Here is a 115,343-nt window from a genome sequence, read left to right on the forward strand (position 1 = left end):
AAAACTCTCCTCCCGGCAGATTCGCTCCATCGCCCGCGCATACGGCCCGTAAGAGCAGCGGCAGAGCGCAATCTGGTTAATGATGGCCGCGCCATCCACCAGCCAGCCAATCGTGCCGATATCCGCCCAGGAGAGAACCGGGTAGTTGAAAATGTTCGAATATTTCGCCCGGCCGCTATGCAGCGCGTCGATCATCTCAGAGCGCGGTGTCCCGAGAGTTTCGGCCGCGCTGTAAAGATAAAGCCCGTGACCGGCCTCATCCTGGATCTTTGCCAGCAACTGCACCTTACGGCGCAGGGACGGCGCACGGGTAACCCAGCAGCCTTCCGGCAACATCCCGACAATTTCGGAATGAGCATGCTGGGATATCTGACGAACCAGAGTTTTCCGATAACCTTCGGGCATCCAGTCACGCGGCTCGATCTTGATTTCCTGATCGACCCGCGCCTGAAAACGTGCCGCCTCTTCGATTTCAGAGGCTTGACCCGGACTTTGGCTTTCCACCATTGCGTTTCCTCGCTTAACTCGGACGTTGCCGAATAGCACCAACAATGTGATACATAATTTTTCGGTCGTCTAGAAAAAACTGTATCATAAACTATAATGTGGACAGGACAGCATGAACAATAGCCAGACCAACGTCGGCGCACAGGAAAACGCGGAAGAGACGGCCCGGCGTGTTGCCGACTGGATGTATGAAAACGACCCGGCAACGAAGGCCCTCGGCATGCAGGTCGAGGAAATTGCGCCCGGATATGCCCGGCTTCGGATGACTGTCCGCGCGGACATGCTGAACGGTCATGGAACCTGTCACGGTGGCATGATATTCACCCTCGCCGACAGCGCTTTTGCTTTCGCCTGCAATTCGGGAAATGCCCTAACAGTGGCCCAGAGCTGTGACATCAATTTCGTTAATCCCGCACGCGAAGGCGACGACCTGATCGCTACCTGCGAAGAACAGTTTCACCGGGGCCGCTCCGGGATCTACGACACCGTTGTGACAACATCCGATGGCACGCCCGTCGCCTTTTTTCGCGGGAAATCCCGCACGATCGGTGGTGCCCTCGTCGGTGACGCGCCGCAGTAATGACCGTCGTCCAAAGCCCCGGTACGCTTTCCGCACTCGCCCGCGATACGCTCGTCGAGCTGAAACCACGGGCCAAGTCATTGATCGTGACGGTCTACGGGGACGCTATCTTGCCGCATGGCGGCACTGCCTGGCTCAGCGATCTGATCAGGCTGATGGAGGTATTCGATATCGGCGAGCGGGTTGTCCGCACGGCCGTTTTCAGATTGGCCCAGGACGACATCCTGACCGCACGGCATATCGGACGCCGCAGCGTCTATTCTCTGACGGAGAGTGGCAGACAGGATTTCGATGCCGCTCAGAGGCGAATCTATGCGCCGACCCGCAGCCGCAAGGCCGCCGATGCACCCTGGCAGATTGCTCTGCTGACAAGCGCTGTGAACAGCACGGAGCGTGACGGTCTCAGAAAGGCCTTGGGGTGGACGGGATACGGCTCTCTCGGACCGCAGGTCCTGCTCGGTATCGGAGGCGATCTCGATGGAGTGAAGCAGGAGCTTGCAAATCTCGGACTTGAAGACCGGGTCGCATTATTCGAAGCCGCCCCTGGCTCCGCAATAGAGACCTTGCGCACCTTATGCCGTGAAACCTGGGATCTGGAAGAGACCGACAATGCATATCGGGCCTTTATCAATAGCTTCGATCCGGTCCTGAACGCCCTTGAAGAAAACCACGGGCTCCTGACGCCGGAGACGGCGTTCGAGCTGCGGATATTGATGATTCATGTCTACCGGCGCGCATTGCTCCGCGATCCGGGCCTTCCTGCGGACATCATGCCGGAGACATGGAGCGGGCGCCGAGCGACCGACCTTGCCGCGCGGATGTACGATATCCTCAAAGAACCGGCACAGTCGTATCTGGAAAAAACTGTCAGCGGCGTGGACGGCTCGCTGGCGCCTCCGTCTGATGCCTATTCCTCGCGTTTCAAGTAAATGATCGCCTGATCCCGACGCAGCCTGCCCAGCGACTGCATCCCGTCCGATCCCATTTACCCTCTGCCTCAATCCGGTATTCCCTTTCTGCCTGAAAATCGGAACCAGACACTCGCCATGCCCCCCGACGGGGTGATTAAATAAGCCAGTGTCAAAAAGTGGACGCGCAACCGGCTTATATCTGCAACTCATCCAACCGGCTTTGGGATCGAGGTCATGATCGAGATCTACATAGAGTGCTGGGCCAGTCCGGACGGAATCCGGTATCCGTGGTCAATCTGGCAGGACGGCCGTCAGGTCGAATCCTCACATGCATCCGCACTCTACGAGGATCAGGAGCAGGCGGAAGTCGAAGCGCGGCGATATTGCATCGAAGTGCTGAAAACGGAGCCGGGCAATGTTGTCCGCTTATGACGCGTGTCATTCATTGACGCCCAGCGGCCATACGGCTTTACTAACCCCAGATCCTCTCCGACGCCCCTCTTATAAAAACCGATTGTATCAAAATGGCTGAGACCTCTGAGCAAGGCCGCCTCGCGGTCGATGTCGGCGGCACCTTCACGGATGTCGCTCTCGAATTTGGCCCCAAGCGCTTCACGGCGAAGGTGCTGACGACCCCGTCAATGCCGGAGCGCGGCGTGATGGAGGGGATCGAGAAGGCGCTCGAGGTGGCAAATGCCTCTCCCGCCGATATCGGGCTGATTATCCACGGCACCACCTTGGCAACGAATGCCCTGATTGAACGTAAAGGCGCGAAGACGGCGCTGATTACGACGGAGGGCCTTCGGGACTCCGTGGAAATGGCCTTCGAGAACAGGTTCGAGCAATACGATATCAATATCGACCGGCCGGATCCGCTGGTACCGCGCAATCTGCGCTGGTCCGTACGCGAGCGCCTGAATTTCAAAGGAGAGGTGCTGATCCCGCTGGACGAGACGAGCGTCGATGCGCTGGTCCCGCTGATCGACAGTCACGAAATCGGTTCTGTCGCCATCGGCCTTATTCACTCCTACGCCAACGGCGCACATGAAGAGCGTGTCAGCGAAATCCTGACAAAAGCGCGCCCGGATCTCAGCATCACTCTGTCGAGCGCGGTTTGCCCGGAAATCCGGGAATACGAACGGCAGTCGACAGCATCGGCAAACGCCTATGTGCAGCCTATCATGTCCCGCTATCTCGGCATCCTGCGCGAAGACCTGAAGAAACGCGGGTTCGCCTGCCCGGTCCTGCTGATGACCTCCGGCGGCGGTCTGACAACGCTTGACACGGCAATGAAATTCCCGATTCGGCTGGTCGAGTCCGGTCCTGCCGGCGGCGCCATCCTGGCGAGCGAGATTGCCCGCGAATGCGACCTTGCCAGCGTTGTCTCCTACGATATGGGCGGCACCACCGCGAAGATCTGCCTGCTGGACGACTTCATGCCTCAGACGACACGCACCTTCGAGGTCGCGCGCGTCTACCGCAACATGAAGGGCAGCGGCTGGCCTGTTCGCATTCCCGCCATCGAGATGGTCGAGATCGGCGCCGGCGGCGGCTCCATCGCGGCCGTCGACAAACTCGGCCGGATTGCCGTCGGCCCACACAGCGCCGGCGCCGATCCGGGACCGGCCAGCTACGATCAGGGCGGCACAAAGCCGACCGTGACCGACGCGGACGTTGTGCTTGGCAAGATAGACCCGGCGAGCTTCGCCGGAGGCTCGGTCACCCTCAATCCCGAAAAGTCCAAAGCAGCCCTCAAGGCCGAAGTCGGCGACAAGATGGACCTTTCCGAAGCGCTTTCCGCCTTCGGTGTGTGTGAGATCGTCGACGAAAACATGGCTAACGCCGCCCGTGTCCATGCCATCGAATGGGGCAAGGATATCGCGGCCCGAGCCATGATCGCTTTCGGCGGCGCTGCCCCTCTGCATGCCGCCAGACTGGCCGAGAAACTCGATATTCCGACCGTCGTGGTGCCGACCGGTGCCGGTGTCGGCTCGGCGATCGGCTTCCTGCGCGCGCCGATCTCCTACGAAGTCGTCCGCTCAAGATATGTGAAGCTTTCGGATTTCGATGCGGGCGAAATCAATACCCTGCTCTCCGGTATGGCGGACGAGGCCCGTGTCATTGTTTCCAGCGGTGCTGGCGGTGCGGCGCTTCAGGAAACCCGGACAGCCTTCATGCGCTATGTCGGACAAGGCCATGAAATTGCCGTCCCCCTGCCCGACGGGGCCCTGACAGCAGATCATGCGGAAACGATCCGGGCCGCGTTCGAAAGCGAGTACAAGCGGCTCTACGGCCGGATCATTCCGGGACCGGAGCCGGAAATCCTGAGCTGGACATTGACCATGACGGCACCGCGTCCGCAGGTTCCGGCTGAACTGACAGCGCCCAGCGGCGGTGCCGCGGAAGCAACCGGCAATCGCGCGCTGTTCGATCCAGCCACCGGAACTTATGTCGAGGCCAAGACCTACTGGCGTGACGACCTGCCGGTCGGCGCATCCATTCCGGGACCCGCGATCATCTCGGAATCCCAGACCACGACCATTGTGACCTCCGCGTTCGACGCGAGCGTCAACGAACTCGGGTACCTCGTCCTAACCCGCAAGCAAGCGGCCTGAGGGAGCACAATCATGAGCCAGAAATCAGCCCTCAACCAGATCCGCATGCAGATCCAGTGGAACCGCCTGCTCTCCGTCGTGGAAGAACAGGCCCAGACCCTGATCCGGACCGCCTTCAGCACCTCCGCCCGTGAAGCAGGCGACATTTCCGCAGGTGTCTATGACTGCAATGGCCGCATGCTGGCCCAGGCGGTCACCGGCACTCCGGGACACGTCAATGCCATGGCCGCCTCGGTCGGTTTTTTCATGGAAAAATTCCCGCTTTTGACCATGAAGCCCGGCGATGTCTTCGTCACCAACGACCCCTGGCGCGGAACCGGTCACCTGAACGACTTTACCGTGGTCACCCCGACTTTCCTCGGTAACGAGATCGTCGCCCTCTTTGCCTGCACCACCCACGTGGTCGATGTCGGCGGCAAGGGCTTCGGCCCGGACGGACGGCAGATCTATGAAGAAGGCATCAATATTCCGATCATGAAGCTCGCCGAGAATGGCGAATTCGTGGAGCCGGTGCTGGCCATCATCCGCAACAATGTCCGCAATCCGATCGAAGTCGAAGGCGATCTCTACTCCCTCGCCGCCTGCAACGATGTCGGCGGCACGCGCCTGATCGACATGATGCGCGAGTTCGGCATGGAGACGCTCGACACGCTCGCCGATTATGTGATCGAGAGCGCCCGGGCGGGCATGGCGGCGGAAATCCGGGAGCTGCCGAACGGCACCTACCACAATTCCATGCGGATCGACGGCTATGAAAGCCCGATCGATCTGGTCGCCGCCCTGACCATCCGTGACGAAGTGATCGAGGTCGATTTCACCGGCACCTCCAGCATATCGAGCTTCGGTATCAACGTGCCGCTGACCTACACACAGGCCTATGCCAGCTTTGGCATCCGCTGCGTCGTTGGCGGAGCGGTTCCGAACAATGCGGGCTCCCTCGCCCCGGTCATCATCACCGCGCCGGAAGGCAGTATCCTGAACGCGCCCCATCCCTGTGCTGTGACAGCCCGCCACGTGATCGGCCAGATGTTGCCGGACGTCGTGCTCGGCTGCCTCAACCAGGTGATCCCGGACAAGGTGCCGGCGGAAGGGACGTCCTGCCTGTGGAACCCGGTATTGCTCGGCGGACACGGGCTGACAGATTCGGACTATGGCGACGCAACACCGTTCGCCATCAACACCTTCCACGCCGGCGGTACGGGCGCCCGCCCGGACAAGGACGGCCTCAACGCAACGGCCTTCCCGTCCGGTGTGCGCAACACCCCGATCGAGGTGAACGAAACCATCGCTCCCCTGATCATCTGGCGTAAGGAATATCGGCCCGACAGCGGTGGCGCCGGGAAATATCGCGGCGGCGTCGGTCAGGTGATGGAGATTTCCCATTCCCAGCACGCCCCCTTCGCCATCAACTGCATGTTCGACCGGGTGACCTACCCGCCGCGCGGCCGCAATGGCGGTGCCGACGGCATGGCCGGCATCATCGAGCGGGCGAATGACGGCAGCCGGCTGAACTCGAAAGGAAGGCAAAGCGTCGACGGAGACGACAAGCTGGTGATTTCGATGCCGGGAGGCGGCGGTCTCGGAAATCCGCACGACCGCGAACCGTCAGAGGTTGCGCGCGACGTCCTTCTCGGCTTTGTTTCGCCCGAGACGGCAGAGACGGTATATGGTGTCGCCGTCGATGGAAAAGGCACGGTGGACGAAGCTCGAACGAAGGATCTTCGCGCTGCCGGCTAAAGCGGAGCCAAGGAAGAAAAACATGGGATCAGGAAACGCCCCGGACATCGTTCTCGATGGGCTCGCAAAGAGCTTCGCCGACAATGAGGTACTGCGGTCTGTCTCCCTGAACATTCCCGCCGGACAGTCGACGGTCCTGATCGGGCCGTCGGCGAGCGGAAAGTCCGTCTTGCTGAAATGTCTTGTCGGCCTGATGCATATCGATAGCGGCAGCATGCGCTATGGTGATCTCGAACTCAGTGGCATGAGCACCGATGAATGGAGCGATTTCCAGGGCCGGATCGGCATGCTGTTTCAACAGAACGCTCTCTTCGACAGCCTCAGGATCTGGGAAAATATCGCCTTTCGCCTGACTGATCATGAAGGTGTCTCACGAAGCGAAGCTCGCGACCGTGCGCTTAAACGCATGGCTTCCGTCGGACTTGGCGAGGAAATGGCGGATCTCTATCCGGTTGAATTGTCGGGCGGCATGCAAAAGCGGGTCGGCGTGGCGCGGGCCATGGTCGGCAACCCGGAACTGCTGATCCTCGACGATCCGACGGCCGGGCTCGATCCGATCCTGACCAATACGATCCTCTCGCTGATCGAGCGGGAAACGTCCGGCAAGGGCACCACCGTGCTTGTTGTGACCGGCGACATGAAGGCAGCGCGCAGCCGCTTCGATAACGTCGCCATGCTGTTCGACGGAGAGATCAAATGGTCCGGAAAACGCGATGATGTTCCAACGGCGGACAACCCCTATCTCGACCAGATGATCAATAGCCGGGCCAGTGGCCCGATCAAAATGCGCCTCGCCGCTCGGGGCTGACCCCCACATTCAATTGATCTGGATCAATGCCCGCCGGGAAGCCGGTATGCATGCTTCATCTGTTTTCATGCCACCGGCATATGAAACAGGAAAGCGAACCGGCGATGAATGTGGTTGCCTCAACACCGACGGAACATACGGGAGCCGGACCCTGCTGCGGGTGTGAGGAAATGGCCTGCCCCATTCGTCAGGCGGTCGGCAAGGCTGGGCTCTCCACGTGCCCCAACGCGGTTACACGCATTTCGGCGCGTGCGGGAGAGAAACTAGATGTCGCGGGCTTTGCGCCGGATACCGTATTCCGTATCGTTAACGGGATGCTCATGCAGGAGCATGTATCGGATGATGGGCGCCGTCATATCGCGGCCTTCAAAACCAAAGGCGATCTGTCCTGGCCACTGCCACAGCAGGAATCTGGCGATATCCGCGAATTCTACGAAGCCGTACAGCCGACCGAACTCTGCATCATCTCTGTCGACCCGATCACGCAAAGCGCTCCCGGCGCGGCGGGGCTGGTGAAAGCCCTTTACAATGCTGCCCGCGATGAGGTCAGCCGCACCCAGTCCCGGATGTTCCTGCTCGCCCGTTCATCCGCAGCCGAACGCCTCGCCGGCTTTCTGCTGGACCTCGCCGAACGCACCGGCCGGGTCACCAAGCGCGGGGTGGAGCTGAAACTCAACATGCGGCGAGAACGTATCGCCGACCATCTGGGCATGCAGCCGGAAACCATCAGCCGCATCATGTCCAGCTTCAAGAAAGCCGAAGTCATTCGGCTTCCACGCCCGTCTCTGGTCATCATTCCCGATCTCAAGGCGCTCTCGAATATCGATTTCGGAGCGAACTGAATGGCCTCAGGTCGCTTGCGCCATTTTCGAAAGGACGCTGGCGTCCGCCATCTCGTTCAGCGACAAAATACGGTCCGCAAGCTCATCAGTCTGGCCATTGCCAATGATCGGCTCACTCATCGTTCGGAACTTGGCCAGCAGGCGGCGGCGCTGCTCCGGCTGATCTGATGCCGGCACCCCAACATTCTGCGTTTCTTCCACTGACGAGCCGTTTTTCAGATCGAGCTTAACCCGGCCGAAGCTCCAGATATCGCTCTCAACACCAACGACCATGGAACGCTTGCCAAGATCGCGCAGCACCGCGTCCTGGGCATTCGCATCCGTATAGGTATCGAGATCCCCCGTATCCATACCGCTCAACGCCATGCCGACCGTATGTTTCAGGCTGAACTTGATCTCCAGACCGGTTTCCGGACGATCAATGTTACAGACGGTCAACGCCCCCTTGTTCACCTCGATGGTCGCGCGCTCCACCGCGTCGGGCGCAATAGAATGAAGCTCCCGGAGACGGCGGGCTGCCTCGATCGGTGAGTGGGTCAGATAACAGGCCGCATGATACTTGAAGAGATTCTCTTCCACCGCGAAAGCGCGATTGCCGCCGGACGTCATTTCAACCGGAAAGAACCCGTCTGACTGGGTGTCCGCAAGGCCCTGTGCGCATTCAATGGCATCTGTACGTGAGGTCATCCCCTTTTTCGCCAGTCGGGCCGCCAGCAATCCATTCATCGCCGCCTTGCCAACCTGGAAAGGCTTGGACATGGTGCCGAACATCGACTTGAGACCGGCAGCCTGCGCGATGGCGAGGCCAAGCGCGTGAGCCGTCTGCCCGGCATCGAGCCCGAGTAGACGAGCTGAAGCCGCCGCCGCACCAACCGTGCCAACCGTGGCCGTCATGTGCCAGCCAAGGTTATAATGCCCCTCGCCAATCATTTCCGCCGTCAGGACTTCCGCTTCATAGCCAACAATGAAGGCCTCAAGGAAGGCACGCCCGGATACCGGCTGCATGTCGGAAATCGCCAGCAATGCCGGAACCAGCGGAACCGTAGGATGCCCCAGCATCCGGGAATTCACATCGTCATAATCAAGCGCATGGGAGGCAGCACCGTTCACCAGCGCGGCATTGAGTGGACTCAGTGCATTCTCTCGGCCGATCAGACGCGCCGGCCCGGTGCCCTCTTCCGCCATTGTCTCCGCAAGGATGTGGCTCAACGGCTCACGGCTTCCCGCGACAGTTACCCCGAACCAGTCAAGCACCGCATCGGTCGCCCAGGCGCGCGGCACTGCACCGATATCATCGGCGCCGATTGAGACAACCCAGTCCGCCAGCTCACGTGTTGCCGCTGACGGCCCAGTCTGCTCGGCGTTGTTGACTTCCGCTCTGCCCATAGTTTCCTCCTTCGCTAGACCGGTCCATTGAGTCACGGCCCGGATTGAGTCATGTCCCTAATTGAGTCATGTCATGGTCGCGCGCGCGGCACTGCGCCAGAATGGGCGCTCAACCGGAATGCGGGACCGGATCATCATGAGCCATCGAACCACGGAAGAAACCGAGGACCAAAGTGCGGCTTTGGAATTTCTGGCTCGCGCGGAGAACTATGATCCCCGCCCGGCGGAAGAGCCTGTCCATATCGTCACGCACGGCTCGCATGTCTTCCTGGCCGGAGATCGCGCCTACAAGCTCAAGCGGGCAGTCTGCTTCCCCTATATGGATTTCGGCACACTGGAGCGCCGGGAGAAGTTCACAGAAGCCGAGCTCGAGCTTAATTGCCGAGCCGCGCCCGAACTCTATCTCGGCATTCGCCATCTGACCCGGGCGCAAGACGGAACGCTTGCTTTCGATGGTCCAGGCGAGACCATTGAATATGTTCTGGAAATGAGGCGCTTCGATCAGGATGCGCTGCTCGACAGAATGGCGGAGGATGGCAAGCTCACCCCGGAATTGATTGAGCAAACAGCCGAGCGCATTCGCGCCTTTCATGACGCGGCCAAGCCACTTTCTGCCAAGGATGCGCCGGGAGCCGGTGCCGGAGGAATCCGCTGGGTGATCGAGGAAAACCTCGAGGAATTTGCATCCCAGCCCGAGCATTTCCCTCCGGACCAAGTGGCAACCTACACAGCCCGCGCCCGCGACGCGCTTTCAAAGCTAGCCCCGCTGCTTGACGCCCGGGTCGACGCCGGACATGCCAAGCATTGCCATGGCGATCTGCATCTTCGGAATATCTGTGTAATCGATGGTGAGCCGACGCTGTTTGACGGTCTCGAGTTCAATCCGCGCTTTGCCTGCATCGACACTCTGTATGACCTGGCCTACTTTCTCAGCGATCTGGACGTCAGGGGTTTTCCCGACCTCGCCAGCCTTGCCTTCAACCGATACTTCATCGACGGCGGCTATGAAGGGCTCCCATGCCTGCCCCTGTTCCTTTCCACCCGTTCCGCCGTACGGGCGAAGATCATGGTGAGCGGCGCGGAAGCGCAAGAGGACCCCTCGATCAGAAAGGCAATGCTGGAGCAGTCGCGCCAATCCTTTCAGGCAGCACAGCGTCAGATCGAACCGGCAAAGCCAGTGCTGATAGGGGTTGGCGGATTTTCGGGTTCCGGCAAATCCACCCTGGCACAGGCTCTCGCCCAATGCCTCTCACCGGTCCCGGGAGCCGTCCATCTGCGCAGCGACATCATCCGGAAGCGAATGTTTGGCTGCGCCCCTACGGAACGCCTCCCGGCCTCCGCCTACAACTCCGACGTCAGCGCAAAGGTCTACGGCATCATGCTGACCAGGGCTGGTGAAGCATTGCAGGCCGGTTTTTCCGTAATCATGGATGCGGTGAATGACCGCCCGGCAGATAGGAATGCCATCGCGGCCCTCGCACAGTCTCTATACGTGCCATTCAAAGGCTTCTGGCTCGACGTCACGGAAGAGGTCATGGCACGGAGGATTGCAGGCAGGTCCAATGACGCATCGGACGCCACCGAAACAGTGATGCTGGCACAGGCCCAACATGGGCACGGGACGCTCGGCGATTGGGAAAAAATCAATGCCGGGGGGACCCCCGCAGCAACGCTCGCCATTGTAAAATCTCGTCTCGACCTGCCTTGACATAGGTCAACGCCGACCAGTTTCACATTCCATAGGCTATTGGCACCAAAGACCTAAGCAAGGGAGGTCGCCGTGCCTAAGATACTGAAAATCCTACAAGAAGATCATCGGCATCACGACATTCTCTTGTCGATCCTTGAGAATCAGGTGAAAGACGCGCACCTCACGGGTGAGCCCGACTATGACATTGTGTCGGCGATCGTCGATTATTTCCTCACCTACCCGGCCGAGTTCCATCACGCCCGCGAAGACAAGATCTACGAAAAGATTGTCGCACGCGACGCCTCTGCCGCAGAAGAAATCGGCCATCTCGACGAGGAGCACGAAGCTTGCGAGGCTTTCATAAAAGCGTTTGCGGCCGCCCTGTCTAATGTCCTCGGCGCCGGCATCATTACCCGCAGCCAGTTCGCGAACGCGGCGCTTGAATTCATCGAATCCCAGCGTCGGCACATCCGGATGGAGGAAAGCATTTTCTTTCCAACGGCTTTGCGCGTTCTGACAACCGAAGACTGGTCCTCTTTGGACGCCGAGCTTTCCGACACTGCGGACCCAATTTTCGGCAGTCAGAAAGAAGGTCAGTTCGAAGCCTTACGGCAGGAAATCATGGACTGGCAGAGCACACGGGAGCCGGCCAACGACCATGTTCCCGGCGATCACAAGCTGCGCCTCTAGAAACAAACCGGACCATCAGGCAATTCAGGTGAACCAAGAAATGAACATGATGCGCACGGCAGGCGCGACCGAGAATACTCTCCTGCAAAAGTATGGAACGCGCAATGTGCCGCGCTATACGAGCTACCCGACGGCTCCGCACTTCCACGAAGGCATCGATGCAACGACTTACCGGCAATGGCTGGGCGCATTGAGTCCGGACGACTCCTTGTCACTCTACCTGCATGTGCCGTTCTGTAAGGCGCTCTGCTGGTATTGCGGCTGCGCCATGCAGGTAGCCCGAAAATACGGGCCTGTTTCTGAATATGCCCGTGTTTTGGAACGGGAAATCGAGACCGTCGCCGGGCACATTCGTCAGCCCGGCACGGTTCGGCATGTGCACTGGGGCGGCGGATCGCCGAACCGGCTCAACGCTCACGATTTCAGCAGCTTGATGGCAGTGCTGCGCCGCCGGTTTCCGTTCGCCGCGGATGCTGAAATAGCCATCGAGATAGATCCACGCAGCCTTGATGACAGTCTCGTCGAAGCCTACGCTCTCGCCGGGATCACCCGGGCGAGCCTCGGCTTGCAGGATTTCACCCCCGCCGTACAGACGGCAATCCATCGCGAGCAGTCATTCGAGCTGGTCGAGGATCGCGTCGGCGCACTTCGCGCGGCCGGTATCGATGCGCTTAATTTCGATCTGATGTACGGGCTGCCATATCAGGGCGTATCCGATGCAGTCCGTAGCCTCGAAATGGCTCTGAGCCTGGACCCCAGTCGGGTAGCCGTCTTTGGTTACGCGCACGTTCCATGGATGCGCAAACACCAGAACCTGATACCGACCGAGGCACTTCCAGGCCCGGAGATCAGGCGGGATCAGGCCGAGGCAATGGCCGACACTTTGGCTGCGGCAGGCTATGTGCAAGTCGGTCTCGACCATTTCGCCCGACCGGATGACAGCATGGCCGAAGCAATCGAGGCTGGCGCCCTGAAGCGCAATTTCCAGGGTTACACCACCGACGATGCATCCACACTGATCGGATTTGGTGCGTCATCTATCGGCGCCCTGCCCAATGGCTATATCCAGAACATCGCCGACACGCGGCTTTATGAGGAAAGCGTCAGGGAATCAGGACTGGCGGTCGCCCGGGGCATTGCAGTCAGTGCAGACGACAGGCTGCGCCGGCAAGTGATTGAAAGTCTGATGTGCGATGGCAAGGCGGACATAGCCGCGCTTTGTGCCGATGCTGGTATTGAAGCGAGCGTACTCCTCGACGATCAGGCATATCTTAATGAAATGCAAACGGACGGACTGCTAAACTGGGATGGGAAGGTACTCGAAATAAACGCGCCCGGCCGTCCGTATGCCCGTGTCGTGGCAGCATGTTTCGATGCGTATCTCCAGGCAGGAAAGGCCCGGCATTCCGGGGCTATATAACCTCTGGAGGGTACCCAGGCTTAAAATGCGGCGCTTTGCCGCTGCGCGTTCCGGCCACATGGCCGAATTGCGCCTTTTGAGAGAGTTTCGGCCTCAGGGCCAAAGGTGACGCTGGAATTTGACCTGGATCAATGTTTCCACGGTCGAATGCCTTTAGCGTGCCATTAGCGACCGTTCCCGAATACGGGATGGTCAATCGGGTGTGTTCAGTATCGCGAGGGAAGTCATGAACAGCACACTAACCGCAAACCGCGACAGCGGCGGCGCATGGATCATGGGCGTGTTATTCGCGCTTGGCTCCATCGTCAGTCTGCTTTGGATGGCGAAGGCAGCAAGCCCGGAATTGGCTTTCCACGCCTTCCTGTTCTTTGCATTCTTCACACTTGGCTGCTTCGTGCTGGTGAAACGGCATTACGATATGGCCGAAAGCCCTGCAGTTCCTGTTACTGGTGACGATGTCGGCTATATGGACGGCGTCATCCGTGCCGGGGCCATCGCCTCCACCTTCTGGGGCGTTGTCGGCTTCATCGTTGGCTTGGTAATTGCCCTGCAACTCGCCTTTCCGGTTCTGAATTTCGACCTTCCATGGACGAATTTCGGACGCCTTCGGCCGCTGCACACTTCCGCCGTTATCTTTGCCTTTGGCGGCAACGTGCTGATCATGACCTCCTTCCACGTCGTGCAGCGCACCTGCAAGGCACGCCTCGCGGGCGGCCTCGCACCATGGTTCGTGTTCTGGGGTTATCAGCTATTCATCGTGCTGGCAGCGACCGGCTACGTGCTCGGCATCACACAGAGCAAGGAATACGCGGAGCCGGAATGGTATGTTGACCTCTGGCTGACCATCGTCTGGGTGGCCTATCTACTGGTCTTCCTCGGCACTCTCTGGAAGCGCCGCGAGCCGCACATCTATGTCGCGAACTGGTTCTACCTCGCATTCATCATCACCATCGCGATGCTGCATATCGTGAACAACCTCTCCCTGCCGGTTTCCATTACCGGCGCGAAGAGCTATTCGGCTTTCTCCGGGGTGCAGGACGCGCTGACGCAGTGGTGGTACGGCCATAACGCAGTCGGCTTCTTCCTGACCGCCGGCTTCCTCGCCATCATGTACTATTACATCCCGAAGCGGGCGGAGCGTCCGGTCTATTCCTACCGGCTCTCCATCATCCATTTCTGGTCCCTGATCTTCCTTTATATCTGGGCCGGCCCGCACCACCTGCACTACACGGCGCTGCCGGACTGGGCGCAGACTCTCGGCATGACCTTCTCGATCATGCTTTGGATGCCCTCCTGGGGGGGCATGATCAACGGCCTGATGACGCTTTCGGGCGCCTGGGACAAGCTCCGCACCGATCCGGTTCTGCGCATGCTGGTGACCTCCGTCGCCTTCTACGGCATGAGCACCTTCGAAGGCCCGGTGATGTCCATCAAGGCGGTGAATGGCCTCAGCCACTACACTGACTGGACCATCGGCCACGTGCATTCCGGTGCGCTCGGCTGGGTCGGCATGGTCAGTTTCGGCGCGCTCTATTGCGTGGTTCCGATCATGTGGAACCGGGAGCGGCTCTATTCGCTGCGCCTCGTCGGCTGGCACTTCTGGATCTCGACCATTGGCATCGTGCTCTACATCACGTCGATGTGGGTGTCCGGTATCCTGCAGGGTCTGATGTGGCGGGCATATGACAGCCTCGGCTTCCTGGAATATTCCTTCGTCGAGACCGTTGAAGCCATGCATCCCTTCTATGTGATCCGGGCTCTTGGTGGCGCAGTGTTCGTCGCTGGCTCCCTGGTCATGGCCTACAATCTTTATCGCACCATGCGGGGGGATCTTCGTGATGAAGCTCCGTTCGTGGGAGCGCCAGTGCGCGCGCCCCAGGCTGCGGTCGCGGCGGGAGAATGATCAATGTCGCTTCTCAATAAACACTCTGTCTTCGAGAAGAATTCGATCCTGCTTACTGTCGGTATTCTGATCACAGTCGCCATCGGCGGCCTGGTTGAAATCGCACCGCTCTTCTATCTGGAGAGCACCATCGAGAAGGTGAAGGGCATGCGGCCCTACACCCCGCTCGAGCTGGCGGGACGGAACATCTATATCCGCGAGGGCTGCTACAACTGCCACAGCCAGATGGTGCGGCCGTTCCGGGACGAGGCCGAGCGCTATGGCCATTACAGCCTCGCCGCGGAAAGCATGTACGACCACCCGTTCCAGTGGGGCTCGAAGCGGACCGGACCGGACCTCGCCCGGGTGGGTGCCCGTTATTCGGACGACTGGCACGTTGCGCACATGAACAATCCGCGCTCCGTGGTGCCTGAATCGATCATGCCCGGCTATCCGTTCCTCGCCGAGCACCCGCTCAAGATCGAGGATCTCGCCGGTCACCTCATCGCCAACCGCGGTGTAGGCGTCCCCTATTCCGATGAAATGATCGAGAAGGCCGTCGAGGATGCCCGTACCCAGGTCAACCCGGACGCGGACGATTTCGATGCCTTCATGGAGCGCTATCCAAAGGCTCAGGTCCGGGACTTCGACGGCAATCCGGAAAAGCTGTCCGAGCTTGATGCTCTGATCGCCTATCTCCAGATGCTCGGCACCCTGGTCGATTTCGACCTCTACGCCAAAGACCCGGCACTCAGGTAGGAGGAGGAACCCATGACATATCAGACTGTTTCCGCCTTCGCGCAATCCTGGGGCCTGGTGTTCCTGGTCGTGATGTTCAGCACCGCCGTCGTCTACGCGCTGTGGCCCGGCAACAAGAACAAGTTCAAGAAAGCCGCGCATTTGCCGCTTGAGGAGGATTGACCGTGGCTCACAATGTTGAAAAAGACGATGTGACCGGCATCGAGACAACCGGTCATGAGTGGGACGGGATCAAGGAACTCAACAACCCGCTCCCGCGCTGGTGGCTCTGGACCTTCTATGCCTGCATCGTCTGGGCAATAGGGTACTGGGTTGTGTATCCGACCTGGCCGCTGATCAGCAGCCATACAAAGGGCATGATCGGCTATTCCTCCCGTCAGGACGTGGTGGACAAGATTGCCGAAGCAAAAGCAGCCCAGGCACAGTATCTCGATCGGATCGAGGTCGCATCGCTGGCAGACATCCGTGCGGATACCGAGTTGCTGAACTTCTCCCTCGCGGGCGGCAAGTCGGCCTTCGCGGTTAATTGCTCCCAGTGCCACGGTCAGGGTGCCCAGGGCTTCGTTGGCTACCCGAACCTGAACGACGACGACTGGATCTGGGGCGGCACGCCGGAAGAGATTTCGGCAACGATCCATTACGGTATCCGCTCCGCCCATGAAGACACCCGCTTTAGCGTGATGCCTGCCTTCGGCAAGGACGGGCTGCTCGAGCGGCAGCAGATCAATCAGGTGGTTGAATATGTCCTGAAGATCTCGGGGCAGGAGCATGACGAGGCGGCGGCATCTGAAGGCCAAACCGTCTTCGCCGAGCAGTGTTCATCCTGCCATGGTGACACAGGCCAGGGTCTGCACGACTTGGGTGCTCCCCGGCTCTCCGATGCGATCTGGCTCTATGGCGGTGATCGCCAGGCCCTGCGCGAGACGGTTACCAATGCCCGCTTCGGCGTGATGCCGGACTGGACCAACCGCCTCGACGAGGCGACCATCAAGCAGCTCGCCATCTATGTCCACTCGCTCGGCGGCGGCGAATAAACCTCGGTTCTCCCGCCGGTTCGCCGGCGGGAGAACATCTCGTACGTGATCCGGGTCCGGCCTTTCCGGTCCCCGTCAGTCAACCGACATACAGGTCACCCCAATGGACCAGGCCAGCCAAGCAGCCAGCCAAGCCAGCGTGTCATCGGCAAAAGTCGAGACGATCGATGTCGATGCCGTCAACAAGAAGGAGGAACGCTCCCTCTACAAGGCGCGCGTCAAGATCTACCCGAAGCGCGCCAAGGGTGTGTTCCGAAAGCTGAAATGGTTGGTCATGGCCGCGACACTGGCGGTCTATTACCTCGCCCCGTGGATCCGCTGGGATCGCGGCCCGAACGCACCCGACCAAGCCATCCTGATCGATTTCCCGGCCCGGCGATTCTATTTCTTCTTCATCGAGATCTGGCCTGAAGAGGTCTATTATCTGACCGGCTTGCTGATCATAGCCGCTCTCGGACTGTTTCTTGTCACCAGCCTCGCTGGCAGAGTCTGGTGTGGTTATACCTGCCCGCAGACGGTCTGGACCGACCTCTTTATCTGGGTTGAGCGTCTGGTCGAGGGCGACCGCAGTGCCCGCATCCGGCTCGACAAAGCCCCCCTATCCGTTAACAAGATCGCGCGTAAAACCACGAAGCACGTGCTGTGGATCCTGATTGGCATGGCGACCGGTGGCGCCTGGATCTTCTATTTCGCCGACGCGCCGACGCTGCTTGTCGATCTCTTCACCTTTCAGGCCCCGATCGTCGCCTACAGCACCGTCGCGATCCTCGCCGGCTGCACTTATGTTTTCGGCGGCATGATGCGCGAGCAGGTTTGCACATACATGTGTCCGTGGCCCCGCATTCAGGGCGCGCTGGTCGACGAGGAATCGCTGATCGTCTCCTACAAGGACGACCGAGGCGAACCGCGCGCGCCATTCCGGAAGAACATGGATTGGGATACACGGGGCGACTGCATCGACTGCAACCAGTGCGTCGCGGTCTGTCCGATGGGCATCGATATCCGTGACGGCCAGCAACTGGAATGCATCCATTGTGCGCTCTGCATCGATGCCTGCGATGAGGTGATGACCCGGATCAACCGGCCACTGAACCTGATTTCCTACGATACCTACGTCAATCACGAGCGGCGCGCGGCGGGGCGGCCGGAGCAGAAACCACGCATCTTCCGCGCCCGGACCGTCATCTATGCAGCCCTGATCGCGATCGTCGGGTTGATCATGCTGGCGGCCCTGATCACCCGGTCTACACTCGACATCAATATCCTGCATGACCGGAACCCGCTGTTTGTGAAACTGTCCGATGGCGGCATCCGGAATGGCTATACGATCAAGATCCTGAACAAGCAGCACGAGATACGACGCTTCGAGATCGCGATTGAGGGACTGGAGAATGCTCTGATCAGCGTTGTCGGTCAGGAAGGTACCAGCGGCCTCACGGTTCCGGCCGATCGTCTCGCCCAGTTCCGGGTTTTCGTTTCCGTCCCGGCGGCCAATGCACCGGACGGCCGGGAAGACTTCAACTTCGTCGTCACCGACCTCGCAGACGGCAACCGCGCCATCAACGACACGGTATTCAGAGGCCCAGAACAATGAGTGACACCCATATGAGCACGCCCATGAAGATCAAAGGCAAACATGTCCTGCTGATGCTGCTCGGCTTCTTCGGCATCGTGATCGCGGTGAACGTCACCTTCGTCATCGTCGCCCTCGATACATGGACTGGGCTGACCAGCCACAAATCCTACCAGGAGGGCCTGACCTACAACGCGGCGATCCGCGACGCGGAAGCACAGCGGGCGCGTGGCTGGCAGGTCGAGATCGCCTTCGAGCGGGACCAGACGCCCCCCGGGATCATCACCATGTCCGTGTCGGCACGCCTTGCGGACAGCGCGGGCAAGGTGTTGATGCCCACCAGTATCACGCTCGCCTTCCGCCACCCGATCAATGAGAGTTATGACCAGCTCGTCACGCTCTCCGAGATGGCCGACGGACTTTATGTCGGACAGGCCACCCTTCCCGTTGTGGGCAACTGGGACACACGACTGACCGCCCACATGGCTGACGGAACACCGTTCCGCCAGGACGGAACGCTCTGGATCGAATAGGCACGAGCATGAACGCCACCTCCGACAGCCCAAACGGCACGCAAAGCATCAAGACAGCCCCGCTTGCGAGTTGCTGCGAGATCGCGGCGGCAATGGATCTGGCGGATGACGTCATCCGGCCAGCGGATGTCGGCTCTTATGTCGTTGCCGGTGAAGACGGTATCTCGGACCTGCATCTGATTGTTCGGAACATGCATTGCCCGTCCTGCGTCCGTCAGATCGAGGGCGGCCTCAACGGAAAGCCCGGCGTCCTGGCAGCCAGGCTCAACGCAACGACACGCCGCCTGCATCTGCGTTGGAACGAAGCACAGACGGATGCAGCCTTCCTCGTCGGGGTGCTGGCCGACCTTGGCTATGAAGTCAGCCCCTATGATCCGGTAAAACTCGCCGCCTCGGCCAACACGGACGACAAGGACCTCTTGAAGGCCATGGCGGTCTCCGGCTTCGCCGCCGCCAATGTGATGCTGATCTCCGTCGCCGTGTGGGCCGGTCTCGCGCAGGACATGGGCGAAGCGACCCGGGCGCTGATGCACTGGCTGTCCGCCCTGATTGCCCTGCCCGCAGTCGCCTACGCCGGACGCCCGTTCTTCCGCTCGGCCCTGTCAGCTGTCTCGCACGGCCGCACCAACATGGATGTGCCGATCTCGCTCGCCGTTCTGCTCGCGTGCGGCATGAGCCTATTCGAGACCACGCGCGGCGGCGAGCATGTCTATTTCGACGCCGCAGTCAGCCTGCTTTTCTTCCTGCTGATTGGCCGGTTTCTTGATCGTTCACTGCGGCGCAAAGTCGAGTCCGCCGCCCAGAACCTTCTGGCCCTGAGAGCAGTCTCCGCGACCGTCATCAACGCTGACGGAAGCTATATCTCGATGCCGATAGACAGCATCCGCCCCGGAATGAGCGTCGCGGTTGCCGCCGGTGAGCGCCTCCCCGTCGATGGCGTGCTGGCAAGCGGCCAGACAGAAATCGACACCTCCATGGTGACGGGCGAAAGCCTGCCGCGACCGACACGGATCGGCGACAAGGTCTTCGCCGGGACAGTCAATGTCGGAGCGCCGGTCACCGTGACCGTGACCGCCACTGACGAAGGCACGCTGCTTTCCGAGATCGTCGGCCTGATGGAAGCCGCCGAGCAGGGCCGGGCCCGCTATGTGCGTCTGGCCGACCGGATGGCGCGCTGGTATGCCCCGGTCGTGCACGCTGTCTCTCTGGCCACCTTCCTTGGCTGGTTCCTGATCGGCGGAATGAGCTGGCAGGGCTCGCTGATGATCGCCATCACAGTTCTCATCGTTACCTGCCCCTGTGCTCTGGGACTTGCTGTTCCGGCGGTCCAGGCCGGGGCAGTCGGGCGCCTGCTGAAGGCCGGAATTCTGGCGAAGTCCGGGGACGGTCTCGAACGGCTCGCAACCGTCGACACCATAGTGTTCGACAAGACCGGCACCCTCACCCTCGGTCAGCCCGAACTGGTTGACCGGCACGACATCGCGCTCGCCGACCTGAAACGTGCCGCCGCACTGGCCGCCGCCAGCCGTCACCCGCTCTCCCTCGCCTTGCGCCGGGTAGCCGGTCCAGTCGCCGCGCTCCAGTCAGTCGAGGAAATCCCGGGTCAGGGCCTCAAGGCCATGGACGGTCAAAGCGAGATCCGTCTTGGCAGGCGGGAGTTCGCCGGCATCTCAGCCAATGAAGGCCTCGCCCATGATGGCCCAGAGCTTTGGCTTTCCGAGAATGGACGCCACGTCCAGTTCCGGTTCAATGACACGGTCCGTTCCGATGCGGCAGCCGTGATATCCGCCTTGCAATATGACGGCTACGCAGTGGAACTGCTGTCCGGCGACCGCCAGGATGCGGTGGCCCGGATTGCGAAGGAGCTCGGGATTACGACCTGGCGCCATGGCTGCACACCCCAGGAAAAAATCGCCCGGTTGGACACTCTTACCGCACAGGGGCGTCGGGTCTGCATGGTCGGTGACGGACTGAACGATGCTCCCGCGCTCGCCGCCGCCTTTGCCTCGATCTCGCCCGGCACCGCTGCCGACGCAAGCCAGACAGCGGCGGATTTCATCTTTCAGGGCCATCACCTCGCACCGGTTCTGGAAAGCCTGAAGACCGCCCGGATCTCCAGAGCGCTGGTGATGCAGAATTTCACCCTGGCCCTCGCCTACAATCTGATCGCGGTTCCGGTTGCCGCCGCCGGCTTCGCCACGCCGCTGGTCGCCGCCATCGCCATGTCCTCCTCGTCACTGGTGGTGACGCTGAATGCCCTGCGCATTAAACTCGGCCAGGTCCTGCCGGAGCCTCACAATGACCGCTCTTAGCTTCCTCATCCCTGCCGCTCTGTTTCTCGGACTTATCGGTCTGATTGCCTTTCTCTGGGCCCTCAAGAGCGGCCAGTTCGAGGATCTCGACGGCGCCGCGCACCGCATGCTGGACGACGACTGACCTATCGTCACAACGTCGTTATTGAGGGATTTCCCGAGTTACAATCGCCTGGACCCGGGTCACTCTTCCATCCATGAGATGGTCTCAAACCTTTGCTGCATTAATTGCCGCGCTGCTTGTCTTCGTTGGCGTCCCCGCCACAATGGCCAACGGTGCTGAGCATCCGTGCGGACCCACAGATGCCTGCATTCTTGACGGCGGCAGTTACCACGCGAGGGCGCCTGCCGGCTGGGACGGAGAAAGTCCCCTCCCCGTCCTGATCTATTTCCACGGATACAGACAGACCGGCCGCGTCGTCATGGGGATGAAAGCGCTGGCAAAGGCAGCGGATGACGCCGGAGCACTGGTCGTTGCACCGAACGGTATCGACGGGGGCTGGTCCGTAAGAGGTGCCCCTTCCAACAATCGGGATGAAATCGCGTTCGCGGCAGCCATGATCGATGATGTAGGCAGACGCTGGCCCATCGACCGGTCACGTCTCTGGGTTTCCGGCTTCTCTCTCGGCGCATCCATGGCATGGGATATCGCCTGCCTGGCCGGGGATCGCTATGCCGGTTTCTTTCCAGTTTCCGGGGCGTTCTGGCGGCCGCATCCCGTAACCTGCCCGGCAGGGCCGGTCACGATGATCCATGTCCACGGACGCGGGGACAAGATCATGCCGCTGGAGGGCCGGACCATTCGCGGACAATGGCGTCAGGGCGACGTGTTTCAGAGCTTCGAGGTCTTGCGGGCGCATAACCGCTGCAAGCTGCCGGACGTCGAACGCACCGGACCTAAGGGCCTGCTTTGCAAGGAATGGAACCACTGCGGCGGAGGCTCGCGCCTCGCACTTTGCCTCTATGATGGTGGACACGCCGCTCCGAAGGACTGGTATCCACGCGCATTTGAATGGCTCAACGGCGCGGCAAAGGCAAAGTCAGCCGGTTAGTCCGGCCTGATCCCGTCAAAAGCACGCCTGTAAGCATGCCATGTCGCATGTCCGATCAGCGGGAAGGTAATCGCCAGTCCGACGAAACAGGTCACAATCCCGACCGCTGTCAGCATCACGATGAGCCAGGCCCATACCAGCATCGGCCAGAGATTCTCCCGTATCATCTTCACGCTTTCCAGAATGGCCGTCACAGCATCAACGTCGCGCACCATTAAAATCGGCACCGAGAACGCCGTAAGCGCAAAGACAGCAGCCGCCAGCACGCCGCCGAATGCGGTGCCTACAACAAGCAGACCAAGGCCGTCGAACGTGAAGAACAGCATGCTGATGGACTCTTCCAACCCCGGAAAAGGCTGGGTGCCGAAGAATAGCGCGTAAAGCAGCGTGGCAATGCGAATCCAGATCAAATGCGCCGCCATAAGGATGACGCCCAGCGAGGCGAGCTGAGTTGGGTTACGCACCGGCACGAAAAGCGCCGTCCTGAGTGAAACAGGTTCTCCAGTCTGACGCCGCCGGCTGGTCTCGTAGAGTCCGACCGCCAGCATCGGGCCCATCAACATGAAACCGGCCGAAAGCGGCAGTAGAAGGTGCGGGATATCGAAATAGAAAAGCGCGCCGGCGAGCCCCAGGCTGATGATGGAGAATGCGATCCCGTAGGTCAGGCTGATCGCCGGGCCGGCCAGGATGTCACGCCATCCTGCCGCCAGCCATTCCCAAGGTTCGTCAGGCTCCATCCGGCTGCCATGCGCCTGGATGGTATCCATCGGCACCATCATATTCCTCCGGTTTTTCGTGCCCGCTCTCTTTGCATCCCGGCAAAACCGGGTCGTCGTCGCGGCTATAGATTCAGCTTCAGTGTCGCTCTCAACAATATCCGTAAACAAGACAAAAACATTGATTTGGATCAATGTTTTCTCGTCGCGAACCACGCAAATACATAACCGGCGCCTGTTCCCGGGCCAATGGATTGGAGTCGTTCATGCGCAAACCGATAACAGATGCAGCCGAGGTCTCCATCGAGTTTCCCGACAAGGCCTATCTCGGCTATTTCCATCGAGACAGTACATATGAAGTCGAACGTGAACGCGATGCCATTGCCGTGAAGCTTGTGCATCCGGGGGACGACAAGCGTGTCGCCTCCTTCCATCTTCACGACTACCTCCTGGCGGATGTCCTGTCCGCGACCGCCGACTGCCTCGAGAATGCCGAGATCGCGGCACCGCAGCGGGCCGCACTCGCCGAAGCAGCGGCAAAACTTTCAGCCATTTTGCGAGACCATAGCTAGCCTGACTGGCAGTCCGCCAAAGCATCCCGCATTTCCATTCCCGCTATTGCAGTGCAACAGGGGCCGTGTAAGGCTTGCCCCCTTTCGGGCGGAACCGTTCTGTGGAGCCGCTTTGGGCAGGGAGACAAGAAATGAAAACCACGCTGATCGCAGCAGCGCTGTTGGCCACTGGCCTCGGTATGTCCGGGCAGGCCGCCGCCAAGGATAGTCTGACACTCGGCATTGGACTTGAGCCGCCGCATCTGGACCCGACCGCTGGCGCCGCCGCCGCGATTGACGAGGTCGTCTATCAGAACGTGTTCGAGGGCCTGACCCGGATTGGCCCGGACGGTGCCGTACTGCCCGGACTGGCGAAAGTGTGGACAGTCTCCGACGACGGCCTGACCTACAGCTTCGCGCTCCGCGACGGTGTGAATTTCCACGATGGCACGGCATTCGATTCCGCCGACGTTCTGTTCTCGATCAACCGCGCCATGGCGGAAGACAGCACCAACGCCCAGAAAGGCCTGTTTGAACCGATCGCCAAGGTCGAGGCTCCGAACGCCCAGACCGTGACCATCACCCTGAAGCGTCCGACGGGACATTTCCTGTTCAACCTCGGTTGGGGTGACGTGGTCATGGTTGCGTCCGAAAGCGCGGATGGGAACAAGACCAAGCCGGTCGGGACCGGTCCGTTCACTTTTGATCGCTGGTCCAAGGGCTCCGAGATCCGCCTGAAGCGGAACGATGCCTATTGGGGCGATGCCGCGAAACTGGCCAAGGTCAGCTTCAAGGTCATGCCGGATGCCGCGTCATCGGCCGCCGCGCTGATGTCCGGCGATATCGACGTCTTCCCGAATTTCGGCGCGCCCGAGCTGCTGGAGCAGTTCCGCGCCGATCCGCGCTTCGAGGTCGTCGTCGGCACCACGGAGGGGGAAACCATTCTCTCCATGAACAATACGAACAAGGCCCTGAGCGACATTCGTGTCCGCCGCGCCATCGCCCATGCCATTGACCGGCAGGCGATCATCGACGGCGCCATGTTCGGCTCCGGCACGCCTATCGGCAGCCATTTCGCCCCGCACCATCCGGCATATGTCGATCTGACCGCTATGTATCCGCACGATCAGGCGAAAGCGAAGGCTCTACTGGCAGAAGCCGGTTACGCCTCCGGTCTGAAACTGCGCCTGACCCTGCCGCCGCCAAGCTATGCCCGCCGTGGCGGTGAAGTGATCGCCGCCCAGCTCGCTGCCGTCGGTATCGAAACGGACATCATCCCGGTTGAGTGGGCGCAATGGCTGAAGCAGGTGTTCAAGACGACGGATTATGATCTCACCATCGTCTCCCACACCGAGCCGTTCGATATCGGCATCTATGCGCGTGACAGCTACTACTTCAATTACAAGAGCGACCGCTTCAACAAGGTCTATGCAGACCTGACGGAAGCTGTCGATCCGGCCAAGCGGAAAGCGCTGATAGGCGAGGCCCAGAAAGTTCTGGCTGAAGACAGCGTCAACGGCTTCCTGTTCGAGCTGGCCCAGAATGGCGTCTGGAAAAAAGGCATCAAGGGTCTCTGGGCGAACCGTCCAATCCAGGCCAACGACGTGACCGCCGCTTACTGGGAATAACCTGAACCCGCCGGACTTCGTTCCATGCTCGAATTTACCGTGCGGCGCCTGACGGCACTGGCGGCGACCCTCGTGGTCGCCGCCCTGATTGTATTCCTCGTCATGGAAGTGCTTCCGGGCGATCCGGCGGAGGTCATGCTTGGCCTGAATGCGCAGCCGGATACGCTCGCAGCCTTGCGGGCACAGATGGGGCTCGACCGCCCGGCTCCCGAACGGTTCATCTCCTGGATCCTCGCCTTCCTCTCTGGCGACCTCGGGATCAGCTATACTTATGATGTGCCCGTTTCCGAGCTCATTGGCGAGCGCATGGTTGTCACCTTGCCGTTGGCCCTGATGGCCATCCTGTTCTCGACGCTCATCGCGCTTCCAAGCGGTGTGCTGTCCGCCATGTTCCGGGGCCGCCCGGCCGACACCATCATCATGGGGATCGCCCAGCTTGGCGTCGCGGTGCCGAATTTCTGGTTTGCCATCCTGCTGATCCTGCTTTTCGCCGTTACCCTCGGCTGGACCAGCGCGGGTGGCTTTCCCGGCTTCGAGGATGGCATATTGCCCGCCCTCGGCTCCCTCCTCCTGCCGGCCATAGCGCTCGCGCTGCCGCAGGCGGCCATTCTGGCCCGGGTCACACGCTCGTCCGTCATTGACGTACTCGGCGAGGACTACATCCGGACGGCCCGGGCAAAGGGATTGCCCGGAGGGACTGTTATCTGGCGGCACGCCGTCCGCAACGCGCTCGCCGCCCCGCTGACCATCATGGGCCTGCAATTCAGCTTCCTGCTCGCCGGGACCGTGATCATCGAGAATGTGTTCTATCTGCCAGGTTTGGGCCGCTTGATGTTCCAGGCCATCGCCCAGCGTGACCTGATCGTGGTGAAGGATATCGTCGTTCTGCTTGTCGCCATCGTCATCACAGTGAATTTCATCGTCGACATCCTCTACGCTTGGGCCGATCCGCGTCTCAGACAGGGTGGCGGCAATGTCTGATATCGCCACTCTCAGCTCTATACGCCAACGGACCGGTTTCTGGCGCCGGGCGATGCGTCACCCCGGTTTCCTGATCGGCGGTGCGATCTCCGTGTCAGTCCTGCTGATAGCGGCCCTGGCGCTAGTGTGGACGCCGTACCCTGTCACCGTGCTGAATATTGCTGAAAAGCTCAGCGCTGCATCGATCGGGCACCCGCTCGGCACGGATCATTTTGGCCGGGATATACTCTCCATGCTAATGGTCGGCGCAGGCAATTCCGTGGCAGTCGGTCTGGTCGCGGTCGGCCTTGGCATCGGTCTCGGCGGCCCACTCGGCCTCCTCTCGGCAATGCGGCCCGGATTGATCAGCGAAGCCGTGATGCGGGCAAGCGACCTCGCCTTCGCCTTTCCCGCCCTGCTGACAGCCGTGATGATCACGGCGATCTACGGGCCCGGAACCGTGAACTCGATCATTGCCATCGGTATCTTCAATGTCCCGGTCTTCGCCCGCCTTACCCGCGGCGTCTCGCTCTCGGTCTGGAAGATGGAATATGTCACAGCCGCGCGCGCTGTTGGCGTGCCTCCCCTGCAAATCGCCCTGCGCCACATGCTGCCCAACATCGCCAGCCCGCTGATCGTGCAAGCGACGATCCAGTTCGCCCTCGCCATCCTGGCCGAGGCCGGCCTCAGCTATCTCGGCCTCGGTACCCAGCCGCCGCAGCCAAGCTGGGGCAAAATGCTACACGAAGCGCAGACCATGCTCTATTTCGCGCCCATGCTGGCGATTCTCCCCGGACTCTGCATCGCAGTTACCGTGCTGGGCCTGAACCTGCTTGGCGACGGGCTTCGCGATCTACTCGATCCGAAACTTCGGCGTGCAGCAAAACTGCCAAAGACCTAGAATATTGGGAGGTGTACGGGGGATCAGTCACCGGACGCTGATTTTTCTGCTTTTGGTGCAAGATCGTTGCGCCTATCTATGAATGCTCAAGGTCGATATTCTGGCCTGATTTCAGGGAGTGCTTCATGGGTCTTCGAACAGCCAGAGAGGAAATCTTCTTCCTCTCAAGATGGCTTCGTGCCCCACTCAAGACAGGGTCTGTCCGTCCCAGTGGACGGGACCTGACTCGATTGATCGCCGGCACGGTCGCCGATCTGGCACCTGACGAATGGATCGTCGAGCTCGGCGGCGGAACAGGAGCGGTAACCCGTGCACTGATTGAGAACGGTATCGCTCCAGACCGCATGGTCGTTCTGGAACGGGATCGGGCTTTGTCCGACTGGCTGCGGAGCGCTTTCCCGGAAGTAACGGTCGTGACCGGGGATGCAGAGCATCTTCGGCGTCATCTTGCATCGAACAATGCGGGCCCGGTTCGGCGGATCGTTTCCAGCCTGCCCCTGCTGTCGCTCCCTCGCAGCCAACGCAATGTCATCCTCGCCGAAGCGTTCGCGGTATTGGGGGAAAACGGCTCCCTCATCCAATACAGCTATGGCCCGAGCTGCCCGGTGTCGCGGACATTGCGGGATGGCCTCGGGATCAATGCAAAGCATGTCGGCACGGCGTGGCGCAATCTACCGCCTGCCCGGGTGTGGGAATTCAAAAAGCAGGACTCGGAACAAGCAGCCCGCCCGGGACAACGTCAAAGCGCCGCCTGAACGCCCGCGGGTAAATCCCGGCGACTTGTCTCATTCGGTACCCAAACGATACTTGCGGAAAACACTGCCCGCGTAATCCACCTCGCCCACACGCTCAGCGCCCAACCGGTCAGTCCAGCGAAAATGCTTTCGCGAAAGCGGCAACAAGAACGTGACGAAGGGAATGCGCGTGTCGGATCTGGCAACAGCGAGCGCCTTCCCGGCAACTCGGATCCCCAACCCAAAATGGTCCGGTTTGAGCACCAAGCCAAAATCCCATTCACCGGCTTCTTTCTGAAACCCACCCCACCCGGCATAGACGTCATCTCTAAGAATTGCCCAATGGCCAAGACCATCGCGGCGCCAGAATTCTTCTTTGTAAGCGACGAACTGCTTACAGCGCGACTGATCCCAGTCACCTATCGCGAGCGGCATATGCTCGACGACGCGTGGATCCGACATATGTTCGGCAATTTCGCCTAGAGCAATTTCCGGCAGCCGGACGAAGCGGATTTCCGAAGAGTCTTTCGTTATAGGCAATGCTTGATCCGGGAGTTTCAAAAGGAACAGACAAGCCGAAAACATAGACGTCGTGTTCCGCCAACCGCACAAGGATCGGCGGGATCGTCATCAACAAGGTGTGAGATAGAGTCAGGCTTCGTGGTGACGGACGATATAGCGGCCGTCATCGAACCCCGTGAACTGCTCTGAAATAGAAGGATGGTTCACCGGGCCATTGTCGCTGTCGTCGACCAGGTTTTGCTCCGAGACATACGCGACGTAGTAGGTTTCCGGATTTTCGGCAAACAGATGATAGAACGGCTGATCGCGCCTCGGGCGGCGATCTTCCGGAATGGCGAGATACCAATCTTCGGTGTTGGCAAATTCGGGGTCGACATCAAACACAACGCCCCGGAAATCGAACATCTTGTGCCGAACAACCGCGCCGATTCCAAACCTGGCTTCGACTATTTTTACCACGGGCTACCCATTCCATTGTTTTTATTCGCTCTTACGGAACTTGTCCGGAATGTTGAGCAGCGTCAACCGTTGCCGGACAGCAATTGCCCGTCCGGCAGGATAGAGCAATTCCATCTGGAGACGAATATCTGTCTTGTTCTGTGATGTTTTTACCGACAATCTTTGGGTAATCGAGCAGATCAGTTCGAAAAAAAGAATCATCAGGGAGATAGAGATGTCCGTCGCGGCGCTTCGCGATCAGCTATTCGGCTACCTGAACGATCGCATTTTTTACGGATGGGTCATTCTCTCCGTCGCCGGGCTCGGCATTTTTGTCAGCGGTCCAGGTCAGTCCCACACCTTCAGCGTGTTCATTGACCCGATCAGTAAAGATCTCGGCATCTCAAGTACCGAGATCGCTTCGGCCTACGGGACAGCCACTCTGCTCGCCGCATTCTGCCTGCCATTTACCGGGCGCCTCGTCGACCGGTTCGGTCCCCGCATAATGGCCAGCGTGATCGTGATCCTGCTCGGCTTTGCCTGCCTGTTCTTCGGGGCAGCAGCCAATATGCTGTGGCTCGGGATCGGCTTCGCTTTGTTGCGTTTTTTCGGCCAGGGCTCGCTCATGCTGAGCTGTGCCAACATGACCTCCCAATGGTTCAGCAAGAAACGCGGCTATGCCATGGGCCTCATGGCACTTGGCTTCGCCGCCTCGATGGCGATCCACCCGCGACTAGGGCAATACCTGATCGACACAGTTGGCTGGCGTCAGGCCTGGACAGTGCTCGGGCTCACGACCTGGATACTGATGCTTCCGGTCATCTGGCTGCTCGTGCACGACAAGCCGGAGCAGAAGGGCCTTTATCCTGACGGCATAGCTCCGGAAAAAAAGGCTGGCGATACGACTGCGCAGACCGAAGCCATACCAGGCCTGTCCCTCAGCGAAGCGCTCCGGACACCGACATTTCACCTGCTATGGGTCGGAATGGTATCCATCGCCATGCTGGTCACCAGCCTGCATTTCTATCAGGTGAAGATCTTCAGCGCGCAAGGGTTGGAAGAACAGGTCGCCGCCTGGATGTTCCCGATCTCTGCCTGCACAATGGTGGCGATGATGCCCTTGGTGGGACGGACACTCGACAGGATAAAGTCTCGATACGCGTTTTCCATTGCCCTGCTGATCCAGGCCGCAGCCCTGCTCATGGTGACGCAGGTGACCAATGTTCCGACTGCCGTTGCCTATGCCGCCCTGTTCGGCCTTCTGAATGCCTGCAGCATGACGCTCTTCGGCTACGTCTGGCCGCGCTTCTTCGGCCGGGCACATCTCGGGAGCATTCAGGGTGTCGGACAGATGATCGGGGTCGTCGGTGCGTCTATCGGACCGCTACCGATAGGCTATGCGTTCGATCATTTCGGCTCGCCCACCCTGATGATCCAAGGCCTCGCCCTGTACCCCGCGGTCTGCGCCGTGCTCGCACTCTTTATCCGCACGCCGGCCGGCGTTCCGGTCGAACCGCATCTGGAGTAGCGGAACAGGAACGGACCGTATCAGGCGAGCGGCTCGATCCGGCTAGCTGGCAGGGTTACGGTAACAGTCGTCCCGACGCCCAGCTGGCTGACGATCTTCAAGTCGCCACAATGGGATTGGGCAATCGCCTGGGTGAGGTAGAGACCTAGCCCCGCTCCCTCGATCGAACGGCTGTAGGTTTCGTCCGTCGCCTGCTCGAACGGGTTCAGAACACGATCAAGATCGCTCTCGCGAATGCCCATTCCGTTGTCTTTCACCTCAAGCACCGCGCCTGCTTCCGGATCAACAGTGAGCCGCAGGGTGATCGTGCCGTCCGTATCCGTGAACTTAACGGCGTTGGTCAGCAAATTCATCAGAACCTGACGGATCTGCCGCTCGTCACCGGTAAATCCGACCGGCCTCTCCGGAAGCTCCGCCGTGAAATTTTGCGACTTCTCAGCAAGTTTCGGGCGGATCATGGCGATTGTGGCGGAGACCGAACGGCCAAGGTCAAATAGATCTTCCTTCAGCCCCATCTCTCCCAGCTCTATCCGGGAAACATCGAGAATGTCGTTGATCAACTCGAGGAGATGGGCTCCAGCTGAATGAATATGCTGGACGAACTCGGTATAGCGCTCACTGCCGATCGGCCCGAACATCTCCTTTTGCAGAAGATCTGAAAATCCGATGATGCTGTTTAGCGGAGTCCGCAATTCGTGACTCATATTGGCAAGAAACTGTGTCTTTGCCAGGCTGGCCAGATCGGCGCGATGCAGAGCCTCTTCAAGCTGCTTTGTTTTATCCGCGACCTTGGTCTGCAGATCACGCGCCTGCCGCCGCCGGACAGAAATATCGCGAAACCAGATAATCCGCGCCGCGCACCCTTCGAACTCCAGGGGCCTTCCGGACAACAATACCCAATGCGTCTCGCCATCGGCCGCCGTGTATTGAACCTCATGATCCGCCAACCGGGCGCTGAATTCCGGGTCTGTCAGCACAGCTTCAAGATTTTCCGTATTCTCACCAACCGGTTGCGGGCCGGTCTGGGTAAGAGTCTTGATGAAGTCTTCGCCGAGCCACGTCACAAGGGCCGCGTTAGCGATCAGACGCCGGTTGTCGTCACAACTCAGGACCAATGCCCCGATAGGACAATCCTCGATCGTCTTACGCAACACCGCGGCCTTTTCTTCAGCCGTGTCCCGGTTAAGCTTTTCTGAGACGTCTGCAACAACTGTTGCCAGCCCTCCCTGCCTGAGCGGTCGGGTGTCGATACGAACAACCCGGCCGGACCGGAGAACCGCCTGCCAATGATCGCTTCCGGAACCAACGGACATGGAACCGGTCAGTTGTTCGGGACTAAAACCATTGAGAAATCGCACATCGCCATGAGACGCCTGCAGGGTGTGAACGTCCTGCTCTCCCATGCCAAGCGACAAAGCATCGTCCGGCAAATCAAGCAAAGTGACGATCTTGCGGTTGAAAGCACTTAAACGGCCGTCGGAGTTCCATACGACAATACCGTCCCGCGAGGGGTCCGGTGCGACATCGAAGGTGCCATCGATAACCTCTTCAACGGCAACGGTAAGGCTACTGGTCCAAGTTTGCGTCATTGTCACTCGTTATCGAGAGAAGCCTAATTACAGGCGATAGTTTAAAATTTTCGCACCTTCATTAGAACAAGATTGGCAAATATTCCAGCAAAGATGAATCTACGATTCATTAAGTTTTCTTAATTTTTTTTATTCAATTTTTACAATCCGATCGTCCTCTAAGAGGACGTTAGATTAATCCAAGTTTTTGCAAAGCTTCAGCCAGATCGTCCCCAAACTCTTTACCTTTACGGACGATAGGAACCGATTCCGGGAGTGCTTGCAGCAATGGGTTGTCTCTGGTGAACGATGTCAGCAGAGCGCAGGGAATATCTTTCGTCGCCTTCATTGCTTTCAGGGCGCAGATAAGATCCACACCATCCATACCAGGCATGTTGGCCGAAACAAAAACGCAGTCCGGGCGAGTCTGATAAACGTACCCGATACCCTGGATCGACGATTGCACGCCCGTAACGCGATACCCGCAGGCCTCAAGCTCTTTCGTTACAAGCCGTGCTTGCGCGCCGGGCTCCATGATCAGACCGACTTCGACTTCCGTGGCGGTGACATCCGAGACATTGAACCTGGACCGCATCGGAAGGGAACGGACAACAGTATCGATCGGGCCATCGTTGGAAATCCGCCCATCGATCACATCGCCGAGCCGATCAATGAAAATCCGAACATCGTCAATATTGAGCGGCGCCCCGGAATCCGATGCAGAAATATAATCTTCACAGCGGTGCGCAAGGATTGTCAGGTTCGTGAACCCGAAGGTACCGCCAGATCCTTTCAGCGAATGCACGATACGGGCGAGGTCGACCATTTCGGACGGTTCCAGCTCGCCACGTTGGGCTGCACCATCAAGCATCTTGTCGAGCTGGCCTATGCTGTCATTTGCATAGTCCAAAAACTCCTGATGCAACCGCGCCAGATGTTTCTCAAAATCTTCCATCAGCTATCGAGCCTTCCTTTTGCCGTCAAACTGCAGCCTTCCGGGCCGCTCAAATTCATATGGCATGCTTTACCACTCGGTGGCGAGACGCCAATGCGCTACAGATCGTTCTATAATTTCCTGTAGAATCAATGGCGCCATTGACGCCAGGAACTTCACCGCACACAGTCCTTCTGCTCTCCCACCGGCTATGGGAAACTGGAAAGAAGCGCGCATGATAAAAATTCTGCATGTGGACGATGAAGCCGACATCCGGTCGATCGCAAAATTGACTCTGGAATCCATCGGAGGATTTGACGTTTTCTCCTGCGCCTCGGGCAAGGACGCCATAGCTGCCGTCGCGGATACCGCGCCGGACTTGATTGTCATGGATGTCATGATGCCTGAGATGGATGGTCCGACGACATTTCTCGCGATCCAGAAAATCCCGGCCGCAAGCCATATACCGGTCATTTTCATGACTGCGAAGACCCAGAAAGACGAGATTGACGGCCTGATGGACATTGGAGCTATCGGCGTTATCGCCAAACCATTCGACCCCATGCAACTGAGCAAAGAGGTCGAGCGTATCTGGAATAGCCGCCCCACCGGATGATTGATTGACGCTCATCATCATCAGAACGGAACAGTACCGATTTCCGGGTCTGCGAACATTCGAGTGCTTTCCTCGAAGACGAGAGTCACTGCCGCCGCAAGCTCTTCTTGTCGTGCCGCATCCATATCGTTCACACCTTCGTCCATCAACTGAGCGCAAAGAACTTCGAGCTCTCTCGCTGATTTCGAGACATCGGCATATCCATACGTACCCGAAGAACCTGCGATCGTATGAGCTTCACGCTTGATGAACTCCAGTGCCTCGGAGATGTTTTTATCTTCTGACCCGGAGTTGATTTCCGACCAGTTCCGCTCGATCACACCGACACGGCCGCGGCAGATTTCGAGAAATTCTTCACGCAGAGACAAGAACGCCTGTCGAAGGTCGCTATCCGTCATTTCCGGTGCGCCATTTTCGTCATTGCAGCCTCTCCATCCGGCGATCCGTCGGGTTAGCGTCGTTACCCTTGCCCAACAAACCGCTCGCTGCCCTTTTTGTCTTCTTGGGCAACATATTTGACAGCGGTTTAAATCAGGTTAAGGCCGCGCAAAAAACACGAAACCATATCGATATCCCGCAGAGTCCCCAACCAAAACGACAACAACGAAGTATTAACTCTCCTATGTCACGGTTCTTCGCTGGCCATTTCCCGGACCATCAGATTTCAAGCGGGATTGGGTACCAGGACCAGCGATGAAAGCGACGCTATGTCGCTCGTGCCTGATTATCCGGGCATTGATGAGGGCCAGATGGCAGAGTCAGAAACCACCAACGACGCTCCCTGGAAAGACAGCGCCAACATCCTGAAAACGCTCCAGAAAATCGCGAAAGCGCTTTATTGGGAGTGGGATTCAGAGCGGAAAAAACTCCGACTTCATGGTGCTGGAGCGCTATCCATTTGGAAGCCCGAAATACTGCCTGGCGGTGAAATTGATGTCTCGCTGGTAGCCTCGTCTGATCGGGCACTGGTGCGCCGGACTTTCGAGACGATCTTTAACGACGCCGTTCCGGATCCGATTACCTTTGAGGCGCGGGCCGACCAAGACGCTTTAAGCGTGACCTACATGCTGCGGGCCGAACCGGTGCATGACGAAAAAAGAGCGGTTATCTGCGGCATCATCAAGGATGTTTCAGACAACATGCTTCTGATAGAGCGCGCGCGGTCAGCAGAAGAAAAGTTGCTCGACGCGGTCGAGGCTCTGAGAGACGGATTAGTTATCTACGACGCCGACGACCGCCTTGTCCTCTGCAACCAGAGATACCGAGATCTTTATCCAAAATCAGCGCACGCGATGAAACCGGGCGCGACTTTCAGCGAAATCATCCTAGCCGGACTTGAGGCCGGCGAATACGCCCAAGCTGTCGGACGTGAAGAAGAATGGTTCCGAGAAAGACTATTGATACATAAATATTCCGATCAAGAGGTCGAGCAACAATTGACTGATGGTCGCTGGATCCGGGTCGCCGAGCGCACAACAGTCGACGGAATGCGAATAGGACTGCGGATCGATATTACCCGACTGAAGGAAAACGAAGCCCAACTCAAGGCCACGCTGGCGCGATTGCAGCAAAGCGAGCTTGAAGCCCGCCGGTTATCGGTTGTCGTGGACAGAACCAAATCCATGGTCATGATTCTCGATAAGGACGGCCGCCTGGAATGGGTGAATCCTGCTTTCACGGAAATCACCGGGTACAGAATTGAAGAAATCGTCGGCAAAGACCCCCGATCCATCTTGCGCGGAGCTGACACTGACCAAGAGATCATGCAATCCGTCGACACCGAGATTGAGCAGGGAAAGTCGGTCAGCGGCACGATACAGCTTTACAAGAAGAGCGGCGTTCCGATCTGGGTGGAATTCGAGCGCCAGCCTATCCGGGACACCGATGACACAGTCATTCAACAAATGGTCGTCGCGCATGATGTGAGTGAACACGTCACGACCGCCGAAGTCCTTGCCGAACGCGCGGAGTCCATCCGCGCTATCCTCGATACAGTGGTGGATGCCATCATCACGATCGACAGCAATGGCGTTATCCTCACCTTCAACCCGGCAGCCGAACGCATGTTCGGCATCAGGCGCAAAGATGCTCTTGGGAAAAACGTCAGTATCCTCATGTCCGGGCACCACCACACAAATCACCCGCGCTATATCGCTAGCTATTTGACCGGCCATACAAAGAACGTGATTGGAAAGAACAGGGAGTTCACCGCGATAAAATCGGACGGAACCGTTTTTCCAATCGAACTCGCGGTCGGTGAAATGTTCGTCGGCACCAGCCTCCGGTTTGTCGGCATTATTCGAGACATTTCGGAGCGCAAAGAGCTTGAACGCATCAAGCGAGAGTTCATTTCCACCGTCAGTCACGAATTGAAAACACCGCTGACCTCGATCACAGGCGCCCTCGGGCTGACACGCAGCGGCATAATAGGCCCGCTGACCGAGAAGATGCATGAGGTCATCGATATCGCGTACCGCAATAGTGAGCGCCTCGGCGTGCTGGTGACCGATATTCTGGACGTCGAGAAAATTGATGCCGGCCAGATGTCTTACGATATGCAGCCGAGTAGTATTGAACAGCTGATCTCTGACTGCGTTGTCAGCATGCAGCCATACTCCAGCAAGTTCGGCGTCAGTATCAAGATCTGTGGAAAGGCAGAAGATCCGAATTTCACAGGAGACCCGAACCGCATCACTCAGGTCATTACAAACCTGATATCAAACGGGATCAAATTCTCCAAATCCGGCCAACAGGTCGAAATCAGATCCGAAAGCACGGCAGACACCCTCACATTTTCGGTCAGGGATCACGGGGAAGGTATTCCCGAGGAATTGCAGGAACGGATATTCACACGATTTTTCCGGGTGGACAGTGCCGATGACAGGCACAGCAGCGGCACCGGCCTGGGGCTGAGCATCTGCCAGCCAATTATAGAGGCTCATGGCGGCACAATATCTGTCGAAAGTAGCCCCGGTGCAGGATCGACCTTCACAGTCCGCATTTCACGAAACGCTGATACCTGAGAAAACTAATTTCCAGAGGTGGCTGCTGACGCCTCAGAAACCGGCTTCAGTGCAAGTGCTCGCGTGCCTCGGCCGTGCTTGAGGTCAAGGCGGTCAGACGCTTCAGCAGATAATCGACATCTTCCTCGGTAAGACCGAAATCATCCGTCTCGAACGCGGTCAGCAGACGTTCCAGCACTTTGAGACTGAACCGCTCCCTGTCGCTCTCCAGTCCGTCATAGTCGGTATCGCGCATCACATCGATTGCCTTGCGCAGCACCGGGAAAGAGCGTTTCGGCAGCCCGGATCGCTCGAACAGCGCCTTCAGTCCGCGATTACCTTCATCGTCGAACAGTTTCTGCGCATTTAACAACGGCACAGATGCCAGTTCAGCCAGTGCTGCCTGGGCAAAGGACAGGTCACCGAGGCAAGCAGCGCGGACAACAATTGATTCCGTAAGGCGGCCATTGCGATGCAATTCGGCTACAAGGTCTTCGACCTTCTGCGCGCCTGCCCCGTTTGAAACAAGACTCAGCGTCGCGTTCTCACGCGCTTCCAGAAGCAAGTCGGTCGCCATATTTGCCGGCAGGTCGTGATGCTTCACGAGATGCTCACGCAAGCGATCCGATACGATGGATACCAAGCGCTCCGAAATTCCCACCGGCAGTGTCGAACGGTTCACCAACCCGTCCTGGATATTCTCATCGTCACCGAACCGGTCGATCGCCTTCTTGAAACCACTTTCCGAAATCGCAGCGCCTTCATTGCGCACGAGTGTTTCAACAACCGTCTGGTTGCCTTTGTCGATCAATGTCTCGGCAACAGCCTCCGGAACGTTTTCACGCCGGGCAATTGCCGATTGCTTCATTTCATCCGTCGCGGATGCGATCTCGATCAGATCTTCCTCGCGCAGCACCTCGGAAAATTCGAGGACCGGCATTGCGACCGATTCCACGTCTTTTGCCAGAAGCAGCGCGACATCATGCGGCAGGTCTTTCGCAGACTTCGCCTCACGGGCAAGTGCTTCGCGGACCCTACGTTCCGCATCGCGCGCCATGACCCGGAGAATTTCCTGGGCCATCGGCAATTCCGTGGCGGAAAAGCTGGATGCAGAAAGTTGCCCCGCTACCTTGGCTACCGTCGCAGCGCGATTATCGGCGGAAGGATCTTTCAGCAGAGATTGGACATCAGCCGCTGAGAGTGCCCCACCGCCATTGTCACCAGAGCTCACCATGCGCTTCCTCACATCTCGCTGCATTTATAGCGGATGAGTGTTCCGCAACAATGGTTAACGTTTCATTATCAAACGAAAACTTGATGCGTCACTCTTGTTGAAGTGTAGCAGATTTCATGACCGGTCGCGCAAGTATTAGAAGCGGCGCCCCTAAAGAACGCGCCGCTCCTTACCACCCACAGCCTTTGGAGTGCCTATAGATTGAGCTGGTAGCTTGCCGGCACCCAGCGATAGGCAACTCCGTGCCTTTCCACATACCCCACGGCCGGGAACGGCATGTGATATCCCGTAGCGGGGATTTTCTCGGCCGCCGCCATATCCAGCAAGCGCTTCCGCGTCGCCGCAGCAGCTTCCTTGTCCATGTCAAACCGCACATGCCAGTCCGGCCGCTGCAATGACGCAACGTAATGGTTCGTTGCATCGGCCCAGGCGAGCAATCTACGGCCCTCGCTTTCGAAGTGATACGCCATATGCCCCGGCGTGTGTCCTGCGGCACCAACCGCCTGAATTCCGGACACGACGTCCTCGCCGGGTTTCAGGAACGTCATCTTCTCCGCGAACGGGACAACGTTGCTCTGCACCAGCTTGCCTACCCGGGCAAGCTGACCCTCGGCCATTTCCGGTGGAGACCAGAAATCGTATTCCGCCGCGCCCGTCACGTAACGCGCGTTGGGGAACAATGCGCCGCCGCCTTCCATGAGACCGCCGATATGGTCTGGATGGAAATGCGTCAGCACGACAATGTCGATCTGGTCCGCGGTAAATCCGGCCCGGCCAAGAGCCTCCGCGAGGTGTCCGGCATTCGGCCGACGGCCATTACCGTTTCCGGAGTCGAACATGATCACTTCAGTGCCGGTATTCACGATAACCGGCGTGAAGGAAATCTCCATACGGTTCCCCGGCAGATGATTTTCCTCCGCGAGCCGGACCACGTCTTCCTGCGTCTGATTTTGCCCGAAAATCGGGTGTGGACCATCAAGTTGAATGGCCCCGTCCGAGATCGTGGTCACCTCGAAGTTGCCGAGCTTGAAGCGATAGTGGGACGGGTGCGACGCCCCTTGCATTGGAGCCGCTGCCTCAACGACAGACGGCAGGCTGGAAAGCACGGCCGGTGCGGCCAACGTTCCAGCGGCAGCGAACATTGCTTCCCGCCGGGTCAGTGCTTTAAATCGGTTCGTCATCTGGATCCTCCCTCAACCGAACGAAATCTAATGCCTTGGAAATAGCGCAGCAGGGGACGCAGAAAAGATGGGCATCGTCAGAAAAACAGCCCGCTCACCTAGCTTCTCTTCGCCCGTCCCACGCCAATTGCAGGACGGCTTGCCGCGCAGAACTTAATTAGGATGGAATTTCCGCAGGTTAAGGGTACAAAACCCGTGCAGAAGAGAACCTGGGCGAGGACATAAAATGGCATTCTTCAAAGCTGGATCACGAACATTTCACTATTCCGACCGGACAATCGGGACCGGCCCAACACTGGTTCTCGCCAATTCTCTCGGTACAGACTTCCGGATCTGGGACCCGCTGCTGCCCAAGCTGAAAGGGATCGGACGGATTGTCCGGTACGATAAGCGCGGTCATGGTCTGACGGACGTGTCCGAGCCTCCCTATTCCATTCAGGATCTGAGCTCCGACCTGAAAGCTATCGTGGATCATGTCGGGCTTGATCATTTTCTGCTCGGTGGCGTTTCCATCGGCGGCATGATCGCCCAGGACTATGCGGCCTGTTACCCTAAGCAGGTCGACGGCCTCGTTTGCATGGATACCGCTCCGAAAATTGGGGAAGCCGCTCTTTGGCAGGACCGTATCGATGCGATTTCCGCGAACGGCCTCGAGAGTATCGCCGATGGCGTCATGGAGCGCTGGTTCTCGGCTGATTTCCGGAAAAACAATCCGGCCGCCACGGCAGGATGGCGCAATCTGCTCGCCCGGACCACACAGGCCGGCTATCTCGGCTGTTGCGCGGCAATCCGTGACGCGGACCTGACCGAAGCCACTCTCTCGTTGACCGTTCCGACTTTGGTGCTCTGCGGTGCGGAAGACGGTGCGACGCCGCCTGCACTCGTCAAGGCTATGGCCGATGCCATGAAAAACGCGTCCTACGTCGAAGTTCCCAACGCGGGCCACATCCCAAGCCTTGAGCAACCTGATTTTCTGGCCAATGCCATGAACCGTTTCTTCAAGGAGAACGGGTTTACCTGAACCGGAAGGCCGGGCTAGGGCGCCCAGCGTATCTCGTGAAGCGTGCCGTCTCTGTCGAGATAGACTGCGCTCTGCGTACTCGTCGCGATGATGCGGGACCGGGGTGCTGATGGAATCACCACCTCTGCGATCCTGCGCACCCCATCTGTGGTGAGCGATACGGCGGCAATCGCACCATATCCTCGCACGGGCAGGATAAGATCGGGAGTACCGTCACCGTCTACATCGGCGACTTCCGAAAGGTCCTGAACCGTCGAGCCGCCATGATGGTTGGCATAACCGCCTTCCCGCGCCTGCTCTCTGAGGCGGCCAACGCGCCATTCCGAAAAAACCAACTCGCCGCGGATATGCGGGCGGTCGACATAGGCAATCTCGGTAAAACCGTCGGCATCGAAATCCGCAATACCGGCGATATTCAGCCAGCGGTACGGCGCGCCTATCCTCGCTGAGCTGGCCAGCCGGAGCAGCGCGGGATCACCGTCGCTGTTCCTGCCGAGACCGAACACCGCAATACCGGCGCCGCCGGTCGATGATGCCGTGATGGTCACGATTTCCGGTCTCCCGGAAAGTGCGCGATCGAGATCGACAATCCGGGGCTCGAGATCCTCGAACACTTCGTCCGCTATCACCGTATAAATCGCGGGCTTGCCGCCCTTCTCCTGCACCACCAGGCTCAGCGCTTCCACCGGATCGCCTAGAGCGCCATGGCCGTAGCTTTCCGTTTCACCTGTATACCAGGCTCTGATCAGGCCATCCGGACTGATGGCAACCCGGCCGTCCTTCACGAGGGGATACGGCAGCGGCTCGGGCCCTGGCAGCTGCACCGGACCAGATCTCTCGATAACCTGCCCGTCACCGGTGACTTCAAACATCGCTCCATTCTCGGCCAGTGCGAGAACGCGACCAGCCACATCGATGAGCCTGCCGCCGGGCGCTGTCAGATCCAGTTTGTGGACCGACAGTTCCGCTGCCGATACGGACATCGCCGCCATTGCCATGACAGATATAATCAAAATAGTTGCAACCCGCATGCGCTCAACCTCTCCGGAGACCCGGTCGAAATGACGAAGAAAGCTGGTCGAATATATGACTGGACGCGCCCATGTCCCTGTCCGATATGTATCGCAGTTGTTCACAGGCACGCGAGCGCGGACGACGCGACGTGCCCCAACCTCCCATCAAGGAGTCCGACATGAGCTATGTTTTCACGCCGCCCCCGGCAGTCTCCCTGCCCGTCCGCGGCCAGGACGATCGCTTCCCGGTGCATCGGGTTTATTGCGTCGGGCGCAACTATGCCGAACATGCCATCGAAATGGGCCATGATCCGGACAAGGAGCCGCCGTTCTTCTTTCAGAAGAATCCGGACAACCTGATCGTCCCGGATCTGAAGTTCCCCTATCCGCCGCAATCCAATGACGTGCACCACGAAATCGAGATGGTCGTCGCGCTGAAGAAGGGCGGAACCGACATTCCCCTCGAGGATGCCCTTGACTGTGTTTATGGCTACGCGGTGTCTCTCGACATGACCCGGCGCGATCTGCAGGGCCAGATGAAGAAGCTCGGTCGGCCATGGGAAATCGGCAAGGCGTTCGAGATGTCCGCCCCGTGCGGCGAGATTGTCCCCGCCTCCGACATCGGTCACCCGGAAAACGGCGCCGTCTGGCTCAAGGTCAATGGTGAGATGCGCCAGGAAGGCGATTTGAACCAGATGCTCTGGAAAGTCCCGGAAATGATCTCCTACCTTTCTGGCCTTTTCACACTTGTCCCGGGTGACATCATCATGTCTGGCACGCCGGCCGGCGTTGGCCCCGTCGTCCGCGGCGATCTCATGCATGGGCATGTCGAAGGCGTTGGTGATCTGGTCGTAAACGTGATCTGAGACAAGCGTTTCTGCTGAATCAGAAAGGGCGGCCTTAACGGCCGCCCTTTCTTGTTTCGACGATGAACGTTTTCGCGAGGTCAGACCTCGGCGTTCTTCGCCTGCTTGCGTTTTTTCCGGATCACCTGCACCAGCGGCAGCAGAAGCAGAACAATCGCGATCATCGTGATAGGCCCTGCAATCGGCCGGGTGAAGAACACCGTCGCATCTCCGCCGGAAATGATCAGGCTCTGGCGAAGGGCCGGCTCGGCGATCGGGCCAAGCACGATCGCAAGCACTGCCGGCGCCAGCGGATAATCCAGCTTGCGGAGCGCATACGCTCCGAAACCGAAGATCACCATGAGCCAGACATCGTGCATGTCCTCGGTCGGGGCGTAACCGCCAACAAGACAGAGCACGAAAATGATCGGCGCCAGCACGGTGAACGGCATCTTCAACACATAGAGGAAGACCGGGATGAAGAGAATGTTGATGATCACCGCGAAGAAATTCGCGGCATAGAGACTTGCGGTCAGGCCCCAGACGAAATCTGACTGTTCGATGAACATCATCGGGCCCGGGACAAGCCCCCAGATCACCATCCCGCCGAGCAGGATCGCGGTGGTTGGAGAGCCAGGAATCCCAAGGGTCAGCATGGGCAGCATCGCGCCTGTCGAAGCGGCATTATTCGCCGCTTCCGGCGCAATCACGCCGCCAACATCCCCCTTGCCGTAATTCTCCGGGGTCTTCGAGGTCATTTTCGAGATGCCATAGGCCATCAGCGCGCCCGGTGTCGCGCCCGCTGCCGGCAGAATGCCGACAAAGAAGCCGAGCAGTGAGCCAATCCAGGCCGGCTTCCACTCCTTCAATACATCTTTCAGGTGAGAAACCGTTCGGGAAGCCGAAACCTCCACCTTGGACATCATCGGGTTCCCGCGCGTGGAATCGATGGTCCAGAGCATCTCGCCAATACCGTAGACGCCAATCGCCAGCACCAGGAAGTTGATGCCGTGCAGGAAGCCGATAATGTCGAAGAAAACCAGACGCGGCGTCCCACTGATAATGTCCATGCCAACCGCACTGAACACCAGGCCGATACAGATAGAGAAGACGGTCTTGGCGATATCATCACCACCAAGTCCGACAAAGGTCGCGAAAGCCAGCAACATGAGCGCGAAGATTTCCTGATCACCGAAATCAAGCGCCACGCTGGCCAGCGCCGGCGCAAAACCGGTGAACAGAATGATCGAAATGGTGCCGCCGAAGAAGGATGCCACCGCCGCCGCTATCAGGGCCTTGTCGGCAAGCCCCTTCAGGGCAAGCGGTCGTCCGTCGAAGGTTGTCGCAACCGCTGTCGATGCCCCCGGAATTCCGAGCATGATCGAGCTGATAGCACCGCCGTACATCGCGCCGTAATAGATCGCGGCCAAAAAGATGATGGCTGAGGTCGGCGGCACAAGAAAGGTCAGCGGCAAGAGGATCGCTACGCCGTTGACCGATCCGAGGCCCGGCATCGCACCGATAAACAGTCCGACAGTCACACCGACGACGACCAGCCCGAGATTAAGCGGCTCGAAGGCGATCAGAAAGCCGCCCAGAAGATGCTGAATGATATCCATAACCTAATTTCCCCAGGCCGGTCGTCTAAAGGAAGATGTCGTAGAGCGGATAAAACAGCGGCTCCAAGTATCCCTTGGGCAGCACGATCCGCATGGCGACGTCGAAGAAGAAGAAAATCACAACCGGCGCAGTCCCGGATATCACCAGCGTCGGCACCCAGCCATGTCGTCCGAGGACTCTCAGATAGAACAGCATGAATATGGGCACCGATCCGTAGACGCCGATTACATGAACCATTGCCACCAGAGCGACCACGCTGCCACCAACCAGCAGCAACATCCGGATCGCGTGAGCATCCATGAATTGATCCTGGGATCGGGACTGAGGAGTCGCCCGGCGAACCCAGTTCACGATTGTCCAGATGTTACAGACCAACATGATGGCCGCCAGCCAGAACGGCCAAGCACCGCCCCCGGGACCCTCATGTTTCACCCAGCCGATATTCAGCTCAGTACTCTTCCACATCAGGTAGATGGAAAATGCTGCCAACAAGACAGCCGTGACCAGTTCCGCGCGGCGCATGTGCGGCGACCTTCCTCATTCGATCATGAATAGAAAAAGAGACGGGATTCAAGATCCCTTAAATCACACTCCCGGAGCGCTCAGGCTCCGGGAGTGCTGAGATTTGCGATCAGGAAGCGCCGGCCTTGGCCAGCATCTTGCGATGCGTCTCGTTGTTGACCTTCCAGTAAGCCTGAAGCTCGGCTCCAGACAGGAAGTCGCCATAGAGGCTCTTGCTCGCGCGATAGTCCTGCCATTCCTTGCTGTCGAAGACCTTCTTGAACAGCGAGGTATAGTAAGCCTGTGCGTCCTGGGACATACCCGGCGCGCCAACGACGCTCCGCTGCATGTAGTAAGCAAAGTCCTGGCCTTTTTCGATCATGGTCGGGGCGTTCGGGAACTTATCCAGACGCTCCTTGGTGAAAGCCACCAGCGGAATAGCAACGCCGGCGTTATAGAAGCCTTCGATTTCCGACGGGTTGTTCACGGAGGAATTGATGTGCTTGCCGGCAACCTGCTTGGCCACCGTGCCGCCGCCCTTGTAGGGAACGTACTTCATCTTCAGGCCGAAATTGGAGTTCAGGAAATCCGTGATGAGCTGGTCTTCCTGCAACTTTCCGGTACCGCCCATGACCCACTGATCGCCAACGCTCTTCACATGGTCGACCCACTGTTCAAAGCTGGTCAGGCCTGAATCCTTGTGGACCCAGAGCAGGAAGGTATCTTCCGCCATCCGCGCAACCGGCGCGAATTTCAAGGAGTCCACACCAAGGCCAGGCTGACGCATCGGAGTCGTATAGAAGCTGTTCAGGGTCACCATGATGGTGTGGTCCTGATCCTTGGCATTCTGCACGTGCACGAGAGCTTCAGCGCCCGAGCCACCCGGCTTGTTGATCGGAATCAACGGCTTGGAGGCCATTTTATGTTTTTCAACAATGGTCTGCATCAGACGGGCCATCTTGTCGGCGCCACCGCCCTTACCGGCCATGATAATGAAGTCGACCGGCTTTACCGGTTCGAATGCCTGTGCCGACGCATTTACGGCGAGTCCTAGACCGGCAACAACCGCCAAGCCCATAAGACAGCGTCTTGAGATTTTCATTGAATTCCTCCCTTGTTGTTTCCGGACAAATTAATTTTTTTCTTTTTGTCCGTCGCCACAGCGTAGTCCGGCTTTTCAGCAAGGACCAACAACTTTTCATGGCATGAAAATGGTATACCAAGCCCAAGTATCTTGTATACCAGTTTCTCTTGAGCTCAGAGTCAGCCGTGAACGCTATGCGGTAAATCGCTTGTAAAACGCCGCAGATTTATTGAATGTTTTCGGCGACATGACACTCTGTGGCACTCGACAGCCAGAAGCCACGAGACTATGGTATACAAGATGCCAATACATAATGAGCTGCCCGTACGAGCGAAAACGAGAGCACACTAAAGGGTAAGGTTATTCGATTGTTTGGCGATTTCCGGCTCAAGGCCGGGTCGACGAGAATGAAAATACTGCCACCGGGGAAGCCCAAGGCGAACATGACGTGCGAAAAGCACGCAACGAATAAAAGGCGACGCTCAGAAGCGAAATGATGACGCGCACGGGCGAAGCAAAACAAGAACTGGCCGATAGCGTTCAATAGGACGCGATTGGGAGAGACTCAGGATTCTGTCAAAAGGGTCCGGGATATGCCGAGGAAGCAACAAGAAGGCCGCAAAGACCATGAATCAGATGAAAGTCGGGAAAAAGATCCATCCCGGTTCGGGCCGACGGAAAGCCCCGGCATTACCGAAAGGCCGGTTTCTTGAGAGCGACGACCGGGACCGCGTGCGCGATATCCTTGGCGACCTTCCACGCCGACGTGACTTGCTGATCGAACATCTGCATCTGATCCAGGACAGCGAGGGATGCCTGCCTGCCGGTCTCCTGCACGCATTGGCCGCCGAGATGCGCATTCCCATGTCGGAGATCTATGAAGTCGCGTCCTTCTATGCGCATTTCGACATTGTCCGCGACGGCGAGGAGCGCCCTGCCCCCGTTACCATTCGGGTCTGTGAGTCCCTGAGCTGTGCCCTTGCAGGCGCAGAGCAGCTCATCTCGGAACTTGAAGCTAATGCTGATGCCGACATCCGCGTGCTGCGCGCGCCCTGCATGGGCCGCTGCGATCTTGCACCGGTTGCCGAAGTCGGGCACCGGCATGTCGATAACTGCACAACCGAAAAAGCGTTTGAAGTCGCCAAAAGCGGTGACCTGCACCCGCACATCCCGGAGTACAAGGCATTCGACGCCTATCGCCAGGATGGCGGCTATGCCGCGCTGGAGACCTGCACATCCGGCAAGCACACTGTCGAAGATGTGATCGGGACTCTTTCCGACGGTGGGCTGCGGGGTCTGGGCGGCGCCGGTTTCCCGACCGGGCGGAAATGGAGTTTCGTGCGCGCCGAAGAAGGCCCTCGCCTGATGGCCGTCAACGGTGACGAGGGCGAGCCCGGTACCTTCAAGGACAGGATGTTTCTTGAAAGCAACCCGCATCAGTTCCTGGAAGGCATGCTGATTGGCGCCTGGGTGGTCGAGGCTGAAGAGGTCTTTATCTATCTGCGCGACGAGTATCCGGCTGCCCGCGAAATCCTGCTGAAGGAGATCGCCGCGGTCGAGGCGGCCGGCCTCGCCGAACACACAAAGATCACACTGCGCCGCGGCGCAGGCGCCTATATTTGCGGCGAAGAGTCCGCAATGATCGAATCCATCGAAGGCAAACGCGGGCTGCCGCGCCACCGCCCGCCTTATGTCTCGGTCAACGGCATTTTCGGCCGACCGACGCTGGTAAATAATATCGAGACGCTCTACTGGGTGCCCGAGATCCTGAAGAACGGCGCCAAATGGTTCGCGGACCAGGGCAAGAACGACTGCAAGGGGCTACGCAGCTATTCCGTCTCCGGCCGGGTGAAGAACCCGGGCGTGAAGCTGGTTCCGGCCGGCACCACGGCGCGCGAACTGATCGAGGATCATTCCGGCGGCATGGCCGACGGGCACAGCTTCAAGGGCTACCTGCCCGGCGGCCCGTCCGGCGGCATACTGCCGAAGGATATGGCCGACATCCCCCTTGATTTCGGCCAGCTGGAGAAACACGGTTCCTTCGTCGGCTCCCATGCCGTCGTCATCCTTTCCGACAAGGACGACATGAAGGACGTGGCGCTCAACCTGCTGAAATTCTTCGAGGACGAAAGCTGCGGCCAGTGCACGCCCTGCCGCAACGGTACCGAGAAGGCAGTCCAGCTGATGCAGCAGCCGAGCTGGGACACGGACCTCCTCGAAGAACTCAGCGCGGTCATGGCGGACGCCTCCATCTGCGGGCTCGGCCAGGCAGCACCCAACCCGATCCGATCAGTGATGAAATTTTTCCCTGGAGACCTGAAATGAGCGATCGCATCTCTTTCGAGTTGAACGGCGAAACCGTCGAAGCGCTGTCCGGTGAAACCATCTGGCAGGTTGCGGACCGCCTCGGCACCGAGATCCCGCACCTGTGCTGGCAGCCCGAGAAAGACTACCGGGCCGACGGCAACTGCCGGGCCTGCATGGTCGAGGTAGAGGGCGAACGCACCCTCACCGCCTCTTGCGTCCGCACACCGACGCCGGGCATGAAAGTGCAGACGGCAAGCGAGCGGGCGAAAAAATCCCGCGACATGGTGTTCGAGCTGCTGATCGCCGATCAGCCGGAACGCGAAACCAGTCATGACCCGGATTCCAAATTCTGGAACTGGGTCGACCAGATGGAAATCGGGGATGGCAGCCGGTTCCCCGGAACCGACAGACCGAAAGCAGATCTCAGCCACTCCGCGATCACGGTCAATCTGGACGCCTGCATCAACTGCAATCTCTGCGTCCGGGCCTGCCGCGAAGTCCAGGTGAATGACGTCATCGGCATGGCCTATCGCGGGCATGGCTCCAAGGTCGTCTTCGATTTCGACGAGGGCATGGGCGAGTCTACCTGCGTTGCCTGCGGCGAATGCGTTCAGGCCTGCCCGACCGGCGCACTGATGGAAGCGAACCTGCTCGACAAAGCCGGAACCCGGACAGAGTACGCCGACCGCGTGGTCGACACTCTCTGCCCCTATTGCGGCGTCGGCTGCCAGACCCGCGTGCATGTGAAGGACGACAAGATCCTTCAGATCGACGGCCGCGACGGCCCCGCCAACAACAACCGGCTTTGTGTAAAGGGCCGCTTCGGCTTCGATTACATCCACCATCCGGACCGGCTGACCGTGCCGCTGATCCGCCGCGACGATGCGCCGAAAGCCGGCGACATCGAAATTGATCGTGGCGATGTCTCGAAATATTTCCGCGAGGCGACCTGGAAAGAAGCCCTGGAACGCGCGGCCTCCGGTCTCAAGAAAGTGCGCGACCGTGACGGTGGCGACGCGCTTGCCGGTTTCGGCTCGGCAAAATGCTCGAACGAGGAAGCCTATGTCTTCCAGAAGCTGATCCGGCAGGGTTTCGGCACCAACAATGTCGATCACTGCACCCGGCTCTGCCACGCCTCATCGGTTGCCGCCCTGATGGAAGGGCTCAATTCCGGCGCCGTGACAGCCCCCTTCACTGCCGCCGAGGACAGCGACTGCATTATCGTGATCGGTGCCCGCCCGGCGGAAAACCATCCAGTCGCGGCGACCTTCCTGAAGGCTGCTGCCAAGAAGGGCAAAGAGCTGATCATCATGGACCCGCGCGGCCAGAATAACGGTCTCGCCCGCCATGCGACCAAGGTTCTGCAGTTCAAGCCCGGCTCTGACGTCGCCTTGCTGAACGGCATGCTGCACACCATTGTCGAGGAAAACCTCTACGACGTTCAGTATGTCGCGGCGAACACAGAAGGCTTCGAAGCTCTGAAATCCAGCATCAAGGATTTCGCGCCGGAGAAGATGGAAGAGATCTGCGGCATTCCCGCCGAGACCATCCGCTCCGTCGCCCGTCTCTACGCCACATCGACGGCGTCGCTGATTTTCTGGGGCATGGGCGTCTCCCAGCATATCCACGGCACGGACAATGCCCGCTGCCTGATCGCGCTGGCCCTGACCACTGGTCAGATCGGTCGCCCCGGTAGCGGCCTGCATCCGCTGCGTGGCCAGAACAACGTGCAGGGCGCATCCGATGCAGGCATGATCCCGATGGTCTTCCCGGACTACAAGTCCGTCGAAGATCCCGGCATCCGCTCGCTCTATGAAGAGTTCTGGAAAACCGACCTGCCACCGGTCAAGGGCCTCACCGTGGTTGAGATCATCGACGCCATCCTGCGCGACGAGATCAAGTCCATGTATATCCTCGGTGAAAACCCGGCCATGTCGGACCCTGACCAGAACCACGCCCGCGCAGCCCTCGCCCGGCTGGAGCATCTCGTGGTCCAGGATATCTTCCTGACCGAGACCGCCTGGCATGCCGACGTTGTCCTGCCCGCCTCCGCCCATGCGGAGAAATGGGGCACCTTCACCAACACCAACCGTCAGGTGCAGATCGCGCGCCCGGTGGTTCCCGCTCCGGGTCAGGCCCGGCAGGACTGGGAGTTGGTGCAGGAACTGGCGCAGCGCATCGGGCTGGACTGGGACTACAAGCACCCCTCCGACATCTTCACAGAAATGACGGAGATCATGCCATCCCTGAAGAACATCACCTGGGAACGGCTGGAACGCGAAGAAGCGGTTACCTATCCCTGCGACGCGCCGGACCAGCCCGGAAACGCCATCATCTTTGGCGACCGGTTCCCGACGGAGTCCGGCCGCGCCAAGATCGTCCCGGCCCAGGTCACGGCACCGGCGGAGCTGCCGGATGCGGAATATCCGATGATCCTCACTACTGGGCGCCTGCTGGAGCACTGGCACACCGGCAGCATGACCCGGCGTTCAGCGACACTCGATGCCCTGGAGCCTGAAGCCATTGCCGGCCTCAATCGCTGGGACATGAAGCGGATGAACGTGCAGGCCGGCGATTATGTTCGGGTCACGACCCGGCGCGGCACGGTTGCCCTGAAAGCCCGGCAGGATGTGGATGTTCCGGAAGGGATGATCTTCATTCCGTTCTGCTTCGCGGAGGCGGCTGCCAACTTGCTGACCAATCCGCAGCTCGATCCGATGGGCAAGATTCCGGAGTTCAAATTCTGCGCCGCCAAGATCGAGGCCGTGCAGGAAAGTGTGGAAGCCGCGGAATAAGCGGCCATGGGAGGAACGAATGGCAATCAAGGATCTGGCCGTTGCCTATAACGGCACGGCCAACAGTCATGCTGCGCTCCGGCTGGCAGTGCGTATGGCCGCCAAATACGGAGCGTCCATCACTGGACTTCATGTAAACCCACCACTCCATCTGGATAACCAGACGCGCCAGTGGATACCGGACAGCATCCTGGAAACCCTGCAAAAGGCGGAGCAGGACAGCGTCTCCGGCATCGAGGCGCAGTTCCGGAAAGAACTGGTAGACCTCGGCTATACCAGCAAAGGGGACTGGATCGCGGAACAGGGTGAGCCGAACCGGGTTCTGGCGAAAGGCTCGCGATATTTCGATATCCTGCTTGTCGGTCAATTCACTGCGTCAAACGGGGTGAAGGCGGAAATCCGGCCCGAGGATATCGTGCTACTTTCCGGCAAACCCGTGATCGTCGTACCGAAAAAGTATGAAGACCGGCCCTTCAACGAATTCGCCGTGGTCGCCTGGGACGGCAGCCGCCCGGCCGCCCGCGCGCTGACGGATGCGATGCAGATCCTGGAAACGAAGAGCCGGATCGATATCGTCACTGTTGTTCCGAAAGACACACCGCCCGATGGCGGCCATGACATTCTCCGCCATCTCCGGCGGCACGGAATCGACGCCCGGCAGGTCGTTCTTCCCGATAATGGCGGCATCGCGAATACGATCCTGACCCATTGCGCCAGCACAAATCCCGACATTCTGGTTATGGGCGCCTATAGCCGGACACGTATCCGAGAGGATATTTTCGGGGGAACCACCCGCGATGTTCTGGAAAATCTGACCGTTCCGGTCCTGATGGCGCACTGAATCACAGAATCAGCGTCACGAAAGAGTCAAATTCCGCTCCGGACTGCGACTCTTTCCTTCCAACGACGCATTTCTTTGAGTAAACACCATCCGACCCCGTTGGACCTTTCGCAGGTGCAACAATCAAACGGTGCCTATATCCCCGGGTGCGAGTGCCCGGGCGCTAGGCACTGGAACCATGACTCGGAGAGCGGATCTTGGCTAAGTGGGTGTACAATTTCGGAGCAGGCAAGGCCGACGGGTCGGCCAAATTGCGGGAGCTTCTGGGTGGCAAGGGCGCCAATCTGGCGGAGATGGCCAATCTCGACCTGCCTGTCCCCCCGGGCTTTACGATCTCAACCGAGGTCTGCACGTACTATTATGCCAATGGCCGGACCTACCCAAGCGATCTTGCCGACCAGGTCGAAGCCGGCCTGAAAGCGGTTGAAACGGCCCTCGGACGGGGCTTCGGCTCCGATCAGAAGCCGCTTCTGGTTTCCGTCCGCTCCGGTGCCCGCGCCTCCATGCCGGGCATGATGGACACGGTGCTCAATCTCGGCCTGAACGACACCACCGTTACTGCCCTCGCCCGCGAGACCAACGACGAGCGTTTCGCCTATGACAGTTTCCGCCGCTTCATCCAGATGTACAGCGACGTCGTGCTCGAGGTGGAGCACTACAATTTCGAGGAAATCCTCGAAGAGTACAAAGAGCTGAAAGACTACAGCCTCGACACGGAAATGTCGGCGGACGACTGGAAGAGCATCGTCTCTGAGTACAAGGCGCGGGTGAAGGAGGTTCTGGGCCGGGACTTCCCGGAAGATCCGAAGGAACAGCTCTGGGGCGCGATCAGCGCCGTATTCGGCTCCTGGAAGAACCAGCGTGCGAACACCTATCGCCGCCTGCATGACATTCCGGAATCCTGGGGCACCGCCGTTTCCGTGCAGAGCATGGTGTTTGGCAATATGGGTGACGACTGCTCGACCGGCGTCTGCTTCTCCCGCAATCCCTCGACCGGCGACAACCGCTTCTATGGCGAGTTTCTGGTCAACGCTCAGGGCGAGGACGTGGTCGCCGGTATTCGCACGCCGCAGCCGCTCACCATCGCAGAGCGCGAGGAAGGCGGCGGAGATCTTGCTTCCATGGAAGAGGTCCAGCCGGACGTCTACAAGGAACTGGTGGCGATCCGCGACAAGCTTGAAGCCCATTATCTTGACATGCAGGACATGGAATTCACGGTTCAACAGAACCGGCTCTGGATCCTGCAGACCCGGAATGGCAAACGGACTGCAGCAGCGGCCCTGAAAATCGCCTGTGATCTGGTGCGTGAAGGCCTTATCGACAAGCGCGAAGCCGTGCGCCGTATCGACCCGGCCCAGCTCGACCAGATGCTGCACCCGACCCTCGACCCCAATGCCACGCGCGATGTTGTCGGCCGCGGCCTGCCAGCCTCTCCCGGTGCCGCCAGCGGCCAGATCGTGTTCACTGCCGAAGAGGCGGAAGAATGGGTCAAGGCCGGCAAGAAGGTCGTCCTGGTCCGCAACGAGACCAGCCCCGAGGATATCGGTGGCATGCACGTGGCAGAGGGCATCCTGACCACGCGCGGCGGCATGACGTCCCACGCGGCCGTCGTGGCACGAGGCATGGGAACGCCCTGCGTCTCCGGCGCGGGCGAGATCAAAGTCGATGGCAAGAACAAGGTGATGCTGGCCGGTGGCCGCGAATTCGCCGAAGGCGACGTCATTACCCTGGACGGCACCTCTGGCGAAGTGATGAAGGGCGAAGTCGCCACTATCAAGCCCGAGCTGACCGGCGATTTTGGCGAGCTGATGGGCTGGGTGGACGAGTTCCGCACCCTTGGTGTCCGGGCTAACGCGGAAACTCCGCTGGATGCGCAGACTGCCGTCGATTTCGGCGCCGAGGGCATCGGCCTGTCGCGGACCGAGCACATGTTCTTCGATCCGGAGCGGATCGTGCACATGCGGGAGATGATCCTGGCCCGCGATCCCGAATCCCGCCACGCAGCCATTACCAAGCTGCTGCCGTATCAGCGCGAGGATTTCACCGCCCTCTTCCGCATCATGAACGGCCTGCCGGCGACCATCCGCCTGCTTGATCCGCCGCTGAACGAGTTCCTGCCGCACACCGACGAGGAAATGCAGGCAGTGGCCGACGCCGCCGGCGTCTCTCTCCGTGCTTTGCAGATCAGAAAAGCGGAACTGGATGAAGCCAACCCGATGCTGGGCCATCGCGGCTGCCGTCTTGCCGTGACCTACCCGGAACTCTGCGAGATGCAGGCCCGGGCCATCTTCGAAGCCGTTGTCGCGGTGAAGAAGGAAGGCATCAAGGCCATTCCGGAAGTGATGATCCCGCTGGTCGGCACCAAGGCCGAAATGGACGATCAGGCTGTGATCGTCCGCCGCATCGCGGAGGCCGTGAAAAAGGAAACTGGCGAAGATTTCGAATACATGGTCGGCACCATGATCGAGCTGCCGCGCGCCTGTCTGGTCGCGGATGAGATCGCCGAGACCGCCGAATTCTTCAGCTTCGGCACCAACGACCTGACCCAGACCACGTTCGGTTTCTCGCGTGACGATGCCGGCAGCTTCATCGACGAATATCTTCAGCGTGGCCTACTGCCTGCCGACCCGTTCATCACCATTGACCGGGATGGCGTCGGCGCCCTCGTCCGCATGGGTGCCGAAAAAGGCAAAAAGACCCGCCCCGACCTGAAAATGGGGATCTGCGGCGAGCATGGCGGCGACCCGGCCTCGGTCCGCTTCTGCCACGAGGTCGGCCTTACCTACGTTTCCTGCTCACCCTACCGGGTCCCGATCGCACGGCTCGCTGCTGCACAGGCGGCGATCGATGACTCTGACGACAAGCGCAAACAGGACGCCTGATCAGCTCTTCCAGGAAGACAGAAACGCCGCCATCAAGGCGGCGTTTCTCGTTTCAAGGCCCTTCAGGCGAGTAATGCGCATCTTGGGTTGATCATCGCTTTCGTCAGTTGCATCCTGACTCCAGTCGTTCTCCGGCGGCTCACAATGGATGCAGGTGTCCTGCCTGCGTTTCTTCAATGGGGGAATTTCGATGGGTGTCGCCGTCTATTCACACGGCCGTCCGACAGTGCGCGCTGTCGGAGGAATGGTCTCTTCCGCTCATCCGCTGGCTTCGGCGGCAGGTACCAAGATGCTGGAAGCTGGCGGCAACGCGTTCGATGCCATCGTCGCTACCGCCGCAGTACTCAACGTTGCCGAGCCGTTCATGTCCGGCCTTGCCGGGCTCGGGTGCGCAACCGTATTCGCGGCCAAGGACAGGAAAGTCCGCGTTCTCGATTTCCACCCGCCGGTGCCGTCCGCTTTCGATGCGTCTAAACTGGATAGTCTCGACATCCGGGACGGGGCGAATGCAAGCGGAACTCCGGGGAATCTCGCCGGCTGGTGCACGCTTGCCTCCGAGCTCGGCACACTTCCGTTGAGCACTCTCCTGGCTCCGGCGATCAGGCATGCGCGGCAGGGTATCCCGGTCTCGCCATTCTTTGTTGAAATGGTGCGCGTCAGCCGTCCGAGAAATATGCAGCCGGAATGGCTATCGACCTATATCGATCCAACCGATAATGCCACCCTCAACGCCGTCCTGAAGCAACCCGATCTGGCGGAGTCCCTGGAAGGTATTGCTGTGGAGGGGCCTTCCTACCTCTATGACGGCCCGCTCGGGCGTAAGATGATCGCGCATCTTCGCTCGCTTGGCGGCTGCATGACGGAGGACGACCTCGCCGCCGTCGCGCCGGTTTGGGAAGAGCCGGTGGTCACGAATTACCGCGGGCTCGACGTTCACGTGCCCCCGCCGCCTGCCGAATCCTTTCAATTCCTGCTGACCCTGAAATTGCTCGACGGCTTCGATATCGGTGCCAAGGAGCATCTTTCGGCGGACCATCTGGATATGGTTTTCCGGGCCGTCCGTTTGGCGGCGGAAACCCGTATCCGCAACAATAAATGCACGCCGGAGCGTGTCGCGGAACTGCTGAGCGAGCGCTATATCGCCCCTCTGCGCGAGCGCCTCCTCGACCCGGCACCGATCATCGGACGCACGGAACAATTCGCCGACGGCGCTCTGCCCGGGGGCGTGGAGCTGCGCGAACACACGACATCCTTTTCCGCCATGGACCGCGACGGCAACGCGGTGTGCCTGACCCAGAGCCTTGGATCCATGTTCGGCTCTGGTGTCGTCATTCCGGGGACGGGCGTGACCATGAACAACTTCATGAACTGGGGCGACCTTCACCCGGACTCACCGAACCGCCTTGTCGGTGGGCAGCGTTTCGGGATGTGCCTTGCTCCCTCGATCTCGCTCAGGGACGGCGACGCCGTACTCGCGCTCGGCACACCCGGGAGTTACGGCATTCTGCAAACCCAGGCGCAGGCCATGGTCCATCATCTCGATTTCGGCCTCGACCTTCAGGCCGCTATTGATGCCCCTCGCGCCCGGCTTTGGGATGGTGCCAAGGTCGCCCTCGAAGCGCGCGTGGAGGAGCCGGTAATCGAGGAGCTGAAACGGCGCGGCCATGAGATTGAGCTGACGACTCCCTTCTCAATGCAGTGCGGAGGCATGCATGCGATCCGCCGCGATCCGAAAAGCGGCGCCCTCTCCGGTGCCGCAGATTCGCGCCGCGACGGAGCAGCCGTCGCAATCTAGGGATCTATCTCAGGCCGCTTTCAGCATCTCGTAATGCGGGATGCCGTCCTCGTCATAGGGACCACGGATAATCTCGTACCCGACGCTCAGGTAAAAATCCTTGAGGTATGCCTGCGCGTTGAGCCGGATCGGGACATCGCCGTATAGCGCCTGGGCACGGGCGTGGCCCTCGTCCATCAGCTTGCGCGCCAAGCCCCTGCCGCGAGCCTCTGGCGTTACCAGGACACGGCCCAGCGCCGGCTCATCATAATAGTCCCCCGGGCCGAGAATGCGCAGATAGGCGAGGAAGGTTCCATCCTCGGCGCGCCCGATCAGGTGCCGGGCCAGATGGTCCTTGCCGTCGATATCCGGATAGAAGCATCTCTGCTCAAGGACGAAAATATCCTGGCGCTGCCTCAAAATGTCATAGAGATCGGCGCAAGAGAGGCTTTCAAAGCCCTCGAATGTCCAATCGACCATGATCGGCCCCTTTTCAGTGGGTCAAGAACGTCCCGCCTGTTCCCATAGCGCCGGATAGCGCCTGCGGACAAGAGCGGAAACCGGAACGATTGCAAAACCGCGGGTTAATGCATCCGGAATCCAGTCCCGGAGTACGGTGATCGTCGCATCGTGCGGATGCCCGATAGCGATAGCGGTACCGGTCCGAAGCGCAATTTTCTCTACCTGCTCCAGACGATACCGGACTTCCTCTGGCGTGTCCTCGTTATCCAGGAAGACGTCGCGGGTCAGCACCGGCACTCCGGCCGCGTGCGCCGTGCTTACGCCGGCACTATCCGGTGCGGTCACCGAATCGAGAAAGAACAGACCTCGGCTACCCAGGGCCGCCATCACGGCCTGCATACCGGCCCGGTCCGAGGTGAAACGGCTGCCCATGTGGTTATTGACGCCGACATATCCGTTGAATCTCGCAAGCCCCCATTCGAGCTTTTCGGCGAGTTGCAGCTGTGTGTCCCGCACCCGGAGCACTTTCGGGCCGGGATCTGCGTCCGCGCTCTTCGGCTGCATCGGCACATGAACCATGAGCTCGTGCCCCCGGGCCCGGGCCGCTGAGGTTTGACTGTCCAGATCCTGGCCATAGGTCAGGAAGGACAGCGTCAACGGCGCCGGCAGGGCGACCACAGCATCCGAGCGCCGCCGGTCGATCCCGACATCGTCGATCACCAGCGCGATCATCGGCTTACCGGCCTCTGCCTTGTAAGCAACCGCGTTCCGGACCCAGGCGGGTGTCTTTGCGGGCATCAGGTCCGGAACAGGCAAGTCCACTTCGGGAGGGATAATCGCGGGCGCGGGTTTCGCAGCCTCTTCCGGCACTGGTTCCGCGACTTTGGCAATCAGCCGGTCGAGCGCGGCCTGTTCCAGCGGTTTGGGTCCGGTAGGCGCCGGGAGTGCCACCATCTTACGTGCCGGCGCCGCACCGTCAGACGGCATTTGAATGGCCGGCTCGGCACCGAACTGCATGCCAGCCCAGAGACCGACGCCGAACACGGCCAGCACGAAGGCCCCTCCGCCAGCCGCGAGAACCAGTCTGTTGATCCTGATTTTGTCTTTGCGTTTCCGCGCCATAAACCGGTCCCAAAAGGGTTTGCCAAGCCACGCCTGCCGGGGCAGTCTCTATTCGCTCGTGCGGAGGCTTGCTATAAACACTAGAAGAGCCTCCGATCTTACTTCAACACAATTCGATAAAAGTCTGAAAATGTTCATACTTATCGACAATTACGACAGCTTTACCTACAACCTCTGGCACTTCCTCGGGTCGCTGGGCGTGGAGGTAGTTGTACACCGTAACGACCAGATCAGCACCGACGAGGCGATGGCACTGAACCCGCAAGGCATTGTGCTGTCGCCGGGCCCGCGCGATCCGGACAGTGCAGGCATCTGCCTGGAGCTGATCGAGCGCGCCGCCGGAAAGGTTCCCGTGTTCGGTGTTTGCCTCGGGCTACAGTCTATCGGACAGGCCTTTGGCGGCAAGATCACCCGCGGTCCGGTACCGATGCACGGCAAGATCAGCGCCGTCACCCATACGAATAAAGGCGTTTTCCAGGACCTGCCAAGTCCGTTCGATGCGACCCGCTATCACTCGCTGGTCGTCGACCGGGCGACCTTGCCGGACTGTCTCGAAATTACCGCCGAGACCGAGGACGGCATGATCATGGGGCTGCAGCATCGCGAGTTGCCGATCCATGGCGTCCAGTTCCATCCGGAAAGCATCGCCTCCGAGCATGGACACAAACTCCTGCAGAACTTCTTGCGGATCTCCGGCGTCAATGTCGAGCCGCTGAAGCCGCTGGAACAACTTGAATCAGAATTGCGGAAAACCGGGACATGACCGGCGACATCCAGGACATGAAGTCGCTGATCGGGCACGTGGCGACTGGCGCTTCGCTGTCGGAAGCACAGGCCGAGACCGCATTCGACATCATCATGTCGGGCAACGCCACACCGGCGCAGATGGGCGGTTTCCTGATGGCGCTGCGGGTCCGAGGCGAAACCGTCGAGGAGATCACTGGCGCCGCGAAGGCAATGCGAGCGAAAGCACTTCGTATCAGCGCTCCCGCCAATGCCATGGATACGGTCGGCACCGGCGGGGACGGCGCGAAGACCTACAACATCTCCTCCGCCAGTGCCTTTGTGCTGGCCGGTACGGGTCAGCCTGTTGCGAAGCACGGCAACCGCGCCCTCTCCTCCCGCACCGGAGCTGCCGACGTGCTGAGCGCGCTCGGTATCAACAACGAGTGCGACATGAGCCTGGTGCAAAAGGCCATCAACGAAGCCGGTATCTGCTTCCTGATGGCCCCCCGTCATCATTCCTCCATGCGCCATGTCGGCGGCACCCGCGTCGAACTCGGCACGCGGACGATCTTCAACCTGCTCGGCCCGCTCTCCAATCCGGCCTTCGTGAAGCGCCAGCTTGTCGGTGTCTTTGCCCGCGAATGGGTGGAACCGGTGGCGCAGGTGCTCGGCAAACTCGGCTCCGAAAGGGCCTGGGTCGTGCACGGCTCCGACGGCCTCGATGAAATCACCACAACCGGCCCCACTTATGTCTCCGCGCTGGAAGACGGCAAGGTCCGCTCCTTCGAGATCTCGCCCGAAGATGCCGGCCTGCCGCTGGCCAAGCCGGAAGATCTCAAGGGCGGTGCCCCGGAAGAAAACGCGAAGGCTCTGCGCGCCCTTCTGGAAGGTCAGCCCGGCGCCTATCGCGACGTTGTGCTATTCAATACCGCAGCCGCTCTGATGGTATCCGAGAAGGTCTCCACTTTAAAAGACGGTGTCGCCCTGGCTGCCGAGACCATCGACAGCGGCAAGGCACTGGCCAAACTCGAGGCACTCATCAAAGTCACAAATTCCCTCAACGAGGCGGTAGCCCATGACTGACATCCTCGCAAAGATCTGCGCGGACAAGCGCGAGTATATCGCTGCCTGCAAGGCCGCCAGGCCGGTAGGAAAGCTGAAGGCACGCGTCGACGAGGCTTCGGCGCCCCGCGGTTTCGGCTCTGCCCTGAAGAGGGCTTCCCGGGTCGGCTACGGACTGATCGCAGAGGTCAAGAAAGCCTCTCCCAGCAAAGGGCTGATCCGCGCCGATTTCGATCCCCCGCGCCTCGCGGAAGCCTATGCAGGTGGCGGCGCCACCTGTCTCTCCGTGCTGACCGATATGCCCTATTTCCAGGGCCATGACGACTATCTGATCGCTGCCCGGAACACGGTCACACTTCCGGTCCTGCGCAAGGACTTCATGCTCGACCCTTACCAGATATGGGAGTCCCGCGCGCTGGGTGCCGATTGCATCCTGCTGATCATGGCGGCACTTGAAGACGCGCAAGCGGCCGAGCTTGAAGCGCTGGCAACCGAGCTCCGTATGGATGTGCTGATCGAGGTGCATGACGGCGCGGAACTCGACCGGGCTCTCGAACTGAAATCACCGCTTATCGGCATCAACAACCGAAACCTCAAGACCATGGTGACGGATATCGCGACGACCGAAGAACTGGCCGCGCGGGTACCCTCGGACCGGCTTTTGATATCAGAAAGCGGTCTCAATGAGCCGGCCGACCTTGCCCGCATGGCGGCCGTTGGCGCCCGCTGCTTCCTGGTCGGCGAAAGCCTGATGCGGCAGGAGGATGTTCGGCGCGCCACTGCAATCCTGCTGAACGATCCAGTGCCGGCAGTTGCCTGAGCGCCCGGCCCCCTAAAGGCATACGGAACAGAAGATGAGCGAACTGACCCATTTCGACGAGCGCGGCAATGCCGCCATGGTCGATGTCGGCGACAAGGAAATCACAGAGCGCACCGCCACGGCGGCCGGTACGGTGACTATGGCCCCGGCAACCATGAAACTGATCGTCGATGGTGGCGTGAAGAAAGGCGATGTGCTTTCCGTCGCCCGTCTCGCCGGCATCATGGGCGCGAAGAAGACACCGGACCTGATCCCGCTTTGCCATCCGCTTTCCCTCACCTCAGTCAAGGTCGAGCTGACCTGCGATACCGACCGCAATGCCGTCGATATCTCTGCGACCTGCAAGCTCAAGGGCCGCACCGGTGTCGAGATGGAGGCGCTCACCGCCGTCAGTGTCGCCGGACTCACCGTCTATGACATGTGCAAAGCCGTGGACCGAGGGATGAAGCTCGAGAATATCCGCCTCATTCACAAGGCGGGCGGCAAATCCGGAGACTGGCATGCCGAATGATCTGCTGCCGGTCGAGGAAGCGCTAAGCCGCATCCTCTCCGCAATGCCGGTGATGCCAGCCGAGGACGTGCCGCTGACGGACGCACACGGGCGCACCGCCGCCGCGGATATCGCGGCGCGACGCACACAACCTCCGGAAGCTGTCTCGGCGATGGACGGCTATGCCGTGCGCGGCTTAGACGTGGCCGAAAAGGGCGCCAGACTGAAACGGATCGGGACGGCCCCCGCCGGTCATATCTTCGAGGGTACGGTCGGCCCAGGTGAGGCGGTCCGCATTTTCACAGGCGGCGCGGTGCCTCATGGCGCCGACACCATCGTCATTCAGGAAGACGTGAAGGCCAGCGCAGAAAAAGACGGGGCCACACTTGAGGTTACCGAAGCGACCAGAACCGGCGCCTATGTGCGCCCGGCGGGGCTCGATTTCCGTGAGGGCGATATCCGGATCAAGACCGGACGGGTTCTGACCGCCCGTGATATCGGCATGGCCGCCGCCATGAACGTGCCCTGGATCGAAGTGCGCCGGAAACCGCGCGTTGCCATCCTGCCAACCGGCGACGAGATCATCCGGCCGGGCGATCCAACAGGGCCGAACAAGATTGTTAGCTCGAACAGTTATGCTCTGGCGGCGCTGGTGCGGGCCTGTGGCGGCGAGCCGACTATCCTCGGCATTGCTCCCGACACGGTCGAGGGCCTGCAAGCCATGGTACGTGGCGCCAGAGGCGCGGACATTCTAATCACGACCGGCGGCGCCTCCGTCGGCGAACACGATCTTGTCCGTCACGCACTCGGCAGCGACAAGTTCGGCCCCGGCGGGCTTGAGCTTGATTTCTGGAAGATCGCCATGCGCCCCGGCAAACCGCTGATCTTCGGTCATATCGGCGACACCCCGCTGCTCGGCCTGCCGGGCAACCCGGTCTCCACTATCGTCTGCGGCACCGTATTCCTGCGTCCGGCTATCTCCGCCATGCTTGGCAGGGCCGAGCCGGAAAACCGCACCCTGAAAGCGCGCCTCGCCATGCCGCTAAAGGAAAACGACCGGCGCCAGGACTATCTGCGCGCGACGTATCATCTGGACGAAAACGGCGAGGCCGTGGTCGAGATATTCGAGCGCCAGGACAGCTCAATGCTGGCTCTGCTGGCTGAGGCGAACTGTCTGCTGATCCGTCCGCCGCACGGGCCGGCGCTTGCCGCGGGCACTAAAGTCAACATTCTTCCCCTCGGTATCGGGACGATTTCGATCTGATCTCCCCGCTCGACCAAAGGCTTGACGCCAGACAAGAACCAAAGTAGAACATTTCAAATGTTTATCTTTTGTTCTTAACGGAACCAGTGCGGGAGTCTCCGATGCTCACCAAAAAGCAGCACCAACTACTGCTGTTCATCCAGAAACGTCTGGAAGAAGACGGCGTCTCTCCCTCCTTCGATGAAATGAAGGATGCACTAGACCTGAAATCCAAGTCTGGTATTCACCGACTGATCACGGCGCTGGAGGAACGCGGTTTCATCCGGCGCCTGCCACACCGGGCCCGGGCGCTTGAAATACTGCGCACGCCCGATTCAAGCGCAGCGGCTCCGACCCAGGCGGCTGTAACGCATCCGGCTGCGCTCGACCGTCCGGCCAGCCGTGGGTTCACCCCGAATGTCATCCCCGGTAATTTTGCCCGCGCCTCACGGGATGTCGAGGAAACGGCCCCCCCCGCTCCGGAACAGGCAGCAACGCATTCAGATGAAGAGATGATCGATCTTCCCATGTTGGGTCGGATCGCCGCCGGCACGCCAATTGAAGCCCTGCGCGACAATAGTGCGCGCATCGGCATTCCGGGCTCCATGATCCGGGCGGGTGATCATTACGCGCTTGAGGTTTCCGGTGATTCCATGGTCGATGCCGGAATTCTCGACGGCGATACAGTGATCATCAAACGCGGGGATACGGCCGATAACGGCAGTATCGTTGTCGCCCTTGTCGATGAGAACGAAGTTACACTGAAACGTCTGCGCCGGCGCGGGCACGCGATCGCTCTGGAGCCTGCCAACCCGAATTACGAAACACGTATATTCGGCCCGGACCAGGTCCGGATCCAAGGCAGTCTTGTCGGATTGATGAGGAAATATTAAGTCCGGCGACTAGCCGGCGTTCGAGCCCCAGATCACACCGAGATCGGCGATCTTCACCTCCGCCTGCGGCTTGTTCCGTGCCCGGACGGAAAGGACGTGACGCCGTTCTTCCTGCGCCTTGTTGATCGCGACGCTCTTGATCTCTCGCCGGTTGGTCAGCGGAATCTGGTCGAACACAGAAGTAGCCCATTCATGGCGGGCATGGTTGCCTTCTTCGTCGGAAGCTTTCTTGATCGCGATATAGGCAAGGTTCTTGGTGCCAACAACATCAGATACCGAGTCAGCCAGAATGTTCAGGGCTCGTTTTTTTAAAGTATCCGACACCAGCGCTTCACCCTTCTGTAAATCGCAGTCTACGAAACAGGCTCATTGAATTTATGTAAAGTTATCGCTTTTTTCGCACTAAAATTCAATTTGTTTTATTGCGGCTACGCGCAATTCCGCGTGACCAAGGCCTGTTTCCCTGTATCTGCCTTGAGTATACAACTTTTGGCACGGGTTTATCCAGCCAGATTGCAATTGAGCCGCCAGCCCTGATTTGCTTTGGCCCTAAGATCAGCCGCGGCATCGGACAGATATCCGGCACTCTTACCCGGGTCACAAGAATGTCCGCCCGCCGGCAATCCTCCGCAAGAGATTGCGCATCGGAGGACCAGGCAACAGAACCGATCCGCGGTGCGTCCATCGCGCAGCCCAGACTGTCACAATGGAACCGGGATGGCGCGGCCGGCTCATCTCCTTGCGCGTCCAACACTCCCGCACGACGACGCCAGACATCGACAGCAAACCCCGAATGTCTTGACGTCGAGACTATCCCCGCTCCTGAAAACACACCGACCATCTTGGCCCGATCCGCAATGACCAGTGTTGGCGGAACCCAGGGAGACGCCACAAGTACGCCCATGCACACAACAAGAACCGGAACGGCACCGAACCGTATACGTCCACGCGACAGGCACAACCAAAGCCCCGAGAAGGCCGTGAGGCCCATGACCCAACCAGGAGCCGCCGCAACAGCGTGTGTCGCATACGGCCAGCCCTGGACGACCCTGGCGAGCTGAAGAACGCCGTCTATCCCCCAACCCATCGGTACCAGCGCCAGTCCCTCAAACCCGAATGGCATTAGGATCAGCGCCGCCGCACCGAACGGCATAATCCACAGGCTAGCGGCCGGAACAGCAAGCAAGTTGGTCGCAACGCCGTAAAGTGCGGCTTTCTGAAAGTGATAGAGTGCCAACGGCAATGTGGCGCTTGAGGCAACAAAGGAACTCAGTGCAAGCAACCCGACATGCCGGGTAAATCCGCCAAAAAGTTGGCCACGCGCCGGATACATGCTCCACGTACCGGTCTCGTAGATGGCAACGAGGCAAATAACTGCGGCGAAAGACAACTGGAAGCTGGCGCCCAGGACATATTCGGGACGCGCCGCCATGATGATCGCGGCGGCGGAGGCAATCAGGCGCATGGAAATTGCCCGCCGGCCGATCACGACCCCGATTAGCACGACCACTGTCATGACATAGGCGCGCTGCGTCGGCACGGACGCGCCGGACAACAACAGATAGACCGTCGCGAACAGGATTGCGCCCGTCGCCGCCATTCTTCTCGTTGGCCAGCGCAGCGCTATCGCTGGGTGGAGGCTTAACAGCAGGCGGATGAAGAAGAACACACACCCGGCAACCAGCCCCATATGCAACCCCGAGATGGCGAGCAGATGGGCAATACCCGCATCCCGCATGGCCTCAGTCGCACCCTCGGAGATCCAGTCCCGGTCCCCAACAAGAAGCGCGGCGGCAAGCGCACCGGTATCTCCCGGAAGCCGGGATCTGATTCGCTCCGAAAGATCACTGCGAAGAGCCGAGAGCCTGCCAGACAGAGGCACCTCCCCCGCAGCCTCCACGGTCAACGGCCCAAGGGCAAAGCCGACGGCGCCGACTCCCCCAAAATAGAGCGCTCTTTGAAAATCAAAGGCATGGGGAGCGACCGGCGGAGGCGTCGGTCTGAAACGCCCAAAGACCGTGATCCGCGAGCCGGCAGACGGCGCCCTGTCCCGTTTCAGCAAAAGCAGCCTCACCCGGCCGGGCCGGTCTTCCAGCGCAATCCGGCCAAACTGCTCCACACGGACGATCAACCTCTCCCCCCGTGAGGTGGCCCGCACTTCCTCCACCATCCCGGTGAGAGAAATCGCGATTTCCCGCTTCAGGACCGGGGCGGCGACCTGCCATGTCCTGAATTGCGCTGCCGAGAACCCGGCGACAGCAGCCAGCAACGGTATCAGACAAAAGACGCAAACCACGGAGCGCCTTGTGATCGCCAACAGCAACGCAAGGAAACCAAACAGCGCCGGGCCTACATAGAGAGGCGGCTCAGTCAGCAACTCGAAATAGCTGAAAATACCGGCGCCGAACGCAACGGGCAGCCAGAGCCCGGCACGCGGTCGGTTTTGCGCCACGACACCTGCCAGCCAGTCCTGCCCGGCCCGAAGCCCCCGACGCAAGACAGCTCCCGTCGCTGTCCAATCTCGCACTGCACCGGTCAATGTGCTACATAGCCCCGCGCCCAAAGGCCGAGATGGCCGGGGCTCACCCTTTGCCCAACAAAATCACGAGAAACAGCTCCATGTCCGTCGTAACGCGTTTTGCCCCGTCGCCAACCGGTTTCCTGCATATCGGTGGCGCAAGGACCGCGCTCTATAACTGGCTCTATGCGCGGCACACGGGCGGAAAATATCTGGTCCGGATCGAGGATACAGACAAGGCACGCTCCACACCCGAAGCGGTGCAGGCAATCTTCGACGGTCTCGCGTGGCTAGGCCTGCTTGGCGACGAGGAGCCGGTCTATCAGTCAGCCCAACTGGAGCGTCATGCGGAAGTGGCCAAGGAACTGGTCGCCAAGGGCCGGGCCTATTACTGCTACTGCACCCCGGAAGAACTCCAGACCATGCGCGAAGAGGCGAAGGCGGCCGGAAAACCGATGCGGTACAACGGCATGTGGCGCGACCGCGATCCGTCGGAAGCACCTGCGGGCGTCGCCCCGGTTGTCCGCCTCAAGGCCCCGCTGGAAGGCGAGACAACTCTGTCAGACCATATCCAGGGCGACGTCACCGTGCAAAACGAGCAGCTTGACGATTTCGTGCTGCTGCGTGGCGACGGCACCCCGACCTACATGCTGTCCGTGGTCGTCGACGACCATGATATGGGCATCACCCATGTGCTGCGCGGCGACGACCATCTGAACAACGCTTTCCGCCAGGCCGCGCTTTACCGCGCAATGGAGTGGGACGTTCCGGAATTCGGCCATATCCCGCTGATTCACGGTGCCGACGGCGCCAAGCTGTCAAAGCGCCATGGCGCGCTCGGCGTGGATGCCTACCGGGAGATGGGCTATCTGCCGGAAACCTTGAAAAATTATCTGCTTCGCCTTGGCTGGGGTCACGGCGACGATGAGATCATCTCCTCTGCGCAGGCCATTGAATGGTTCACTCTGGAAGCCGTCGGCCGCTCTCCATCCCGTTTCGATCTTGCCAAACTGGAAAATCTGAATGGCCATTATATCCGCGAAGCCGATAACGAACGGCTGACCGGACTCGTCATCGCCGGTCTCGGCGACGTCGACGAGGTAGGCCGCAGCCGGATTCTTAAAGGCATGAACGGCCTTAAACAACGCGCTAAAACCATGGTTGAGCTGACTGAGAATGCCGCGTTCTATACTGCGGCCGTGCCATTGACTTTCACGGAAAAGGCCAGAAATCTTCTAACGGAAGAAGCTCTTAGCCACCTAGCAGCTCTCACCGCCGATCTCGAAGCGATTCCGGAGTGGAACGAGGAAGCCATTGAGCAAGCCGTCCGCACCGTTGCCGAAAAAGCCGATATCAAACTCGGAAAACTTGCCCAACCGCTGCGCGCTGCGCTAACGGGATCAACTGTTTCGCCGGGCATCTTCGAGGTTGCCGCTGTTCTGGAACGCGCAGAAACCTTGGCCCGGCTCAAGGCGGTTTGCGGCACTGCACAATAGAGACTAATATCCGCCGCGATTAAGCGGCACGTTGCCCCAAATGTGCCCCAGGGGGATGCGGGGCAGCCGCCCAACAAGAACTAAGGGAAGCTCAGGATGACTAAATCAAACACCGGCAGCTTTACACTCACCGATAATCAGACCGGCAAGAGCTACGACCTTCCAGTCCTGCACGCATCGGTCGGCCCAAACGTGGTCGATGTCCGTAAATTCTACGCCCAGACGGATCATTTTACCTATGATCCCGGTTTCACCTCGACCGGCTCTTGTGAGTCCGGCCTGACCTATATCGACGGTGACAAGGGCATTCTGCTCCATCGCGGCTATCGGATCGAAGATCTGGCTGCCAACTGTTCCTTTCTCGAGGTTGCCCATCTGCTGCTGAACGGCGATCTGCCGAACAAGGAACAGAAGGCCAAGTTCGATCACGACGTGACCTATCACACGATGGTGCACGAGCAGCTCAGCAACTTCTATCGCGGCTTCCGCCGGGATGCGCACCCGATGGCCATCCTTTGCGGTGTCGTCGGCGCCCTATCCGCCTTCTATCACGATTCCACGGACATCAATGACGAGCACGCCCGCATGGTGGCGTCCTTCCGTCTGATCGCGAAGATGCCGACCCTGGCCGCCATGGCGTACAAATACTCCATCGGCCAGCCGTTCAATTATCCGAAAAACAACCTCGGCTACGCCGAAAACTTCCTGCACATGATGTTCTCGGTCCCGGCCGAGGAATACGAGATGAACCCGGTCCTGGCCAAGGCAATGGACCGCCTGTTCATCCTGCATGCCGATCATGAGCAGAACGCATCCACCTCGACCGTCCGTCTGGCCGGTTCCTCTGGCGCCAACCCGTTTGCCTGCATCGCAGCCGGTATCGCCTCTCTCTGGGGCCCGGCACATGGCGGCGCGAACGAAGCCGTGCTGACGATGCTCAACGAGATCGGCCACAAGGACAATATCAAGGAGTACATCGCAAAGGCGAAGGACAAGGACGATCCGTTCCGTCTGATGGGCTTCGGTCACCGGGTCTACAAGAACTACGACCCGCGCGCCAAGGTCATGCAGGAAAGCTGTCACGAGGTGCTGGAAATCCTCGGCGTCGACGATCCCCTGCTGGAACTGGCGATGGAGCTCGAGAAAATTGCGCTGGAAGACCCGTATTTCGTGGACCGCAAGCTGTTCCCGAATGTCGATTTCTATTCTGGCATCGTGCTGAAGGCGATGGGCTTCCCGACCTCCATGTTCACCGTCCTGTTCGCCGTTGCCCGGACCACGGGCTGGGTCGCGCAGTGGAAGGAAAGCATCGAGGATCCGCAGGCAAAAATCGGCCGCCCGCGCCAACTTTACACTGGCCCGACCGAGCGTCCGTTTGTCCCGCTCGACAAACGCTGATTAAAATTCAAGTTTCGGATTTGAAGCGGCGGCGCGAAAGCGCCGCCGTTTTCTTTTAGCGGTCGCGGAGCATAAAGCCCCGCCTATCAATCCAACTGAAGGAACTCAGGCCGGCTGAGGAAACTCGGGAACCTTAATGCCAGCCGCTTTCGCCACAGCCAGGGCCGCCCTGTCAGACGGCGCAATGTCACCTGTCCCGAGAACCTCGCGCAGCGCCTGTCCGGCGGCGATGCTTTCCCCCCGCGCCTTGCTGTCATCGAACAGCCGAGCGACGGCGACGGTCAGCGCCTCCGGCGTGCAGTTATTCTGCATGAAAAAGGGCTGGACCGGCCGCTTCAAAATCCAGTTCGCCAGTACCACCGCGTCCATGTTGACAAGCATCCGTCCAATCGGCACGGAGAGCGGATTGACCTTGTAGCCGACAACAGTCGGAACGCCCGCAAGCGCCAACTCAAGAGTGACCGTTCCGGAAGCAGCCAACGCCGCATTCATGGCAGAGAACGCGTCGTATTTATCTTCGGCATCTTCCAGAATGACCGGCTGCAAGGGCCAGGATTTCACCCCTTCCCGAACCATGTCAGCGACGCCTGGAACGGTTGGAATCACGACACGCATATTAGGATAACGCGGAGCCAGGCGCCTTACGGTCTCGCCGAAACTCGGGAGCAACCGGCGCACTTCACCCGCACGGCTGCCCGGCAGAACACCAAGAACCGGCACCTTCGGCGGAATTCTGGTTCGTGCGCGCAGGCGGGCACCGTCGCCATCCGGTTGCATCGATGCCGGATGCCCGACGAATGTGGTCTTGAGCCCGTGCTCCTCAAAATAGGGCGGCTCGAACGGAAACAAGACGAGCAGCTCATCGAGGAACGTCGAGATCACCTTCGCCCGGCCCGGCCGCCAGGCCCAGACAGTCGGAGCCACCATATGCAGCAACGGAAAGGGAACGTTCTGACCCGCGGCACGACGCTTGAAGAGTCGTTTCTGCACACGCAGGTTGAAACCTTTGGAATCGACCGTCAGCAGCACATCCGGCTGCAGCTTCAGGATATCGTCGACGGTCTGACTGATGCGCCGAAGCAGCTTCGGGGCATGCGGAAGGACCTCGAAGACCCCTAGCACCGCCATTTCCGAATTGGGGAAAAGGCTGGTCAGACCTTCTGCCGCCATCCGGTCTCCGCCAACACCGGCGAAACGCACCCGGCCGCCCGTCATTTTTTTAAGCGATTTCATCAGGCCGGCCGCAAGCACGTCGCCTGACGCTTCACCGGCGACGATATAAACCAGCGGCGTGCGCTCCGCAGTCTCCGTCACAGTTCCAACTCCCGAAGACCTTCGATTCCCGCGAGGAACAAACCTGCTTGATTCGCGATGTCAATTGCCAGCTCGCGGTCGACAAGAATGGTCGCCCCGGCCTCAACCGCAATTCCGCGAAATCCGGCGGCGGCAGCACCACGCACCGTATCTGGGCCGATTGTCGGCAGATCCGCACGGCGTTCCTGGCCGCGCTTGCGCATTTTGACCAGAACCGGCCCTTGGGCACTGTCTCGCTTCAGCTCCGCGGTCCGGGCAATCATCGCGTCAGTCCCTTCGACAGCTTCCACGGCCAGTACCAGACCTTCCTGGACGACGACCGCCTGTCCGACATCAGCCGGGCTCAGGGCTTCCAGCACGGCCTTGCCGCGCGCGATATCAAACTCGGCGGCTTCGTCGGGAACATGTTGAGTAATCGTACCTGCCGGCATCAGGTAACCGCCAAGCACATCGTCGATACCGACCACTCGGAAACCATCGCTTTCGAGTTCTTCGATAATGACGGAGAGCAAACCATCGTCGCCAAATGCCTTGCGTCCGGCGCGGGCCAGCATCTTGGCCGACCGCATATCGAGAGACATGTCCGAGAATGCCGGCCTGCGCATTGGGCCAGCCAGCACGACTTCCTCGACGGACGCCTGCTTCAGCTGCTGCAGAGTGGAACTCGTGGCCCCCAGACGCACCCAGGCATGATCGAGGCCTTCAACGGTCGCCTGATCGGTTTGCCCTTCAAAGGCGATTACAAAGACACCGTCACCGTCGCTCAGCCGACGTTCAGCAATACGGCGAGGCAGCACCCCGCCGCCAGCGAGAATTCCAAGCTTCGGCATATCCGGTCTCAGGTCCTGCCAGGCTGGCAGATTGCACCGCGACTGCTGGTAGAGCGGATGAAATCGATGATATCCGCCACGGCTTCATGATCGCCGAATTCGCGTGCAACGGAGTCCACACGTTCCTGGAACGTCCCTTCGTCCGCGAACAGCAACCTGTAGGCCTTGCGCAATTCGGCGATCTGCTCCTGAGTGAAACCACGACGCTTCAGGCCAATCAGGTTCAGTCCGGACAGCCGCGCACGGTCGCCCATCACGGTCCCGAACGGGATCACATCATTCTCGACGCCGGTAAGGCCGCCAATCATGGCGTGCTTGCCAATGCGCACGAATTGCCGCGCGGCGCTGAGCCCGCCGAGGATGGCGTACTCGCCGACAGTCACATGCCCCGCCAGGGTCGCGTTGTTTGCCAGGATGACATTGTCACCGACGATGCAGTCGTGAGCCACGTGAGAAGCGGCCATGAACAGGCAGCCGTCTCCCACCCGGGTCATCATTCCGCCGCCTTCGGTGCCAATATTCATAGTGACATGCTCGCGGATCACATTCCGCGCACCGATCACCAGCTCGGACGGCTCTCCGCCATACTTCAGGTCCTGGGGAATCTGCCCAATGGACGAGAACGGAAAAATCTCTGTTTCCGCGCCGATGCTGGTCCGGCCATCAAGGACTACATGAGCATGCAGGCGGCAGCTGTCTCCCAGAACGACGTTCGGGCCGATGACGCAATATGGGCCGATCTCGACTCCGGAGCCGATCTCTGCAGCTTTATCAATAATCGCGGTCGGGTGGATGCTGCGCTCTTGCGATGTCATCCTCTATTGATCCACGATCATCGCGGAGAATGTCGCCTCGGCGACCAGTACATCGTCGACTTTCGCCGCACCTGTAAATTTCCAGACCGGTCCCCGGTTTCTCGCTTTCTCCACGTGGATCTTGATCTGGTCGCCAGGCACCACGGGCTTGCGGAAACGAGCATCGTCGATGGTCATGAAATAGACCAGCTTGCCTTCCGCTTCCTTGCCCAGGGTGGCCACGACAAGGCAACCGGCGGTTTGCGCCATCGCTTCGATAATCAGGACACCCGGAAAGACCGGACGGGTCGGGAAATGACCCTGGAAGAAATTCTCGTTGATCGAGACATTCTTGACCCCGACCGCTTTCACGCCGAGTTCGATTTCCTCGATCTTGTCCACCATCAGAAACGGATACCGGTGCGGAATAAGCTCCATCACCCGGTTCACGTCGATATCGGTTTCGACAGCCGTTCCGACTTCAGTATCTGCGGCGCCCATCATTTCTCCAGATCTTTGTTGCGTCGCCCCAGGGACTTGATAGCAGCCACCTGGCGGCGGAATTCTCTTATTGGCACGGCCGGCGATCCGCCGATTTTCTCCCCCGGCGCGGTCGTGCTCGTGACACCGGACTGCGCTGCGACCTGCACACCATCGCCGAGTTCGAGATGACCGGCCAAGCCGACCTGTCCCGCGAGAACTACGTAATTCCCGATTTTCGTGCTTCCGGCAATACCGACCTGACCGCAAATAATACAGCCTTTGCCAACCTGAACGTTGTGGCCGATCTGGACGAGATTATCAATCATGGTCCCGCGACCAATGACCGTATCAGGCCCGCTCCCACGATCGACACAGCTGTTTGCGCCGATTTCGACATCATCCTCGATGATCGCCCGGCCAAGCTGGGGCATCTTGATAACGCCGGCTTCGTCTACTTCAAATCCGAAACCACAGGTTCCGATCCGGGCGCCGGGATAGATCACCGCCCGTGCCCCAATCAGACAATGGGAGAGCGACGCGTTTTCGCCAATAACGGTCCCCGCTCCCACCTCGACATTCTCACCAACTGTTGCGTTGGCCCCGACCGATACGCCGTCGCCGAGCATTGCACCGGCTGAGATCACAGATCCCGGACCAATGGAACAGCCTTCTCCGATCGTCGCCGCCCCGTCGATTGACGCGGTTGGTGCAACGCCGGTGACCGGGCGCTCTTCCGGATAGAACAGGGTGGCGATTTTGGCGAAGGCGCGACGCGGCCTGTCGCTCACAATCAGGGCAAGCCCGTCTGGAGCACGATCCGCAATATTGCGCGGAAGAATGCAGACTGCCGCTGCGGAAGACGCCAAGGCACCGACATAGCGACGATTCTCAACGAAACAAATATCGCTGGCCGTCGCCTCCTCAACGGAAGCGATATCCGCGATCACCATGTCCGGATCAGGACAATTAAGCAGCTCCCCGCCAACACGCTCGGCCAGCTCGGTCGCCGAATATGTTCCTGATTTTCTGAAAAATCTCGTGTCAGGCATCGGGCGGCATCAATCGTTTCTAGTTCTGCGTTTCCGCGAAAGTCACCTCGACCTTCGGCAGCTTCTCGTTAAGCCGCTTCATGATCTCTTCGGTAATATCGATCTTGCGGTCGCCGAGGAAAATCTGGTTCTTGAACATGACCAACCCGACACCGACCTCGCCGGCCACTTCAGCAACGATCTCGATCATGACCTGCCGGACATTGCCATTCGCGCGGGCATAGGCCTGGTCCAGCTGGCGCTTCATCCCCTGTCCGTCACGCTGCAGAGCCGCGATATTCTGCTGATGCTCGCGGACACGCGCCTGGAAAACTTCATTGGCGAGAATCGCCTGCTGCTGCGCCAGGGCTTTTTCCGCCTCCCGCACAGCTGTTTCACGCTGCTGGAAATCTTTCTCGTAGGCTTTCCGGCGTGTTTCCACCTGCTCGCGGATATCCTTTGCCGCATCGGACTGGCGCATGATGAGCTGCACATCGACAACCGCGACGCCGACCGGCTCTATCTTGTCGAGCGCGCCTGCCGGCGAGACGGCGACTGCGGCTGTCAGTGAAACCGCGAGAACAACCCCCGCGAGGGCTCTAGAAGCGCGTTCCGAAACTGAACCTAAAGATTTCAGTATCATCAGCATCGTCCTTCAATATTGCTTGCGCCACGTCGACGCGGATCAATCCAAAAGCCGTGGCCCAGGACAGCCCCGTTCCAACGGACGCACGCAAACTCGTGCTGTCGATAATTTCCGACCCACTCTCATCGATTCCGAAAAGCGACCCTACATCGGTGAAAACAAACCCTTTGATCCCAAGATCACCGGGCAGCCCAAGAGGGAAACCGACTTCGGCGGTACCGACATAATACGTATTACCACCCAGCGCATCATCGCTGGTGCTGTCGCGCGGGCCAATACCGTTCCGGGCAAAGCCACGGAAGTTGTTACCGCCGACAAAGAACCTCTCTGCAATCCCGACATCGTCATCCAACCCGACGATATGCCCACCCTCGCCGATCAGGCCAAGAACATAATCGTCGATCAGCGGAACGTAATAGGACCCTTTGAGCGTGGTCCGGAAATGCGCGACTGTGCCGCCCAAACCGGCGAGATCGTTAGAAAGACTCGCAAAATAACCATCCGTAGGATCGCTCCGGCTATCCCGGGTATCGAGGGATAGGGTATGGCCGACCTGGGAGACTGTTTGAGAGCCTTCCTGGTCTTTGACAAAACGCGACGCGTCGTCTTCAACATCCCGGATCTCGGTGGCCTTAAACAGATAGTTCACGGAGTGGCGGATATCTTCGCCAAGATCGTAACCCGCGCGCAAGCGGAACCCACTGCTCTCTTCCTTGAAGGAACTGTCGTCTGTTTCATCCCGAACAATCCTGAACAGATCGAAGCCCGCAGCGACGTCCCTATCCAGGAAATACGGCTCAGTGAAGCCTATGTCGAATTGCTGGCGGGTGAGCGACCCAGAGAATTTAAGGCGAAGGTCCTGCCCCCGGCCGAGCAGATTGCGCTCCCGTATCCCGATATCGCCGATCACGCTATCCACAGTCGAAAAGCCGATACCGAAAGAGATTTCCCCGGTCGACTGCTCCTCGACGCTAGCAGTAATGATCGTTCTGTCAGGCTGAGAGCCTTCGCGGTTCTTCACGTCCACAGACTTGAAGAAGCCGAGATTACGGATCCGCCTGTTGGACCGGCGCATCTTCGACGTGTTGAAAGCATCGCCTTCGGCGAGCTGGAATTCCCGTCGAACAACCCGGTCAAGCGTCCGCACATTGCCTTCGATATCGATCCGCTCGACGAAAACCTTCGGCCCCTCACCGATGAAGAAGGTAATGCCGACCGTTTTGCCTTCGACATCCTGATGCGGCTGCGGGCGGATATCTACAAAGGCGAAACCGAGGGTGCCGAGATAATCGACGATTCTATCGACGGCATCATCGACTTCATCAGCGTTGTAGGTTTCGCCGGGCACCAGCTGGACCAGCGGACGCAGCGCCTCTTCCTCGACATTTTTCAGGCGGATGTCGAAGTCCATCTTGCCAAAGCTGTATTGGTTGCCTTCCTCCATCGTGAAGGTGACAACGAAATCCTTCTTGTCCGGCGTCAGTTCGGCAACGGCATTGACGACCTTGAAGTCCGCGTAGCCTTCGCTCAGATAATGCCGGCGGAGGAGCTCGCGATCGAAGCTGAGACGGTCAGGATCATAGGTGTCCGTGGTCGTCAGAATACGCCAGAAGGCATATTCCTTTGTCATAATGACATCGCGCAGCTTGGAGTCGCTGAAAGCCTTGTTGCCGATAAAGGAGATCGACCGGATCCGGGTCAGCGGCCCCTCATCGACCTCAAACACCAGATCGACACGATTTTGCTCAAGCTGAATGACTTTCGGTTCGACCGTGGCGGCAAAGCGGCCACTCAAACGATAGACATCCAGAATACGCTGAACATCCTGCTGGACGCGGGTCCGGGTGAAAACGCGGCGCGGCTGCAGCTCAACCTCGCGCCCCAACTCTTCGTCCTTGATCCGCTTGTTACCCTCGAAGGAAATCCGGTTGATCACCGGATTCTCGACCACGGTCACGGTGATACGCCGGCCAGCCGGGCGGAGACTGACATCAGCGAACAGGCCGGTTCCGAAAAGCGCTTTCAGGGAACGGTCGAGCGTGGCGGCATCGACAGTGTCGCCAACCTTGACGGTCATGTAGGAGCGTACCGTTTCCGGGTCCACGCGCTGGGTTCCGACCACCTCGATCTCATCGACCTGCATGGTCTGCGCCGCCGCGGGCGAGATGCCGCCCGGCAGATACGGAGTCCCAAAGATTCCGACCGAGAGGACGGCTACGGCCGCAAAGAAACGGGCAAGCGTCAGTCGTGCCGACACATCAAACTCCGCAAACACTTATCAAACCCTGTGAAGGTCATTCCGGTGGCGGACTATAGACTGGTTGGAACACGCATTAAACCTGTGATTCCGTTGATAATTCGAAAACTTACGGAGTGCTGCGCCCGGCATGCCCAGAGTCAGCCGAAAATCTCACCAATTTTCTGTACGAATGAATTGCTGACAATGTCATTCCAGGTGACGAACACCATGAGTGCAATGACCAGAGACAGCCCCGCCACGGATGCATATTCCCTGAACCGCTCATTCAGGGGCCGGCCTCGAATCGCTTCCGCCGTGTAGAATACGAGATGACCGCCGTCGAGCACCGGGATCGGGAAAAGGTTGATCAGGCCGAGATTGACGGAAAGCACTGCCATGAACCAGAAGGTCGTGTCCCACCCCTGCTTTGCCACTTCACCCGACATCTGAGCGATCTTGATCGGCCCACCAAGTTCTTCCGTCCCACGGGAGCCTGTGATCATCTGGCCGACGGCACGCAGCGTCTGTGCCGTCATGCTGTACGTCTCGACGGTCGCACTCCAGAGCGCGTCCAGCGGGCCATGCTTGATCATGGCGACATTGTTGCTGCGCACCCCAAGCTGACCGAACCTGAGCGCATTACCGAAGCGGTCCTCGGTGACGATCTCTTTCGGTGTGATGGTCAGGTTGAGTTCCGTCTCGCCACGCTGCACGATCATTGGCAGCGCCGTGCCGGGATTCTCGCGCACGACAAGCTGCAGATCTCCGAAACGGGTGACCTCGGTCCCGGCGATCTCCAACACACGGTCTCCAGCCTCAAGCCCGGCAGCAGCGGCCGCACTGTCCGGCATGACCTCGTCGATCGTCGCCGGCGCATAGCGCTGGCCTACAACCATGAACAGACCCGCCAGAACGACAATTGCGAAAATAAAGTTCGCGGCCGGACCGGCTGCAACGATGGCAATGCGCTGCGCGACGCTCTTGTAGTGGAAGGACACCGCCTTTTGGTCCGGCGTCATCTCTTCAAGGCCTTCGGATGTGGCGCTGGCGGGATCCGCGTCGCCATACATCTTCACATAACCACCCAGCGGAATGGCCGAGACCTTCCAGCGGGTGTCGTGCTTGTCGTTCCAGCCGAACAGCTCCGGCCCGAACCCGACAGAGAACACCTCAACCCGCACACCGTTGCGGCGCGCGACCCAGTAGTGCCCCATTTCATGGACGAAAACCAGAACCGTGAGGATCAGCAAAAATGGGATCAGGCTTCCAGCGAAACCGGTCAGAAATTCCATAGCGACGGCGATCCTCAGAACGAATTGTTACGATTGGTTCTATTTAGAGACGCTTAGCGTCAATCTCAATGGCGCTCTTGGATATGAGCCCGTTTGTCGATGTTGGTCGGCCGCGCGAAATCAGCGCCCTGGCTCGAGCCCGGACGTCCAGATCAAGGGCGATCACATCATCGATTGTCCGCGGAATGCCGACGTTTACGGCCTGCAATGCCTCGCCGACAAGTTCCGCAATTCCCGTGAAAGTCAGACGCTTTTCCAGGAAGGCCTCAACGGCAATTTCGTTGGACGCATTCAGAATAGCGGGTTGCGCCCCGCCGACTCGCAAAGCGTCGCGCGCCAGAGCCAGAGCCGGGAAACGCTCCATGTCCGGCGCAAAGAAAGTCAGTTTGGCGATCTCGGTAAGGTCGAGCTTCTGGACAGTCGTCTCCATCCGCTCGGGCCAAGCCAGCGCGTAGGAAATCGGCGTTCGCATGTCCGGCATGCCGAGCTGCGCCAGCACCGAGCCGTCCGCGTAGGCCACCATGCTGTGTATGATCGACTGGGGGTGAACCAGAACATCGATCCGGTCCACGTCCAGATCAAACAGATGCGCGGCCTCGATGACCTCAAGACCCTTGTTCATCATGGTCGCGGAATCGACCGAGATCTTGGCACCCATGCTCCATTGCGGGTGCGCCACTGCTTCCTCGGGCGTCTTCAGGCCCATCTCCGCCAGGGACGCATTGCGGAACGGGCCGCCGGAGGCTGTCAGCACAATCTTGTCGATAGACTTGCGCCGGTGCTGCTCGAACACCTGAAAGATCGCGTTATGCTCGGAATCGACCGGCAGCAACGTGGCGCCCGAGGCCTCAACCTCGCGCATCATGATATCTCCGGCGGAAACCAGGCATTCCTTGTTTGCCAGAGCGACCGTCGCGCCCCGCCGGACCGCCGTCAGTGTCGGCAACAGGCCGGCGCATCCAACAATGGCAGCCATGACCCAATCGGACGGACGGGCAGCAGCCTCACAGACCGCCGCGTCCCCGGCAGCAACCTCGATCCCGGTTCCGGACAAGGCACTCTTCAGGTCTGCATATGCATCCGGATCGGCAATCGCGACAAATCCGGGCTTCAGCATGCGCGCGAGTTCCGCCAGACGCTTGACGTTACGGCCACCAGTAAGGGCCGCGACGGAGAAACAATCCGGATTTGCCAGCAGCAAGTCCGCCGTACTGCCTCCGACGGAGCCTGTGGCACCGAGGATGGAGACAGACTTGCGTTGCTGATCCTGCATTTTGTCAGTCGTTTTCAGCATGTCGCCTTAGGGCCATGTCCAGAGCAGTATGCTCTTCCCGGAGAGAAGCATCAGGGCCGCCGCCAACGGCAGAACGGTGACCTGACCATCGACCCGGTCAAGTATGCCACCATGCCCCGGTATTAGGCGCCCGGAGTCCTTTACATTGAAATACCGCTTCAGGGCTGATTCGGCGAAGTCACCGGCTTGCGCGACGATGGCGATCACCGCCCCTGCGAGAGCCACAAGACCAGGCGCCTGCTCAAGGCTCAGCGCCAACAGTGCGCCGAAGCCCGCGCTTCCCGCCATTCCGCCGATAAGTCCCGCCCAAGTCTTGTTCGGGCTGACACGCGGCCAGATTTTCGGACCGCCAATGGTTCTACCGGCGGCGTAGGCTGCAACATCTGTGACAACCACCGAGAGCGCCAGCCAAAGGGCGGTTTCAAGCCCGAGATCAGGCATTTCCCTGACCCAGTAGATGGCGAATGCGGGGCAGAACGCGATGAGCAGGCCCGGCAGCAGCTTCAGTATCCAGGTTCCGGTCACCAAGCGAACCGCAGCTGCATAGATCAGCGGCAACGCGCCAAGCAGAAACAAGGCCTCCGGTTGCTGGAGGCTACAAGCGGCCGCTCCAACGAGCACGGCAGCAGAAAGCCCCGAAAGACGGCGTATCGTCGATGAGCTGTCCGGCGAGACCAGACTGCACCATTCCCACGCCATCGCGGCAGCCAGAAGCGCCACGAGAGCCAGAAAATAAAGCTCTCCAATCCAGAACAGCAGGATGATAGGCGGCAGGATGACGAGCGATGAGACGACCCTCAGGACAAGTTCCCGCGAGCGTCCGGATAGAGCCGCGGGCTGCTTGGTTCCGGAGCCAACACCATCAGGCGCCGGGTCGTTAACTGGGCCCGGCATCCCCGGGTCAGCCGACGGCCGCGCCGAAGCGCCGGTCCCGCTGACAGAATTCGTCTATGGCTTCACTCAGTTGGTCCTTGCCGAAATCAGGCCACAGCGTCGGCAGGAACACGTACTCAGAATAGGCGCACTGCCAGAGCATGAAATTGGAGATACGCTTCTCTCCACTGGTACGGATCAGCAGATCCGGGTCGGGAATACCAACCGTCTCCAGCGTTTCACCAAACATCTGCTCGTTGATCTGATCAGGTTTCAGCGTCCCGTCGGCGACCAGTTGCGCCAGCCGGCGCGCCGTACCGGCGATCTCGTCACGACCGCCATAGCTCAGGGCGATCGTCAGTACCAGACGGTCGTTCGCCTTGGTCAGACCTTCAGCCTGATCGATCAATTTGACGATATCGCTATCCAGCCGCGCCCTGTCACCAATCACGCGGAACCTGACGCCCTTTTCATGCAGCTCAGCGATCTCACTCTTCAGATATCGACGCAGCAGCCCCATAAGGTCGAGAACTTCCACCTTCGGCCGTTTCCAGTTCTCCGATGAGAACCCGAACAGCGTTAGATAGCCGATCCCGAGATCGATCGAGGCCTCGACGGTGCGTCGCACCGATTCCGCGCCACGCTGATGGCCTACCGTACGTGGCAGCCCTCGCGCGTTCGCCCAACGGCCATTGCCATCCATAATGATGGCGATATGACGCGGGTGTTTTGGTTGATGTTGTGCGTCAGATTCAGCCATCGGTCAGACCTGCATGATCTCCTTTTCCTTGGACCCGAGCGCATCGTCGATACGGGAGACGAACTTGTCGGTCATCTCCTGCACCTCTTCTTCGTAGAGATGCTTTTCGTCCTGGGAAAGATCGCCGTCTTTTTCGGCTTTTTTAAGGCTGTCCATACCGTCGCGGCGCACGTTGCGCACGGCGATACGCGCAGACTCGGCATATTTCGCGGCAACCTTGGCAAGTTCCGCGCGGCGCTCTTCGGAAAGATCCGGCAGCGGGATACGCAGCAACTGGCCGTCGACTTGCGGGTTAAGACCGAGATCGGACTCGCGAATGGCCTTCTCAACCGCTTTGGTCATGCTTTTGTCCCAGACCTGGACGGTCAGCATGCGCGGCTCCGGCACACCGACAGTGCCGACCTGATTGATCGGCATCTTGGAGCCATAGGCTTCGACCATGATCGGCTCCAGCAGATTAACTGATGCCCGGCCGGTTCGGAGCCCCTGGAATTCCTTGTCCAGAGCGGAAATTGCGCCATCCATGCGGCGCTTCAGATCGTCGAGATCGGGTCCTTCAGACATTTTCTATTCAGCCTTCTCGCTTATGATTGTGAAGGTACCGCGTCCGCGGATGACATCCGCAAAAGCTCCCACATTCTCTATCGAGAAGACAAGGATCGGAATACCATTCTCACGAGCGAGCGAGATCGCCGATGCATCCATGACCCTGAGGTCCTTCGACAGAACATCCATATAGGTCAGGTGATCATAGCGCACCGCGTCCTTGGCGATAGCGGGATCGGCATCGTAGACGCCATCGACCTTGGTAGCCTTCAGCATCGCGTCGCAGCCCATCTCGGAGGCCCGCAGCGCGGCAGCGGTATCTGTGGTGAAGAACGGGTTGCCGGTACCGGCGGCGAAAATCACCACACGGCGTTTTTCCATGTGGCGAACAGCCCGGCGGCGAATATAGGGCTCGGCCACGGCGGAAATTGGCAGCGCAGACAACACCCGGCACTGAACACCGATGCCTTCGAGCGCGCTCTGCATGGCAAGCGCGTTCATCACCGTCGCCAGCATGCCCATATAATCGGCGGTGGCTCGCTCCATCCCCTTGGCGGCAGCGGAGACGCCGCGGAAGATGTTCCCGCCACCAATGACGACGCAGACTTCGCCGCCCAGGTCCCAAACGGATTTAATCTCGTTCGCGACCTGGGAGACCATTTCGGGGTCAAGGCCGTAGGCCCGTTCGCCCATCAGGGCTTCACCCGATATTTTCATCAGAACCCGTTTATACTTGGGAGCCGGCGGCTCCTGACCTTGTTCGATCGCCGTCACGCTGCTCTCCCCTGTATAATTTCAGGTCCCATCTTGCCGATTAGCTGCCCAGTGTGGCTGCCACTTCGGCCGCAAAGTCTTCTTCTTCCTTTTCGATGCCTTCGCCAAGCACGAAATGACGGAAGCCGACGAGCTTCACCTCGGTACCGAGTTCCTTCGCGGCATTCTCGATGACTTTGGAGACCTTGTTCTCGTTGTCGATCACGAAGGTCTGCTCAAGCAGAACGACTTCCTGATAATACTTGCGGATCCGGCCCTCGACCATCTTCTGGGCGATCTCTTCCGTCTTGCCGGAGGCTTTCGCCTGATCCACGAGAACGGCACGCTCACGTTCGACCAGCTCCGGATCGAGATCGTCGACGGAGAGGCTCTGCGGGGACGTCGCGGCGACATGCATGGCGAGCTGCTTGCCAAGCTCGGAAAGCTTGCCGGCGTCAGCAGACGATTCCAACGCGATCAGCACGCCGATCTTGCCGAGGCCCGGCACGACCGCGTTATGAACGTAGGGAACAACAACGCCGTTGGAGACAGAGATCGTCGCGGCGCGGCGGATGCTCATGTTCTCGCCGATGGTGGCGATGTTGTGGGTCAACTGCTCTTCGACGGTGCGGCCGGTTTCCGGATAGGCAATACCTTTCAGCGCGTCGACATCGTCGCCCTTGGCAAGAACGAGGCCAGCAAGCGTTGATGCGAACCCCTGGAAATCGGCGTTGCGGGCAACGAAATCGGTCTCCGCATTGACCTCGATCAGAGCACCCTTGGTGCCTTCGGTCGCAACCGCGACCAGACCTTCGGCAGCCACGCGGCCGGACTTCTTGGCGGCAGCGGCAAGACCTTTGGTCCGCAGCCAGTCGATCGCGGCTTCGATATTGCCGTCGGTTTCGCCAAGCGCCTTCTTGCAATCCATCATGCCCGCGCCGGACTTCTCGCGCAGTTCCTTAACCATCGCAGCGGTGACAGCCATCGTCTTCCTCTTTTCGTTGCTCATGCCGTCCGCACCTCTGTCGAGGCCGGCGGGCCTGTCAAACAATCGTAACTTTTCGAACCTATCTCGTAACGGCGGCGGCCCCGCCCTCGCGTGCCGCCGCCATCACTAACAATCTAGCAAACCGGAGCGGTTTAGGCGCTTGCGGTTTCCGTCGGCGCCGCGTCAGCAGCCTTTTCGGCCGGTTCAGCAGCGGCTTCCGCCGGCGCTTCAACAGCCGGCTCAGCAGCCGGAGCTTCAGCAACGGCTGCAACCACCGGCTCGACCGGAGCTTCTTCCGACTCGCCGACATCAACGCCGGAAGCCATCATTTCTTCCTGCAGGCCAGCGAGGACCGTGTTGCCAACCAGCTCGCAATAGAGCGAAACGGCGCGCATCGCATCGTCGTTACCCGGGATCGGATAGCTGATGCCCTTCGGGTCGCTGTTGCTGTCCAGAATGGCCACGACCGGAATACCCAGCGTGTTAGCTTCCTGAATGGCAAGCTGTTCCTTGTTGGTGTCGATCACGAACATGATATCCGGAAGGCCACCCATTTCCTTGATGCCACCGAGAGAACGGTCAAGCTTCTCGCGCTCGCGGGACAGGTTGAGCTGCTCTTTCTTGGTCAGGCCCTGCATGCCTTCACCGAAACGCTCTTCCAGCTCTTTCAAGCGGCGGATCGAGTTGGAAATGGTTTTCCAGTTGGTCAGCATGCCGCCGAGCCAACGGTGGTTGACGTAATACTGACCGGTCTTGGACGCGGTCTCGGCAATCACGTCAGCAGCCTGGCGCTTGGTGCCGACCATGAGCACGCGGCCACCGGATGCGGTGACGTCGCGGATCGCGGACAGAGCGCGATACAGAAGCGGAACCGTCTGCTGCAGGTCGAGAATGTGAACATTGTTTCGAACGCCAAAGATGTACTCTTCCATCTTCGGGTTCCAGCGGCGCGTGTGGTGGCCGAAATGGACACCAGCTTCAAGCAGCTGGCGCATTGTAAACGTAGGAACGCTCATCTTTCCGTCTTTCTCCGGTTATGCCTCCACGGGTTTTGCCCGGGCACCTGCCCGGACACCGGAGCGCTGCGCCGGGATGTCTCCCCGACACCGCGCACACCCGTGTGCGTGATGAATGCGCGGTTTCTAAAGGTCCCGCCAGAGAAATGCAAGGATCAATCGAGGGTCAGGAAAAGCGCCTCGCCTGAAGCAATAGATGCATCCAGCATTGCCACCGCGTCCCGGAAAACCAGCCGGAGCGTCTCGGCTGCGTCAACATTGAGCTGAGTAGCGAATTTTTCAGTGCGGGAGACCATCGCAACAGGAGGACTGCCCTCGTCGTTCCAAGCGGCTAACAGGTCACGACGCAAGGCTTTACAATCTTCGGCGGACAACCAGCCCGCCAAAAAATAAGCCATGTTCGGGAACGGGAATGCATCTGCATTGACGGGGCTCTGAAACAGCTCGGTTATTGAACGTCCTTTCTGGAGGTGCTCAGTTTCGTCCTTTCTCCAGCCGATGGCACTCAACGCCTGTTCTAGAAAATAGAAGCCCGTATCATTGCTCGCGCTCAGACTTGGTGCAGGCCTGGCCAGTTCAGCGAGGCGGATAAGTCCCCACAATTCAGGGTCATCTTCATTTTCTTTAAACCACTCTGGATCATAACGGAGTACGGAAAGAAGCTCGGTCCCGAACGTTGATAGGCCGGGCACACGCGCCGCGCAGTCAGTCTTCATTTTCTCGAGATCCAGGCTGTCCGTCAGACCATAATCCGCTCGCAAAACCGCAACGTATCGTTCTGCTGAAAACAATGCAGCGGTATGACGAACAGCCATCTCTTCTCTCGAGGTATATGGACCCTCAGTAACAGTTGTTCTGAGCGCCGTTAACAATCACCATACCGCGGTTATTCTTCGCCCAATTCGAGAAGTCGTTCTTTGCGGTGTTTGGGTTGACACCGCCAAGTTGAATATTCCAGTGCCCAGGCGGGTTATTGTCGAAGACCGCCTGGTAATTATTGACGAGCCCCTGAACGTCGCCGGTGTCATTAACCTGCGGCGGTTTATTAGGGACATTCGCCAAGGTAATTTTCACGAAACAGGGATTGCGGGGGAGATTACCAATGTCAAAGGTCGACAAATCTCCGTTCTTGCCAAATGCGAATGAGCCAGGGCCAAGGCTTGCATTACCATTGTTCTTGGCACTCACGCCGCGATAGATGTCAAATGCACTCGCCGGTATAGAGAAAACAACGGCCACGACCAATACGGCCGGGACCAATAGACTCTTTGCGATCCTCATCAGTCATCCTCCTCATTTTGGATATACCTCTAGAGGACGCACTTCGGCTGAGCTTGTGAGTAATTTTATATTATATTGAGACTAGAAGACGCGCTTCATGATCCTAATTGGCGCTGACTTCCGTCACCCCGATCATCGCATCCCGGTGGATCAAGGCGGCAAGCGCTTCTTCGCTCATGCCGTCCGTGCCCTCGGGGCGCATCGGCAGCACCATGTAGCGCATGTCCGCTGTACTGTCGTGCACCCGCACTTCGCGGTTATCCGCGATTTCCGTACCAAACTCACGCAGCACGGCGCGCGGCTCACGGACCACGCGGGAGCGGTAAGAGCGGCTTTTGTACCAATCCGGCGGAATACCGAGAATCCAGCGCGGATAGCAGGAGCAAAGAGTGCAGACGACGACGTTGTGCACCTGCTGTGTATTCTCCAGCACAATCAGCTTCATCGGGCCGATGTCATGCCCGACCTCGGCGATGGCTTCCTTCGGGTTCGCGATCAGACGCGCCTTGAAATCCGGGTCCGTCCAGGCACGGGCGACAACAAGCGCCCCGTTCGCCGGACTGCGGGAATCCATCGCCTCGATCTCGGCGCGGATGTCATCCGCCGTAACCAGACCCTTATCGATCATCAGCTCCCGCACCGCCTCTTCCATCAGGCGGTAATAGGTCATGCTATCGTCCTGATCCGTCCGGTGCGGATGGTGATGCTCAGGATCGTAGGGATGCATATGGCCGTGGTCATGATCGTGATGATGATGATGACCATGGCCCTGATCGTCATGCCCAGTGCTCATGCCGTCTCTCCTTCAGATCCTTCGTCCTGATCGAGCCAGAACTCGAAAATCTCGATGTCGATTTTATCGTCCTCATGGCCCTCATAATCCGACCAGAGATCCTTCTGGCGGAAACGGACCCGGTAGAGAGGAATTTCAGGGGCGCCGTCTCGGCCGAAAGCCAGTTCTTCCGGATTGCGGAAGGCGCCGCAGATCCGCTCCACGATGCCGGCGTGCCCACGGACATAATACGGCGTGCGGATATGGCTCGGCGGGGTCGGCGGGAACTGCTTGTGGACCCGGACCCGATCGCCGACCGCGAAGCGTGCCATCAGCAGCCTCCTCCGGCACTGCCTTCCGGCATTACGCCATCCGGATAGCGCGCGCGCACTTCTTCCATCTTGGCGCCAAGCTCGTCCGCGGTGAACACGCCCCGCTCCAGCAGGGTGTTGGTCACCGAAGAGATCCAGCGCTCGTAATAGGTCATGTCGTCATAGGCACCTGGGGGCAAGGCCTCGATGCCTTTGCGCAACTGATCCACCGTCATCAGCTTCAGCCGGTTCGTGCAGATCATCATCAGGGCATCGACCCGCTTTTCCCAAAGCGCGTAATCATGTTCTTCCCGGTTGATCTCGCCAGCCGGAAGGCCGCCCATGTCATGATGGCCGCGCGCGGTAAAATCCCGTTCCATCGCAGCTCCTCCCTCTCAGAAAACCTGATGTATGCTGGCCAATACCGGCACAGTACGCAAGCCCGCCGGGATCACGGTTTCACCAGGCAGATGGCAACCCCGTCATAGCCTTTTGAGCCGACGATCTGCAGGGCCGTCGCATCCACCCGGGGATCGGCCTTGATCATCGCAATCACCTTGCGGACACCCTGAACGTCCCTGTCGGCCGTCTCGGCCTCCAGCACCTGGCCTCCGCGCACAACATTATCCACCAGGATCATGCCGCCCGGGCGGACCAGCTTCATAGCCCATTCGAAATAACCGGGATTGTTCCGCTTGTCCGCATCGATAAAGGCGAGGTCGAACGGGCCGACGTCATCCGCTTCGACACCCGGTAGGCTGTCGAGCGCTGCGCCGACACGCACCTCGATCATGTCCTGATACCCGGCGTCCCGGAAATTGGCGCGCGCCACCTCAGCATGCAGAGGCTCGAACTCCAGCGTCACCACCTTGCCGTCGGCCGGAAGTGCGCTGGCGAACCAGAGCGTGCTGTAACCACCGAGCGTACCGACCTCGAGCACCTTCTTCGCACCGATCATCCGGGCCAGCAGATGCAGGAACTTGCCCTGATTGGCCGAAACGCTGATGGCGGGCAGGTTCGAGGCGTCGCTCGCATCCAGCGCCTTCTGAAAGTCTGCCTGTTCGGGCACCAGTTCCGCTGTGAAGTAATCGTCGACGGCGTTCCAGGTTTCGCCGCTCATGCTTGTTGGGCTCATGCTTGGCTCCTGTCCCAGGTGGCAGCGTCCCCATCGACGGGGAAGAATGGCCGCTGCACATATTTCCAGTCAAAATTGGCGAGGTTCGGTGAGGTCAGGCCCGGCACATCCACTTCCACGATCCGCTCCGGCGGGAACATATGGGCGTAGCCCGCACGGAAATGCCCGCGCGACTTGACCACAATGCAGCGCTCCGCCGCCGCATCGATCCCGAACGCGGTCAGATAATCCGGCGACAGACACTGGGTCCGCTTGGTGATGCAGACGATCTTGATGCCTCCGACTTTCAGCACCGCCGTATCCCCCAGATCCGTCGTCTTGCCCTCGACCATGCCGTAATTGCCGACGAAGATCCCGTCGGAGAGATGCAGCACCTCCGCCGTCACGTCGAGCTTGTCGGAAAAGCTGTTGTCTTCCTCGCTGTTCAGCGTGACGTCGATCGTCGCCCCGACGCCAGCGGCCTTCGCTGCCCGGACTGCCGCCGGATCGAAGAACACGGCGAAGGTGCAGCCGGTCACCCCAGCATCGAGGAAAGCCTTCAGGATATAGGTCGTGTTGCCGCGCCCTCCGCCGCCGGGATTATCCGCCGGATCCGCAAACAGGATCGGCTCGCGGGAAGCATCGGTGCTAACGGCCTTTGCCAGCGTGGCCGCATCCTCCAGGGAAGCCATCTTCGGGACGTATCGGTGATGATCGTTCCAGGCAGCTTCCGCCAGATCGGTCGCCACGCGCTTGGCGTCTTCGGCGTCCCCCCGGGTCGTCACGATCACCGTCATGCCGTTCTTCGGCGTGTCGCAAAAGGCAAAGCCGGAAAGGCAGGTCACGTTCATCACACTGGCATCCAGCTTGGTCTGCCCAAGCCGGATCAGATCGCCATAAGGGTGCCCTTCCGCCGTCAGTTGGGTGACGGACGGCGCCACCAGCGGCAGCCGGATGCGATAGGATGCGGTCTCCACACCGTCGAACATCTCCAGCATGGCCTTTGCCGCCTCGCAGCCGCGCTCATAGAGATCGACATGCGGGTTGGTGATGTAGCCGATCATCAGATCGGTCGCTTCCATCATCTCCTCGGAGACGTTGGCATGCAGGTCCAGCGTCGCAATCACCGGCACGTCCGGCCCGACGACATCACGCACCAGCTTGAACACCTCACCGTCCGGATCATGGGTATGAGTGGCGCAGGCGCCGCCATGCTCGCAGATGTAAACGCCATCCACCTTGCCACCAGCTTCCAATTCCGCTTTCAGCTCGGCCAGAAATTCGTTGAAGAACGCTTCCTCGACCGGCCCAGCCGGACATGAGCCGATCACCAGGGCCGGCACCGGCTCCCATCCGGCGGGACCACCGAATTTATCGTCCATGATGTCGTAAAACCCGCAGATCCCGAGATGGATCGAGGGATGCTCGGCCCGCGCCTGGCGGTCGATATCCGCTCCCTTGAACCACATGTTTTCTTCGAAATCGGGGCGGGAACAGGTCGGGGCGAAGCGATTGGATTCAAGATTGAAACCGCAAATCGCGATACGTTTCTTGCTCATGAAATACCGGTCCGGAGGCGGTGGGTGTCAGAGACGGGAAAAGCAGCCTAGGACTCTCGACCTCCGATGCCTACCCCCCGGACGTCATTTGTGAATTGCAGAAATCCTGCAAATCACGCGCATATCCCGGATAACAGGCACCGTCCTCAACGAAACACAGCTCGACCGTCCGTTTCCTGTTGGCCTGCTGGTCCGCGAGGTTCATCAGATTCTGCAGGTCGATGCCGAACTTGTGCTGCTCAATCCTGCGTTCCGCCGAGAAACAGCGACCCGACATGGTGTTCTCTTCCCATAGAGAATAGAGCCCGTACCCGGCGCAAAAAGTCACCACGGCCCCACCGACCAGAAACAGCACCTTCTGAACAAGCGCATCAAACATGGTGTCGCTCCGGATCAGATATCCCGGGCGTCAACGATGCCCGGCAGTGACTTGATTGCCGCCCGGAAATTCGGAGAAATCGTATAAGTCCTGGCAAGTGCCACTTCGACCTCCTCGTTATCCGTGTCGACCACCAGCTTAACCTTACCCCGCCCCGGCTTTTCCTTGGAGATCATCTCGCAGATATGCGGGATCGGGTCCTTGTCGCGCAGATAGATCTTGAGGCCTGCCGCCGTACCGGAGACTGCCTTGTCCAGCGCCTCGATACGGGAGACGGTAAGGCGGATGCCCTCGTCCTCGATCTTCGCATCGGCTTTGACCAGCAATGACTGGCCCGCTTCCAGCAAGTCGCGATTGACCGCAAGAACCTCGGAAAAGACCGTGACTTCGGTGACGCCCGCCTGATCGGTGAGTTGGACGAAGGCATACCGGTTGCCCCGGCTCGACGTGCGCACGCGGGAGCCGACAACGATCCCGGCGAGAATGATCCGGGCCGAATTGCCCTTCGCCTTCACGGTCGCGACAATCTGGTCTGAGCGAACCACGCCAAGCCGCTCCAGCGATGCGCCGTAAGCATCGAGCGGATGGGCCGAGAGGTAGAAACCGATGGCGTCAAACTCTTCCTTTAGACGCTCCATCGCCGGCCAGTCGAGCCGGTCAGCCAGCGCGATGTCCGGCTCTGACTCTCCGGCGGAACCGCCGAACATGCTAACCTGGTCCGAGCTGCGTTCCGCCGCCGCCGCATTGGCATGGCGCATGATTTTCTCAACGCTTTCAAACAGCTGCCCCCGGTTCATGGTCAGACAATCGAAACCGCCGGCCCGAACCAGATTTTCCATCAGCCGTTTGTTCACCACCGAGCCGTCGATCCTGCTGGCAAATTCGTTGATCGACTTGTAGGGGCCGTTCTCCGTACGCTCCTTGATCAACGCCTCCATGGCGCCCTCACCAACATTCTTGATGGCCGTCAGTGCATACCGGATCGCAAGTTCGCCGTTCGGGCCGATTTCCGGCACGAAATCGACGAATGATTTGTTGATATCCGGCCCGAGCAGATCGATGCCGAGGCGCTGGATCTCCTGGCGGAAGACATTCAGCTTGTCGGTGTTGTTCATGTCGTAGGTCATGGACGCAGCCAGGAACTCGACCGGGTAGTTCGCCTTGAGATAGGCCGTATGATAGGCGACCAGCGCATAGGCAGCCGCATGGCTCTTGTTGAAGCCGTAACCCGCGAATGCCGCGATCTGGTCGAAAATCTCCGACGCTTTCTCCGCCTTCACATTCTGCTCGACCGCGCCGTTCACGAAAGTCTCGCGCTGGGCGTCCATCTCTTCCTTGATCTTCTTACCCATGGCGCGACGCAGAAGGTCGGCGCCGCCGAGCGTGTACCCGGAAAGCCGCTGGGCCGCCTGCTGCACCTGCTCCTGGTAGATCATGATGCCGAAGGTTTCCTTCAGAACCGGCTCCAGTACCGGATGCATGTAATCCGGCTGCTCTTCTCCGTGCTTGCAGGCGATATATTTCGGAATGTTCGCCATCGGGCCCGGACGATAAAGGGCGACGAGCGCGATGATGTCCTCGAAACGGTCAGGTTTCATCCGGCGCAGCACATCCCGCATGCCGGTACTTTCAAGCTGGAACACCCCGGTCGATTCCGCCCGTCCCAGCATTTCAAAGGTCGGTCTGTCATCAAGCGGGACTTGCGAGAGGTCTATATCGATATCCCGCCGCTTCAGCAGATCGACCGCGTTCTGCAAGACCGAGAGGGTCTTCAGGCCGAGGAAGTCGAACTTCACCAACCCGGCCTGCTCCACCCATTTCATATTGAACTGGGTTGCCGGCATGTCCGAGTTCGGGTCCTGATAGAGCGCGACGAGCTCATGCAGCGGCCGATCACCGATCACCACGCCGGCGGCGTGGGTGGAGGCGTTCCGGTACAATCCTTCAAGCTGCAAGCTGATCCTGATCAGCTCGCCAACCTCTTCGTCCTCTTTTTGCTGACGGCGCAGCTCCGGCTCAACATCCAGCGCCTCGGCAAGCGTCACCGGATTGGCTGGGTTGTTCGGCACCAGTTTGCAAATCCGGTCGACCTGACCATACGGCATTTCCAGCACCCGGCCGACATCGCGCAACGCGGCGCGGGCCTGTAGCTTACCGAAGGTAATGATCTGGGCGACCTTGTCCCGGCCGTAGCGCTGTTGCACATAGTCGATCACCTCGCCGCGGCGGTCCTGACAGAAATCGATATCGAAGTCAGGCATCGAGACACGTTCCGGATTGAGGAAGCGTTCGAACAGCAATCCCCAGCGCAACGGATCCAGATCGGTAATCAGGAGCGAATAGGCGACGAGAGAACCCGCGCCGGACCCACGGCCCGGGCCGACCGGAATGTTCTGCTCCTTGGCCCAGCCGATGAAGTCGGCGACGATCAGGAAATATCCAGGAAAGCCCATCTGCTCGATGATGCCGAGCTCGAAGTCGAGCCGCTCATGGTAGGGCTTCGCCACCTCGGCGCGGGCGGCCTCGTCCATTTCGTCGGTAAAGACATAGCCTTCCAGCCGCTTCTTCAGCCCCTCCTCGGCCTGCGCCCGTAATTCCTCCGCTTCGTTACGGCCACCTACCGTCTCAAATGGCGGCAGGATCGGCGCCAGTTTCTCCGGCATGAAGCTGCAGCGCCGGGCGATCACCATCGTGTTGTCGGCAGCCTCCGGCAGGTCGGAGAACAGCTCCCGCATCTCCTCGGCACTCTTGAACCGATGGTGCGGCGTAACGCGACGACGGTTCGGGTTGCCGATCACCGTGCGCCCGGCAATGCACAGCAGCGCGTCATGCGCCTCATACATGGCTTCGGTCGCGAACATGCACTCGTTGGTGGCGACAAGCGGGATGTCGTGCTTGTAGGCGAGATCGAGGAAAGGCGCTTCGGTGCGTCTTTCAGGATCGGTGAAATGACGCTGGATTTCGACATACAGCCGATCATCGAACAGCGCTTTCAAATCCAGCAGCGCGGTTTCCGCCTCTTCCGCTCGGTTATCCAGCAAAAGCCGTCCGACCTTCCCTTCGGGCCCGCCGGTCAGCGCAATCAAACCGTCACTCCGTCCTTCCAGATCCTCGAACGGTATCTGCGGGGACTCGCCCGGGTCGGTCTTGGTGAAGGACCGGCTGATCAAATCCATAAGATTGCGATAGCCCGCATCGGTCTGGGCAATCAGCACGATCTGATCGGTCTGGTTCGGAGTGTGGGCCGTGCCGCCGACAACCTTGAGACCGCTGCGCGGCTCCGTATCTGGCTGACGGATGGCGATCTGCGCACCGACAATGGGCTGCACACCCGCGCCGGAAGCTGTCACCGCGAATTCGAGCGCGCCGAACAGATTGCCGCTGTCGGTCATCGCCACCGCCGGCATTGCGTTCTTGGTCGCGAGCGAAACCAGCTCCTTGCCCTTGATCGCACCTTCGGCGAGCGAATAGGCGGAATGGACGCGGAGATGGACAAAATCAGCGTGAGACATGCGGCCCTCTTAACAGCAGGTCTGCGATTGTTTCACAGCGCTGCGGGAGCGTCAGCATGAACAACAGACGAACACCTGATTTTCACTCATAAAAATCTGAATTTACTTACTTAATAGATTTTAGAGTGCCGTCCCGTAATTCCACGATCCGGTCCATGGAGCGGGCGATCTCGAGGTTGTGTGTGGCGATCAGTGCTGCGATTCCCGTCGCCGAAATGATCCGGCGGAGCTGCTTGAAAACCTCCTCGGCGGTATGCGGATCGAGGTTACCCGTCGGCTCGTCGGCCAACAATACAGCCGGAACATTTGCTATGGACCGAACGATCGCGACCCGCTGCTGCTCACCGCCGGACAGTTTCGCCGGACGGTGGGTTTCGCGATTTTCCAGACCGACTAGCTCAAGCAATTGCCGGGCCCGGTCCCGCGCCTCGCTTTTCGACAGGCCGGAGATCAGTTGCGGCATCATCACGTTCTCGAGCGCCGAGAATTCCGGCAGCAAGTGATGGAACTGATAGACGAAGCCGATACCGTCGCGCCGGATCCGCGTGCGTTCAGCTTCGCTTGCCTGACTGCAATACTCGCCCTGGAAGATGACTTCCCCGGTGCTCGGCGGCTCCAGCAGGCCAGCGATATGGAGCAATGTAGATTTACCCGCACCCGACGGCCCGACAAGCGCCGTAACCTCGCCGGCTTTGAGGCTGAGATCGATATCGCGCAGAACCGTGAGGGTTCCTCCTGCCTCCTTGAAGCTGCGGGAAACTCCGCGCAGTTCGAGAACGGCATCGCTTGTCGCACCGCCGCGGGCAATGCGCTCGATCTCCGACATCTTTTGCCCGTCCGGCCCCGAATCACTCATAGCGAAGCGCCTCCACCGGATCGAGCCGGGACGCGCGCCAGGCCGGATAGATTGTCGCGGCGAAGGACAGGAACAGCGCCATGGAAACCACGGTAATAACCTCGAGGGCGTCGACTTCGGCCGGAAGCTTCGACAGGAAATAGATTTCCGCCGAGAACAGTTCGGTTCCCGTCAGGCTCTGCAGGGCTTGCCGTATGGTTTCGATATTGTCGCAGAAAACCAGCCCGAGGATGGTTCCGCCGATCGTTCCGATCACACCGATGCTGGCCCCGGACATGAAGAAAATCCGCATCACCATGCCCTTGGACGCTCCCATGGTGCGCAGGATGGCGATATCCCGCCCCTTGTCCTTCACCAGCATGATCATCGAGGAGATGATGTTGAAAGCGGCGACCAGGATTATCAGCGTCAGGATCAGGAACATGACGTTCCGCTCGACTTCCAGCGCATTGAAAAAGCTGGAATTCTGCTGCTTCCAGTCGAGCGAGTAATTGTCTGCACCGATCACCTTGCGGAGGGGCAGCCGGACAGCATCGACCTGTTGTGGGTCGCTCACCATCACCTCAACCGCGTTCACGGCATCGCCGCTCTTGAAGAAGGTCTGCGCGGCCTTCAGCGGCATATAGATGAAAGTGTTGTCGTATTCATACATGCCGACATTGAACAGGGCCGCGACCGTGAAAGCCCGCATCCGCGGCACGCTGCCGATCACCGTTGTCGTCGTGCTGGGCGATATCAGCGTGATCTTGTCACCCACCCCAACCCGGAGACGGCGCGCCAGCCGGGCCCCCATGATCACGCCGCTCTTGCCACTGAATTCCTCCAGCGATCCGGCGGTGATATTATCGGGAACGATCTGCCGGCTGAGCAGTGCACTGGCCCGGAGACCGCGCACCAGAGCGCCTGAGGCGATGCCGTTCGCCATCGCCATGACCTGGCCCTCGAGCTGCGGTGTGACCGTTAGCACGCCCGGTATTTCACCGATCCTGACCGCGAGATCGTCGAACCCCTGAATCGGCGCGCCCTTGCTGTAAACCGACATATGACCGTTGAGACCGAGAATCCGACCTACCAGCTCTGCCCGGAAGCCGTTCATCACCGACATGACGATAATCAGGGTCGCCACTCCGAGGCCGATACCGAGCAGGGAAAAACCCGCGATGACGGAGATAAAGCCTTCCTGGCGGCGGGAGCGCAGATACCGCATGGCGACCATGCGCTCGAAAATGCCGAACATTAAGAACCCCTTAGAACCGGACCCATTCAGGAAGCAAATCTGTTCAGGACTGCTTCCGGTGTCATTTCCTCGACGTCGCCGCTCTTGCGGTTCTTCACCTCGACCACACCGGACTTGAGCCCGCGCGGTCCGACAAGGATCTGCCACGGCACGCCGATAAGATCGAGATTGGCCATCTTCGCGCCGGGACGCTCGTCCCGATCATCAATCAACGTCTCGATACCGGCCGCCGAGAGCTTGGCATATAGGTCCTCGCAGACCGTTGTGCATCCCTCGTCATCGGTTTTCAGATTGGCTATGCCAACCGTGAAGGGAGCGACCTGCTCCGGCCAGATGATGCCCTTGTCGTCGTGGCTCGCTTCGATGATCGCACCAACTAGCCGGGATACCCCGACTCCATAGGAGCCCATATGCACCGGCACGTCCCCGCCTTCCGGCGCCGAGACCGTAGCCCCCAGCGGTTCCGAGTACTTGGTGCCGAAATAGAATATCTGGCCGACCTCGATACCCCGGCGTTCCTTCAGGTTTTCCTCGGGCACCGGTGCCTCGCCCGGAACGTGCTTCTCGTCAGTCGCGGCATAAAGTGACGTATAGCGTTCGACGATACCGTTCACTGCATCCATGTCCGCGTAATCCACGGTCATGTTGGCGAAATCCTGATTCTCCCAAGCCTGGTCGTAGAACACACCGCTCTCGCCCGTATCGGCGAGGACGATGAATTCATGGGAGAGATCGCCGCCGATCGGGCCGGTATCGGCCTTCATCGGGATCGCGCTCAGCCCCATGCGGGCATAGGTCTTCAGGTAGGCGACGAACATCTTGTTGTAGGAATCGACTGCGCCTTCATAGGTCGTGTCGAAGGAGTAATTATCCTTCATCAGGAATTCACGTCCGCGCATCACGCCAAACCGGGGCCGCACCTCGTCCCGGAACTTCCACTGGATGTGATAGAGCATCAGCGGCAGCGCCTTGTAGCTGCGCACATGGGTCCGGAAGATGTCGGTGATCAGTTCCTCGTTGGTCGGCCCGTAGAGCATGTCGCGCCCGTGCCGGTCCTCGATCCGCAGCATTTCCTTGCCGTAATCGTCGTACCGGCCGCTTTCGCGCCAGAGATCGGCCGACTGGATGGTCGGCATCAGCACTTCCTGGGCACCGGCCGCGTCCTGTTCCTCGCGAACGATCTGCTCGATCTTGCGCAAGACCTTGTGGCCGAGCGGAAGCCAGGAATAAATCCCGGCACTGGCCTGCTGAATCATCCCCGCGCGCAGCATCAGGCGGTGGGAGACGATCTGCGCCTCCTTAGGATTTTCGCGCAGCGTGGGCAGAAAATAAGCGGAAAGACGCATGGAATCCTCTGTGGTCTGGAAGTCTTATCCCTGACCGCACGTGGCGGCACAACAGGGCGGCAAAGCGCCGCGACACTCTATGGAAAGGCTTTTCGGCTGTCCAAACGAAAACGCGGCCGGAAAGCCGGCCGCGTGTTCGTTTGTTTAGTCGACATTCCGGGGATGCCTGAACTGCCCTGGCATCAACCTGGCGGCATACCGCCTCGGATGCCGAAATTTAGGAGCCCCATCCAGAAGCGCTCGAGCTCACGGTAAACCGTGCTCGACTCGGTCAACCGTTCGGGACTTCCGCCAGTTTCTCCGAGAGCTGCAGCATGACGATCAAACATTTCGGTGACAAAGCCGCAGAGTTCCAGCCCCTTATCGGAGAGCTTCACCCTGATCGAGCGTCGGTCATGCGCGGATCGTTCCTGCGCGAGATAACCGTTCTCGACCATTTTGCGGACGTTGTAGGAAACGTTCGAGCCGAGATAATAACCCCGGTTCGTCAGCTCCCCGACCGTCAGTTCCTCGTCCCCGATATTGAACAATATCAAGGCCTGGATGTTGTTGATGTCTTCGATCCCCTTCCGGTCGAGCTCCATCTTCACAACTTCAAGAAATTGCCTGTGAAGACGCTCGATCAGTTTGATCGCTTCCAAGTACTCGTTTTTGATCGCGGAAGGGTCCGCCGTATTCCGGTCCGGTGTCGTCACGCCCGACATAAGCCTCCGAACTCCAATATTAGGTATGAATTCGATACAATAGTGCTCGTTCTTGTAGCGTCAAAAAGACGTAACACGCAACCTAATTGCCGCGAAGTTTCTTGAAGACAGCAGAGAAATCGAGTGCGCCATTACCCTCTGAGACGAAGTTTCCGTAGAATTCCGCCGCCTTTTTCCCCATAGGGGTTGTGGCTTTGGCAGATTCCGCGGCCTGTTGCGCTAGGTCGAGATCCTTCAACATCATGGCTGCGCTGAAGCCAGCCTGGTACTCCCGATTCGCCGGAGACGTCGGAACCGGACCCGGAACAGGGCAATAACTGGTCATCGCCCAGCACTGTCCGGAAGACTTCGAGCTGATATCGAAGAGCTTCTGACGATCAAGGCCGAGCTTGTCCGCAAGGGCGAAAGCTTCGGATACGGCAATCATGGAAATGCCGAGCACCATGTTGTTGCAAATCTTCGCCGCCTGACCGCTTCCGCTGCCGCCAGCATGGACAATCGTCGCGCCCATCACATTGAGGAATGGGCTGGCACGCTCGAATGCCGCATCGTCGCCACCGACCATGAAAGTCAGCGTGCCGGCTTCTGCCCCACCGGTCCCGCCGGAAACCGGCGCATCCAGCATCGGGAAGCCTTTGGCCGCCGCGTCTGCCGCGACAGCACGCGAGGTATCGACGTCGATGGTCGAACAATCGATGAAGAACGTCCCCGGAGCCGCGTTCGGGAACACACTTTCCTCATAAACCGCCCGGACATGTTTGCCCGCCGGCAACATGGTGACCACCACTTCGGCGCCGCTCACCGCTTCGGCGGCGCTTGCTGCTGCGGTGCCGCCAGCAGCTGTCAGCTTTTCCAGACTCTCCGAAGAGAGGTCAAAACCGCGCACTGCATGGCCCGCGCCGAGCAGATTCTTGGCCATCGGCAGGCCCATATTGCCAAGCCCGATAAATGCGATGGTGGTCATGTGTTAGCTCCCTCGTCCTTATTGTTTTCTTGAAATCAGAGCCCGATCTTGCCGTCAGGCGCGAAATAGGCCGCAACCGCCTCCGGCGTAACCGCCTCCAGTGTTGACGGCGACCATTTTGGCGCCCGGTCCTTGTCGACCAGAAGCGCCCGCACACCCTCAAAGAAATCCCCGGCGACCAAGAAGCTCTGAACCATGGTGAACTCCATCTCCAGATCCTCGGCAAGGCTGGCACATCGGGCGCCCCGGCGCAGCATCTCGAGCGTCACCTTGAGGCTGGTCGGAGAGCGATGCTCAAGCAAGGCTGCGGTCTCTTCGCCAAAGTCGCCACCAACCGCCTTCAAAGCCGCGATGATGTCCTCTACCCGGTCATGGGCGAACGCCTTGTCAATCAGCGCACGGCGCTCCGCCAGCGGCGCATCGCCGCCGGAAGCCGCATGTTCGGACAACAGAACCGAGATCCGGCCCGCCGCGTCCCCCTTGAAGTCGAGCGCCAACAGTTCCGCCCGCAACGCCGGCAGCCTGTCGCTGGGCACAAAATGCGTCGCCGCCTTGATGTAAAGGCAATCCGCCGCCTTCACCGGCGCACCGGTAAGCGCCAGATAAGTCCCGAGCTCGCCCGGGCAACGCGGCAGGAACCAGCCGCCGCCAACATCCGGGAACAGGCCAATGCCGGTTTCCGGCATGGCGAAGAGTGTGCGTTCAGTCGCGATCTGGAAAGTGCCGTGCACCGAGATGCCGACACCGCCGCCCATGGTCACGCCGTCAAGCAGCGCGATATATGGTTTGGGGTAGTCGGAGATCGAGCGATTCAGACGGTATTCTTCACCGAAGAAGTCCAGCATCAGCTGGGTCGGCTTGCCCGTCTCGCCCTCTTCCAGCCGAGAGCGTCGCACGGCGACGACGTCTCCACCGGCGCAGAAGGACTTTTCTCCGGCGCCCTCGATCAGGACAGCCCCGACATTCGGGTCTTCGGCCCAGGCATCAAGCTGGACCTGCATGGCCCGGATCATTTCCAGCGTCAGTGAATTCAGGGCACGCTGGCGATCCAGGGTAATGCAGCCGATGGAGCCCTGGATTTCAAAACGAACGTCGTCAGTCATTGATTCCATTCCGTGAGGAGTTTGCGCGCAATGATCACGCGCATGATTTCGTTGGTGCCTTCGAGGATCTGGTGAACACGCAGGTCGCGGACCAGCCGTTCGAGCGGGAAGTCACCAAGATAGCCATATCCGCCGTGAATCTGCAGCGCCTCGTTGCAGATTCGCGAGCAGAGATCCGTCGCCAAGCGTTTCGCCATGGCGCAGTGCTTGGTCGCATCCGGGGTCTTCCGGTCCAGACTGTCCGCCGCCCGGTGCACCATCAGCCGGGCCGCATCCAGTTCCGTCGCCATGTCCGCTAGCTTGAACTGAATGGCCTGGAATTCATTGAGCTTCTTGCCAAACTGGGCCCGGTCAGCGGCGTAAGACAGCGCCGCTTCCAACGCCGCGCGGGCACCGCCGAGGGAACAGGCGGCGATATTGATGCGGCCACCGTCAAGCCCGGCCATGGCGATCTTGAAACCATCGCCCTCGTTACCGACGAGATTGTCACGCGGCACCGGGCAATCCTCGAAATTCACCATGGAAGTGTGCTGGCTGTGCCAGCCCATCTTGCGTTCCTTCTTGCCGAAGGAGAGCCCGTCTGTCCCGCTTTCCACCAACAAGCAGGAGACACCACCGGCCCCGTCACCACCGGTGCGCGCCATGACTGCGTATAGATCGCTGGTCGGCCCGCCGGAAATGAAGGCTTTGGCCCCCGTCATCCGGAACGTGCTGTTGCCTTCCGGCGTAGCACGGGTCTTCAGCGATGCTGCGTCAGAACCGGCGCCCGGCTCGGTCAGACAATAGCTCGACATCATCTCCATGCTGGTCAGCTTCGGAAGGAACCGCGCCCGGACCTCGTCCGAGCCGAACCGGTCGATCATCCAGGAGACCATGTTGTGGATGGAGATATAGGCCGCGGTCGAGGGGCACCCGGCGGAAAGTTCTTCAAAAATGATCGCCGCATCGAGCCTGCTCAGGCCAGAACCACCATGCTCCTCGCCAACATAGATCCCGGCCAGCCCGAGTTCCGCCGCCTTGCGAATCTCCTCGACGGGAAAAATCTCTTCCTCGTCCCAGCGCGCGGCGTTCGGGGTAAAATGCTCTGCCGTGAAAGCGCGGGCCACATCCTGAATGGCGCGCTGTTCCTCGTTCAGTTGGAAATCCATCTACAATTCCTCCATGGCCGGCCGTGTTCTAGACAGCACGCGTTCGGGCGGCGGATCATAGGCGGCACCCTGCCGGTGTTCAATGCTTGCGCCAGTTCCCCTTTGGGCATCCCGGTCACCTGCAACGGCCCGTGCGACAACCGGTGCCTTTTCACCGGCCTCTCTCCGCTTTACCATCCGTTGCGAGAGAAACGCCTGCTGGTTAACGAACAAGGCTCAAGAAAATGCCCCTGAACGGATCCGCCCCGCACCTGTCCGCGACCGACAAAACGCCGAACACCGGTTCCGGTTTCCCATCGATCCGCATGCGCCGGAACCGGCAGACCGAATGGTCAAGGCGGCTTGTGGCGGAAAACCGGCTGTCCGTCGACGATCTGATCTGGCCGATTTTCGTCCGTGTAGGCCACGGCCTGGAAGAGCCGGTCGAGTCGATGCCAGGCGTATTTCGCTATTCCGTCGACCGGCTGCCGGAGATTGTCGGCAAGGCGCGGGATCTCGGCATTCCGGCGGTCGCGCTCTTTCCGTTCACCGAACCGGAGCTTAAGGACGAAACCGGCAGTTATTCCGAAAGGGACGACAATCTCGTGTGTGAGGCCGTACGTGCGATTAAGGCGTCCGTGCCCGATATCGGCGTAATGTGCGACGTCGCGCTCGACCCCTATACCAGCCACGGTCATGACGGCGTGCTTGAAGGCGACCGTATTCTGAATGACGAGAGCGTCGAAATCCTGTGCCGCCAGGCCCTGGCTCAGGCTCGCGCAGGCTGCGACATCGTCGCGCCGTCAGACATGATGGACGGCCGCATCGGCGTGATCCGCAAAGCTCTTGATGCGCACGGCTTCGACAATGTGCAGATCATGGCCTATTCGGCCAAATACGCGTCCGCCTTCTATGGCCCGTTCCGGGATGCTGTCGGCTCCTCCGGCACCCTCGGCAAGGCCAGCAAGTCGACCTATCAGATGGATTCGGCAAATACGGATGAGGCCTTGCGCGAAGTCGCCCTCGACATTGCAGAAGGCGCGGACATGGTCATGGTCAAGCCGGGCATGCCCTATCTCGACATCGTACGCAGGGTAAAGGACACTTTCTCCATGCCGACCTACGCCTATCAGGTAAGCGGCGAATACGCGATGATCTCGGCCGCCGGCCTGAACGGCTGGATCGACCGGGAACGGGCCATGGTGGAAAGCCTGCTTGGCTTCAAACGCGCGGGCGCCGACGGGGTGCTGACCTATTTCGCGGTCGAGGTGGCGCAGCGTTTGAAAGCCGGGTGAAAGGCTTAGCCTGGCTGCCGAGGCGCCATTTTGTGACGCCACATTTCAGTGGCGGCACGACAGAGCCCAACTGTTTCCACTAGGTCGGAAACGATGCTTTCCAGAACAGAAAGCGGAGGGTGGTTGACGGCACGAGCAATGCGCGCCCTTGCGAACTCACGCTGATCTGATAGCAACAAGACACAATGAGAGCCCGAAGCGTGCCAGACGCGTTTCCCTCGGCAGTTTCCTCTATGTGAGGGTGGCCGTCCCCAAGACGTCCGAGCGACAGCCCGCTCAAGAAACTGAACACGCTCGTCAAGGTGAACCCGCTCGGCGACACGTAAGACTAGGACCGAACCGCTAAAAGTCCGCACACTGCGCCGGTTCGAATAATCATATTTTTCAAATCGCACGGGCAAAATATGAGCAAGGTATCCCGGCTCAAGAATTGTAAGGCCGTGCCGTTCATCTGCGTATGCCGTCTCTCCAGTTAGCGTGAACCCGGATCGCTCGATTAAGGCTAAAAGATCGCCCTCGGCATCCTGCCGCAACGAACGCACATCGAGGCGTGAAAGCCCGTCAATCGAATGCAGGAGCGGGAAAACAGCTATTTTCGCAAAGTGCAACGCGTATGCACGCGACTTCATAGTAGTGAAGCCGACAATCCCCCCGAATAGGCCACCTATTATCGTTCCCGAGACAGCCTTGTGTTTGAGTATCGGCAACAACTTCACAAAGTGAAAAGTGAACCAAGATTTGAATTTTGTGACGAATCCGAAAACTGAGATTTTCAGCGCGATCTTCGGGCCCAATACAATCACCAGCGTCCCGACGAAGAACATGACTGGTAACAGAAGAGCCAGAAGCGTCGCTCGTGAAACCACGCTCCGCTGAGCCTGTTTTCGACGCGCTTCCAGTGCACTCCAATTGATGTGTTCAACCGCTTGCCGCCAACGACCGGAGACAAGGTCGTCAACGATCAGCTTACCATCCCCGGTCACTGGAACCGCTTTTTGTGTCCGCCGACCGACGCTCACATAATACCCTTCTCTTCGAGAAACCGCTCCGCCATCCTGAGGTGCCAGCTTCCGCCGTCATGGAACCCGACATGGCCGCCGTCGAGCGGGAGGAGCGGCGTCAAGCGCGGGTTCGCCGCCCAGTCGAAATCGAGATAGCTCGCCCCCGGTATCCAGGGATCGTTGAGGGCGTGGATGATCAGGGTCGGGGTCGTGATGGCCTTCAGGTACCGTCTGGCGGAACTTTGCGTGTAGTAATCACGCGCACCGTCAAACCCGTTGCGGGCCGCGACATGACGCTCATCGAATTCGAAAATTGTCCGGACATTGGCGACGGCATTACTTTCCGCGGCGGTTAGGGCCGGGATCGCCAGCGCCTCGCGCTTCATGCTTTTCAGAAGCCAGCGATGGTAGAGCCTGTTGCGCGGCTGGATGATGCGCTCGGAAGAGCGGGCAAGATCGATCGGCGCGGAAACCGAGATAGCCGCCAGCACATGCGGTCGCTCTTGTTCTCCCAGATATTTCAGCATCATGTTGGCGCCGAGGGAGGCGCCGTAGAGGACGAAACGGTCAGCTGTGCCGCTCTCGCGCAGCTGTGACAGCACCGCTTCCAGGTCTCCGGTCCGGCCGGCATGATAGGATTGCGTGCAATCGCCTCTGGTCGGCCCAGCCCCTCGCAAATTAAGCCGCAGGACAGACAATCCCGCCGCCACAAAATACCCGGCAGCGTCGCGCACCAGATAGCTGTCCTCACAGCCGGTGAGCCCGTGAATGATGACGACAAGCGGCGCCCCCGGGATCGGTTTTGCCGGATGCTCCAACATACCGGACAAGCGGTCGCCGGTGCCGTCCTCCATCGGAAATGCGATACGCTCGGACCGCGCAGACGGGATGACCGGCCGGCCTCCGAACAGAAAGCTTCTCAGTGTTTGCGGATGCCTGCCAACCCAGGGAAATCGCGGTTGGAACGGTGGGTAGGACGGAATGTCAGGAAGCGTCACTCGGCGTCCCATCGGCTTCTGTAGCGGGCGACTTGGCAACCATGTCCTCGTCTTCCTCTTCCTCGACAGGCTCGAACTGCATGAGCCATTCATGCACCGCGCCGATCTGTGCCTCGTTCATCAAAGCCGGCGCATGGCCGCAGCCCTCGAACTCGATCAGATCAGCCTTTGGGCCACGCTCCGTCATTTCCTCGGCGACATCGCGGGTCAGCAGATCGGAATTGGCGCCCCGGAGCACCAGAGTCGGGCATTTGATCATGTCGTAGACCGCCCAGAGATCGACATCCTCTATCGGCCCCTCGAACGCGGCCCCGATTGCCGGATCGTAATGCATCTTGTATGTACCGTCCGGCTCCCGGAGTACGCTGTGCTGGGTCATTTCCGACCAGTCCGCATCTGAAAGATCGCCGAAATCCGCCAGCGTTTCGCGCAGATAGGCCCCGGCCTCGTTCAAATTCTGGAAGACCGGAGGATCGGCGACATATGTCCCGATCCGCTCCAGAGCCGCCTTCGGAATGAAGGGGCCGACATCGTTCAGGATCAGCCGTTTGATCGGCGAATCCTCGCGCGCCGCCAGCAGCATGCCGATAATGCCGCCCATCGAGGTGCCGAGCCACTCGACCTCCTGCAAGCCACGATAATCCAGTAGCGCATCCGCATGGCGCAGATAGGTCTCGAAATTGTAGCCGTCCTTGTTATTGAGCCAGCCACTGCGGCCGCGCCCGACAACATCGGTCTCGACACAGCGGATATCCTTGCCAATCGCCCTGGCAAGCGCATCGAAATCCCGACCCTGCCGGGTCAGACCGTGCGCGCAGATCATAGTCCGCGGCAACATCCGGTTGCCCCAGTCAGTGAAGGCTAGCCAGACGGTGCCGTGGTCGTCTGTGAAGGGAAAACTGCCTTGATCTGGTCTCATGCTCCGTCCTGTCCCCGCCGTGTCACGGTGCCTTTTCTGTCCCCGCCGACATATTCCCACCGGGGGGGGATGCGTCAAGTGCGCAGCCTGCTTGCCCGACGCTGCGATACTGATAAGGTCCGGCAATTATTTAAGTGGGAGGGCCGATAATGGCTAGCAACGGAATCAGGGTCATTCCGGCAGAAGAACGGCACAAGGCGGACTGGCGCCGGCTCTACGACGGCTATGCCGCCTTCTACAAGGTGCCGATGACGGATGCCATCGCGGACAACGTCTGGGGCTGGCTGCACGACCCGGCGCATGTGCTGAACTGCCTGATCGCCGAGGACGCGAGCGGCAAGGCCATCGGCCTCGCCCATATCCGCGCCATGCCGCGCCCGCTCTCCGGCGCCGAATGCGGCTTCCTCGACGATCTGTTCGTCGATCCTGACGCGCGCGGTCAGGGCGTGTTCGAGGCCTTGTTCAAGGCGATGGACGCGATGGCCCAGGAACGAGGCTGGGCGATGGTCCGCTGGCTGACCCAGGAATTCAATTATCGCGGCCGCTCCGCCTATGACCGGATCGCCACCAAGACGCCCTTCATCCTCTATCAGCGCGAAACACCCTGACATAAGGCTCTCCGTCAGAGAGAGCAGGAGAGAGTTATGCCCTACACAATGATTATCGCCCTCGCCATCCACATCGTCTCCGCGGTGATCTGGGTCGGCGGCATGTTCTTCGCCTATACCTGCCTGCGCCCCTCCATGGGTACCCTGGAGCACGCGCCGGACCGGCTGCGCCTCTGGCGCGCGGTTTTCGCTCGCTTCTTCAGCTTCGTAACCACCCAGATTGTCCTGCTACTGGCCAGTGGCTACTGGATGATCTTCATGGAATTCGGCGGCTTCGCCGGTGCCGGCATCCATATCCACATCATGAACCTGACCGGGTTCGTGATGATGGGCCTCTTTGGCCATCTCTATTTTGCCGAATGGCTCAAGTTCCGCCGTGCGGTCGATGCAGAAGATTTCCCAACGGCTGGCGCACGGCTGAACCGGATCCGGGTGATTGTCGCGACCAATCTTGGCTTGGGGTGGGTGACCATCATCGTGGGAGCGACCGGTCGTTATTGGGGATAGCAATGTTGCTGGAGGCCCGCTTGCCGTGACCTTTTCAATCCCTTACTAATTCGCCCCAGATCTCTGAGTTAATTCATAAAGGACACAGCGCATGGCAGCGTCAGGAGGCCCTCTTTCCGGGGTGACCGTGGTCGATCTCTCGCGGATTCTCGCGGGGCCCTATTGCACCATGATGATGGCGGAACTCGGCGCCCGGGTGATCAAGGTGGAAACGCCTGAAACCGGCGACGACGCGCGGCATTACGGGCCGTTCATCAACGGCAAGTCGGCCTATTTCCAGTCCGTCAACCGGGGCAAGGAAAGCATTGCCCTGAACCTGAAGGACGAGGGCGACAAGGCGATCCTCGACAAGCTGCTGGAGAAGGCCGACATCATCGTCGAGAACTTCCGGCCCGGGACCATGGAAAAGCTCGGCTTCGGCTGGGAACGGCTGCATGAGAAATTCCCGAAGCTGATCTATGTCTCCGCCTCCGGCTTCGGCCATTCCGGCCCCGACATGTACCGCCCGGCTTACGATATGGTCGTGCAGGGCATGGGCGGCATCATGAGCATTACCGGCCATGAGGGCGCACCGCCGACCCGGATCGGCACCTCCATCGGCGATATCGGCTCCGGCCTCTATGCCGCCATCGGCGCCATGTCCGCACTGTTCCATCGCTCCGAGACCGGTGAGGCGACGAAAGTCGACATCTCCATGTTCGACTGCCAGCTCGCCCTGCTGGAAAACGCGATCATGCGCTATTTCGTTACCGGCACCGCGCCGGGACCGCTTGGCGCCCGCCATCCCTCGATCACGCCTTTCGAGGCCTTCGAGACCGAAGACGGCTACATCATCATCGCCGCAGGGAACGACGGACTGTTCCACAAGATGGCCGATGCCCTCGGCAAGGAAAGCTGGAAGACCGACGACCGTTTCCTGACGAACGACCTCCGGGCACAGCACCAAGCCTATCTGAAGCTTGAGATCGAGGCGATCCTAGGCACCAACACTACGGCTCATTGGGGCGGCATTCTGGATGAAGCAGGCGTGCCGAACGGACCGATCAACGATGTTGGCCAGGCCGCGGAGCATCCTCAGGCCGCTGCCCGCAACATGATCGTGGATGTGGACGATCCGGTCACCGGCGCGATGAAAGTCGTCGGCAACCCGATCAAACTGACCGCGTTCGACGATCCGAAGACCCGCGTTCCATCACCGAACCTCGATCAGGACCGCGACCGTATCCTCAAGGAGCTTGGACTATGAATTTGATGCGCAACGAGCTCGATTTCTCGAGCGAACCTGCTCTCACCCCGAACACCGATCCCTACGCGCTGGCGAAGGCTCTGTCCGGCCGCCACCTGATCGGCGGCAAGCTGGTCCCGGCCTCCTCCGGCAACAGCTTCGAGGTCATTGATCCGGCCACCGGCACCGTCATCGGCTATGGCGCCGAGGGCGACGAGACCGACGTGAACGCAGCGGTGGAAGATGCAGCCACCGCGCAGAAGGAATGGGGCAAGATGCGGGCCCGCGACCGGGGCGCGCTGATCCATAAATGCGGCGAAGTCCTGATGGACCATGTCGAGGAGCTTGGCCGCCTCATCGCTCTTGAAACCGGTAAGGCACTGCGCACCGAAAGCCGTGTCGAGGCCTCGATCCTGGCCGACGCCTTCCTGTTCCATGCCGGCCTCGCGTCTGAGCTGAAGGGCGAGACCGTTCCGCACCATCCGGACATGCTGACCATCACCGTGCGCGAGCCGGTCGGTGTCGTCGGCGCGATCATTCCATGGAACGTGCCGCTGCTGCTGATGGCACTGAAGATCGCCCCGGCACTGGTCGCCGGCAACACCGTGGTGGTGAAATCCGCCGAGGAAGCGCCGCTGACCGTCCTGCGCGTCTGCCAGATCCTGGCCTCCGTGCTGCCTGCCGGCTGCTTCAACATGCTGTCCGGTTACGGCCCGGAATGCGGTGCCCCACTGGTTGCCCATCCGAAGGTCGGCAAGATCACCTTCACCGGCTCCGTCGAGACCGGCAAGATCGTCTACAAAACCGCCGCCGACAAACTGATCCCGGTGACCCTGGAGCTCGGCGGCAAGAGCCCGATGATCGTCATGAAGGACGCCGATATCGACAAGGCCATCGGCGGCGCCGTCACCGGCATGCGCTTCACCCGCCAGGGCCAGAGCTGCACCGCCGCCAGCCGGATGTTCGTCCATGCCGACGTGCATGACGCATTCGTCGCCAAGCTGCGCGAGAAGGTCGACGCCATGGTGATGGGCGATCCGCTGGACGAGAAGACCGATATCGGCACCATCATCTCGCCGGAGCAGTTCGACAAGGTGAAGTCCTATATCGACCACGGCAAGGGCGAGGCCGGAGCGGAAGCAATCGAATGCTCCGCCATGCCGACCGACGCCAAGTTCAAGGACGGCCTGTTCGTCCGCCCAGTCGTCTTCCTCGGCATGACGAACGACAGCAAGCTGGCCCGCGAGGAGATCTTCGGCCCGGTGACCTGCGTCATCAAATGGACCGACGAGGAAGAAGTGCTCGCTGCCGCCAATGACAGTGATTACGGCCTCGCCGCCACGGTCTGGACCAACGACCTCAAGGCCGCGCTGAACTTCACCGAGAAACTGGAAGCCGGCTTCGTGCAGGTGAACCAGAACCTGGTCGTGCAGCCGGGTCTTTCCTATGGCGGCGTGAAGCAGTCCGGCATCGGCAAGGAAGCCACGCTGGAAGCCATGCTGGAGCACTTCACGAAAAAGAAGACCATCATCTTCAACAAGACCTGATCGCGCGTCATAGCGTAATCGATAGGGAGAAGGCCGATGCTGAGATGGGGTAAACGTCTTGCGATCGGCCTTCTCTTTGTCTTTGTGGGCTTCAATTTCGGCTGTGCAGCCTTGCTCGTCTGGCTGAGCGGCTCAGTGCCCCAGATCGAGGGAGACGTCGCCCTGGCAGGGCTGACCGCCCCCGTGACGATTGCCCGGGACGATGCCGGTGTGCCGCTGATCAAGGCAGGCTCGGGCGGCGACGTCTATTTCGCCCTCGGTTATGTCCACGCCCAGGACCGGCTCTGGCAAATGGAATCCATGCGCCGGATCGGCGCCGGACGGATCGCAGAAATCGTCGGAAATCTCTCCGCTTCGGCGGGCGACAGCGTGCTCTCATTCGACCGTCTGACCCGCGGCCTCGGGCTTTATCGCCGTGCGGAGGAAACCTACCGCCGGGCATCGCCTGAATTGAAACTGGCGCTCGAGCGTTATGCGGACGGGGTTAACGCTTACCTGAAGACCCGTGACGGCGCCCTGCCGCCGGAATTCATCGTATTGTTTCACGAACCGGAGCCCTGGAAGCCGGCCGATAGCTTGGTCTGGCAACAGCTCATGGCATTCCAGCTCGGCACCAACTGGTCCTCCGAACTGGACCGCCTCCGGATGATTGAGGCCGGACTCAGCCCCGACCAGATCGCCTTCCTGTACCAGGGACCGGACGGCCGGAAGCCGGACATGGCGCCCCAGCAACAAGGCCTCCTCTCTCCGGGAGAGCTCAACGCGGCAACACAGCTCGCGGCCGCTCTGCCTGCCCAGCTTGCGCCTGACGGCGCGTCGAATGCGTGGGCTCTTTCGGGCAGCAGAACCAAAAGCGGCAAGCCCCTGCTCGCCAGCGACCCTCACCTGAGGCTCACCAATCCCAATTTGTGGTATCTCACCCGGATCGAGACTCCTGATGGCACGCTCGCGGGCGTGACAGTTCCCGGCGTCCCCTTTCTGATCCTCGGACACAACGACCACATCGCCTGGGGATTTACGACACCGCTTGCAGACACCCAGGATCTCTTCATCGAACAGGTCGATCCGGGCGATCCGGCGCGATACCTGACATCGGACGGCAGTCAGGCATTCGAGATCAGGGAAGAGCGTTTCCGCATCGGTGACCGCGAAGTCAGCGAGACTTTCCGGACAACGCGGCACGGTCCGGTTCTCTCCGATATCTGGAGCCGCGCCAGACAACCCGGCCAAAAGACGGTCCTCGCTCTCGGTGCCACCTCGCTCAAGCCGGGCGATAACAGCGTCGAGAGTTTTCTCCTCCTGAACCGGGCCCGCTCGGTCGATGAGGCGATAGAAGCATTGAGCGATTTTTCCAGCCCACCGCAAAATGTCACCCTGGCGGACCGGGACGGCTCAATCGCCCTGCTCCTCGCCGGACGGATGCCGGTGAGAAAAGGGGGTGACGGCTTCATGCCCGCTGACGGCGCAACCGGCTCCGGGGACTGGATTGGATGGGTCGACAGGAACCGGCTGCCCCTCATCCGCAACCCCGAAAGCAATATGGTCGTTCAGGCAAACGACCATTTGCCGCGCCGCGACCCCACGCTTTCTCTTAGCCGGGAATTCGTCGCGCCATTCCGGACGGAACGCATCCGGGAACGACTGCTGGAGACAAGCACCGGCGCCACGGCACAAGCGCAGGCCGATTTGCAGATGGATAACTTTTCGTCGGACGTGCCGCACACGCGGGCTCTGCTGCTGCAACATCTCAAGCTAGGGGCATTGTCTGACCTGGAGCGGGATATGGTCGAGAAGCTCCGGCAATGGAACGGGGAGATGCGCAGAGACCGCGTAGAGCCGCTGGTCTACACCCTCTGGACCGCGCTTTTGCACCGTAAGATCTTCGGCGATGAGCTCGGATATCTGATCAGCGACTACCGGCGCGCCTATCCGCATATGTTCGACGCCGTCCTGACCGATGCCCCGGAATGGTGCGACGATATCCGCTCCACCATCGTCGAGCCCTGCACCGTGTCCGTGCGGGACAGCCTGCAGGAAGCCATTGCCCGCCTGACGGCCAAATTCGGGCCGAACCCGGAAGACTGGCGCTGGGGCGAGGCTCACGAATCCCGGTTCAGGCACCAACTCTGGTCACGAGTGCCCTTCCTCGACAAGATTTTGGACAGCCAGATCGCAACCGACGGCGGCGACTTCACCGTGAACCGGGGTAGCCCGAGCGTGCGGATTTCTGAGACGGATTTCAGTTTCTATCATGTCCACGGAGCCGGTATCCGCGCGGTCTACGATCTCTCGGATCTCGACGCCTCGCTATTCAGCCTGTCGCTCGGCCAGTCCGGTAATCCGTTCTCGGAGTTCTATCACGATCAGGCAGAAGCCTGGGCGAATGGCCGCTACCGTCGAATCAGCACATCGGAAGCGTCTCCCGAGCGGACTCTCACACTTCGGCCGGAATAACGCTGATCAGAAACGCAGCCGGGCGCCGAGCATGAAATTCTGGGCGAAGCCGGAATCGTCTTCTTCGGCTCTGAGGTTGGGCTGTGCCGTCCGGGTATAAAAGGCCCGATACTCCGTGAAGAAGTCCCAGCTATCCGATAGCTCGTAGGTCGCGCCAAAGCCAAGCTCAAGGGCTGGCGACATCTCGTCCTGACGGTCGAGACCGGTGCCATAGGCCAGTCCCAGGCCAGCGACCACGTGTGGGCGAAGCAACCACTCATCGCCAAGATCGAAGGAATGGTTGAGAGAGATCGACAAAACATCCCCCGATCCGTAAGGGTCAGGCCCGCGCCCAAGCCCGACCTGGCCGGTCGGCTCGCCCAGATCTGTGTAGCGGAGGGAAAACTGATAGCGCTCGCCACTCCGGAAATCGTCCAGACTGCGGCGCTCCGGCTCGTTAACGAAGCCCGGCTGGTCTTGCTCTTTATTGCCGAAACGATCGGTCGATGCGCCGAGAAAATACCAAGCGTTCTGCTGCTTATCGAGTTCGTCAGCAGCACAAACCGCGGGTATCCCCGCAATAGCGAGGTAAAAAACGGCAGGCGTAACAATACGGCCAAGGCAGGACATTTGATGTCCCTCCAACAACACTGCGTTCCCGGTGAGTCCCTTAATTCTCTCCAAGAACGGCGTATACTCGCCCTTCCCCGTATGACTGGACTCCTATCACGCTCCGGCGGAGGCTGGGAGTCAAATCAGCGTTAATTGAACACCCTCCGGTGACCGGGCCGGCATGCAATAATCCGGCCGTCCCTACTGGAGCATTGAGATGACCCTGCCTGTTACATTCGAAGATATTGAAAAGGCTCAGGAACAGCTGAGCGGCAAAATCCTTCGAACGCCGACCATTCCGGCGCCGGCGCTTGGCCAGGCGCTCGGGATCGACTTGACCCTGAAACTCGAAAACCTGCAACTCACCGGGTCGTTCAAGTCACGCGGCGCCTATGTGAAGCTCTCCAGCCTGAACGCGGAAGAGCGCGCCCGCGGCGTCATCGCCATGTCGGCGGGCAATCATGCGCAGGGCGTGGCCTATCACGCGACCGCTCTCAGTATTCACTCAACCATCGTCATGCCGGCGGCGACACCGTTCACCAAAGTCGAAAAGACCCGAAATTACGGCGCTCAGGTCGTTCAGTTCGGCGCGACGCTCGCCGAAAGCCGGGACAAGGTTGAGGAGCTGATCGCCGAGCACGGATATGTGCTGATCCACCCTTATGACGATCCGATGATCATCGCCGGTCAGGGAACCGCCGGGCTGGAACTGATGCAGGATGCCGGTGCCGCCGGCGCTATCGAAACACTGGTGGTGCCAATCGGCGGTGGCGGCTTGATTTCGGGTATGGCGATAGCCGCCAAGAAGTTCAATCCGGCCATCGAGATTATCGGCGTTCAGTCGGAACAGTTTCCGTCCATGTACGCTGCCTTGCGCGGCCAGCCCCCACGTTTCGGCGGTGAGACCCTGGCCGAAGGCATCGCGGTGAAAATTCCCGGCGCCATGACCACGGAAATCTGCCGCACGCTCGTCGATGACATCATCCTGGTCGACGAGATCGAGATCGAGCGCGCCGTCAATGGCTGTGCCGAGCACCAAAATCTGGTCGCCGAAGGCGCCGGTGCCGCTGGCATCGCGGCGATGATCAAGGCGCCGGAGCGATTTGCCGGAAAGCGCGTCGCCAGCGTGATCTGCGGCGGCAATATCGACCAGCGCATGCTGGCAACCGTCCTGCTGCGCGGCCTCACGCGCCACGGACGCCTCGCCCGCCTGCGGATCGACATCACCGATCAGCCGGGTACGCTTGCGCGCGTGGCCGGGCTTATCGGCCGGTCAGGCGCCAATATCGTCGAGGTGCATCACCAGCGCATGTTCCAGGATGTGCCAATCAAGCAAGCCGAACTCGAAGTGCTGATCGAGACCCGCAACCCAGATCACGTTCTGGAAATCGTCGCCGCGCTTGACGCTGAAGGTCTGAAGACCAGCGTTCTGAGCAACATGGCTATGGAGGGGCGGCCTCTCTGAGGACCTGGGGACGGCAAAGCTCTCTTACGCTCAGGAAACCGAGCGATAGGCACCGCGATAGTAAATCAGCGGCTTGGCTTCTCCGCGAATGGGGCCGAGGCGTTCAACCCGTCCGACAAGAATTGAGTGATCGCCGGCTTCATGTAACGCATGCAATGTGCAATCGATGGCCGCGAGAGCACCATTGAGAACGGGAGCCCCTGTCACCCAGGGCTCGTGCTTAACACCATCGAAACGGTCGCCGACGTCGGAGCTGAAGCGGACGGAAAGGTCCGCCTGATCCGCGGAGAGAATATTGATCGCGAAGCAGCCGCTTCCGGAAAACGCATCGTGGCACTTAGCATCCTTGCCAATGCAGACCAGCACCAGAGGTGGATCTAGAGACACGGATGAAAACGAGCTCGCAGTAAACCCGTCGAGGCGCCCTCGATTGACGGTTGTGACCACCGTCACCCCCGTAGCGAAGCGCCCCATCACATCGCGGAACTGTTCCGAATTCACTGACATTGCGAGCACCGCTCCTTATTTCTGCCGGAAATCCGCCAATTGCAGGCTGTTACCGGCTAAAACATCAACGGCTGACATGGCCCAAAGCCGCCAATAAATCAATTGTTTACCCCTTGTTGTTTACAAATAACCGAAATTTGAGGGATATTAGCGTTTGAATGTTTCCCGAAATACGTTCTGGGACCATTACCCGGTGGAGAGCGTTACATGCTGGTGATCATTGGTTGGATCGTCGTTATTGTCTGCGTGATCGGCGGATACATGGCCATGGGCGGAAAACTTGGACCGCTTTGGCAGCCGTTCGAACTGGTGATTATCGGCGGCGCTGGCGTTGGCGCTTTCATCACAGCAAATCCCAAGCATGTTCTCGGTCAAGCTGGCCGCGGCTTCGGAGCTGCTCTGAAAGGTCCGAAATACTCCAAAGACGATTACCTTGAGCTGCTCAGTCTGATGTATGCGATCTTCAAGCTCGCTAAAACAAAAGGCATGCTGGCTATCGAATCTCATATCGAGAGGCCGGAGGACAGTTCACTGTTCCAGGCCTTCCCCAAATTCTCTTCCGATCATCACGCGCTTGATTTCCTCTGCGATTACCTCCGGATGATGACCCTCGGCACCGACAACCCGCACGAGCTGGCTGACTTACTCGACGAAGAGCTTGAGACCCACCATGCTGAAGATGCAGCGGTTGCGACCGCCTTCCAGACTATGGGAGACGGCTTCCCGGCTCTGGGTATCGTCGCGGCCGTGCTCGGCATCATCAAAACCATGGGGTCGATCACCGAACCGCCGGAAGTGCTCGGCAAGCTTATCGGTGGCGCTCTGGTGGGAACCTTCCTCGGCATTCTGCTCGCCTATGGCTTCGTGAGCCCGTTGGCAGCGACCATGGGGACGACCCTGAATGCCGATGCCAAATACCTTGGCTGCATCAAGGCCGGGCTACTCGCCCACGTCTCGGGCTACGCCCCGGCGGTCTCGGTGGAATTCGCTCGCAAGACGCTTATGTCCAAGGACCGCCCCTCCTTCTTCGAGGTCGAGGAAGCTGTCGCGGCCTTGCCTCCGGTCTAGCACGGACCGATATCTGGCACGCAGAATGCAACAGGCGGCCAAGAGTCATTCTAGCCGCGCGCCGAACGGGAACGAGAAAGCTTGGACAACCACGCCAGCATAATTATCAAGAAGGTCAAAAAGGGTGGCCATGGCGGTCACCATGGCGGTGCCTGGAAGGTTGCCTATGCCGACTTCGTGACCGCAATGATGGCCTTCTTCCTGCTCCTCTGGTTGCTGAACGCGACCACCGAGGAACAGAAGATGGGTATCTCCAACTATTTCGATCCAACAGCTATCTCGCGCTCCACCCGAAGCGGTTCCGGCGGCGTCCTCGGCGGGACCTCAATCACCGTGCCGGGCGCACTGAAATCCGCTTCCTCTCCGCCGATGATCAGCACACCACAGGTGGCACGCCCCCAAGCGGAAAACACGGAATCCCTCGACGCTGATTCAGACGATCCGGAAAACATCGAATCCCGCCTCGGCAGCGACGACGACGCCGAAGGCCTGATCAGCGCAGAGAAGCTGGAAAAACTGCTTGAGGAACGGGAAGCCGCCCAGTTCGCCTCGGCTGAAAAAATGCTCCGCAAGGCGATTGAAGATTCGAACGATCCTGAATTGAAAGAGATCGCTGACAGCCTGCAAATCGATAATGCGCCTGAAGGTCTGCGCATCCAGTTGCTTGACCAGGAAAAGGTCGCCCTGTTCCCGCTCGGCAGCGCCGACATGTTCGAGCAGACCCGCAAGCTTCTGGCAAAAGTGTCCGAAATCATCAGCAAGCTGCCGAACAAGATCAAAATCTCCGGCCACACGGACTCCCGTCCGTTCCCCGAAGGCGCGACCTATACGAACTGGGAGCTGTCCGCCGACCGCGCCCTCTCCAGCCGGCGCGCGCTCATCGCCAATGGCATTCCGGGAGGCCGCGTCGCCCAGGTCGTCGGTATGGCCGATACCGATCCGATCGAGCCAAACGACCCGACCTCACCCAGCAACCGGCGGATCAGTATCGTTCTGCTGAAGCAGGATTTCAGCGATCAAGCCGCCGATGCGGTCGCGTCCGGACAGCCCGCGGTTCAGCCGCTCGAGACCACGCTTCCGCCGATCATCGCGCCCGACAATGGCTCGGCCCTGCCGCCAGTGCGATCCGGAGGCTAACCCCGACGCATGTTTGACAATCTTCGCGCCCGCCCTCTCGCGTTCTTCCATACGCTGCCCATGCCATGCCCCTATCTTCCGGGCAAGACCGAGCGGCGCCTGATCGCGGACATCTCGAGCCGCCGTGGCCAGCTTGCGCACGATGCCCTGGCGAAGGCCGGATTTCGCCGCACTCAACACCTGACCTACCGGCCAGCCTGCCCTGGCTGCAACGCCTGCCATCCGGTCCGGGTCCGCTGTGCCGATTTCCGCTGGTCCAGGACCTTTCGGAAGCTGCTGAAACGTAATGCTGACCTGACCGCGCGCCCGGTCCAGTCCATCGCCACACGTGAGCAGTACCAATTGTTCCAGGCCTACCAGCAAGGCCGGCACGGCGACGGTGAGATGGCGATGATGGATTTCGCGGACTATGCGGAAATGGTCGAGCGCTCGCCTATCGAGACCTATCTGATCGAGTATCGCGATGCCGCCCAGGAGCTGGTGGCAATCATGCTGGTGGACGAACAGGAAGACGGCCTGTCCGCCGTCTACAGTTATTTCGATACAGCGGACGCCACGCGCGGCTTCGGCACCTATATGGTGCTTGACCTGATCGAGCGGACGAAAGCGCGCGGTCTCAACTATGTCTATCTCGGCTACTGGATCCCGGACTGTCGGAAGATGGCCTATAAGACCAAGTACCGGCCTTATGAGCTGCTGACACCGGAAGGCTGGATTGAAGCCAGCCCGGAAGGCTAGTCCGCGAGATTCTTTGCCATGTCGACGATAAAATTTCCAGGGCGCCTTGCTGTCGTCCGCTCTCCCGTGACGATATAGCCGAGACGGCGATACAACTCGATATTCCGCGTCATTTTCCGGTTGGTATAGAGCCGGATCTCCCGATGACCTCGCTCAGCCCCTATACGCTCCGCGAATGCCAGCATTTTTGAGCCCAGTCCATGTCCCTGGAACACCGGACCTACCGCGACATTGAAAACCGTCCAGTCCGCCGCATCGGGTTCCATCTCGACAACCGCACAGACAGAGCCGTCTTCCGCGATCGCGACCCATGCCAACCCGGCCCTGATGAAACGCCCGTGATCAGCGTTGACGGGCATAGGCGTCCCGCCGATCACCGCAATCCATGAAAGATAAGCGTCGCGC

The 115,343-nt window shown here is 59.8% G+C and carries 107 protein-coding genes (2 of these 107 cut by a window edge); 52 read left to right on the forward strand and 55 right to left on the reverse strand.

The genetic code is table 11. The features are described from left to right. Positions 1–507: the 5' portion of a 1,2-phenylacetyl-CoA epoxidase subunit PaaA gene (gene paaA, locus VOI22_RS06765; protein ID WP_323795772.1), read on the reverse strand. It extends 477 nt beyond the left edge of the window; the window shows 507 of its 984 coding nt (coding positions 1–507); its start codon is at positions 505–507; its stop codon lies beyond the left edge, outside the window. Positions 508–619: 112 nt separating this feature from the next. Between paaA and paaI the strand changes: the two genes are divergently transcribed. From paaI to VOI22_RS06800, 7 genes are all read left to right on the forward strand, one after another. Beyond that, positions 620–1,087, forward strand: a complete 468-nt coding sequence (paaI, locus tag VOI22_RS06770; protein WP_323795773.1) for a hydroxyphenylacetyl-CoA thioesterase PaaI — start codon at positions 620–622, stop codon at positions 1,085–1,087. Continuing rightward, positions 1,087–2,016, forward strand: a complete 930-nt coding sequence (locus VOI22_RS06775) for a PaaX family transcriptional regulator C-terminal domain-containing protein (RefSeq protein WP_323795774.1) — start codon at positions 1,087–1,089, stop codon at positions 2,014–2,016. The genes paaI and VOI22_RS06775 overlap by 1 nt, the downstream gene beginning before the upstream one ends. Positions 2,017–2,232: 216 nt before the next feature. Then, the gene (locus tag VOI22_RS06780; protein WP_323795775.1) at positions 2,233–2,430 is read left to right on the forward strand and encodes a hypothetical protein; all 198 of its coding nucleotides are present in this window, start codon (positions 2,233–2,235) and stop codon (positions 2,428–2,430) included. 92 nt (positions 2,431–2,522) lie between these two features. Continuing rightward, the gene (locus VOI22_RS06785; RefSeq protein WP_323795776.1) at positions 2,523–4,613 is read left to right on the forward strand and encodes a hydantoinase/oxoprolinase family protein; all 2,091 of its coding nucleotides are present in this window, start codon (positions 2,523–2,525) and stop codon (positions 4,611–4,613) included. A gap of 12 nt (positions 4,614–4,625) precedes the next feature. Further along, positions 4,626–6,350, forward strand: coding sequence for a hydantoinase B/oxoprolinase family protein (locus tag VOI22_RS06790; RefSeq protein ID WP_323795777.1), 1,725 nt, complete (start codon positions 4,626–4,628; stop codon positions 6,348–6,350). Positions 6,351–6,372: 22 nt separating this feature from the next. After that, a complete protein-coding gene (locus tag VOI22_RS06795) occupies positions 6,373–7,158 on the forward strand; it encodes an ABC transporter ATP-binding protein (protein ID WP_323795778.1) in 786 nt (261 codons plus the stop codon). Positions 7,159–7,328: 170 nt separating this feature from the next. Further along, the gene (locus tag VOI22_RS06800; RefSeq protein ID WP_323795779.1) at positions 7,329–8,000 is read left to right on the forward strand and encodes a Crp/Fnr family transcriptional regulator; all 672 of its coding nucleotides are present in this window, start codon (positions 7,329–7,331) and stop codon (positions 7,998–8,000) included. A gap of 6 nt (positions 8,001–8,006) precedes the next feature. Here the strand turns inward: VOI22_RS06800 and VOI22_RS06805 are convergent, their stop codons facing one another. Then, the gene (locus VOI22_RS06805; RefSeq protein WP_323795780.1) at positions 8,007–9,386 is read right to left on the reverse strand and encodes an MmgE/PrpD family protein; all 1,380 of its coding nucleotides are present in this window, start codon (positions 9,384–9,386) and stop codon (positions 8,007–8,009) included. 136 nt (positions 9,387–9,522) lie between these two features. On the opposite strand from VOI22_RS06805, the gene VOI22_RS06810 reads away from it, so the two are divergent. The 12 genes from VOI22_RS06810 (at position 9,523) to VOI22_RS06865 (ending at position 22,331) form a co-directional block, all read left to right on the forward strand. Further along, entirely contained in the window at positions 9,523–11,094 is a 1,572-nt protein-coding gene (locus tag VOI22_RS06810; protein ID WP_323795781.1) for an AAA family ATPase, read from the forward strand. A 72-nt stretch (positions 11,095–11,166) separates the two neighbouring features. Beyond that, positions 11,167–11,766 carry a hemerythrin domain-containing protein gene (locus VOI22_RS06815; protein WP_323795782.1) on the forward strand — a complete coding sequence of 200 codons (600 nt, stop codon included), beginning with the start codon at positions 11,167–11,169 and terminating at the stop codon, positions 11,764–11,766. Positions 11,767–11,806: 40 nt separating this feature from the next. After that, positions 11,807–13,186: an oxygen-independent coproporphyrinogen III oxidase gene (hemN, locus tag VOI22_RS06820; RefSeq protein ID WP_323795783.1), complete on the forward strand. Its 1,380-nt coding sequence runs from the start codon at positions 11,807–11,809 to the stop codon at positions 13,184–13,186. Between the two features lie 418 nt (positions 13,187–13,604). Further along, positions 13,605–15,089, forward strand: a complete 1,485-nt coding sequence (gene ccoN / locus VOI22_RS06825; protein WP_323796288.1) for a cytochrome-c oxidase, cbb3-type subunit I — start codon at positions 13,605–13,607, stop codon at positions 15,087–15,089. 3 nt (positions 15,090–15,092) lie between these two features. After that, positions 15,093–15,827, forward strand: coding sequence for a cytochrome-c oxidase, cbb3-type subunit II (gene ccoO, locus VOI22_RS06830; protein ID WP_323795784.1), 735 nt, complete (start codon positions 15,093–15,095; stop codon positions 15,825–15,827). A gap of 12 nt (positions 15,828–15,839) precedes the next feature. Beyond that, positions 15,840–15,989 carry a cbb3-type cytochrome c oxidase subunit 3 gene (locus VOI22_RS06835; RefSeq protein WP_028464782.1) on the forward strand — a complete coding sequence of 50 codons (150 nt, stop codon included), beginning with the start codon at positions 15,840–15,842 and terminating at the stop codon, positions 15,987–15,989. A gap of 2 nt (positions 15,990–15,991) precedes the next feature. Continuing rightward, a complete protein-coding gene (ccoP, locus tag VOI22_RS06840; RefSeq protein WP_323795785.1) occupies positions 15,992–16,861 on the forward strand; it encodes a cytochrome-c oxidase, cbb3-type subunit III in 870 nt (289 codons plus the stop codon). Between the two features lie 103 nt (positions 16,862–16,964). Then, entirely contained in the window at positions 16,965–18,455 is a 1,491-nt protein-coding gene (ccoG, locus tag VOI22_RS06845) for a cytochrome c oxidase accessory protein CcoG (RefSeq protein ID WP_323795786.1), read from the forward strand. Further along, the gene (locus tag VOI22_RS06850; protein WP_323795787.1) at positions 18,452–18,967 is read left to right on the forward strand and encodes a FixH family protein; all 516 of its coding nucleotides are present in this window, start codon (positions 18,452–18,454) and stop codon (positions 18,965–18,967) included. Before ccoG ends, VOI22_RS06850 begins: the two co-directional genes overlap by 4 nt. An 8-nt stretch (positions 18,968–18,975) precedes the next feature. Continuing rightward, positions 18,976–21,279, forward strand: coding sequence for a heavy metal translocating P-type ATPase (locus VOI22_RS06855; protein ID WP_323795788.1), 2,304 nt, complete (start codon positions 18,976–18,978; stop codon positions 21,277–21,279). Then, positions 21,266–21,403, forward strand: coding sequence for a cbb3-type cytochrome oxidase assembly protein CcoS (gene ccoS / locus VOI22_RS06860; protein WP_084608068.1), 138 nt, complete (start codon positions 21,266–21,268; stop codon positions 21,401–21,403). Before VOI22_RS06855 ends, ccoS begins: the two co-directional genes overlap by 14 nt. Before the next feature lie 142 nt (positions 21,404–21,545). Continuing rightward, a complete protein-coding gene (locus VOI22_RS06865; protein WP_323795789.1) occupies positions 21,546–22,331 on the forward strand; it encodes a hypothetical protein in 786 nt (261 codons plus the stop codon). On the opposite strand, the gene VOI22_RS06870 is transcribed toward VOI22_RS06865, so the two are convergent. Next, on the reverse strand, positions 22,328–23,110 hold the full coding sequence (locus VOI22_RS06870; RefSeq protein ID WP_323795790.1) for a DUF2189 domain-containing protein: 783 nt from the start codon (positions 23,108–23,110) through the stop codon (positions 22,328–22,330). The genes VOI22_RS06865 and VOI22_RS06870 overlap by 4 nt on opposite strands. A 203-nt stretch (positions 23,111–23,313) precedes the next feature. Here VOI22_RS06870 and VOI22_RS06875 point away from each other — a divergent pair, with 203 nt between their 5' ends. The 5 genes from VOI22_RS06875 (at position 23,314) to VOI22_RS06895 (ending at position 27,842) form a co-directional block, all read left to right on the forward strand. Continuing rightward, positions 23,314–23,619 carry a hypothetical protein gene (locus VOI22_RS06875; protein ID WP_323795791.1) on the forward strand — a complete coding sequence of 102 codons (306 nt, stop codon included), beginning with the start codon at positions 23,314–23,316 and terminating at the stop codon, positions 23,617–23,619. A 131-nt stretch (positions 23,620–23,750) separates the two neighbouring features. Then, complete coding sequence (locus VOI22_RS06880; RefSeq protein WP_323795792.1) at positions 23,751–25,226, forward strand: ABC transporter substrate-binding protein; 1,476 nt, start codon at positions 23,751–23,753, stop codon at positions 25,224–25,226. A gap of 24 nt (positions 25,227–25,250) precedes the next feature. After that, positions 25,251–26,207, forward strand: coding sequence for an ABC transporter permease (locus VOI22_RS06885; RefSeq protein ID WP_323795793.1), 957 nt, complete (start codon positions 25,251–25,253; stop codon positions 26,205–26,207). Then, positions 26,200–27,087, forward strand: coding sequence for an ABC transporter permease (locus tag VOI22_RS06890; protein ID WP_323795794.1), 888 nt, complete (start codon positions 26,200–26,202; stop codon positions 27,085–27,087). The genes VOI22_RS06885 and VOI22_RS06890 overlap by 8 nt, the downstream gene beginning before the upstream one ends. A 125-nt stretch (positions 27,088–27,212) precedes the next feature. Continuing rightward, positions 27,213–27,842, forward strand: a complete 630-nt coding sequence (locus tag VOI22_RS06895) for a class I SAM-dependent methyltransferase (protein ID WP_156901162.1) — start codon at positions 27,213–27,215, stop codon at positions 27,840–27,842. A gap of 30 nt (positions 27,843–27,872) precedes the next feature. Here the strand turns inward: VOI22_RS06895 and VOI22_RS06900 are convergent, their stop codons facing one another. Further along, positions 27,873–28,361, reverse strand: a complete 489-nt coding sequence (locus tag VOI22_RS06900; protein ID WP_323795795.1) for a GNAT family N-acetyltransferase — start codon at positions 28,359–28,361, stop codon at positions 27,873–27,875. Between the two features lie 111 nt (positions 28,362–28,472). Beyond that, a complete protein-coding gene (gene hspQ / locus VOI22_RS06905; RefSeq protein ID WP_323795796.1) occupies positions 28,473–28,802 on the reverse strand; it encodes a heat shock protein HspQ in 330 nt (109 codons plus the stop codon). 214 nt (positions 28,803–29,016) lie between these two features. Between hspQ and VOI22_RS06910 the strand changes: the two genes are divergently transcribed. Then, positions 29,017–30,309, forward strand: coding sequence for an MFS transporter (locus VOI22_RS06910; RefSeq protein WP_323795797.1), 1,293 nt, complete (start codon positions 29,017–29,019; stop codon positions 30,307–30,309). Between the two features lie 20 nt (positions 30,310–30,329). Here VOI22_RS06910 and VOI22_RS06915 read toward each other — a convergent pair whose 3' ends face one another. Together VOI22_RS06915 and VOI22_RS06920 are read right to left on the reverse strand one after the other, a co-directional pair. Further along, positions 30,330–31,898, reverse strand: a complete 1,569-nt coding sequence (locus tag VOI22_RS06915) for an ATP-binding protein (protein ID WP_323795798.1) — start codon at positions 31,896–31,898, stop codon at positions 30,330–30,332. A 169-nt stretch (positions 31,899–32,067) separates the two neighbouring features. Beyond that, the gene (locus VOI22_RS06920) at positions 32,068–32,832 is read right to left on the reverse strand and encodes an Hpt domain-containing protein (protein ID WP_323795799.1); all 765 of its coding nucleotides are present in this window, start codon (positions 32,830–32,832) and stop codon (positions 32,068–32,070) included. Between the two features lie 214 nt (positions 32,833–33,046). On the opposite strand from VOI22_RS06920, the gene VOI22_RS06925 reads away from it, so the two are divergent. Then, positions 33,047–33,427 carry a response regulator gene (locus tag VOI22_RS06925; protein WP_323795800.1) on the forward strand — a complete coding sequence of 127 codons (381 nt, stop codon included), beginning with the start codon at positions 33,047–33,049 and terminating at the stop codon, positions 33,425–33,427. Between the two features lie 20 nt (positions 33,428–33,447). Here the strand turns inward: VOI22_RS06925 and VOI22_RS06930 are convergent, their stop codons facing one another. Next, a complete protein-coding gene (locus VOI22_RS06930; protein WP_323795801.1) occupies positions 33,448–33,825 on the reverse strand; it encodes an Hpt domain-containing protein in 378 nt (125 codons plus the stop codon). A gap of 309 nt (positions 33,826–34,134) precedes the next feature. Here VOI22_RS06930 and VOI22_RS06935 point away from each other — a divergent pair, with 309 nt between their 5' ends. Continuing rightward, on the forward strand, positions 34,135–36,450 hold the full coding sequence (locus tag VOI22_RS06935; protein ID WP_323795802.1) for a PAS domain S-box protein: 2,316 nt from the start codon (positions 34,135–34,137) through the stop codon (positions 36,448–36,450). A 46-nt stretch (positions 36,451–36,496) separates the two neighbouring features. Here the strand turns inward: VOI22_RS06935 and VOI22_RS06940 are convergent, their stop codons facing one another. Next, on the reverse strand, positions 36,497–37,663 hold the full coding sequence (locus VOI22_RS06940; protein WP_323795803.1) for a DUF2336 domain-containing protein: 1,167 nt from the start codon (positions 37,661–37,663) through the stop codon (positions 36,497–36,499). A 194-nt stretch (positions 37,664–37,857) separates the two neighbouring features. After that, a complete protein-coding gene (locus tag VOI22_RS06945; RefSeq protein ID WP_323795804.1) occupies positions 37,858–38,844 on the reverse strand; it encodes an MBL fold metallo-hydrolase in 987 nt (328 codons plus the stop codon). 226 nt (positions 38,845–39,070) lie between these two features. Between VOI22_RS06945 and pcaD the strand changes: the two genes are divergently transcribed. Next, positions 39,071–39,865, forward strand: coding sequence for a 3-oxoadipate enol-lactonase (gene pcaD / locus VOI22_RS06950; RefSeq protein ID WP_323795806.1), 795 nt, complete (start codon positions 39,071–39,073; stop codon positions 39,863–39,865). 14 nt (positions 39,866–39,879) lie between these two features. Here the strand turns inward: pcaD and VOI22_RS06955 are convergent, their stop codons facing one another. After that, entirely contained in the window at positions 39,880–40,896 is a 1,017-nt protein-coding gene (locus VOI22_RS06955; RefSeq protein ID WP_323795807.1) for a VCBS repeat-containing protein, read from the reverse strand. Positions 40,897–41,057: 161 nt separating this feature from the next. Between VOI22_RS06955 and VOI22_RS06960 the strand changes: the two genes are divergently transcribed. Beyond that, positions 41,058–41,744: a fumarylacetoacetate hydrolase family protein gene (locus VOI22_RS06960; RefSeq protein ID WP_323795808.1), complete on the forward strand. Its 687-nt coding sequence runs from the start codon at positions 41,058–41,060 to the stop codon at positions 41,742–41,744. 80 nt (positions 41,745–41,824) lie between these two features. Here the strand turns inward: VOI22_RS06960 and VOI22_RS06965 are convergent, their stop codons facing one another. The 3 genes from VOI22_RS06965 to VOI22_RS06975 all read right to left on the reverse strand — a co-directional run bounded on the left by VOI22_RS06965 (position 41,825) and on the right by VOI22_RS06975 (position 44,946). After that, positions 41,825–43,342 carry a tripartite tricarboxylate transporter permease gene (locus VOI22_RS06965; protein ID WP_323795809.1) on the reverse strand — a complete coding sequence of 506 codons (1,518 nt, stop codon included), beginning with the start codon at positions 43,340–43,342 and terminating at the stop codon, positions 41,825–41,827. Between the two features lie 25 nt (positions 43,343–43,367). Continuing rightward, positions 43,368–43,865 carry a tripartite tricarboxylate transporter TctB family protein gene (locus tag VOI22_RS06970; RefSeq protein ID WP_323795810.1) on the reverse strand — a complete coding sequence of 166 codons (498 nt, stop codon included), beginning with the start codon at positions 43,863–43,865 and terminating at the stop codon, positions 43,368–43,370. Positions 43,866–43,974: 109 nt separating this feature from the next. Next, positions 43,975–44,946 carry a Bug family tripartite tricarboxylate transporter substrate binding protein gene (locus VOI22_RS06975; RefSeq protein WP_323795811.1) on the reverse strand — a complete coding sequence of 324 codons (972 nt, stop codon included), beginning with the start codon at positions 44,944–44,946 and terminating at the stop codon, positions 43,975–43,977. A 609-nt stretch (positions 44,947–45,555) separates the two neighbouring features. On the opposite strand from VOI22_RS06975, the gene VOI22_RS06980 reads away from it, so the two are divergent. The 5 genes from VOI22_RS06980 to VOI22_RS07000 all read left to right on the forward strand — a co-directional run bounded on the left by VOI22_RS06980 (position 45,556) and on the right by VOI22_RS07000 (position 55,548). Then, entirely contained in the window at positions 45,556–47,253 is a 1,698-nt protein-coding gene (locus VOI22_RS06980) for an NAD(P)H-dependent oxidoreductase subunit E (protein WP_323795812.1), read from the forward strand. Further along, positions 47,250–50,030 carry a formate dehydrogenase subunit alpha gene (gene fdhF, locus VOI22_RS06985; RefSeq protein ID WP_323795813.1) on the forward strand — a complete coding sequence of 927 codons (2,781 nt, stop codon included), beginning with the start codon at positions 47,250–47,252 and terminating at the stop codon, positions 50,028–50,030. The genes VOI22_RS06980 and fdhF overlap by 4 nt, the downstream gene beginning before the upstream one ends. A 19-nt stretch (positions 50,031–50,049) precedes the next feature. Further along, positions 50,050–50,871, forward strand: coding sequence for a universal stress protein (locus tag VOI22_RS06990; protein ID WP_323795814.1), 822 nt, complete (start codon positions 50,050–50,052; stop codon positions 50,869–50,871). A gap of 197 nt (positions 50,872–51,068) precedes the next feature. Next, positions 51,069–53,753, forward strand: coding sequence for a pyruvate, phosphate dikinase (ppdK, locus tag VOI22_RS06995; RefSeq protein ID WP_323795815.1), 2,685 nt, complete (start codon positions 51,069–51,071; stop codon positions 53,751–53,753). A gap of 190 nt (positions 53,754–53,943) precedes the next feature. Continuing rightward, complete coding sequence (locus VOI22_RS07000) at positions 53,944–55,548, forward strand: gamma-glutamyltransferase family protein (RefSeq protein ID WP_323795816.1); 1,605 nt, start codon at positions 53,944–53,946, stop codon at positions 55,546–55,548. A gap of 9 nt (positions 55,549–55,557) precedes the next feature. On the opposite strand, the gene VOI22_RS07005 is transcribed toward VOI22_RS07000, so the two are convergent. Both VOI22_RS07005 and VOI22_RS07010 read right to left on the reverse strand, forming a co-directional pair. Continuing rightward, positions 55,558–56,007: a GNAT family N-acetyltransferase gene (locus tag VOI22_RS07005; protein ID WP_028464757.1), complete on the reverse strand. Its 450-nt coding sequence runs from the start codon at positions 56,005–56,007 to the stop codon at positions 55,558–55,560. A 21-nt stretch (positions 56,008–56,028) separates the two neighbouring features. Further along, positions 56,029–57,111 carry a divergent polysaccharide deacetylase family protein gene (locus tag VOI22_RS07010; protein ID WP_323795817.1) on the reverse strand — a complete coding sequence of 361 codons (1,083 nt, stop codon included), beginning with the start codon at positions 57,109–57,111 and terminating at the stop codon, positions 56,029–56,031. 130 nt (positions 57,112–57,241) lie between these two features. On the opposite strand from VOI22_RS07010, the gene VOI22_RS07015 reads away from it, so the two are divergent. From VOI22_RS07015 to lexA, 6 genes are all read left to right on the forward strand, one after another. Then, positions 57,242–57,874, forward strand: coding sequence for an aminodeoxychorismate/anthranilate synthase component II (locus VOI22_RS07015; protein ID WP_323795818.1), 633 nt, complete (start codon positions 57,242–57,244; stop codon positions 57,872–57,874). Then, on the forward strand, positions 57,871–58,920 hold the full coding sequence (trpD, locus tag VOI22_RS07020; protein WP_323795819.1) for an anthranilate phosphoribosyltransferase: 1,050 nt from the start codon (positions 57,871–57,873) through the stop codon (positions 58,918–58,920). The genes VOI22_RS07015 and trpD overlap by 4 nt, the downstream gene beginning before the upstream one ends. Next, entirely contained in the window at positions 58,913–59,719 is an 807-nt protein-coding gene (trpC, locus tag VOI22_RS07025) for an indole-3-glycerol phosphate synthase TrpC (RefSeq protein WP_323795820.1), read from the forward strand. Before trpD ends, trpC begins: the two co-directional genes overlap by 8 nt. Before the next feature lie 34 nt (positions 59,720–59,753). Then, entirely contained in the window at positions 59,754–60,230 is a 477-nt protein-coding gene (moaC, locus tag VOI22_RS07030; RefSeq protein WP_323795821.1) for a cyclic pyranopterin monophosphate synthase MoaC, read from the forward strand. Continuing rightward, entirely contained in the window at positions 60,220–61,473 is a 1,254-nt protein-coding gene (gene glp, locus VOI22_RS07035; RefSeq protein ID WP_323795822.1) for a gephyrin-like molybdotransferase Glp, read from the forward strand. Before moaC ends, glp begins: the two co-directional genes overlap by 11 nt. Positions 61,474–61,574: 101 nt before the next feature. Continuing rightward, positions 61,575–62,345, forward strand: coding sequence for a transcriptional repressor LexA (gene lexA / locus VOI22_RS07040; RefSeq protein ID WP_323795823.1), 771 nt, complete (start codon positions 61,575–61,577; stop codon positions 62,343–62,345). Between the two features lie 9 nt (positions 62,346–62,354). On the opposite strand, the gene VOI22_RS07045 is transcribed toward lexA, so the two are convergent. Further along, entirely contained in the window at positions 62,355–62,669 is a 315-nt protein-coding gene (locus tag VOI22_RS07045; RefSeq protein WP_323795824.1) for a hypothetical protein, read from the reverse strand. Between the two features lie 85 nt (positions 62,670–62,754). Further along, the gene (locus VOI22_RS07050; RefSeq protein WP_323795825.1) at positions 62,755–64,842 is read right to left on the reverse strand and encodes a ComEC/Rec2 family competence protein; all 2,088 of its coding nucleotides are present in this window, start codon (positions 64,840–64,842) and stop codon (positions 62,755–62,757) included. A gap of 122 nt (positions 64,843–64,964) precedes the next feature. On the opposite strand from VOI22_RS07050, the gene gltX reads away from it, so the two are divergent. Continuing rightward, complete coding sequence (gene gltX / locus VOI22_RS07055; RefSeq protein WP_323795826.1) at positions 64,965–66,359, forward strand: glutamate--tRNA ligase; 1,395 nt, start codon at positions 64,965–64,967, stop codon at positions 66,357–66,359. Positions 66,360–66,455: 96 nt separating this feature from the next. After that, entirely contained in the window at positions 66,456–67,757 is a 1,302-nt protein-coding gene (locus VOI22_RS07060; RefSeq protein ID WP_028464748.1) for a citrate synthase, read from the forward strand. A gap of 105 nt (positions 67,758–67,862) precedes the next feature. Here the strand turns inward: VOI22_RS07060 and lpxB are convergent, their stop codons facing one another. From lpxB to VOI22_RS07215, 31 genes are all read right to left on the reverse strand, one after another. Continuing rightward, positions 67,863–69,071, reverse strand: a complete 1,209-nt coding sequence (lpxB, locus tag VOI22_RS07065) for a lipid-A-disaccharide synthase (RefSeq protein ID WP_323795827.1) — start codon at positions 69,069–69,071, stop codon at positions 67,863–67,865. Beyond that, a complete protein-coding gene (locus tag VOI22_RS07070) occupies positions 69,068–69,901 on the reverse strand; it encodes an LpxI family protein (RefSeq protein WP_323795828.1) in 834 nt (277 codons plus the stop codon). The genes lpxB and VOI22_RS07070 overlap by 4 nt, the downstream gene beginning before the upstream one ends. Positions 69,902–69,909: 8 nt before the next feature. Then, a complete protein-coding gene (gene lpxA, locus VOI22_RS07075) occupies positions 69,910–70,716 on the reverse strand; it encodes an acyl-ACP--UDP-N-acetylglucosamine O-acyltransferase (RefSeq protein ID WP_323795829.1) in 807 nt (268 codons plus the stop codon). A gap of 3 nt (positions 70,717–70,719) precedes the next feature. Then, positions 70,720–71,199: a 3-hydroxyacyl-ACP dehydratase FabZ gene (gene fabZ, locus VOI22_RS07080; protein WP_416366101.1), complete on the reverse strand. Its 480-nt coding sequence runs from the start codon at positions 71,197–71,199 to the stop codon at positions 70,720–70,722. Beyond that, entirely contained in the window at positions 71,196–72,227 is a 1,032-nt protein-coding gene (gene lpxD, locus VOI22_RS07085) for a UDP-3-O-(3-hydroxymyristoyl)glucosamine N-acyltransferase (protein ID WP_323795831.1), read from the reverse strand. Before lpxD ends, fabZ begins: the two co-directional genes overlap by 4 nt. A gap of 19 nt (positions 72,228–72,246) precedes the next feature. Next, positions 72,247–72,849: an OmpH family outer membrane protein gene (locus VOI22_RS07090; protein WP_323795832.1), complete on the reverse strand. Its 603-nt coding sequence runs from the start codon at positions 72,847–72,849 to the stop codon at positions 72,247–72,249. Continuing rightward, positions 72,806–75,109 carry an outer membrane protein assembly factor BamA gene (gene bamA / locus VOI22_RS07095; RefSeq protein WP_323795833.1) on the reverse strand — a complete coding sequence of 768 codons (2,304 nt, stop codon included), beginning with the start codon at positions 75,107–75,109 and terminating at the stop codon, positions 72,806–72,808. Before bamA ends, VOI22_RS07090 begins: the two co-directional genes overlap by 44 nt. Before the next feature lie 140 nt (positions 75,110–75,249). Beyond that, on the reverse strand, positions 75,250–76,383 hold the full coding sequence (rseP, locus tag VOI22_RS07100; protein ID WP_028464742.1) for an RIP metalloprotease RseP: 1,134 nt from the start codon (positions 76,381–76,383) through the stop codon (positions 75,250–75,252). A gap of 43 nt (positions 76,384–76,426) precedes the next feature. Next, a complete protein-coding gene (locus tag VOI22_RS07105) occupies positions 76,427–77,677 on the reverse strand; it encodes a 1-deoxy-D-xylulose-5-phosphate reductoisomerase (RefSeq protein ID WP_323795834.1) in 1,251 nt (416 codons plus the stop codon). Between the two features lie 6 nt (positions 77,678–77,683). Continuing rightward, positions 77,684–78,571, reverse strand: coding sequence for a phosphatidate cytidylyltransferase (locus VOI22_RS07110; RefSeq protein ID WP_323795835.1), 888 nt, complete (start codon positions 78,569–78,571; stop codon positions 77,684–77,686). A gap of 7 nt (positions 78,572–78,578) precedes the next feature. Continuing rightward, on the reverse strand, positions 78,579–79,310 hold the full coding sequence (locus VOI22_RS07115; protein WP_323795836.1) for an isoprenyl transferase: 732 nt from the start codon (positions 79,308–79,310) through the stop codon (positions 78,579–78,581). Positions 79,311–79,313: 3 nt separating this feature from the next. Then, a complete protein-coding gene (frr, locus tag VOI22_RS07120) occupies positions 79,314–79,874 on the reverse strand; it encodes a ribosome recycling factor (protein ID WP_028464739.1) in 561 nt (186 codons plus the stop codon). Positions 79,875–79,877: 3 nt separating this feature from the next. Then, the gene (gene pyrH, locus VOI22_RS07125) at positions 79,878–80,630 is read right to left on the reverse strand and encodes a UMP kinase (RefSeq protein ID WP_281169426.1); all 753 of its coding nucleotides are present in this window, start codon (positions 80,628–80,630) and stop codon (positions 79,878–79,880) included. Between the two features lie 40 nt (positions 80,631–80,670). Continuing rightward, positions 80,671–81,618 (reverse strand): translation elongation factor Ts, encoded by a 948-nt coding sequence (gene tsf / locus VOI22_RS07130; RefSeq protein ID WP_416366102.1) that lies wholly within the window; start codon positions 81,616–81,618, stop codon positions 80,671–80,673. 131 nt (positions 81,619–81,749) lie between these two features. Beyond that, positions 81,750–82,613 carry a 30S ribosomal protein S2 gene (gene rpsB / locus VOI22_RS07135; RefSeq protein ID WP_323795837.1) on the reverse strand — a complete coding sequence of 288 codons (864 nt, stop codon included), beginning with the start codon at positions 82,611–82,613 and terminating at the stop codon, positions 81,750–81,752. A gap of 155 nt (positions 82,614–82,768) precedes the next feature. Then, on the reverse strand, positions 82,769–83,428 hold the full coding sequence (locus VOI22_RS07140; protein ID WP_323795838.1) for a hypothetical protein: 660 nt from the start codon (positions 83,426–83,428) through the stop codon (positions 82,769–82,771). A gap of 25 nt (positions 83,429–83,453) precedes the next feature. Continuing rightward, positions 83,454–83,894 (reverse strand): hypothetical protein, encoded by a 441-nt coding sequence (locus VOI22_RS07145; protein WP_323795839.1) that lies wholly within the window; start codon positions 83,892–83,894, stop codon positions 83,454–83,456. Between the two features lie 103 nt (positions 83,895–83,997). Beyond that, positions 83,998–84,687, reverse strand: coding sequence for a nitrile hydratase subunit alpha (nthA, locus tag VOI22_RS07150; protein ID WP_323795840.1), 690 nt, complete (start codon positions 84,685–84,687; stop codon positions 83,998–84,000). After that, a complete protein-coding gene (locus tag VOI22_RS07155; RefSeq protein WP_323795841.1) occupies positions 84,684–84,998 on the reverse strand; it encodes an SH3-like domain-containing protein in 315 nt (104 codons plus the stop codon). The genes nthA and VOI22_RS07155 overlap by 4 nt, the downstream gene beginning before the upstream one ends. Next, positions 84,998–85,357, reverse strand: coding sequence for a hypothetical protein (locus tag VOI22_RS07160; RefSeq protein ID WP_323795842.1), 360 nt, complete (start codon positions 85,355–85,357; stop codon positions 84,998–85,000). The genes VOI22_RS07155 and VOI22_RS07160 overlap by 1 nt, the downstream gene beginning before the upstream one ends. 71 nt (positions 85,358–85,428) lie before the next feature. Next, positions 85,429–86,112 (reverse strand): O-methyltransferase, encoded by a 684-nt coding sequence (locus VOI22_RS07165; protein WP_323795843.1) that lies wholly within the window; start codon positions 86,110–86,112, stop codon positions 85,429–85,431. Then, the gene (locus VOI22_RS07170) at positions 86,109–87,650 is read right to left on the reverse strand and encodes a M81 family metallopeptidase (protein ID WP_323795844.1); all 1,542 of its coding nucleotides are present in this window, start codon (positions 87,648–87,650) and stop codon (positions 86,109–86,111) included. Before VOI22_RS07170 ends, VOI22_RS07165 begins: the two co-directional genes overlap by 4 nt. A 70-nt stretch (positions 87,651–87,720) precedes the next feature. Further along, the gene (locus VOI22_RS07175; protein WP_323795845.1) at positions 87,721–88,029 is read right to left on the reverse strand and encodes a hypothetical protein; all 309 of its coding nucleotides are present in this window, start codon (positions 88,027–88,029) and stop codon (positions 87,721–87,723) included. A 14-nt stretch (positions 88,030–88,043) separates the two neighbouring features. Then, positions 88,044–91,541: a DNA polymerase III subunit alpha gene (dnaE, locus tag VOI22_RS07180; protein WP_323795846.1), complete on the reverse strand. Its 3,498-nt coding sequence runs from the start codon at positions 91,539–91,541 to the stop codon at positions 88,044–88,046. A 106-nt stretch (positions 91,542–91,647) separates the two neighbouring features. Beyond that, entirely contained in the window at positions 91,648–92,397 is a 750-nt protein-coding gene (locus VOI22_RS07185; protein ID WP_416366103.1) for an ABC transporter ATP-binding protein, read from the reverse strand. Then, a complete protein-coding gene (locus tag VOI22_RS07190; protein WP_323795847.1) occupies positions 92,390–93,634 on the reverse strand; it encodes a lipoprotein-releasing ABC transporter permease subunit in 1,245 nt (414 codons plus the stop codon). The genes VOI22_RS07185 and VOI22_RS07190 overlap by 8 nt, the downstream gene beginning before the upstream one ends. A gap of 26 nt (positions 93,635–93,660) precedes the next feature. Continuing rightward, a complete protein-coding gene (gene proS, locus VOI22_RS07195; RefSeq protein ID WP_323795848.1) occupies positions 93,661–94,980 on the reverse strand; it encodes a proline--tRNA ligase in 1,320 nt (439 codons plus the stop codon). Between the two features lie 182 nt (positions 94,981–95,162). Continuing rightward, positions 95,163–95,684, reverse strand: coding sequence for a MarR family winged helix-turn-helix transcriptional regulator (locus VOI22_RS07200; RefSeq protein WP_323795849.1), 522 nt, complete (start codon positions 95,682–95,684; stop codon positions 95,163–95,165). Between the two features lie 82 nt (positions 95,685–95,766). Next, positions 95,767–96,648, reverse strand: coding sequence for a 3-hydroxyisobutyrate dehydrogenase (mmsB, locus tag VOI22_RS07205; RefSeq protein WP_323795850.1), 882 nt, complete (start codon positions 96,646–96,648; stop codon positions 95,767–95,769). A gap of 35 nt (positions 96,649–96,683) precedes the next feature. Continuing rightward, positions 96,684–97,751, reverse strand: coding sequence for an enoyl-CoA hydratase/isomerase family protein (locus VOI22_RS07210; protein ID WP_323795851.1), 1,068 nt, complete (start codon positions 97,749–97,751; stop codon positions 96,684–96,686). Beyond that, positions 97,748–98,899: an acyl-CoA dehydrogenase family protein gene (locus VOI22_RS07215; protein WP_323795852.1), complete on the reverse strand. Its 1,152-nt coding sequence runs from the start codon at positions 98,897–98,899 to the stop codon at positions 97,748–97,750. Before VOI22_RS07215 ends, VOI22_RS07210 begins: the two co-directional genes overlap by 4 nt. A 224-nt stretch (positions 98,900–99,123) precedes the next feature. Here VOI22_RS07215 and hemB point away from each other — a divergent pair, with 224 nt between their 5' ends. After that, positions 99,124–100,173, forward strand: a complete 1,050-nt coding sequence (gene hemB / locus VOI22_RS07220) for a porphobilinogen synthase (protein ID WP_323795853.1) — start codon at positions 99,124–99,126, stop codon at positions 100,171–100,173. Between the two features lie 5 nt (positions 100,174–100,178). Here the strand turns inward: hemB and VOI22_RS07225 are convergent, their stop codons facing one another. Genes VOI22_RS07225 through VOI22_RS07235 form a run of 3 tightly spaced genes read right to left on the reverse strand, consistent with a single transcriptional unit; the run spans position 100,179 to position 103,091 of the window. Continuing rightward, complete coding sequence (locus VOI22_RS07225) at positions 100,179–101,192, reverse strand: hypothetical protein (protein ID WP_323795854.1); 1,014 nt, start codon at positions 101,190–101,192, stop codon at positions 100,179–100,181. Next, positions 101,189–102,172, reverse strand: a complete 984-nt coding sequence (locus VOI22_RS07230; protein WP_323795855.1) for a YheT family hydrolase — start codon at positions 102,170–102,172, stop codon at positions 101,189–101,191. Before VOI22_RS07230 ends, VOI22_RS07225 begins: the two co-directional genes overlap by 4 nt. Beyond that, the gene (locus tag VOI22_RS07235) at positions 102,159–103,091 is read right to left on the reverse strand and encodes an alpha/beta hydrolase (protein ID WP_323795856.1); all 933 of its coding nucleotides are present in this window, start codon (positions 103,089–103,091) and stop codon (positions 102,159–102,161) included. Before VOI22_RS07235 ends, VOI22_RS07230 begins: the two co-directional genes overlap by 14 nt. Positions 103,092–103,240: 149 nt before the next feature. Here VOI22_RS07235 and VOI22_RS07240 point away from each other — a divergent pair, with 149 nt between their 5' ends. The 5 genes from VOI22_RS07240 (at position 103,241) to VOI22_RS07260 (ending at position 109,432) form a co-directional block, all read left to right on the forward strand. Further along, on the forward strand, positions 103,241–103,699 hold the full coding sequence (locus VOI22_RS07240; protein ID WP_323795857.1) for a GNAT family N-acetyltransferase: 459 nt from the start codon (positions 103,241–103,243) through the stop codon (positions 103,697–103,699). 36 nt (positions 103,700–103,735) lie between these two features. Further along, positions 103,736–104,206, forward strand: a complete 471-nt coding sequence (locus VOI22_RS07245) for a CopD family protein (RefSeq protein WP_323795858.1) — start codon at positions 103,736–103,738, stop codon at positions 104,204–104,206. Positions 104,207–104,297: 91 nt separating this feature from the next. Beyond that, complete coding sequence (locus VOI22_RS07250) at positions 104,298–105,452, forward strand: CaiB/BaiF CoA-transferase family protein (RefSeq protein WP_323795859.1); 1,155 nt, start codon at positions 104,298–104,300, stop codon at positions 105,450–105,452. Beyond that, complete coding sequence (locus VOI22_RS07255; protein WP_323795860.1) at positions 105,449–106,978, forward strand: aldehyde dehydrogenase family protein; 1,530 nt, start codon at positions 105,449–105,451, stop codon at positions 106,976–106,978. Before VOI22_RS07250 ends, VOI22_RS07255 begins: the two co-directional genes overlap by 4 nt. 36 nt (positions 106,979–107,014) lie before the next feature. After that, entirely contained in the window at positions 107,015–109,432 is a 2,418-nt protein-coding gene (locus tag VOI22_RS07260; protein WP_323795861.1) for a penicillin acylase family protein, read from the forward strand. Between the two features lie 6 nt (positions 109,433–109,438). Here the strand turns inward: VOI22_RS07260 and VOI22_RS07265 are convergent, their stop codons facing one another. Further along, positions 109,439–110,041, reverse strand: a complete 603-nt coding sequence (locus tag VOI22_RS07265) for a hypothetical protein (protein WP_323795862.1) — start codon at positions 110,039–110,041, stop codon at positions 109,439–109,441. A 199-nt stretch (positions 110,042–110,240) separates the two neighbouring features. Here VOI22_RS07265 and VOI22_RS07270 point away from each other — a divergent pair, with 199 nt between their 5' ends. After that, complete coding sequence (locus VOI22_RS07270; RefSeq protein ID WP_323795863.1) at positions 110,241–111,488, forward strand: threonine ammonia-lyase; 1,248 nt, start codon at positions 110,241–110,243, stop codon at positions 111,486–111,488. Positions 111,489–111,518: 30 nt separating this feature from the next. On the opposite strand, the gene VOI22_RS07275 is transcribed toward VOI22_RS07270, so the two are convergent. Next, complete coding sequence (locus tag VOI22_RS07275) at positions 111,519–111,995, reverse strand: flavin reductase family protein (protein WP_323795864.1); 477 nt, start codon at positions 111,993–111,995, stop codon at positions 111,519–111,521. 207 nt (positions 111,996–112,202) lie between these two features. Between VOI22_RS07275 and motA the strand changes: the two genes are divergently transcribed. The 3 genes from motA to VOI22_RS07290 all read left to right on the forward strand — a co-directional run bounded on the left by motA (position 112,203) and on the right by VOI22_RS07290 (position 114,938). Then, positions 112,203–113,063 carry a flagellar motor stator protein MotA gene (motA, locus tag VOI22_RS07280; RefSeq protein ID WP_323795865.1) on the forward strand — a complete coding sequence of 287 codons (861 nt, stop codon included), beginning with the start codon at positions 112,203–112,205 and terminating at the stop codon, positions 113,061–113,063. Between the two features lie 81 nt (positions 113,064–113,144). Beyond that, the gene (locus tag VOI22_RS07285; RefSeq protein WP_028464709.1) at positions 113,145–114,200 is read left to right on the forward strand and encodes a flagellar motor protein MotB; all 1,056 of its coding nucleotides are present in this window, start codon (positions 113,145–113,147) and stop codon (positions 114,198–114,200) included. A 9-nt stretch (positions 114,201–114,209) separates the two neighbouring features. Further along, positions 114,210–114,938 carry an arginyltransferase gene (locus VOI22_RS07290; protein ID WP_323795866.1) on the forward strand — a complete coding sequence of 243 codons (729 nt, stop codon included), beginning with the start codon at positions 114,210–114,212 and terminating at the stop codon, positions 114,936–114,938. Here the strand turns inward: VOI22_RS07290 and VOI22_RS07295 are convergent. Beyond that, positions 114,935–115,343 carry the 3' portion of a GNAT family N-acetyltransferase gene (locus VOI22_RS07295; RefSeq protein WP_323795867.1) on the reverse strand. 41 nt of this gene lie beyond the right edge of the window, so 409 of the gene's 450 nt are visible here — the last part of the coding sequence; the start codon falls outside the window, past its right edge; the stop codon is at positions 114,935–114,937. The two genes, VOI22_RS07290 and VOI22_RS07295, sit on opposite strands and share 4 nt — an antisense overlap.

This window comes from Nisaea sp. (assembly GCF_034670185.1).
GTDB lineage: Bacteria > Pseudomonadota > Alphaproteobacteria > Thalassobaculales > Thalassobaculaceae > Nisaea.

What these genes read in the sequence shown, in the direction of transcription:
- VOI22_RS07115 (WP_323795836.1), bottom strand. Translation starts at nt 79,310, where the DNA reads ATGGCTGAATCTGACGCACAACATCAACCAAAACACCCGCGTCATATC.
- VOI22_RS07235 (WP_323795856.1), bottom strand. Translation starts at nt 103,091, where the DNA reads ATGAGACCAGATCAAGGCAGTTTTCCCTTCACAGACGACCACGGCACC.
- VOI22_RS06970 (WP_323795810.1), bottom strand. Translation starts at nt 43,865, where the DNA reads ATGCGCCGCGCGGAACTGGTCACGGCTGTCTTGTTGGCAGCATTTTCC.
- VOI22_RS06980 (WP_323795812.1), top strand. Translation starts at nt 45,556, where the DNA reads ATGAATCAGATGAAAGTCGGGAAAAAGATCCATCCCGGTTCGGGCCGA.
- VOI22_RS07210 (WP_323795851.1), bottom strand. Translation starts at nt 97,751, where the DNA reads ATGACTGACGACGTTCGTTTTGAAATCCAGGGCTCCATCGGCTGCATT.
- VOI22_RS06785 (WP_323795776.1), top strand. Translation starts at nt 2,523, where the DNA reads ATGGCTGAGACCTCTGAGCAAGGCCGCCTCGCGGTCGATGTCGGCGGC.
- VOI22_RS06925 (WP_323795800.1), top strand. Translation starts at nt 33,047, where the DNA reads ATGATAAAAATTCTGCATGTGGACGATGAAGCCGACATCCGGTCGATC.
- VOI22_RS06885 (WP_323795793.1), top strand. Translation starts at nt 25,251, where the DNA reads ATGCTCGAATTTACCGTGCGGCGCCTGACGGCACTGGCGGCGACCCTC.
- VOI22_RS06775 (WP_323795774.1), top strand. Translation starts at nt 1,087, where the DNA reads ATGACCGTCGTCCAAAGCCCCGGTACGCTTTCCGCACTCGCCCGCGAT.
- VOI22_RS06870 (WP_323795790.1), bottom strand. Translation starts at nt 23,110, where the DNA reads ATGATGGTGCCGATGGATACCATCCAGGCGCATGGCAGCCGGATGGAG.
- VOI22_RS06850 (WP_323795787.1), top strand. Translation starts at nt 18,452, where the DNA reads ATGAGTGACACCCATATGAGCACGCCCATGAAGATCAAAGGCAAACAT.
- VOI22_RS07175 (WP_323795845.1), bottom strand. Translation starts at nt 88,029, where the DNA reads ATGTTTGATGCGCTTGTTCAGAAGGTGCTGTTTCTGGTCGGTGGGGCC.
- dnaE (WP_323795846.1), bottom strand. Translation starts at nt 91,541, where the DNA reads ATGTCTCACGCTGATTTTGTCCATCTCCGCGTCCATTCCGCCTATTCG.
- rseP (WP_028464742.1), bottom strand. Translation starts at nt 76,383, where the DNA reads ATGGAATTTCTGACCGGTTTCGCTGGAAGCCTGATCCCATTTTTGCTG.
- glp (WP_323795822.1), top strand. Translation starts at nt 60,220, where the DNA reads ATGCCGAATGATCTGCTGCCGGTCGAGGAAGCGCTAAGCCGCATCCTC.
- VOI22_RS07090 (WP_323795832.1), bottom strand. Translation starts at nt 72,849, where the DNA reads ATGATACTGAAATCTTTAGGTTCAGTTTCGGAACGCGCTTCTAGAGCC.
- ccoS (WP_084608068.1), top strand. Translation starts at nt 21,266, where the DNA reads ATGACCGCTCTTAGCTTCCTCATCCCTGCCGCTCTGTTTCTCGGACTT.
- motA (WP_323795865.1), top strand. Translation starts at nt 112,203, where the DNA reads ATGCTGGTGATCATTGGTTGGATCGTCGTTATTGTCTGCGTGATCGGC.
- VOI22_RS06990 (WP_323795814.1), top strand. Translation starts at nt 50,050, where the DNA reads ATGGCAATCAAGGATCTGGCCGTTGCCTATAACGGCACGGCCAACAGT.
- ccoG (WP_323795786.1), top strand. Translation starts at nt 16,965, where the DNA reads ATGGACCAGGCCAGCCAAGCAGCCAGCCAAGCCAGCGTGTCATCGGCA.
- VOI22_RS06960 (WP_323795808.1), top strand. Translation starts at nt 41,058, where the DNA reads ATGAGCTATGTTTTCACGCCGCCCCCGGCAGTCTCCCTGCCCGTCCGC.
- fdhF (WP_323795813.1), top strand. Translation starts at nt 47,250, where the DNA reads ATGAGCGATCGCATCTCTTTCGAGTTGAACGGCGAAACCGTCGAAGCG.
- ccoO (WP_323795784.1), top strand. Translation starts at nt 15,093, where the DNA reads ATGTCGCTTCTCAATAAACACTCTGTCTTCGAGAAGAATTCGATCCTG.
- VOI22_RS07185 (WP_416366103.1), bottom strand. Translation starts at nt 92,397, where the DNA reads ATGAGTGATTCGGGGCCGGACGGGCAAAAGATGTCGGAGATCGAGCGC.
- lpxD (WP_323795831.1), bottom strand. Translation starts at nt 72,227, where the DNA reads ATGCCTGACACGAGATTTTTCAGAAAATCAGGAACATATTCGGCGACC.
- VOI22_RS07160 (WP_323795842.1), bottom strand. Translation starts at nt 85,357, where the DNA reads ATGGAACGGGATTTTACCGCGCGCGGCCATCATGACATGGGCGGCCTT.
- VOI22_RS06805 (WP_323795780.1), bottom strand. Translation starts at nt 9,386, where the DNA reads ATGGGCAGAGCGGAAGTCAACAACGCCGAGCAGACTGGGCCGTCAGCG.
- lpxA (WP_323795829.1), bottom strand. Translation starts at nt 70,716, where the DNA reads ATGACATCGCAAGAGCGCAGCATCCACCCGACCGCGATTATTGATAAA.
- hemB (WP_323795853.1), top strand. Translation starts at nt 99,124, where the DNA reads ATGCCCCTGAACGGATCCGCCCCGCACCTGTCCGCGACCGACAAAACG.
- VOI22_RS07155 (WP_323795841.1), bottom strand. Translation starts at nt 84,998, where the DNA reads ATGGCACGCTTCGCGGTCGGCGATCGGGTCCGGGTCCACAAGCAGTTC.
- ccoN (WP_323796288.1), top strand. Translation starts at nt 13,605, where the DNA reads ATGGCCGAAAGCCCTGCAGTTCCTGTTACTGGTGACGATGTCGGCTAT.
- VOI22_RS07240 (WP_323795857.1), top strand. Translation starts at nt 103,241, where the DNA reads ATGGCTAGCAACGGAATCAGGGTCATTCCGGCAGAAGAACGGCACAAG.
- VOI22_RS06790 (WP_323795777.1), top strand. Translation starts at nt 4,626, where the DNA reads ATGAGCCAGAAATCAGCCCTCAACCAGATCCGCATGCAGATCCAGTGG.
- hemN (WP_323795783.1), top strand. Translation starts at nt 11,807, where the DNA reads ATGAACATGATGCGCACGGCAGGCGCGACCGAGAATACTCTCCTGCAA.
- VOI22_RS06835 (WP_028464782.1), top strand. Translation starts at nt 15,840, where the DNA reads ATGACATATCAGACTGTTTCCGCCTTCGCGCAATCCTGGGGCCTGGTG.
- VOI22_RS07165 (WP_323795843.1), bottom strand. Translation starts at nt 86,112, where the DNA reads ATGAGCCCAACAAGCATGAGCGGCGAAACCTGGAACGCCGTCGACGAT.
- VOI22_RS06795 (WP_323795778.1), top strand. Translation starts at nt 6,373, where the DNA reads ATGGGATCAGGAAACGCCCCGGACATCGTTCTCGATGGGCTCGCAAAG.
- VOI22_RS07140 (WP_323795838.1), bottom strand. Translation starts at nt 83,428, where the DNA reads ATGGCTGTTCGTCATACCGCTGCATTGTTTTCAGCAGAACGATACGTT.
- VOI22_RS06940 (WP_323795803.1), bottom strand. Translation starts at nt 37,663, where the DNA reads ATGGTGAGCTCTGGTGACAATGGCGGTGGGGCACTCTCAGCGGCTGAT.
- VOI22_RS06955 (WP_323795807.1), bottom strand. Translation starts at nt 40,896, where the DNA reads ATGCGGGTTGCAACTATTTTGATTATATCTGTCATGGCAATGGCGGCG.
- VOI22_RS07060 (WP_028464748.1), top strand. Translation starts at nt 66,456, where the DNA reads ATGACTAAATCAAACACCGGCAGCTTTACACTCACCGATAATCAGACC.
- VOI22_RS06930 (WP_323795801.1), bottom strand. Translation starts at nt 33,825, where the DNA reads ATGACGGATAGCGACCTTCGACAGGCGTTCTTGTCTCTGCGTGAAGAA.
- VOI22_RS07145 (WP_323795839.1), bottom strand. Translation starts at nt 83,894, where the DNA reads ATGAGGATCGCAAAGAGTCTATTGGTCCCGGCCGTATTGGTCGTGGCC.
- VOI22_RS06780 (WP_323795775.1), top strand. Translation starts at nt 2,233, where the DNA reads ATGATCGAGATCTACATAGAGTGCTGGGCCAGTCCGGACGGAATCCGG.
- VOI22_RS07255 (WP_323795860.1), top strand. Translation starts at nt 105,449, where the DNA reads ATGAATTTGATGCGCAACGAGCTCGATTTCTCGAGCGAACCTGCTCTC.
- proS (WP_323795848.1), bottom strand. Translation starts at nt 94,980, where the DNA reads ATGCGTCTTTCCGCTTATTTTCTGCCCACGCTGCGCGAAAATCCTAAG.
- tsf (WP_416366102.1), bottom strand. Translation starts at nt 81,618, where the DNA reads ATGAGCAACGAAAAGAGGAAGACGATGGCTGTCACCGCTGCGATGGTT.
- paaI (WP_323795773.1), top strand. Translation starts at nt 620, where the DNA reads ATGAACAATAGCCAGACCAACGTCGGCGCACAGGAAAACGCGGAAGAG.
- VOI22_RS07170 (WP_323795844.1), bottom strand. Translation starts at nt 87,650, where the DNA reads ATGAGCAAGAAACGTATCGCGATTTGCGGTTTCAATCTTGAATCCAAT.
- VOI22_RS06895 (WP_156901162.1), top strand. Translation starts at nt 27,213, where the DNA reads ATGGGTCTTCGAACAGCCAGAGAGGAAATCTTCTTCCTCTCAAGATGG.
- frr (WP_028464739.1), bottom strand. Translation starts at nt 79,874, where the DNA reads ATGTCTGAAGGACCCGATCTCGACGATCTGAAGCGCCGCATGGATGGC.
- moaC (WP_323795821.1), top strand. Translation starts at nt 59,754, where the DNA reads ATGAGCGAACTGACCCATTTCGACGAGCGCGGCAATGCCGCCATGGTC.
- VOI22_RS07005 (WP_028464757.1), bottom strand. Translation starts at nt 56,007, where the DNA reads ATGGTCGATTGGACATTCGAGGGCTTTGAAAGCCTCTCTTGCGCCGAT.
- VOI22_RS06945 (WP_323795804.1), bottom strand. Translation starts at nt 38,844, where the DNA reads ATGACGAACCGATTTAAAGCACTGACCCGGCGGGAAGCAATGTTCGCT.
- VOI22_RS07110 (WP_323795835.1), bottom strand. Translation starts at nt 78,571, where the DNA reads ATGCCGGGCCCAGTTAACGACCCGGCGCCTGATGGTGTTGGCTCCGGA.
- VOI22_RS07290 (WP_323795866.1), top strand. Translation starts at nt 114,210, where the DNA reads ATGTTTGACAATCTTCGCGCCCGCCCTCTCGCGTTCTTCCATACGCTG.
- lexA (WP_323795823.1), top strand. Translation starts at nt 61,575, where the DNA reads ATGCTCACCAAAAAGCAGCACCAACTACTGCTGTTCATCCAGAAACGT.
- VOI22_RS06810 (WP_323795781.1), top strand. Translation starts at nt 9,523, where the DNA reads ATGAGCCATCGAACCACGGAAGAAACCGAGGACCAAAGTGCGGCTTTG.
- fabZ (WP_416366101.1), bottom strand. Translation starts at nt 71,199, where the DNA reads ATGATGGGCGCCGCAGATACTGAAGTCGGAACGGCTGTCGAAACCGAT.
- VOI22_RS07270 (WP_323795863.1), top strand. Translation starts at nt 110,241, where the DNA reads ATGACCCTGCCTGTTACATTCGAAGATATTGAAAAGGCTCAGGAACAG.
- VOI22_RS06875 (WP_323795791.1), top strand. Translation starts at nt 23,314, where the DNA reads ATGCGCAAACCGATAACAGATGCAGCCGAGGTCTCCATCGAGTTTCCC.
- VOI22_RS06880 (WP_323795792.1), top strand. Translation starts at nt 23,751, where the DNA reads ATGAAAACCACGCTGATCGCAGCAGCGCTGTTGGCCACTGGCCTCGGT.
- VOI22_RS07215 (WP_323795852.1), bottom strand. Translation starts at nt 98,899, where the DNA reads ATGGATTTCCAACTGAACGAGGAACAGCGCGCCATTCAGGATGTGGCC.
- VOI22_RS06865 (WP_323795789.1), top strand. Translation starts at nt 21,546, where the DNA reads ATGGCCAACGGTGCTGAGCATCCGTGCGGACCCACAGATGCCTGCATT.
- VOI22_RS06855 (WP_323795788.1), top strand. Translation starts at nt 18,976, where the DNA reads ATGAACGCCACCTCCGACAGCCCAAACGGCACGCAAAGCATCAAGACA.
- VOI22_RS06920 (WP_323795799.1), bottom strand. Translation starts at nt 32,832, where the DNA reads ATGGAAGATTTTGAGAAACATCTGGCGCGGTTGCATCAGGAGTTTTTG.
- VOI22_RS07245 (WP_323795858.1), top strand. Translation starts at nt 103,736, where the DNA reads ATGCCCTACACAATGATTATCGCCCTCGCCATCCACATCGTCTCCGCG.
- trpD (WP_323795819.1), top strand. Translation starts at nt 57,871, where the DNA reads ATGACCGGCGACATCCAGGACATGAAGTCGCTGATCGGGCACGTGGCG.
- VOI22_RS07190 (WP_323795847.1), bottom strand. Translation starts at nt 93,634, where the DNA reads ATGTTCGGCATTTTCGAGCGCATGGTCGCCATGCGGTATCTGCGCTCC.
- VOI22_RS06915 (WP_323795798.1), bottom strand. Translation starts at nt 31,898, where the DNA reads ATGACGCAAACTTGGACCAGTAGCCTTACCGTTGCCGTTGAAGAGGTT.
- nthA (WP_323795840.1), bottom strand. Translation starts at nt 84,687, where the DNA reads ATGAGCACTGGGCATGACGATCAGGGCCATGGTCATCATCATCATCAC.
- VOI22_RS07265 (WP_323795862.1), bottom strand. Translation starts at nt 110,041, where the DNA reads ATGTCCTGCCTTGGCCGTATTGTTACGCCTGCCGTTTTTTACCTCGCT.
- VOI22_RS07070 (WP_323795828.1), bottom strand. Translation starts at nt 69,901, where the DNA reads ATGCCGAAGCTTGGAATTCTCGCTGGCGGCGGGGTGCTGCCTCGCCGT.
- rpsB (WP_323795837.1), bottom strand. Translation starts at nt 82,613, where the DNA reads ATGAGCGTTCCTACGTTTACAATGCGCCAGCTGCTTGAAGCTGGTGTC.
- gltX (WP_323795826.1), top strand. Translation starts at nt 64,965, where the DNA reads ATGTCCGTCGTAACGCGTTTTGCCCCGTCGCCAACCGGTTTCCTGCAT.
- mmsB (WP_323795850.1), bottom strand. Translation starts at nt 96,648, where the DNA reads ATGACCACCATCGCATTTATCGGGCTTGGCAATATGGGCCTGCCGATG.
- VOI22_RS06910 (WP_323795797.1), top strand. Translation starts at nt 29,017, where the DNA reads ATGTCCGTCGCGGCGCTTCGCGATCAGCTATTCGGCTACCTGAACGAT.
- VOI22_RS07200 (WP_323795849.1), bottom strand. Translation starts at nt 95,684, where the DNA reads ATGTCGGGCGTGACGACACCGGACCGGAATACGGCGGACCCTTCCGCG.
- VOI22_RS06975 (WP_323795811.1), bottom strand. Translation starts at nt 44,946, where the DNA reads ATGAAAATCTCAAGACGCTGTCTTATGGGCTTGGCGGTTGTTGCCGGT.
- VOI22_RS07250 (WP_323795859.1), top strand. Translation starts at nt 104,298, where the DNA reads ATGGCAGCGTCAGGAGGCCCTCTTTCCGGGGTGACCGTGGTCGATCTC.
- pcaD (WP_323795806.1), top strand. Translation starts at nt 39,071, where the DNA reads ATGGCATTCTTCAAAGCTGGATCACGAACATTTCACTATTCCGACCGG.
- VOI22_RS07275 (WP_323795864.1), bottom strand. Translation starts at nt 111,995, where the DNA reads ATGTCAGTGAATTCGGAACAGTTCCGCGATGTGATGGGGCGCTTCGCT.
- VOI22_RS06800 (WP_323795779.1), top strand. Translation starts at nt 7,329, where the DNA reads ATGGCCTGCCCCATTCGTCAGGCGGTCGGCAAGGCTGGGCTCTCCACG.
- VOI22_RS07010 (WP_323795817.1), bottom strand. Translation starts at nt 57,111, where the DNA reads ATGGCGCGGAAACGCAAAGACAAAATCAGGATCAACAGACTGGTTCTC.
- trpC (WP_323795820.1), top strand. Translation starts at nt 58,913, where the DNA reads ATGACTGACATCCTCGCAAAGATCTGCGCGGACAAGCGCGAGTATATC.
- VOI22_RS07015 (WP_323795818.1), top strand. Translation starts at nt 57,242, where the DNA reads ATGTTCATACTTATCGACAATTACGACAGCTTTACCTACAACCTCTGG.
- VOI22_RS06890 (WP_323795794.1), top strand. Translation starts at nt 26,200, where the DNA reads ATGTCTGATATCGCCACTCTCAGCTCTATACGCCAACGGACCGGTTTC.
- VOI22_RS06935 (WP_323795802.1), top strand. Translation starts at nt 34,135, where the DNA reads ATGTCGCTCGTGCCTGATTATCCGGGCATTGATGAGGGCCAGATGGCA.
- VOI22_RS07260 (WP_323795861.1), top strand. Translation starts at nt 107,015, where the DNA reads ATGCTGAGATGGGGTAAACGTCTTGCGATCGGCCTTCTCTTTGTCTTT.
- VOI22_RS07105 (WP_323795834.1), bottom strand. Translation starts at nt 77,677, where the DNA reads ATGCTGAAAACGACTGACAAAATGCAGGATCAGCAACGCAAGTCTGTC.
- VOI22_RS07000 (WP_323795816.1), top strand. Translation starts at nt 53,944, where the DNA reads ATGGGTGTCGCCGTCTATTCACACGGCCGTCCGACAGTGCGCGCTGTC.
- VOI22_RS06965 (WP_323795809.1), bottom strand. Translation starts at nt 43,342, where the DNA reads ATGGATATCATTCAGCATCTTCTGGGCGGCTTTCTGATCGCCTTCGAG.